We start from the raw sequence: 115,343 nt of genomic DNA on the forward strand, positions 1-115,343 counted from the left end.
TTTCTTGGATAACAGGTGGAGCACTAACGTACGCTGGATATATCGTTTTCAAGAAATTTACTAGTTGGGCTTTCCTTTTCCCTACTTCACACCTGATGTTTTTAGCCCATTTTCCAAATCAACTTGTTCCGCCCATTCCTACACTTACGGCAAGTATATCGATGTTGTGTGGTCTTGCCTTCATTCTCGTTTGTTTAGTAGTAGGATGGATAAAGGTTAGAAAAGTAGATTTTGCAAAGTAGGCGGTATAGATGATTAAACTAATATTAACTAACGTTAACTTGTGCATTCGAAGCAAAATGGCGATTGGGATTTCGATTTTGCTGATTCTCCTTACCCTCATACATATCCCAATGATTAATGAACTGGGACAGAGAGAGAAATTTGAGCCGCAGTTGGTAGATTATTTACTATTTTCAATGGGAGGCGTATTTCCGGACTCTCTACTGCAATACTTAACTTGGGTGTGTGTCGTTTTCCCGATTATCTTATTTGTGTATCATATGATGAATGTAAATAGTGGATTTGATTTATTCGTTCTAACACGCATGAAAAAGAGGAGTAACTGGTGGATTGTAAAAGTACTCGCTCTCATCATGACTGTTTTGTTGTATTGTGTTGTGTATTTTCTCATTCACATGATAATCGGTTCTATGTTTTTCTCCATAAATGCTAGGTGGAGTTCCTTTTTTCAGATGTTCTTCTCTCATTTGGAGTTAAACGTGGGAACTCTCCTTTGCTTCATGATGATATTTTTCTTTATAGGACTCACGGCTTTTGCTCTACTTTGTCAATTGATAACGAGTCGATTTCGTAACGAAACAGCCGTCTACACGGTATTTCTTATCTCCTCAGTGGTGATAGGCTTTTTGGCTATGAGTGGGACTTTTACCACTTTTGTTTCATGGATTCATTTTCCTTCTATGTTGGATTTAGTAAACTCCGATAACAAACTGGAATTGTCTGCTCTTTTTACGAAGTTCATAATAAGTCTGTCTGTAATGGGGATAAGTATTGTTGCTGGTATTCTAGGAGTTCGGCGGTACCATTATTAATAGAATATAATAGAGAGACTCGATCTTACGGTATGATCGAGTCATGTGACTAAAAGATGATGATGCGAAATATGAATATGGTTTCTATCACTCCTTTCTAATCGCTTGCTCCAATCCAATCCACCCTAACCTCTACTACGTGGTGGACTAGATCGGCTGTTTTATATCTCCCATCCAATAAACACACTTGACATAAATAATCATTCCGTCTTAGCGCTTGATCCCTTATATTCTTCCATGCTATCGATTGATAAAATTGTTTCGTTTGTAGATCGTGTATCGAAAGTCTAGTAGATCAGCTTTAAACACGTTCACCTCCACTCCCACATGATCAGCTAGTCTCTTCGTTTTTTCGATCCCTGCATCTGATATATCAAATGCGGTTACATCATAGCCATTTCGAGCAAAAAAGACGGCATTTCTCCCCTCTCCACATCCGATATCTAATAGTTTTTCTTGTGTGAGCCCTTTTTCTTTTCGATAGCGATAGATGTTTTTGGCAATCTGATTCATCATGGTTTGTCAACTCCTATATCGCTATTTTAATTTGACTGAGTAGAGCAAACAATAACTTGTAGATTGACTTTTTTCTTTCTGCAACGTGTAGTTGAATTCAGGTACAATAAAGAATACCAACGAACGTAATTGATAAAAGGACTGAACATACTTATGTCATTTGATGGAATTGTAACCCGTGCGGTTACGCATGAACTTGCAACCAAGCTGGTTGGAGGACGAATCAGTAAAATCTACCAACCAAGTGATACAGAACTGATGCTATATATTCGTTCGCAAGGACAGAATCATAAACTATACATATCCGCTCATCCAGCTTATCCTCGCTTTCAATTTACTGAGTCCCCTGCGGATCATCCAAAGGAACCGCCTATGTTTTGTATGCTTCTTCGCAAACATATGGAGGGTTCTGTCATTCAAGCTGTTAGGCAAGTGGGCATGGAGCGGATTGTACAGATTGATATCCGAGGAGTAAGCGAATTAGGGGATGAGGTGCTACGAAGGCTTTCCATTGAAATCTTAGGTCGCACAAGTAATGTCATCCTCCTCGACCTCGAGACAAATCGAATCATGGATGCACTTCGCCGGGTTCCTTATTCGGTAAGTAAAGTACGTCCGGTCTTACCCGGTCGGGATTATGAATACCCACCTGCTCAAGAGAAGCTAGACCCATTTGAGGTGGATGAAACGACCTTTCTCTCTGGTTTTGACTATCTTGCGGGACAGCTCGATAAACAGTTAGTAAATCGGTTTCTCGGACTGGGTCCTTTAGTTGCCAAAGAGATTGTGTTTCGTGCAGGGATCGGGGATCGAAAAAATCTGTGGGATGCCTTTCATCAGCTGATAGAGAAATTCCGCACTCATCAATACCAACCAACCCGTGTGGAAGCAGAGGAGAAACATTCTTTCTACGCCACAGAACTAACCCACCTATCTGGTGAGCATCTTCATTTTGAATCGATGAGTGAATGCCTTGAATCGTTCTATTATGGAAAAGCGGATCGGGATCGAGTTCGCGGGCAGACGTTAGATCTGATTAAACGGTTGACGAATGAGCTGGAGAAGAATGAGAAGAAAATCGAGATATTACGCAAGGAAGTTGCTGAATCCGATTTGGTAGAAGAAGAGCGGATCAAGGGGGAACTACTAACGACATATATGCACGAACTTCAACGTGGAGACTCGTTGGTCCGTCTTGCTAACTATTATGATCCGGAAGAAAAACAGATTGAGATCCAGTTAGACCCTCTACTCTCTCCTTCTGAAAATGCACAGCGATATTATAAGCGTTATAACAAACGGAAAGCATCCAAGAAGTATAATTTGGAACAGATCGCCATCGCTGGGGAAGAGATTCAGTATTTAGAATCAGTACTTGTGTTGTTAGAAAATAGCTCTTTAAAGGAAGTGGAACAGATTCGGGAGGAACTGGAAGAAGAAGGATGGGTACGTACACAACGTCGTCCGAACCGGAAAAAGAAAGAGAAACCGAATCCAATCAGTATGTATGCGAAAGATGGAACGCTCATTTTAGTTGGTAAAAATAATAAACAAAATGATTATCTCACCCATCAGCTGGCCCATAACTCAGATATGTGGCTTCATACCAAAGATATCCCTGGCTCACATGTTGTCATTCGTAGTAAAGAAATTAGTGAGGAAACGCTTTTAGAGGCTGCTACTCTAGCGGCGTACTACAGCAAAGCCCGTGAGTCAAGTCAAGTTCCGGTGGACTACGTCACAATCAAGCATGTAAAAAAACCAGCAGGTGCTCGTCCGGGATTTGTTATTTATGAAAATCAACAAACATTATATGTAACTCCAGATGAAAAGACCATTCGCGAGATGGTAAAGCGTACGAAACCAAAAGCACATTAATCCCTGACAGATGGGAGTCTGAGGATGAAAACCATATTGCTAACTGGATTTGAACCATTTGGAGGGGATAAAATCAATCCCTCCATTGAGATTGCGAAAGTACTTGATGGACGGGAAACGGAAACCTATAAGATCGTTTCTCGTGAACTTCCTTGTGTTTTTGGAGAAGCGATTGACCAATTAAGTCTGGCTTTGCAAGAAGTAAAGCCTGATCTTGTGATTTGTGTGGGACAGGCTGGAGGACGGCCTGATCTCTCCATCGAGCGGGTCGCGATCAATGTAGATGATGCGAGAATTCCTGATAATAATGGGAATCAGCCGATCGATGAGCCCATTATCGCGGCAGGACCTGTAGCGTATTGGTCCCGTCTACCGATTAAAGCGATTGTGAAGCATTTACGGGATGCTGGATTACCGGCATCCGTCTCCCAAACAGCCGGAACATACGTCTGCAACCACGTTTTCTACGGACTCCTGCATGAAATTAGGCAAAGTAGCATTCGTGGCGGGTTTATCCACATCCCCTTTCTACCCGAACAAATTCAAGCGCGTCCACAGATGGCGTCTCTGTCCTTAGACGATATGGTACGCGGGATTGAGATAGCGATTCAAGTATCAGTGGATTATGAACAAGATCTGCGACTAGAAAACGGACAAACACATTAAAAAATAACTGGGTTCACTTCAACTCCAACTTCATAGCTCAGTTGTTTTTTTATTAGAATAAACATAATAATCTGTTATAATAATATTAACAGACTTTTGTACGAAAGTGAGTTCTTGGGTTTGATATCTTCAATCTGTAGAGACAGGGGTGTAGCGGCCAATGCGTACAGATAAAACCAGCCCTTTCACATGGGTGCAGCGTAGCATTGGATTATGTATCTATCTCATAATTACGATCTTCTTTCCATCTCCTGCATTCATGTTTCTGCTGGCAACCCTGTATCTACTCTGTAGTACCGTCAAGTATGAAATCCAGCAGCAACGATCAGAATCGCTTATTCGATTCGCATTTCTCCTATTTATCTTAGGAAGCTTGCATGACATCGGCCGAACGGAACACTTTGGAATATCTAGTTTTTTAGGTGGCCTAATCGGCTGGACCATTCTCCTTTTTGTATACGGCAGACAACTTCATAGTCATCTCTCCCGCTCTACTGATTCCCCTGTCGAAGTAATTCTTCATCCAGTCGTCATCGATTGGCTTCAACGGATTTGGGGATTCCTTGTTTTTGTATTATGTGCACTGTTTGACCCGTATCACATCGATACTCTCATCTTTGCAGGAAAGCTGTACTGTTTTATCTCCACCATCAAGTACCTCCTTCGGAAACAATATGACAAGGGCTATACCCGCCTCAGCTTTGTCATTATCCCTATCTCCATAAAGACCGATGTAGGATTTCAAGGAGTGTGGCAAGACTGGTTTCAACTCGTTTTTTGCCTCTTCTGTTTTGGAATTGTAGGGTATTTAAATGGGGAAAAATAAAAAAGTTGATATCTCGATGAACTGCACCCCAATTGTTGGACACGAAAAAATCTAACAGTTGGAGGTGCTTTTTCTATGTCTAAGTATTCAGTAGAAATTAAATTGGAAGCTGTTCAAGCTTACCTCGACGGTGTCGAGTCGTATAAAGACATTGCTAATAAATATCAGGTAAGTCTTACTCCGTTGGTAGAATGGGTAGCAAAGTATCGAGAACACGGAATCAACGCTTTCCAAAAGGGATATACAAATTATTCAGTGGAGTTTAAAATGGACGTACTTAACTTTATGAGCGACACAGGAGCGTCCCTTACAAAGACGGCAGCCGTCTTTAATATCCCTACACCTAGTACGATATATCAGTGGCAGAATTTATTTAGGGAACAGGGATTGGACGCTCTCCAATCAAAGAAAAAGGGGCGTCCATCCTTGAAAAAGAAACCACAGAAGAAGCAGGAACTGAGTACAGAGGAAGAATTACGAGAAGAGAATAAACGATTACAGATGGAGAATGCCTATCTAAAAAAGTTGAATGCCTTAATTCACGAAAGGGAAAAGTCAGCCAACAAGACAAAGCCCAAGTAATCTATGAATTAAGGCACGACTATCCTGTAAAAGCTCTATTGAAAATTGCTGGCATCGCTCGTAGCACTTACTACTACTGGCTCAAGCAGATAAACAGACCTGATAAATATAAAGGGATAAAAGGAAAAATCGTTTCGATTTTTCATGAACATCAAGGTCGTTATGGCTATCGGCGAATCACATGGGAATTACGAAATCAAGGTTATACCTTGAATCATAAAACGGTATTCCGTCTCATGAAGGAACTTGGATTGAAGTGCTTAGTTCGCATGAAGAAATATCGTTCTTATCGAGGAAAAGTAGGGAAATTTGCCCCTAACATCCTAGCGCGTAATTTCAAAGCAACTAAACCCAATCAGAAATGGGTTACAGATATAACTGAATTTCACCTACATGGTGAAAAGCTCTATTTGTCTCCCATTCTCGACCTATATAATGGGGAGATTATCGCTTATCAGGTGGAAAAACGTCCTGTCTACTCCCTTGTTTCTAAGATGCTGGACAAAGCTCTCGAACAGCTAGAAGAGGGCGAAGCTCCTCTCCTCCACTCTGATCAAGGCTGGCATTATCAAATGAAGAAGTACCAACATTCCTTGAAACAAAGAGAAATTACACAGAGCATGTCCCGTAAGGGAAATTGTCTCGATAATGCTGTCATCGAAAACTTCTTCGGTTTACTCAAAAGTGAGTTATTCTACCTCCAAGAATTTGAAAGTATGGATCATTTCAAACAGGAGCTAGAGAAGTATATTCACTATTACAATCACAAACGCTTGAAGATAAAACTAAAGGGCATGAGTCCAGTTCAATACCGGACACATACCCTGCAGGTTGCTTAAATCTTCGTGTCTAACTTTTTGGGTTCACTTCACGAACGTATCGAGATATCAACTTTTTATATGTTTATGGATGGATAATTACTTCTTGGATACAGGTATTCGACTTCCAGGCTTAACAGCAGGAGTCCCTTCTGCACAGAGTGGGCACTCCTCTGCCTCCCAAGACTGAATCTCGATTGGCATCAAAGCACGGTAAGGTACAGTGAAAGGCGTTTTCCCTTGGCTCCGATCAACGATAGAACCAATTCCGACTACCTTAGCTCCCATTCCTTCTAAAAGTGTAACCACTTCTTGCACAGAACCACCTGTGGTAACCACATCTTCTACTGCTAGAACGCGTTCTCCTTTTTCTACTTCAAATCCACGACGAAGTTCCATTACTCCTTCTTTTCGCTCGGCAAATAGACAGCGAACTCCTAAAGCGCGAGCTACTTCATGTGCGATTACAACTCCGCCAAGTGCTGGACCTACTACCACATCAATCTCTAGATCATCAAACAGGTTCGCGATGGCTTGTCCTGCTTGCTCAGCGTCCGCTGGATGTTGAAGTAATTGAGCACATTGCATATATTGCCTGCTATGTCGACCTGAAGAAAGAAGAAAATGACCCTCTTTTACAACTCCAGTACGTGTGAGTGCTTCGGATACATTCCATTCTGATTTCATCTTTTATTCCCCCTGGCGTCTATGATTTCTCGTAGGATTTGGTGATACGCTTCTAATGGATCAAGCGCATGTGTAATCGCGCGTCCGACTACTAGATGATCCGCTCCTGCCTGAATCGCCGCTGTCGGAGTAACAACTCTTTTCTGATCGTTTGCAGAGGCTCCTACTGGCCGAATCCCTGGTGTTACGGCTAGAAAGAAAGGCTCTGTCGCATCTTTAATCGCTCTCGCTTCTTGACCTGAACAGATCACTCCATCTGCCCCTGCTTGATGAGCAAGCTTGGCTGATCTTAAAACCGCTTGCTCCATTGAACCGTCGATGCCGATTTCATCGTGTAACATTTCCTCGTGCGTACTCGTCAGTTGAGTAACCGCTAGAAGGCGGGTCCGATATCCAGAAGAGGAAGCACATTGCTCAGCAGATTCACGAGCATGCTTTATCATCTCAGAGCCCCCCATGGCATGAAGAGTTAAGAAATCTACATCTAGCTTGCTAATCGATTCTACTGCTTTGGCTACAGTATTAGGAATGTCGTGTAGCTTTAAATCAAGAAAAATTGAGTATCCTTCTTGTTTTCGCTCATAGATCCAACGCGGGCCAGTTGCATAGAACAATTGGTAACCTACTTTAATCCACGGTTTTTTTTCTCCCCGCCAATGGGTAAGAAACGTTTCTGCATCTTCTCCGGACGGTAAATCTAGAGCAATCATCAATTGGCGCCGTGCTTGATCCATATATTGAAACCCCTTCCTATAAGTGTGACGAAATGCAGATGAGGGTGTTTCAGGGCATAAAAAATGCTTCTTGTCTTAGCTAGACAAGAAGCACAAGTGGACATATTCCACCTAACTGATATATCCGTGCCCTTGCCAGCCTCTCTGGACTGGATTTAAAGGTTCTGCTATTCCTCAACTATTATGACTCAGTTTTTTCTGACTGTCAAACGGGTATTTTGGGAATGAAGAAGGGATCACATTTATTCCAACATCCATAGTATGCGTAGTATTCATAAAGTCAATCCGGATTTTAGCCCGCTGCTTTCTCTTATCTACCTTTTTAATTATGCCCTCTTTTCCTACTAATGGTCCTGTTTTGACAGTCACTTTTGATCCATCTACATATATCGAAGAAAAATCAATACAGTTTCCGTTTTTCGTAAGCTGAAGAACCATATGCATTTCATCCTCTGGAATCGAAGAGAAGTAGGAATCTTGCTCGTGAGTATAATAATGATACGAAGTCAACAATCGATGAACTCTGGGAACTCTTTTTAATTGATAAAAAAGTTCTGCAGTCATATTCGTGCGAATTAGCACATAGCCAGGAAACATTTTTCTGTATATGTGACTGATTCGCCCCTTCCTTTTCTCTGGAAGCTTTCTCACGGGAGCCATGGAGGTCAATTGGTTTTGATCAAAATGGCGATATAGGAAATTTTGGATATACTCTTCATAGCCTATTTCCACAAAAAGCGCATACCATTTCATAGTATTCTCCTCGAAAAAAGATTGTTTAACTGATCAAATATATAAAACAAGCCAAAAAAATCCATTCTTACTGTGTGATCAATACACGAAGCTCATTTAAAACTTCACTCAACAATATGGCATTTTTCTCTACATTGGGGTAACCAAGCATTTCAAAGTGAGTACCATATCCTTGATATAAGCGATAATGTTCCGTCACCTCTGACCAAGATGTAACATCATGTGTCGTATCAGTAAGATCTACTTCTGCTACGATTTGATGAATTTCTCCATGAATATTTCCATCATTAACGAGCGATAGAAAGTAGGATACGTAAGCTCTATACTTTTGATTAAGCATAGACAGATCCGTTGTTTTTCCCGTTACTATTCTTCTGTCCTCAAAATCCTCTTCTTCAAGTCTCCTTCCCTCCCATTGAGATTCTTTTCTTATTGAATCAAAAAGAATCATTTGAGAGACTTCTCTACCTCTATTTTCTAACATTTTCGCTACTTCAAAAGCCAAATTCCCTCCCGCAGAGTAACCCATTAAGGTAATCGGTCCTGATGGCTGAATCTCAATAATACTTTCTACATAGCGATCAATCCGATCATCTGACTCAATAAAATCTGCTACATACAGACTCATTTCTCCATCCATTTGTTCTGCTAAAGGCTTATAAACAATTCCATAACCAAATATCGGTGGGAAGCTAAATACCTTTTTTTGACCCTTCGCATTTAACAAGCTCATGACCGATGGTTGCGCAACGAGACTGAGCCTTTCACTTAATTGATGACTGATGCTACGGATCGTCTGATTCTCATAAAAGAAACTGAGCGGGATACTTAAGTGCGTTGGTTGGCAAAGCTCGCTTACTCTGTACCCTACTTCCAAAATTTTGAGTGAGTTCCCTCCCATTTCAAAGAAACGGTCATCAATCCCCACTTGTTCAACACCAAGAACCTCTGACCAAATCGTAACTAATCTCCGCTCAAGCTCATTTCTAGGGGCCATATACTCCATTGCTGCCTTTTGCAGTCCTTCAGGTGCAGGTAGCGTTTTTCGGTCCACTTTCCCATTCGGTGTGAGCGGCATATTTTCTAATTGTACAAGGTAGGATGGAACCATATAGTGAGGCAACACTTGAGATAACTCCGCTCTTAAATCAGACACTGAACACTCTTGTTCAGCAACAAAGTACGCACAAAGTTCTAATTGACCTTGGAGATTAGGTCGAGTAATCACCACTGCTTCTCTCACTATGGAAATCTGTAGTAATTGAGATTCGATCTCTCCTAACTCAATTCGGAAACCACGTACTTTTACTTGATGGTCTGTCCGTCCGATATACTCCATATTTCCATCTGGTAGATAACGAGCCAAATCCCCCGTTTTATACATTTTCTCACCACTAGAGAATGGATTTGCTACAAACTTTTCATCGGTTAACTCCTGTTTACCGTGATACCCTCTAGCAATCCCGACCCCTCCAATGCATACTTCTCCTGTCACTCCTACAGGCTGAGGTTGATAATGTTCATTCACAATATATAGTTTGGCATTATGAATCGGAACGCCAATGGGGATCACGGTTTGTTCATCATCGGGATAGCAATCATAGACGGTAACATTAACCGTTGCTTCCGTTGGACCATACATATTGATTAGCTTCGTCTGCTCAAACTGGAACGTTTGATAGAACGTTTTCACCTGTTCAGCACTTAATACCTCGCCACATGTAAAGATTCTCTTCACCGAGGATAGATCTAATTTACGTGACTGGCGATCCATATGATGCAGGATCATAGATAACATGGATGGGACGAAGTACATGGAGGTAACTCGATACTTTTCAATCGCTTGTACGACCATTTCAGGATCTTTTTCCATCTTCGTAGGCAGTAAACAAAGACTAGATCCTCCCATAAACCACGAAAATATCTCCCAAACGGATAGGTCAAACGAAAACAAGGTTTTTTGTAACACAACATCCGATTCGGTTAGTGGATACTCTGTTTGCATCCAATGTAGACGGGAGACAACCGATTGATGTTCAATCATTACACCTTTCGGCATTCCTGTGGAACCTGAAGTATAAATTACATAAGCTAATTGCTTCGGATCTACATGTATGTCTAAATTCTCTGAGTCATATCCATCCTGGTAACTATCCTCTTCATCTATACAAAGAACATGAGGCATATCAACAAGATCTACAAGCTTTCTTTGAGTAAGTAAGATATCCGAACCACTATCCTGTAGCATGTATTGAATACGATCCTCAGGATAATCAGGATCAATTGGAACATAAGCTCCACCTGATTTTAAAATGGCTAAGATTCCGATCATCATTTCCGGTGATCGCCCAACCATCATGGCAACGAGACTTTCAGACCGAACACCCAGACTTTGCAATTTTTTAGCTAACTTATTTGCTCGCACGTTCACTTCTCGATATGTCAAAATCTGTTCTTTATAGATAAGTGCCATATGATCCGGTGTCCGCACCACTTGTTCTTCAAATAATTGATGAACAGTCTTATTTTCTGGGTAATCTTGATTCGTATCATTAAACTCGATTAATAACTGATGAGCTTCTGACTTTGTAATGATACTTAACTCAGCTATAGGTTGGTCAGGTGTTTCCACGATCTGGTGTAACAGATGTTTCAAGTGTTCAGACATTCGAAGGATCGTCTCTGTCTTAAACAAAGCTGTACTATACTCCCAATGGAATTTGAGTTCTTCTCCTTGTTCCATTACTTCTAACATGAGATCTAACTTGGCGATTTGGGATTCCAAGGCATACGGATGAATCTGTAGATTAGGTAATTCTAATTCTGTCCAATCCATATTTTGAACTAGAAACATAGTATCAAACAGAGGATGACGACTTAAATCCCTTGTCATATCTAAGCCTTCTACTAGTTTTTCAAACGGATAATCTTGATTATCAAAGGCACCCAAAGAGCTTTCTCTCACTTCATTTAAAAACGTTCGAAACGACTTATGACCTTCTGGGTAGTTTCGCATAGCAAGGGTATTTACAAACATACCGACAACCGATTGTACATCCGGATGTGATCTACCTGCGATCGGGGAGCCCACAACGATATCCGATTCACCCGTGTATTTATGCAAAAGGACATTATATGCTGCCAGCAACAGCATATATAAAGAAGTTCCTGTTTCTTTGCTGAGTTGATTTAGTCTACAGCTCAGTTCTGGATCCAATATAAAACTATGATGGTCTCCAGCAAAGGATGGTACTGCAGGACGGGTGGTATCCGTTGGAAGTTGCAACGCCTCCGGCATAGTCTGGAAGATTTCTTTCCAGTACGTTTCTTGAGCTTGAAACGCCTCACTCCGTTGGAACGTGTTTTGCCAGACCGCATAATCTTTATACTGAATTCCTACCTCGTCCAATGTCTGAGAAGAATACGAACTTATTAACTCTCTTATCAGAATATCAACAGAAGTCCCATCTGAAATAATATGGTGCATATCCATCATCAAAACATGTTTGTTTTCCGAAACCTTGATTAGACCTACTCTTAATAGCGGTGCTTTACTCAGGTCGAATGGACGTATAAATTGATCAATGGTCGTCTGAATTTCCGATTCACTTTCAACCTGGTATCTTTCGACTTCGAATGAAATCGTATCATCAATCAGTTGAACGATTTCCCCTTTGTGTAAACCAAACGAAGTCCGTAGTGTTTCATGTCGATTGACCACGGTCTTCCACGATTCCACCATTTTCTCAGTATTGAATACTCCCTCTAGCAAGTAAGCCCACGGCATATTATAATTTAATGCCTCTTTTTCCAGTTCTCGTAACAAATACATTCTCTTTTGAGCAGACGAGACTGGGTAATAATCCATCTTCTGTACACTCGAAATAGATGTATATGTGCCTTTTTCCATCTCCTCTAGCACCTTTGCTAATGCATCAATCGTAGGAGCTTGGAAAATATGGTGTATGGGAATATTTACGTTTAACTTTTTATAGATGAGGGCTACCAACTGAGTAGCCTTTAGGGAATGACCTCCTAATTCAAAGAAATCGTCCTCCACACCCACTCGATCTACTTTTAATACCTCTTGCCAAATACTTGCGAGCATCTCCTCCATTATATTTCGGGGTGCCACGTAATCATATCCAGACTTCATCTCCCCTGTCGGAGCAGGTAAATCCTTGCGGTTCACTTTCCCATTTGGTGTTAGGGGGAGATGATCCATTTGCACAAAATAACTAGGGATCATATAACTAGGTAATGATTTTGCTAATTCAAACCTTAGTTGTGCTGTTGTTAACTCTTCTTTTGCTACGATATAGGCACAGAGCTCTTTATGATGACTATTTTCCATCTCCACGGCTATCACAATCGCATCTTTCACAATCGGAATTTGAATTAATTGTGCCTGTACTTCCCCTAATTCAATCCGATATCCACGAATTTTGACTTGATGATCCATTCTCTCCAGATATTCAATATTCCCATCAGGTAAAAGCCGGACCAAATCTCCTGTTCGATACATTTTTCCTTCTGAGAATGGATTTTCGATAAAACTCGCTGCTGTTAGTTCCGGGCGATTCAGATAGCCACTTGCAACACCATCTCCTGCAATACATAACTCACCTGGAACCCCTATTGGTTGGACACCATTATTCTGGTCCAAAACGTATGCCTGAGTATTATTTAATGGCTTTCCAATCGGAACCGTTCCAGTTTCAAGCACAGATTGATTGATAACATAGTAGGTGGCAAAAACAGTCGTCTCAGTAGGTCCATACACATGGATCAATCGACCATCACCTAAGACCTCGAGTGCCTTTTGCACATGTTTTACAGAAACCTTTTCACCACCAAAAAGAATCTTTCTAACACCTAAGAGGCATACAGAGTTCAGATCTACAAGCGTGTTAAATAAAGCAGTCGTCATAAAGGAAACCGTAATCTTCTCATCTTGAATAAAGGAAGCTAGTGCATCTGGATTGGTAGCTACATCCTTCGAAGCCAATACTAAGCCAGCACCATGTAACAACGCGCCGTAGATATCAAATGTAGACCCATCAAAAGCATAGTTGGACAATTGTAAAATGCGATCACTTTCATGGATGTCAAGATAACCATTATTTAAAATGGTTTTCACTATATTTCGATGCGTGGTTAGAATGCCCTTGGGTTTTCCTGTTGATCCCGATGTGTAAACGATATAGGCTACATCTTCAGCTAGACTGATTGGTTCAAGATTTGAACTCTCTTCATCTATCTGATCCATTTCCGCTAATACCAGAACTTCCCCTACATACCCATCAGGGATCATAGAAACGTCTTGAACCATGAGAATGGAGGCTTTGCTGTCTTCTAAAATATACTGCTTTCGATCTTCTGGATAGCTAGGATCAATCGGAACATAGCTTCCTCCAGATTTCAGAATCGAAAGAATTCCGATGATCATGTCAGAAGAACGATCCGTGATGAAACCCACTCGACTCTCTCCTCTTACACCTTGCTTCCGTAAGATTCGTGCCCATCGGTTAGCTGTCTCATTTAGTTCAAGATAGCTTGTTTTTTGATTGTCAAACTCGAGTGCAGTATGATTTGGTGTTTTCTCTACCTGTTCTTCAAAAAGCTGCTGAATCGTTTTCTCAGATGGGTAATCGCTTTTCGTATCATTCCATTCAACCAGAATCCTTTGTTTCTCAGCCTCTAACAAACATTCCACATCGACAATTTTTTGTTCTACATTCTCGACGAATTGCTGTAGCACTTTTATCCAGTGCGCCGCCATACGTTCGATCGTTTCGCGTTTAAAGAGAGAAGTACTATACTCCCAATCACAAACAATCTTATTCTCACTCTCTGCAATCTCCAGAGTTAGATCAAACTTGGCAATGTCAAATGGGACATCCAATGGTGTACAGTGAAGGGAAGGGACATCCAATTTCTTATCCCCCGTATTTTGTAAGACCATGAGGGTATCAAACAATGGATGACGGCTTAGTTCCCTTTGTACTCCTAATCGTTCTACTAATTGTTCAAACGGATAATCTTGATTTTCATATGCTTTGAGGGCATTATGCTTCACTTCCTCCAAAAAGTGACGGAGTGTTTTTTGTCTCTCCGGATAGTTCCTCATCGCCAACATATTAACAAACATTCCAATCATCGACTCAACTTCTGCGTGCGGCCTACCTGCAGTCGGCGTTCCTACGACGATGTCTTCTTGCCCAGTATACTTGTGAAGTAAAACTTGATACGAAGCGAGCAACACCATGTATAATGTCGTTCCTGTTTCTCTGGCAAGGCGGTATAATTTTTCAGTAAGTCCCGAATCTAATGTGAAATGGAAGCGATCGCCAACAAAGCTTTGTACGGCGGACCGTAAATAATCAGTCGGCAATGATAATACAGGTGGGGTATTTTGGAATTGATTCAACCAAAACTCCTGTCTAACTTTATATTCCTCACTACCAAAAGATGCATTTTGCCAAACAGCAAAATCTTTATATTGAATGCGTTGTTCTGGTAAAGTACCCTCCGTATAAAAGATCATCCACTCTCTTAACAAAATTTCAAGTGAAACGCCATCTGCAATAATATGATGCATATCGCATAACATGATATAACGATTGCTTCCCAAGTTCATGAGACCCACTCGTATAAGCGGGGCTTGTCCAAGATCAAAAGGACGTATAAAAGAGCGCATACACGAATCCATCTCGACTCCGTACCATTCCGATTCTTCTACTTCGAAGTGGACTTCATCGTGAATGCGTTGTACAATCTCTCCTTTTTCCATCGCAAAAGAAGTCCGGAGCATTTCATGACGCTTTATCACAGCTTGCCATGCCTTTTTAAATCGATCTTTTTGTAATAGACCTTCGATCTGAATAGCCCATGGCATATTGTAGCTAGTATTCGTATTTTGCAAATGTTGTACGAGGTAAATCCTTTTTTGTGCTGAAGATACCGGATAATGATCCCTTTTTTCTACAGGTGAAATAGCTGTAAATGCCTTCTCCTCAAGCTGCTCCAACTCACATGCCATTGCAGCAATCGTTGGATAAGTAAATACATAGCGTAGTGGGATCATTTGATTTAAAATCTGATGAATCTTAGCTGCAAGCATGGTAGCTTTCAAAGAATGTCCGCCCAGCTCAAAAAAATCATCATATACACCAATCTTCTTAATACCTAATACATCTTGCCAAATTTGAACAAGCGTACCTTCCAGTTCAGTTCGTGGGGCGATAAACTCTACTCCTGTCCCATTGAAAACATCATGATGAGGTAATGACTTTTTATCCACTTTCCCATTTGCTGTGAGTGGGATACTCTTGATCCTGATAAAATAGTTCGGAATCATATAGTTCGGTAACGTTTTCGCTAATGATGCTTTTAGTTCAGATGTAACGAACTCCTGCTCCGTTACCAGATAAGCGCAAAGTGCCTTATGACCATCATCCATGGTACTGGAAATCACGACAGCCTCTTTTATAAAGGAAATCTGTAATAACTGCGATTCAATCTCACCAAGTTCGATGCGGTATCCGCGGATCTTTACTTGATTGTCCATCCTCCCCAAGTATTCGATGGTTCCATCCGGTAACCAACGAGCTAAATCTCCTGTTTTATAGATTCGTTCACCTGGAGAAAATGGATTGTCAATAAACTTCTCGGACGTCAGCTCTGGCAAATTTTGATAACCTACAGAGACACCCTCTCCTCCAATACATAACTGACCCGCTACACCAATTGGAAGAAGACCATTATCTTCATTCAAAATAAACGCTTCTGTATTGGCAATCGGTCGACCTATGTTTGGAAGCGTTTGCATATTTGGAATCTGGGTATGTGTGAGCATAGATGAAATACAACCAATCGTTGTTTCCGTAGGACCATACTCATCCATAATACGAACAGACGGATGTTGTTTAAAATAGGAAGTGACATCCGAATACTTAATTTCCTCTCCACCCAATATAATTTGCCGAATGCTTTCACACGGATTGGTTTTAGTAAACGAAACACTTCCAACCATCATACTGAACAAAGATGGAGTTAACTTGATCCATGTAATTTTGGACTGTCGGATATATTCCAAAAGAACTTCTGGCTCGGTATAATCTTCTCTTGGAACAAGATGTAATTCACTACCAGTAAGTAATGTTAGAAAAATAGGAGTATAGCCTAAATCAAAAGCATATGAAGACAGAAGCATGCTTTTATCAGCAGATGAAACAGATGTTTGAGTCGCAACAGATGCTATATAATTCATCACATTACGATGAGTCACTTGTACTCCCTTTGGTAAACCTGTCGTACCTGAAGTATAAATCACATAGGCAAGATCACTTGATTCTCCTATTTTTAATGCGCATGCATGATCATTAGAAGGTTGTTCCAACCAAAGCTTATGTAAATCGATCTTTTCAACCGTATCAGGTACCCGATTATAAAAATCTGCGATGGTTAAGATTTGTTTAACAGCGCTATTCTGAATCATGTACTCTATGCGATCCATAGGAGTATCCGGATCAATAGGTAAAAATGCCGCTCCAGATTTTAAAATCCCAACCAAGCCAATCATCATTTCGATCGAAGGAGGTACCAATAAACCAACAATCTGATTCGTCCCAACTCCTCTTTCAGCTAGGAGATAAGCGACCTTCTCTGCTTGTTGATTCAACTCATGAAAAGTCAAGTCCTGATCTTTACAAACCACTGCGATCTGTTCAGGCGTTTGTCCTGCTTGCTCTTCAAACAATTGTGGAATCGTTTTATCCTTTGGAAATATGCTTTGTGTCGCATTAAAATCGACCAAAAGTTGTTTTTGGTCGGCTTCGGTTAAAAAGTCAAGTTGCGATATGAGTTGGTCAGGCTTTTGTAAAACAGCATGAATAAGTGTTTGCAGATGCTTCTGTACTTGCGTCATCATAAGGGGGTCATACTTCTTTTCATTAAATCGAAAGTGTATACGCAATTGCGAACCAGGTAACACGATCAGATTTAGATGATAGTTGGTTTCTTCAAATGCAACGATATCTTTGATCGTAAAATCATCTGCCGATATACCCTCTTCCTCCATTGGATAATTTTCAAAAACCCACAAATGCTGAATTAACTCTTGCTTTAATTCACTTTGCATTTGAATATTTGCAAGTGAACAGTATTCATAGCCTTGAGACTGAATTGCATGCTTTTGTAATGACTGGAGAAAGTCGAAAACGTTTTGCTCTTTCTCCCATTGAACCCGTAGGGGAATCGTATTAATAAATAAACCAACTATCTTTTCGACCCCAGGGATTTCAGACGGCCTTCCAGAAACAACATTGCCAAAAATCACATCTTGTGTTTGATTGTATGTACCTAGTAAAAGTCCCCATATTCCTTGTAATGCTGTATTTAACGTCACTTGTTTGGATTTAGCTAACCTATCTAGTTGCTTGGTGGTCGCTTCGTCTAAAACCAAAGTGATTTCTTTAAATGAAGGCTGACTCTCTTCCTCCCAACTAGATAGACGAGGTAAATCAATTTGCTCATTATATCCTGTTAAGGAATCTTTCCAAAACGTCAGAGATTCTTCTTGATCTTGTCGTTCCAACCACTCAATGTATAGCTGATACGGAACGGTTGAAGGTAGATTTGCGACCCGATTCTTCCTTTTTGCATCATAGATTTCGAGCCATTCTTGTAGCAGGATAGGCGTACACCATCCATCGATTAAAAGGTGGTGACAACTCCAAATCACTCTATATCGATCCTGCGCTATTTGAAAAATCGCTAGACGTGTCAAGCATTCCTCTGAGAGCTTAAAACCTTTCTTCCGATCTCTATATACCCATTGACTAAGAAATTCATTCTGCTCCTTTTCGCTCAACCCTGTTAGGTCTTTGATTTCTACGAGTGCTTGTAATCCTTGTAAAACAACCTGAATGGGCTCCTCTGTGCCTTCTTGAATAAATATCGTTCGTAAAATATCATGGCGATCCACTAATTGTTGAAAACTATCCGCGAAGCATTGGGCATCGAACTCACCCGTGATGGTAAAGACGGTTTGATCAAAATAGGCAGTTGACTCTGGATCTAGCAAGGCATGAAAATACATGCCTTGCTGCATTGGGGACAACGGATACATACTCTGAATATCTACCATATATATATCTCCTCCACTTGACTCACAACTATTTTATTTTAAATTGGATCTTTTCACGCAATTGACGAAAATCCTCTACACTCATCCCTGTATATCCATAATCGGATGGAGTTTTTTCTGTTTCTTTTACAGAAGTACAGTATTGAACGATTTGTTTCAAATGCTGAACAAACTGATTCGCGGTTTCCTGTATCGTCTCTATTGCAAACTCCTCTGGATGAAACGACCAATAAAAGTTCATCTGGTTTCCTACGCGGATACCATTGATGCTTAAAGGAAACGGTTCATGGTTCCTAGGTCCAATGTCTTGATTCTGAGAAGAAAAGGATGACATTTCCCATTTCCCCATCTGTTTATCAAATTCCCCAAGGTAATTGAAGATCACTTCAGGTTGATTGGTAAATGGCAACTCCGCTACCTCTGGCGCTATATATTTCAAAATACCAAATCCAATTCCTTTATGTGGAACATTACGGAGTATCTCCTTAACATTGATTATGGTCTCACCCAATTTATCTGAATCTGGTACATGTAATAAAACAGGATATGTTGTCGTAAACCACCCTACTGTACGAGAAATGTCCAAATCTCTTACAACTGGCTCTCGACCATGCCCTTCTAACTCAATGAGTACTTTGGATTGGCTTGTCCATGATTGAAGCGTTAAGGCTAGTGCCGTCAGTAACAAGTCATTCAATTCTGTCTGGTGAGCTTGATGAGCTTTGTTCACAAGGTGTAATGTATCTTCTTCCGGAAGAGTAACCATGATATGGTTCAAGTCCTGCACCGTCCTATCATGCACCGTCCCGTACCTTGGCAACTCTAGTGATTCTGCTTGTTTTATTTTTTCCCAATATAAGGATTCTTTCTCTAACCGTTCACTTCGTGCATACTTTTGTAAACCTCTTGCCCACATTTGATAGGAACTTGTTTTTGGTTGTAGCTCAATCTTTTTCCCTTCTATCAACTGCATATAGCCAGTAGCAAAATCTTCTAAGAGGATGCGCCACGAAACACCATCCACGACCAGATGATGAATGATCATATACAAATGATCACCCTCTATTGTTCGAAATAACGCTAAGTGAACTAAGGGACCTTCTTCCAAATTGAAACCCGCTTGCAGAGCATTTACTTCTTGATCCATCTTCATTTTTGGATTTTCTTCATTCGTTAAATCAAAAATTGTCATATGGAATGGTCTTGTTGTTTCCGGTCCTTCTTGAATAAAGCCTACAATGCCCTCTGCTTCTTCCCGAAATGTAGAGCGTAAGACATCGTGATGTTCAACAAGCACAGTCCAAATTCGACTTATTTTTTGTTCATCAAAACCATCCGAACTGTATAACATCATCGACTGATTCCAATGACCGGCATCCACAAACGATTGGCTAAAAAACCACTTTTGAATTGGCGTTAAGGGTATCGTTCCTTCCACCTTTGACTGTGAATTCTGTTTTTCTGCTTTGACCATTCGTAATACTGCCTCCGCTAATTGTGGAGCACCAAGCAAATATTTCATTTCTAACTTTAGCTTGACTGCATGAAGACGTGCTGAAACTTGAATCGCCTTTATGGAATCCCCACCCAAATCAAAAAAGTTATCCAATCTCCCTACTTTTTCTACACCTAAAATGGCTTCCCAAATGTTAGCTAAGATTTTCTCCATTTCGGTCTCTGGAGCTTCAAAAGGAACATTTGTTAATTCCTTATGAGGCTCAGGAAGGTTTTTACGATTCACTTTTCCATTTGGAGTTAGTTGGAATCGATCCAGTTGGATGAAATGTGCTGGGATCATGAAAGATGGCAACAAACTAGATAACTGGTCTCGCAGATATTCTTTAGACAAATCTTCTTCCGATACAATGTAGGCACATAGCTCACTTTGATTACCTGAAACTTCCCGAGCCATGACAACTGCTTCTTTTATGGTTGGGATTTGGAGCAATCCAGATTCAACTTCACCTAGCTCGATTCGATATCCACGAATTTTAACTTGATGATCCATTCTTCCTAAAAATTCCACAGTCCCGTCAGGTAGCCAGCGAGCTAAATCGCCTGTTCTGTAAATGCGCTCGCTAGGAATAAATGGATTATCAACAAACTTCTCAGCCGTTAACTCCTGTCTGTTGTAGTAACCTCTAGCAACACTCTTTCCGCCAATACATAATTCTCCTGCCACACCGATCGGCTGTAATTGCAACTGCTGATTCACAATATACATTTGCATATTCGGTAATGGCTTCCCGATCGGAACATGCCCTGCATCTGGCAACAAATCTCTGGGCGTTTCAAAGTAACTGGTTTCAATACTCGCTTCTGTTACTCCATAGCTGTTAAAAATTCGGAATTGATTTCCAAAACGAGATAAAAGCTTTTTATATTCCTCTACAGAACAACTATCCGCACCCAATATAAATAATTCTAAGTCAGGTAAACTCAATTGATTTGCATAAACATACTCCATAAAAGGAATAGCCACTGCAGGTGTGAATTCCGAAATGGTGATTCGCTTTTCTCTAAAAAGTCGATAGAGTTTCGTTGGATCCAAGCGAAATTCTTCAGGGCATAAGATCAACTCGCCACCATTTAACAATGCTTTGGCAACATCTCCTCCAAAAACATCAAATGAAAAGCTTGCCATTTGCAATACACGAGTCGGCATACAATCCAATGCAAATTCTTTTCGCCATCCTAATGCCACGTTTAGAAACTGTCGATGCTCTACCATCACACCCTTTGGATTTCCAGTTGAGCCTGAAGTATAGATCACATAAGCAAGAGAATGGGCATGAACATCAGAGAGAGGTGATGTAACATTTTCTTGTGTAATCTCATCATAGTCACGATCCAGACAAACGGATTCAGTGTTTCTAAATAACCCCATTTTTCCCTGTAAACTCTCTTGAGTTATGAGCACCTGAATTCCAGCATCGTCCACTATATATTGAAGTCGTTGCTCTGGATAAGTGGGATCGAGCGGAACATATGCCCCTCCTGCTTTCAAAACTCCTAAAAGACTGATGATCATCTCAAGCGAACGATCCACACAGATCCCGACTAACGACTCAGGTCTTACACCTTTTTTCTGAAGATAGTGAGCCAGCTGGTTCGCTTTCTCGTTCAGCTCCTGATAAGTAAGTTGCTGATCTTGATAGACTACTGCGATCGCTTCGGGATTAAGCGCCACCTGCTGTTCAAAAAATTCTTGAATGGTTTTATCCAATGGAAAATCTGCTTGTGTATGATTAAACCCTACTAAGATCTTCTCCTTTTCCTCTGTTGATAGAATCTCTATCTCTTTCACCTTCCGACTTGGACCTTCTACTGTGTTTAACAGTAGATTCAGCATCGATGTAAAGAAGCGATTCATTTCTTCTTTCGTAAATAATTCATTCCGATAATCTAAATGCACACGTAGAGTTCCTGAAGTTGTAAGGTTTTCTACATGTATAGCAAAATCATTTGGTTCTTCATTCGGAGAGATCCAAGTAACATCACGACTACCCATTTCTCTATAATCGATCGAGATACCACACAAACGTTTGCTACCACCGTTCTTTTGACTAATATGCTCTGACAATAAATTAAAGGGATACTTCTGATGTCGTAATATCTTTCGCTGCTTTCTCGATACGCGCCTAATGAATGTAAGCGCTTCCTCATTAGGATCTATGCTAATTCTTAAAGGGACTGTACTCACCATCATCCCCATAAGCTCCTTCTCTTGCCTACTCGTACGGTTCCCATAGGACATTTCTAAAACAATATCAGGCGATGACATCCATTGATACATCGAAAGGGAAAGAGCTGAAACAAAAATCGTAAAGATGCTGAAGTCATGTTCTTTCGAAAATCCATCAATCTTTTTCATTAAGCTTTCCGGTATTGTAAACGTCTCTCGTGATGCTTTCGTACTTATTTGGTAGGGATTATACTCTTTTAATCCCGTTACAGACGGAATCGTTTTAAATTCCTCTAGCCAGAATTGCTCATCCTTTTCAAATCGGTTGCTTTTCAAATAGGCCTGTTCATTCTCTAAAAATTGGACATAGGAGTATGTAGAATCAATTTCAAAATCTACATTATTAAGAAAACAATGGTAAAAGTGAGATATTTGGTTTAAACATTTCTCAATCGATAAACCATCCATCATAATGTGATGGACCTCACCGTAGACAATACATTCATTCTCACTTGCTTTTATGATTGAGAAATCGTATAGATCGGAATCAAATAACGCAAACTTTTCGTGTCTCTTTTGATCAAGCCACTGATCTAGTCGAGTCGAATCCTCTTCAGCACTGAAGTCAAGAAAGTCGAATTTCCTTTCTTGATGTTTGACAAAATATTGCTCCGGCTCCTGATGCTTATTTTCTTTGAGTCGGATACCAAAACTATCATTTTCGCTAATCATTCGGTTTATAGCCCGATTCAATAGCAAATAGTTCATTTCGCTGGATATCCTTACAAAAAATCTTAGATTGCATATCCCCTGATCTGCATAAATCGCTTCTGTATACCATATCCGCTTCTGTGGATGACTTAAAGGATAATATATCTCATTCATATAAAAATTCTCCCTAACTGAAATATTTTATATATGTATCTGGACAAACTAGTACCTCTTCAGACAAACAGATTTAAAACCTAATATAAAAGTAGGCTTTAAATCTGTGTTTAATATTTATATAATTCAGAATAATAAACTCGTTATTTGGACCACAAGTTAAAGAATCCTAATATAATCTTTAGCTCCTCCTAACGTGCCGAAACATCGATTAGATATCACTAAATATTTTTCTATACCTAAAAACTTTAGTATAGAATATCACGTCTTAATAAATAGAACAATACTGAATTGATTATTTTTATGTAAATAATTAATTCAGTATTTGTTATTAAACAATGTTTTATTTATATATAACATTTAATTGATCTATAAATTTCTTACATTATCTAAATAACTATAATAGCTTAATGAAGACCCCACCTCCGATTAAAAAAAGACTTTCCGCATCCTGAAAGCATTATGCCTCTGATGATGCAGAAAGTCTAACTCCTATTGTCCGATAACCACAGCTTCCCGTTTTTTTGTAATAACTGGCGGATTCATCGGTTCCGCTGACATATGAATCGACTCCAATGTGGTAAGAAGGGCTTCCACTGTATCCAAGGATGTGAGACAAGCTATCCCGTGTTCAACCGCTTCTCGGCGGATGCGGAACCCGTCACGAGCAGGAGTCTTGCCTCTGGTCCAAGTGTTGACGACTAGATCGGCTTCCCCTTTGCGAATAAGATCGATGATGTTAGGAGAGCCTTCTGTTAGTTTGCAGACACGTCTTACTGGAAGTCCTGCTTCTTCGAGTGTATCTGCGGTTCCAGCTGTTGATACAATCTGGAAGCCTAGCTGATGGAAACGACGCATGAGCGGGATCGCTTCATTTTTCTCTTTGTCTCCGATGGTGGCTACAATGGTTCCAAAGCGAGGCATATGGATACCAGCGGCAACGAGACCTTTATACACAGCGCGAGCATAATCACGATCTCGGCCCATCACTTCGCCAGTTGATTTCATCTCTGGGCCTAGTGTAATATCTACCCTGCGCAATTTAGCGAAGGAGAAGACGGGCACTTTTACAGCTACCTCTGGAGCCTCAGGCCATAAACCATCTTCATACCCCTGGTCTTGTAGTGTTTGTCCAAGCATGATGCGGGTCGCTACTTGCGCCATTGGGATTCCGGTTACTTTACTCAAGAAAGGCACGGTACGAGAAGCACGAGGGTTTACTTCTAGCACATACATCTCTTTTTTATAGAGGACAAACTGGATATTGATTAGGCCTCTTGTTTGAAGGGACTTCGCAATATTCGTGGTGATCTCCACCAATTTCTGCTTCTGGCTTTCGGTGATAAATTGGGGTGGGTAGACAGCAATCGAGTCTCCTGAGTGAACACCCGCTCGTTCGATATGCTCCATAATTCCAGGAATGAGCACCGTTTCACCATCACATATTGCATCCACTTCCAGCTCTTTCCCTAGTAAATAACGGTCGATGAGAACCGGATGTTCAGGATTTACTTTCACCGCTTGCACCATGTATTGCCTCAGTTCAGCTTCACCATAGACGATTTCCATCGCCCGGCCTCCTAGTACATAGGAAGGGCGAACTAGTACGGGATAGCCCAGTTTCGTTGCTGTCTCCACAGCCGCTTCTATTGAGGTAACAGCCGCTCCAGGTGGTTGTGCGATTCCAGTTTCACTTAGAAGTTTTTCGAATTTTTTCCGATCCTCTGCTCGATCGATCTCTTCCAAGGATGTACCTAAAATCGGAATCCCTTCTTCCCGTAGGTCTCGAGCTAAGTTAAGTGCCGTTTGTCCACCAAATTGTACAATCACGCCAACTGGATTCTCTTTTTCGATGATGTGGAGAACATCTTCTCTATGCAGTGGCTCAAAGTAAAGTCGATCTGAAGTATTAAAGTCGGTCGAAACCGTTTCGGGATTGTTATTAATAATGACAGCTTCCAGACCCGCCTCACGAATCGCCCAGATAGCGTGTACAGTAGCATAGTCAAATTCTACCCCTTGACCGATGCGAATAGGACCCGATCCGAGTACGAGCACTGTCTTTTTATTGCTCTTCTTTCCTTCATCTTCTTGTTCGTAAGTTGAGTAGTAATAAGGAGTTGCGGCTTCAAACTCAGCGGCACATGTATCTACTATTTTATATACAGGCTTGATTTGTAGTTCTTTTCGTAGATCTCGCACTTGACGTTCTGTTTCTTTTCGCAGACGGGCAATCGTAGAATCCGTGAAGCCCATTCGTTTAGCTTCTAGCATGAGCTCATGCGATAACGATTCCTCCTTTGCAACCTTTTCTTCAAAGCTTATAATACGCCTGATTTTATAAAGGAAGAATCGATCAATCTTCGTAATCTCATAGGCAGTTTCTAACGATAATCCCCTGCGGAACCATTCTCCTAGTAAATAAAGTCGCTCATCATCTGCTTCAGCAAGTCGCTTCTCTAGCTCTTCTTGGGTTAATTGCTTCGCTTCGGCAAGTTCGATGTGATCTAACCCGATCTCCAAAGAACGGACTGCTTTTAGCAGAGATTCCTCTAGTGTACGGCCGATCGCCATTACTTCCCCTGTTGCCTTCATTTGAGTTCCAAGGCGACGATTGGCAGAGATAAATTTATCAAACGGCCAGCGCGGAATCTTACTAACCACATAATCAAGCGCAGGTTCAAAGCAAGCATATGTTTGACCTGTTACAGGGTTTTTTAGTTCATCTAGTGTGTAGCCCAGCGCTATTTTTGCCGCAATCCGAGCGATCGGATAGCCAGTTGCTTTAGAAGCAAGAGCACTGGAGCGACTTACCCGCGGATTTACTTCGATCACATAGTATTGGAAGCTATGTGGATCGAGGGCGTACTGCACATTACATCCCCCCTTAATATCAAGGGCACGGATGATCTTGAGTGCAGAGCTACGAAGCATATGATATTCCCGATCTGATAACGTTTGACTCGGAGCAAATACAATACTGTCCCCTGTATGAACTCCTACTGGATCAAAGTTTTCCATATTACAAACAACGATACAGTTATCCTTTGCGTCGCGCATCACTTCGTACTCAATCTCTTTCATTCCCGCGATACTCTGTTCGATGAGGCATTGGGTAATGGGACTATATCGCAAGCCATTATCTACAATCTCTCGGAGTTCCGGTTCATCATTGGCAATTCCGCCACCTGTACCTCCTAACGTGTAAGCAGGACGTACGATAACCGGATAGCCATTGCTCGTAGCGAAGGATACGGCTTCTTCAACCGTGTTCACAATCACACTGGAAGGAACCGGTTCATTAATCTCGTACATCAAAGTACGGAACTCATCCCGATCCTCTGCACAGGTAATCGCTCGTAAATCAGTACCCAGTAGCTTCACACCTTCTCGTTCAAGCACACCCTGTCGCGCTAATTCCACTGCTAGGTTTAGCCCAGTCTGTCCGCCTAATGTGGGGAGCAATCCATCTGGACGCTCCCTGCGAATAATTTGTGTAACAAACTCGGGAGTAAGAGGTTCAATGTAAACCCGATCTGCCATGTTGGTATCGGTCATAATTGTTGCTGGGTTGGAGTTGATCAGGACTACTTCCACTCCCTCTTCCTTTAACGCTTGACAGGCTTGTGTTCCTGCATAATCAAACTCTGCTGCTTGGCCAATCACGATAGGACCAGAACCAATCACGAGGATTTTCTTTAGTGTAAGATCTTTAGGCACGAACCTTCTCCCCTTCCTTCTCGTAGGCATCTTTTCCGTGTTCCATCATTTCCATAAAGCGGTCGAATAGATAGCCAGAATCAAGTGGTCCTGGAGCCGATTCTGGGTGATATTGCACACTAAATGCCGGGAAATCGAGATGTTCTACACCCTCTATCGTCCCATCATTGAGTGCCACATGACTGATACGTAATCTCGTGTGACCAATCGATTCAGCCGTTACCGTGTAGCCGTGATTTTGTGCTGTCATCACCGTACGCCCAGAAGATAATTCTTTGACCGGGTGATTCCCTCCACGATGTCCAAACTTCAGCTTCTCTGTATTTGCCCCGCAAGCTAACGAAAGGAGTTGATGACCGAGACAAATCCCAAAAACGGGCACTTTTCCGAGTAATGACTGCACGGTTTCGACTGCCTCTGGAACATCTTTGGGATCTCCAGGTCCATTCGTTAACATAACCCCATCTGGCCGATAGCGAAGGACTTCTTCGGCTGTTGTATGATATGGCACCGAAATCACTTCACAATTTCGTTCTGATAACTCTCGCTGGATATTGTGCTTACTACCAAAATCCATCAGCACCACACGTTTTCCGGTATTAGGACTGATATGAACGCTACGAGTGCTTACATTTTTCACTTGATCTGTGATCAAAGGAGTATTGCGCAATACTTCTTGTAGTTCATCTTCCGAGGCCGTACCAGTGGTCAAAATCCCTCTCATCGTTCCATGCAAACGAATTTTTCGGGTAAGCATACGTGTATCAATCCCCGAGATGCCCACGATTTTGTGCAACTTTAACCATTCGTCGATCGAGTCTTCTTGTCGCCAATTACTCATGTATTCAGCGTGCTCTCTGACAATCAAGCCAAATGCGTAAGGGCGAATGGATTCATCATCATCACGTGTAAATCCATAGTTTCCGATGAGCGGATAGGTGAGTGTGACCATCTGTCCATAGTAAGAGGGATCGGTTAAGATCTCCTGATATCCGGTCATGCTCGTATTAAACACGACTTCACCAACAGAAGTTCCTTCTGCACCAAACGATTTACCTACTAAACAAGTTCCATCCTCTAACAACAACCGTGCCTGCTTCATATTGACTCCTCCTTCTACCTCTCGTTTTCTTGATAGGTAATCGTTCCATTTAGTAAGGTAAGTACGGGCCATCCCTGACATTTCCAACCTGCAAATGGAGTATTCTTTCCTTTCGAGTAGAAGTTCGCAGGATCGATCTCTTTTTCACTCTCCAGATCGATCACAGTGATGTCGGCTCGTTCTCCTACTGCTAATTCGCCGTATGGGAGCCCAAAGATTTCTGCTGGTTTCCTCGTCATTTTCTCTACCAGCTCAGACAAGAGTAGGTCACCCGTACGAACAAGATGTGTATACATCAGTGGAAATGCAGTTTCAAGTCCAACAATGCCAAATGGTGCCTTTTCCATTCCCATCGCTTTTTCTTCCAATGTATGAGGCGCATGATCCGTAGCGATGATCTCGATTGTGCCGTCTTTCAATCCGGCAATAAGCGCGGCGCGATCTTCAGCTGAACGAAGTGGTGGGTTCATCTTATACAGCGAATCCAGTCCTGGGATCTCTCTATCTGTCAGAAGTAAATGGTGTGGAGTTACTTCAGCTGTCACCTTTTGCCCACGCGATTTTGCTTCTCTCACAAGGCGAACCGATTGTTCCGTACTAATGTGGCAAACATGATAGTGAACCCCCACATCCTCGGCTAACAAAATGTCTCGACCAACATGAATCGCTTCTGCTTCATTGGGGATCCCTGGCAGTCCATGCTTTTTAGCAAACTCTCCATCATGGACACAACCATTTTTCGCAAGTGTATCATCCTCACAGTGTGCCACAATCGATAGGCCGAGTTCATGTGCTTTGCGCATCGCTTCCTTCATCATATGACTACTCTGTACCCCAACACCATCATCCGAAAGTGCTACGATTCCTGCTTTCTTTAGTGCTTCAAAGTCCGTTAGTTCTTGTCCTAATTCTCGGACCGTAATCGCTCCAAGTGGTAAGACACGAGCTTTTCCTACAAGCTTAGCTTCTTGAATAATCTTCTCTACTGTTTCGGGTGTATCAATAACAGGCCTTGTATTTGGCATACATGCAATCGTCGTAAAACCACCGCGTGCGGCTGCTAAGCTCCCCGTCTCAATCGTTTCTTTCTTTTCAAATCCAGGTTCTCGAAGATGAACATGCATATCAATCAATCCTGGAATGACTAGCTTACCCGCGAGTGGGATCACTTGCATTTCATCCTCCATCTGAATCTCGGAAGCCATTTGTACCACTTTTCTTCCTTCAATCAAAATATCTTGTTTGATTAAGGTGTTATCCTTGCTTAGTATTTGTCCATCTTGTAATAATAGTCGCATTTTAGAGCCCTCCTCTTCCTACATAAGCCCGTTCTAACACGGCCATCCGTGTCCAAACGCCATTACCCATCTGCGTAAAAATCTTAGAACGCGGATGTTCTACTACTTCACCTGCAATCTCTACCCCGCGATTTATCGGTGCCGGATGCATAAGAATGGCATGGGACTTCATCTGAGCAAATCGTTCTTGCGTCATACCATATCTTTGTAGGTAAGCCTCTGAACCCTCAAATACATTTTGTTCATGACGCTCTAATTGAACCCTGAGCAACATCACCACATCTGAACTTCGAATCGCTTCCTCAAACTCTACATAACGAACCTGTTTCTCAATCTCTGCATCCCTCATCATAGAAGGACCACTCACCACTACTTCGACTCCAAACTTCTGTAACGACCAGATGTTGGAGCGAACCACACGACTATGTTTTAGATCTCCAATAATAGCAACACGCAATCCTTTTAGCTCATCGCCAAACTGCTGCTGTATAGTATATAAGTCTAATAAAGCTTGCGTTGGATGCGCCCAAGAGCCAGCACCTGCATTAATGAATGTACAACCTGTATCTTGCTTTACTAACTCCGTAATCACTTTTTCATCTCGATGGCGAATAACAACCGTCTCCACTCCAATCGAAGAGAGTAGCTTCACTGTGTCATACATGGACTCACCCTTGGTCGTACTGGAGACCTCTTCACTAAAATGAAGTACATTTAGACCTAGACGTTTTTCTGCAACCTCGAAGGAGAAGCGGGTGCGAGTACTTGGTTCAAAAAAGAGATTTGCCACAAAGCGTTGTTGAAACATGTTCGTGCTCTCTTCATGATGCTCTTCAAAAAAACGAGCGCGACGCAGTAAACTTTGCATCTCTTCTTTACTGAGAAATTCGGTATCTAATAGATGATGCTGATATGATTTCATCGTGATAAAAGTCCCTCCTTCGCTCGAATGATCGTATAAAAAAACTCTTTACCAAATTGGCAAAGAGTTAGGTGTATACACAAAGAATAGCCTACTTAGCGTGGTTCACTTGGCCCGCTTATACGTCCCCATGAACCGATTCCGTGTATCCTTTCCCTTTGCCAGCCTCTCTGGACTATCTTAAAAGGGTGCTTTATTTATTTTCTGGTAGTTTTCACGAAGCGTTACTGAATCTGTCAAACCATCCACTTCACTCACGACTACTGAGATAATCTCATTACGAGAAGTGGGAACATTTTTTCCGATGAAATCTGGACGAATCGGCAATTCTCTATGCCCGCGATCAATTAAGACTGCTAGTTGGATCAACTGTGGTCGTCCTATGTCGATTAGTGCATCCATCGCCGCGCGAATCGTCCTACCTGTAAATAATACATCATCTACAAGGATTACTCTTTTTCCGATGATGTCAGGAATCGCTGTCTCGCGAACATGAGGATGCTCACTTTTCTCAGAGAGATCATCACGGTACAAAGTAATATCCAACTCACCAATCGATAACTCCTTGCCTTCGATTTGCTTGATTCTCTCAGCAAGGCGTTCGGCAAGTGTTACACCGCGTGTTTTAATCCCGACTAGTACCATGTCTTCTACGCCTTTATTTCGTTCTAAAATTTCATAAGCGATTCGGGTCAAGGCCCGACGGATTGCCGCCTCGTCTAAGATGACTTTTTCCACATTTATCCTCCTTTCGGGCAAAAAAAATGCTTCTTGTCCCAGCTAGACAAGAAGCACAAGTGGGCAAACGCCACCTATTTATATCCGTGCCCTTGCCAGCCTCTCTGGACTGGATTTAAAGGTTCTGATCTTCCTTACTCATTATGACGAAGTTTGAGTGGCCTGTCAAACGAATTTTAGAGAGTATGTTTTCACAAAATTAACTTTCACCATATGCTCGATGATCTTCTCTAAATACGTTTCATCTAGAGTCGGATAAACGAAGTGAATCTGCTGCAAGTAATGACGAGTTAGAGAGGAATCAACTTGAACCCAAGTGTTTGGATCCGTATTTGAATGTTGCCCGTACGCTACTAATCCAGCAAGAGCTTCGCTTCTCTCGCTCTTCAAAATCTCTCTAACCAATTCCTCAGCCTCATCAGCGCTCGGAATCTGGACATCAATCCCGAGGTGATGGAATGCATTACATAATTTTTCGCAAGGTACTTGGCGATGATGAAAGATGTGGAACACCCGATTGGCTGCTTCCTTTGTGCGAGCAATATTTACGATCGCCCGGGCACAGAGATCAACTGGTGTAAATTCAATCGATTCACCTACCATTTGTGGAATAATCATTTTCATATCCATAAAGGACTTCAGCGTGAGGTAAAACATATTTTCATTGATATTCTCTTGAAACACACCATCGGTCATTCTACCTGTTAGGTTACCAACCCGGTAAATAGAAGCGCTCAGTCCTTTTTCCATCGCATCAAAAATCACTTTCTCCGCTTCAAATTTACTTCGCACATAGACATTATCTCGGTAGTCTTGTCCGATGTAAAAATCGCTTTCTGTGAATATAGGTGGTTTCTTGGACCCTTCTACAATCAAACCCGAAACACTAACTGTTGAAACTTGATGGAATGAAATATCATGCTCTAGACAGAACGACACTGCATGTTCTACACTTTGTACATTTGTCCGTCTAAACTCCTCATACTCTCCAAAATGCTTTACCAATGCCGCTGTATTGACAACCGTATCCACTCTTTGGCATAGGTTTTCGTATTCATTAGAACGGAGTCCAAATTTTTCTCTGGTCAGATCTCCTTTCAGAATACGAACTCGATCTAACATTCCTCGCTGTTCTTCGCTTAGCAGATCTGGGAAATAAAAACGAATCTTATCTCGAAATCGTTTCTCTGCTTCTTGGCCATCCACTCCTCGCACCACACAGTAAATGGTAGCAGAGGTCGTCACTAACAGCTCATGAAGGATATGCGCCCCTAAGAATCCCGTTGCACCAAGTAATAAGATGTTTCGCATCACACGCTTATCGCCACTTAATTCGATTTCAGATAAAGATACCCGTCGGTCGGTGGTTATTTCAGATAAACATGGTTCGGTTTCTGATGGGACTTCTAAATCCCCTGCCACTTTACGAGCCATTTCCTCAATCGTTTTCAGCACATAGAAATCCTTGATACTTAGGTCCCAGCCATATTCATAAACTCCACCTAAAACCTTGATCATCGAAAGCGAATGTCCACCTAGATCAAAGAAGTTATCCTTGACCCCTACTCGTTCTATTCCTAGTACCGTTTGCCAGATGGTAGCTAGTTTTTCCTCAATTTCATTAGAAGGGGCGATATAATTCACGCTACCATCCATCGATAAATCAGGTACAGGAAGAGCTCGGTAATCAATCTTCCCGTTGGCAGTAGTAGGCAGTTGATCCATTTTGACAAAGTAAGGGGGAACCATATAATCAGGAATCATCGTCTTCAGGAAATCACGAAGCTCATATATCAAATGCTCTTCTTCCAGCACGACATATCCACAAAGGTACGATACATCCTTGTCATTTCTCGCTATGACCGTTGCATCCTTTACTGCAGGATGAGCAAGTAAACCATTCGTAATCTCACCCAATTCGATTCGATACCCTCGAATTTTTACTTGGTCATCGATCCGTTCCATAAATTCAATCGTTCCATCATTCAACCATCTAGCACGATCCCCAGTACGATACATCTTCGTTCCAGGAATAAAGGGGTTATCCAAGAACTTCTCTTCTGTCAGATCGGGTCTTTTCCAATAACCTCGTGCAATTCCTTCTCCACCAATGTAAATCTCACCCGGCACTCCAATTGGCTGAAGCACTTGATCTTCATTTAGAATATAAATCTGCTTATTCACAATCGGCTTCCCAATAGATGGTTTCATCTCTCCCGGTTTACATACTCCAACCGATGCATCGACTGTCGTCTCAGAAGGGCCGTAAGCATTTAAGAACGTCCGATTTTCTCCCCAAGTTTGAACCACATCGCTTGTAAGGACTTCACCACCTGTACTAATCGTATGAAGGAGAGGTAGTTCTACATAAGGTAATTGCTTTAAGAAGGATACTGGAACAAAATGAATAATGGTTATCTCTTTTCTCTTCAACCAATCAACTAATCCTAAACCAGAAAGCATAGTCTCCCTACTTGGGATAAAGAGGCTGGCACCCGTCAACAAGGTATAAAATACATCTCCTACTGAGGAGTCAAAGCTAATAGAAGCCAACTGCAATACTCGCTCCCCGGCTTTAATTCCGTAGGTTCTGGCGTTCAATACTAGATTATGTACCGCCTGATGTTCGATCATAATTCCTTTGGGCTTACCCGTTGAACCCGATGTATAAATGATATACGCTAGGTCATTTGCCTGATTAATCGGCTCAAGAGTCCGTGACTCCCCATTATAAATCGTTGCTTCATCAATGAATAAAATCTCCCCACCATATGTGGTTGGCGTTTTGATCCCTTGCTGAACCAACAATAGTTCCACATCACAATCATCTAACATATACTCAATTCGGTCTTCTGGATAACTAGGGTCAATCGGAAGATAAGCTCCACCTGCTTTTAAAATCCCAAACACCCCTACAATCATCTCTAAAGAACGATCTACCATCAGCCCCACAATTTTTTCACGATCCACACCGCGGGCACGAAGTTCGTATGCTAATTGATCGGCACGCCTGCTCAACTCCTGAAAGGTTAGCTCCTCATCTTCATAGACGACTGCAACCCGATCCGGATATTGATTCACCTTTTCTTCAAATATCTCAATAATCGTTTTCTCTTTGTAATAAGGTACCATCGTATCGTTAAAGCTTTGTAGAATCGCTTCTTCCTGCTCTGGAAGCATATGCAACTTCCCGATTTTACTCGTTGGATCTTGACATACCTGACTCACAAGCTCCACCAAATGACTCGCCATTCGCTCAATCGTTTCTCGTTTAAATAGATTCACATCGTACTCAAAACGGAAGCAGAGCCTTTCTCCTTCTTCTACGGCATCCAAGGTAAGATCGAATTTGGCTATATGGTACTCTTGCTCGTAAGGGAAAAGTCTACTATCATCTAGCGCGATCTCCGGGATATCGATATCTTGCATCGAAAACATCGTATCAAAGAGCGGATTTCGGCTAAGATCCCTTGGCACATTTAACTTTTCAACCAATTCTTCAAACGGATAATCCTGATGCTTGTACGCCTTTAGTGCATTTTCTTTTACTTCTCCCATGAACTGAGCGAATGTTTTTTCACTGCTAGGATAGTTTCGGATCGCCAGTGTATTCACAAACATTCCAATCATATTCTCTACATCAGCATGAGGCCTTCCCGCAATCGGCGAGCCCACAATGATGTCTTCCTGCGCACTATACTTGTGAAGTAATGTAGTATAGATAGCTAGCAGCGTCATATACAACGTCGAATCTTGCTTGCGAGCTAACTGCTTCAACTTATCTGTCGCTTCTTCACTTAACTGAATCTCCACCACGGAACCTTCAAAACCACGGACCAGCGGTCTCGAATAGTCGGTTGGTAGATTTAGCACAGGGAGTTCCCCCGCCAACGCCTCAAGCCAATACTTCTCTTGTTTCGATGACCAGTCGGTTTGTTGTAACCCCTGTTGCCACATCGCATAATCTTTATACTGAATCCGATGCTCAGGCAACTCTTCTCCTTTATACAGTTCCATCAGCTCGTTAAAGAGTATGCTCATCGAAATACCATCTGAAATAATATGATTCATATCTAATAAAAAGAGTGCTTCATCTGCCGATAACGTGATCCATGAAGCTCTTAGCAACGGAGCCTGACTTAAATCAAATGGACGCAAGAATTCTTCTACTATCTGCTTAGTTTCTGACTCTGCTGACTCGATCCTTATCATAGAGAAGGGTACTTGTGATGCAATTATTTGGTGCGGTTTTCCTTCTATCATTTCAAACGAAGTCCGTAGTGATTCGTGTCGCTTGATCAACTGATGTAGCGCCTCTTCCAAACGTCCTACATCCAGACTTCCTTTTACACGCATCATCATCGGCATATTATAGCTAACGGAGTCGGGGTCCATCTGCTGAACGAGATACATCCGTCTCTGGGCCGAAGAAACTGGGTAATACTCCCTACATTCAACTGCTGGGATCGAAGTGTACATAGATGGCGCCGTCACTTGAATCTGTTTTGCCATATCTTTCAGCATAGGAGTTCCAAATACTTCTTGTAATGGGAAGGCCACTCCAAGTACTTTTTGAATCTGAGACACTAATCGCATTGCTTTTAGTGAGTGTCCGCCTAAATGAAAGAAGTTATCCTCCATTCCTACCTGCACCACCCCCAAGACCTCTTGCCAAATGTCGGCTAGTCTCGCCTCTGTTTCATTGGTTGGTGCCACATAGATATGGGACTGGCTCGTTTGATCTGGTTCTGGCAATGACCGTACATCAATCTTGCCATTTACAGTCAATGGAATTTCCTCCATCGCAACAAAAGCAGACGGAATCATATAGCCCGGTAAGCTTTGCGATAAATAAAGTTTGAGATCCTCCCAATTTTGATTTCCTACTATGTACGCACAAAGGTAGGGTTGCTTGTTTGAGTCATTTCGAGTGATTACAACCGCCTCTTTTACAGCTGGATGCGATAAAAGTTGAGAGGCAATTTCACCTAATTCAATTCGATAACCGCGAATTTTAACTTGGTTATCGGTGCGACCTAAATATTCGATTTCTCCATTCGGAAGCCATCTCACAAGATCCCCCGTCCGATACATTCTCTCCCCTGGTACAAACGGATGATCAATAAACGTCTTCGCTGTCAGCTCTGGATTATTTAGATACCCTCTCGCCAATCCATCCCCAGCGATGCACAGTTCTCCTGCTACTCCAATTGGTTGAAGCTGCTGACGGGAATCAAGCACATAAACACTTACATTATCAATCGGTTTCCCAATCGGTATATTTACCATCTGTTCATTTACGGTGTAAGCTGTCGTAACAACTGTATTTTCAGTTGGACCATAGCTGTTTATCACTTTATAATCCTGCGGTATATGCTTAGTCAGCTTATCGCCACCGGTAAGAAGAATACGTAAAGACTGATTCTTCCATTCCATAAAATGCTCACAAAATTGTGTAGGTAAAAAACTAATCGTGATTTGATTTTGCTCGAAATATTGATTTAATTGATTTAGATCAAGGCGCATTTCATCTGGAAGCATATAAATTGCTGCTCCAGAGATGAGATAAGGAAAAATTTCCCATACAGAAGCATCAAAACCAAAACTAGCGAATTTAGCCGTCCGATCTACCTCGGTCACATCATACTCTCTAACATGCCAACACGATAGATTGACCAGAGAACGATGTTCGACCAACACACCCTTCGGTTTCCCAGTAGAGCCTGATGTATAGATCACATAAGCTACATTCTCAGATGTCACTCCACTCACAGGTGCAATCGTACTCTCGATCGAAATAATCCCTTGATCTCGATCCAAGCAGACTATATCTAGTCCTTCCGGCACCCATCTCAATAACTCTTCCTTTGTAACCAGGACTTGAACGTCTGCATCCTCCGCCATATATAAAAGTCTACTTTCGGGATACGAAGGATCTAGCGGGACATACGCTCCTCCTGCTTTTAAAATCCCTAAGACACCCACAATCATCTCCAGAGATGGCTCCATACACAAACCGACTAGCGATTCTGCTCCAATTCCCTTCTTCTGCAAATAATGAGCCAATTGATTCGCTTTTTTATCTAATTCGCGATATGTAAGCTGTTGTTTTTTATATACAACTGCTATATTCTCTGGCGTGTACTTTACCTGCTTTTCGAACAGTTCATGAATCGTACTTTCTCGCGGATACTCTCTTTGGGTACTGTTCCAATCCTCCAATAGCTGCCTTTGTTCTGACTCAGGAACAAAACACGCTTCCGAAATAAGACCATCTGGATGATCCAAGAAAGAGCGAACCAATCGGTCAAAATAAGTAGTGAACCTCTTTACTGTATGTTCATCCAGTACGTCATGACTATATTCAAAGTGGCAACAAATGCGCTCTTCCTCTTCTTCAGCGTGAAGAGAAAGGATAAACTTTGGATTTTGTTTTTCTATTTTGATAGGTTCAAACGGTAGACCATGCACATCAAATAAATTAGTAGCATTTCCCAGAGCAATCGCTCCATTTTGTTTCCACGCTTTTTGTAATACAAAGACAGTCTGAAAAATAGGATGATGACTATTATCTTGGGTTGATACACATTCCTCTACCATCTTAGAAAAAGGAAAGTCTTGGTGTTCTAGAGACTGATCCATTTCATCACGCACACGATGCAGTAGATCACGGAATGAATCTCCTGCGGAAAACCGAACTTGAATCGGTAGCATATTGACAAAATAACCAGCTGTCATCCGAAAGTCCTTCTTTTTTCGACCGAATCGTGGAGTCCCGATCACGATATGTTCTTGACCAGTTAATCTATATAGCAAGGCGGAGTAAAGAGAAAACATGACGGTATTGACGGTGGTATGAACCTTTTGACAAAAATCACGTAACTGCTGTGTGGTGTCTTCCTGTAACGCAAATGAAAATTCACTGCCTTGTTCAGGTGGCGTAGAATGAGCGTGTGGATTCGTTGGTAAGCTTAATACAGGGAGCTCATTTGAGAGTTTCATTTTCCAAAAGCGAGTCGCTGCTTCTCTCTGTTCACCTAGAACAACATTCTTTTGCCAAGTAACAAAATCGGAATATTGGGTTATTACAGGATCTAGATGTAACTCAGATCCTTCACAAAAATGTTTATAGAATAAACCAACTTCATCTAGCATAAGAGAAAGGGTCCAACCATCTATAATCATATGATGACAAACAAAGAGCAGAATATACTTCTCATCTGAAATACGAAGCACACGAACTCTACAAGCTATACCTTCTTCTAGAACAAATCGCCTACGAGCCTCTGACGAAAAATAATTTCGCAGAAGTACATCATCTGCCCCTTCCATATCCAAACACTCGAAATCGACAATGGGCTCACGATAAACCTTTTGTACAGGTTCCTCATCTAAAACAAAAACAGATCGAAAAACCTCATGCCTCTTCATAAACTCAATAAAAGAACGGCGTAAGTTTTCGACATCCAATTTTGCATGTATATACCAAGCAACCGATTCGTTGTATGTAGAATGATCAGAGTTTACCTGATAATGAATAAAGATTAGCTTTTGACCTTCTGATAAAGGATATTCCTTTATAAAATCTTTATGAGACATCAACCATTCCCCCTTAATTTTATCAGATAACTGTAGATTTAATACTATAAAATGTTTATAACATTAGGGAATTTAATCCCCTTATCTACATTACCTATTGCAGAGTAACCACCGCTCCACTCCCTTTAATACAAAGAAGCGTCAGTCACTTGATTTTATCCCACTTTAAACCCCATCAGATAGTAGCACATATAGAACCACTTTACAACCAATTCTATATTTTATTATATTATTTTTAATTTGAAACATAGAGGCAATTACAACTGAGTGGTTTTGCAGACTGTCAATTAAAAGGAAAATCCATTAATATAAAAACAGGAGTGATTTTCCATGAAAAAACCATTTTGGTTACTTTTTTCTGCAGACGTACTTGTAGTGTTAGGTGAAGCAATTGGGCTTTTTTGTATTGAAGTTCTTCTGTTCCAAAAAACGGGTTCAACAGGTCTAATGGGGAGTCTCGTTTTCTGCTTTGTACTCCCTGAAACAGTCTTGCGGTTACTTGGAACAGGCTTTATTGATCGTTTTAATCGGATTAAGCTAATGAGTACATTAAACATTATACGTGGCATGGTGATCGGTGGGCTGTGTATCTCTTTATTCATGGGAACCTTTCACATTTGGCTATTCTTTATTGCCGCTATGATCTTAGGTTCTTGTGCTGCCCTATTTTTACCGACTGGGATGGCACTAATCCCTAATTTAGTTGAAAAAGATCAGCTAGTACGGGGGTATTCGTTGCTAGAGTCATTTTCCTCCTCCGCTCGCGTATCAGGCCCCTTAGTTGCTTCCTTTTTTATTGCATGTTCAGGTGCAGAATCCGGAATGTGGATTTTTGCAGGAAGTGTATTTTTAGGAAGTATTTTAATTAGATTCATTAAAAATCCATCACAAGAATCTCTAGAAAAATCTACTAATAATTCTACAATTTCTTTCTCACAAATCAAAAAAGACATCGGGGAAGGATTTTCATTCTTCCGCCAGATCCCTGCTTTAACTGTGGTTATGCTTTTAGCAGCCATTACTACCATGGGCATGGCCATGTGGTTTATGTTACTCGTCCCATACGGACAAAAAGTTTTACATATTAACTACACACAGATTAGTTTATTAAGCTCCTTGTTTTTTGTAGGAATTATCTGTGCAGCTATCATAACTGGATGGATTGGGAATGTGCACTCTCGAAGTAAATTTATGATGGGAAGTTTGATTTCCACGGGTATTTTTACCTGCCTCATCTCTTTTACGACCAACTATTATCTTGCCTTATCTCTCTTTTTCTTACTAGGAATGACCATGCCTTTCTTTAATACTCATAGCCAGTCTATTTTCGCTCAATTAATTCCTGATAGCCACCTAGGTCGGGTGATGTCTGTTCGACTTCTACTCGGACAAGGTTCTATTCCGCTCGGAAGTTTAACAGGTGGATGGATCTCAGAATGGTTCGGTACTCCGTCTATTTTCTTTATAGCAGGTGCTCTTTCCATCCTAGCAGGTATAATCGGTTTATTGATTCCTTGGTTAAATCAAATTGATGGGAATTTAGATGAGTTAGCTAGTGAGATTAAGGAGAAGTTTGCTCCTCTTCCTGTACAAGAGAAGGAGAGCGCGTAGATATGGAGGATCAACCTTTCCTCAAAGAAAAGAAACAGGAGCAATCCTATTCTTAAAGTATGTTTAGGACGCTCCTTGAATATAGTCATTTTTATTCAGGTACACCTTGAAGTACCCGGCGAAACCGTGCTAACGCCAAAGGTCTACTCCATCGAATTTTAACAGTTCACAACTGACTCGGTGTTCGTACAGGTATCGGCACCGGGACCAGCATCACCATTGTCGGTACCACTCCCACCATCAATGATGTCGTTATTACCGTTAGTAAGTGGTGTGAAGTACTGATTACCATTTTTGACATCGCCATAAATGGTATCATCTCCTCCTCCACCGTTAATCGTATCACGCAAAGCATTAACGGTAATCAACGCCCCTGTTAGTGTTTCAAAATCACCATAGATGGTATCGTTACCCTCGCCACCATTAATCGTGTTGTGGCCATCATTAACCAATGTTGTTAGTGCATCAACAGTAAAATTCTTGCTCCAACCATAAATAGTATCATTACCCGGGCCACCATCAAGGGTGTCATCACTAGACCCTACATCGATTACTGCTGTGGCTATATGGAAATTGATGACACCACCTGTAATAACATCATCACCATTTCCACCTTCTATATAGTCTGAACCAGCGAGAGCGCCTACAGCAATAGCAGAGTCATAGTTAAAAAAATCACCCATGAGTAGGTCGTTCCCGTTTCCACCAAAAATGCGGTCATTGCCAGCTAATAAAATAGGTGAGGCATTTTCGGATTCCCCATAAATCGTATCGTTGCCCTCACCACCACAGATGCGATCATTACCACCTAGCCCGTAGATAATGTCATTACCAGCAAGCCCGACGATCACATCAGCGCCAGCAGTACCAGTGATTGTATCATCCCCTGCAGTGCCTACAATAGTGGCGGATAGTCCATCACATGTGTACGTAGATACGAATTGTGCATGAACTGGAGAAGAAAAAGCAATTGAAAAAATGAGTATTAACGAACCCAACACAGCAGAAGAAATAGATCGAACTTTTTTCAACATCATTATACCTCCCTTTAACTACATATCTATTCAGTTAATCAATAAATACTTCTTAAATTAGAAAATAAAGGGATACTCCAAAGTTGATGCGAAACGAAAAACTCTATCTCTTCTCTTGATTTATTCGTGTAGAATCGCATATCTTGATTCGGTAATAATTGAATCCATTCGCTACCAAGCCACACAACTCCTACGATCCCGAGTAGGAATAGGAGGAATAAAACGTCCCATTTCCCAATCGAAAGCTGGTAGTAGTAGGTTCGCTTCTGGTTCCCTTTGAATCGTTTCGCTTCCATAGCTACTGCGATTCGGTACGCACGGCGAATGCTTTGAGCGAGGAGGGGAACCGCATAGGCGGTTAGCCTGCGTCTAAATCCTATCCAACCCTTTCCTGGCGAAAATCCACGCACTTGGTGGGCCATGCGGATTGTTTGAAACTCATCCCAAATGATCGGCAAGAGACGAATGGTAGCCATAAAACTATAAGCAAACTTGGGTGGGAAATGGAATTGTTGCATCAACGAATAAAAGAGGCGAACCGGATGGGTAGTACATACAAAGATTAAACCAATTAACCCAAAAGTAAGAGCCCGGAAACCGAGGTGAACCCCTCGATAGAAGCTTTCTTCAGATACTCGAAAAATTCCCCACTCCCACCAGACCGTACTTCCTTTTCCATATAATGCCATGGTCAGTACAGAACTACAAAAAAGCAGGAAGAAAGGAAGAAAAAATAAGAGAGCCACCTTTTTTGAAACCCCTGTTCCAAAGGCAAAGCAAATCATCACCACAATTGTAAGAAGTAGCATTACATTTAAATTATGAATAAATAAGAGTGAAATCAAAACTCCTAATGATAATAGAAGCTTGACACTAGGGTTTACTCGATGAAGCCACGTCTCTCGCGTAATTTCCTCCATCTTCACACTCCTTTCCATCCCCTTCATTGGAACTCATTTTCTCAAACGTCCTTCCTCAATCCACCAAATCCGATCGGCATAGATACGGGCGATTTCCTCACTATGCGTTACCATTACGATAGTAGTACCATCTTGACGAATTCGCTCAAGCCAATCCAGTAGTGAAAATGTATTTTGCGCATCTAACCCAAAAGTGGGTTCATCTAGCAATAGGATTTGATGACTTTCATGAATCGTCGCACAAACACTTAATCGTCGTTTTTGGCCAATCGATAGTTGATACGGATGTTTCTGTCGATGTTCCCATAGCGCAAACATCTCAAGACGTTCCTTGACAACTTGATTCATCTCTGCTTCAGAAGGACTCTTCGCAGTTTGTCGAATGGTATAGGCAACTTCATCCCATACAGTACTCGCGACAAATTGCAATTCTGGATTTTGAAAGACAAAACCAATCTCCTGTAAGTCATCTCGCACGATGGATGATCCTTTGTAGAGTAGTTCTCCTTTGGTTTTTAGTAGTTGACGAATCCCTTGGAGTAAGGTGCTTTTACCCGCTCCATTCTTCCCCATCACTGCAACCCATTCACCTTTTTGTAAATCAACATGATTTATATATAACTTCACATTTCCCGAGTGAAGCACTTGGAAATTTCTTAATGAAAGCAAGGGAGAGTCTGCTTGATCAGAAATCTTTTCATCGGAACGATAAATCAACCGATCTTTCCAAATGCCTGGATACCAGATTCCATATTCTCGTAGCTGCTCTTGATAATCCGCCAAAACCTCCTCTTTTTTTCCGTCTGCTAAAATCGTTCCATCGGGACGAAATAGGACGATACGATCCACTACATCCAGCATCTGCTCAATTTTATGTTCAACGATTAATAACGTTTGTTCATCTGGGAGCTGCCGAATCGTTTCCCACACTTGATTGGTTCCTTCAGAATCTAATAGAGCAGTTGGTTCATCTAAAAATAGCACCTCTGGCTGAAGAGCCATCGCAGAAGCGATCGCCAAGCGTTGTTTCATTCCACCAGAAAGCGTATTGATTGGCGTGTGTACGTCTTCCAGATCCAACCCGACAGCAGATATGTATTTTTTGATTTGAGCTGGCATTTCCTCTCTCAGGACTTGCAAATTCTCTAATACAAATGCGATTTCTTCATCCACACGATTCATACAAAATTGACTATCTGGATCTTGAAATACCATCGCAGTTGATTCAGGCACCATCACTTGCTCCGCTTTCATCGGGACATCTACCGCGTGCGGAATCAACCCTGCTAACACTTGAAGCAAGGTCGACTTCCCACAACCAGATGGTCCTAAAAATAAAATTTTCTCCCCTTTTTCGTATTGAAAATGACAATCCCGAAAAAGAAGGCTTTCATCGCCTGGGAATTTTAGCCGAAGCTTACGGACTCCGTAACCACCCTTAATCATCAAGTGATCGCACATCTGCCTCTGTACTTCCTCTCACGAGCCCCGTAACCCCTGTCTTCTCTAATGCTTTTGCAAGCCCATATGCGATAACACCTGCAATCAGTATCGATCCCACAAAACGCGCGATGAAGAATAGCCCTAAATTCCACCATACCAATGTATCGATATAACCCTGGAAATAATCAAACACAATCGATCCAGCACAAGACGCAATGGCCGCTAAACTAACAACTAACACATTTGCCTTTTTATAACGGAATAAAGCAAAGATGAGTTCAGCAAGTAAACCTTGAATTAAGCCATATATTAATGTTGATAATCCCCACTCACTCCCCATGAGAAGCTCACCTGAAGATGCTGCAGTCTCAGCTAGTAGGGCAACTCCTGGCTTTCGGATGATGAGAAAAGCAAGTGGTCCCGCTATAAACCACATGCCATATAACAGTTGATCCATGTGTAGACCAATTGGTTTTACAGCCGAGTATATAGGACTCCAAAGCTTATAAATAACACCAAACACAAGTGATATTACGATCGTTACTAGGATATCAGTTAGTTTTAATCCTTTTTTCATGGGTATCTCCTCTTTCTATGTCTTCTGATCCGTTGAATCTGTTGATGAATCACAGACTATCCAGGTCTCATTATCCAATATTGCGCTCCACCATTTTCCTCATCCGAACTGCCGCAGACTTAGGATTAGGTGCAGATAGTATAGAAGATATAATAGCAAATCCGTCTACCACATCAGATGGAACCCTTTTTATATTCTCTTCCGTAATACCACCGATCCCGACGATAGGAATATCAATCGCATTTCGGATGGATCGTAAGGTATTGAGATGAAGTGGGATCGTATCAGGCTTGGACGATGTTGGGAATAAAGCGCCTACACCTACATAATCGGCACCTGAACTCTCAGCCTCTAATGCTTCTTCAACACTATGCACGGATACCCCAATCTTTATCTTGGATCCCACGATTGCCCTTGCATATAGAATTCCCTTATCCTCTTGACCAATATGTAACCAATCTGCTTCTACTTCACGAGTTATTTCTACACGATCATTGATAGCAAAGGGAATTTGATACTGCCGACACAGTTCTCTCATCTGCAAAGCCTCTTCGATAAATTGGTCGTCCGTGATCTTCTTTCGTCGAAGCTGAACGCAAGTAACTCCCCCTTGAATTGCCTTTTCTACACGTGACAAAAGATCAGGGTACTCATCAGTGACAAGGTAAAGACGAAGATCCTGTGCTAATGTCACGTCTCTTGCCTCCTTGGTCCCACTGATAAAAATGGTGAATGGGACTATGACCATCTCCAATTGGAAAAGCATAACAAATCGCTTGAAATACATACTCCTTCGCCTTTGCGATTGCCTCATCTACTGGATCATCTAAAGCAAGATAGGCCGCAATAGCAGAAGAAAGGCTACAGCCTGTACCATGCGTATGCGGGGTATGAATACGCGGATTGCTAAACTCCCTGCCTGTGGAAAGGATATCAATGGCATCTCCATTGAGATGACCACCCTTTAGTAACACCAGTGTATTCATCTTTATGGCGAGTTTTCTAACCGCTTGTCTCATTTCCTCGATGGAAGTGATGCTACATCCGAGTAATACTTCCGCTTCAGGCACATTAGGCGTAATGATCGTTGCCATTGGAAGGAGAACATTTTGCAACGTCATAATGGATTCCTCTTGTAATAAAGCGTCACCAGACTTCGCAATCATGACTGGGTCAATCACTACATGAGGCGGTTGATAACGCTGTATGCTATCTGCAATAACACTCATAATTTCATGATTCGAAACCATCCCAATTTTCACAGCATCTACTCGGATATCTGAAAACACCGCATCCAATTGGGATTTTACTACGTGTGCATCAATCTCTTGAATCGCTGTAGCTCCCCGCGTATTTTGGGCGGTAACTGCTGTAATGACACTCATGCCATATGTCCCCAGCGCAGAAAAAACTTTCAGATCTGCCTGTATCCCTGCTCCACCCCCACTATCACTTCCAGCAATGGTAAGAACATGCTTCCTCCCCACATCTCATCCTTCCCTTCACATAACAAAAAAGCCGCACCTAGGAGGAGCGACTCATCAATGTACAAGTCTACTCCACTTCCCTACGCTAGTATCAACTAGATCAGGTTCAAAGGGTCCGGGTTTCTCCCGTCTCAATCGCCTTGATTCCCCTAGTGGTTCGATCCATATGTTATTGAAATGAAACAAGTTCAAAATACCATATTTTCATTTTATCGTCAAATTTTAGAATGAAGATAATTTAATTTCCCATGGTATTCCATGAAAATAACAAGTAAACTTAAAAACAAATGATGTTATTGCTTTGATTTGAGGTGACCTCTTGGCACAAATGATACTAGATTTTTTCTCCGCCCTTGGTTTATGGGGCATCCCACTTAGCTTTCTATTTACTGTTCTATTAAATTTAGTAGGTGTCATCCCTTCCTTATTTGTAACCGGAATCAACATCGTTCTTTGGGGCCCGTGGTGGGGTTTCTTATTATCTTGGCTAAGTGAATTAGTTGGATCTTCACTCGCATTTTGGTTATACCGAAAAGGCTTTCAACAGTGGAAAGGGAGTAATACAGACGATTGGCGTTGGATACAAAAATGCAACTCCCTCCCTAGACGCAAACAACAACTTACCCTCATAACAGTCCGATTAGCCCCTTTTTTCCCGTCAGGGATTATAAACCTAGCAGGTGCATTTACTAATGTCCGACTCATTGATTTCATCTGGACAACTGGCATCGGCAAAATCCCTTCCATCACACTGGAAGTAATCACATTCCTCGGGTTTCAACAACTTGGTCAAACTTTACAATGGACCATTCTAGGCTTGGTAGTCTCTGGTACTCTCTTATGGTATTTAAAAAAGAGGAAGAAAAACAGACTTGCAAACACCCCTCAAAAAGAGGACACTTAATTTGTATGCTTAGATTATACATCTACTGATCTGTTGTTAAGCATCCGATATCTAATAAGGGGATACGACATGTTAAAATATGCGGCCATTTTACATATGGAGAAACCTGAGTTAAATCTGGAATTTCGTGCAGCGCACGTAGATTATCTTCAAAACTTAGAACAACAGGGAAAAATCTTTGCCAAGGGGCCTTTTACTGATGGTGCAGGCGGCTTAGTAATCTATCTAGCTAATTCTCTAGAGGAAGCTCAAGAACTAGCTGGGCAAGATCCTTATGTACTACAAGGAGTTCGCAGATTAGAATTGCACGAATGGAAAGCATGACTCCTTTGTCACTATACAAAGCATAAGGGGCTGTTCCAAAAAGAGTAGCCCCTTATTAGGAAAAACTTCTAAAATGAAGGGTTCCCTGTCATTTTATGAAAAGGTTGACTCCGAGGTTTTTTTTCAAAAACCAAAACAGAGTCATAACAGCAAATGGACCAAGTAGAAGTAGTAAATAGATCTATATTTTGTGGCTGCTGATGCCAGCCATTTAAGGAATCGATTATATTTTTGGAATAATTAATAAAATTATTACTGTGTACCCCTCCACCTATTTCGCTCCAATAGTTTGTGTGAAGATCTTCTACAAGAAATACCCCGTTATTTGAAAGAACAGGGAACATTTCCTCAAATGTTATGATCTGCTGATGTATCAAGTGACCACCATCATCAATAATAATATCAAATTCAGGGAGTTCAGGCTTTATTTTTCTCCAAAAATCCCTGTCACCTTGATCACCAATAATAATTTTTATTCGATCTTCCTCTACACACTTACACCGTGGATCAATGTCTATACCATATAAGGTTGCTTGTTCTCCAAAGTAATTTTTCCACATTTGAAGGGAGCCACCGTGTTGGACACCTATTTCCAGAATATTTACTTTCTGATTCACGAATCGTTGAAAATGACGTTCATAGATCTCGAAATAATGATCCCATTTATGGATTAATCGTTTATCATTTGACTCAAAATATGCTTTTAATCTACCCATACTATCTCCCTTCCCTTAGCAAATATATAAATCTCTATATTCTATGAAAATATGAATCATACGGTTCCTATCAATTTCCCCCTAATGATGTACACAAAAAACCTTCTGAAATCAGAAGTGAAATCAGAAGGGGAAGAGTATGATTTTTTCTACATTTGATTTCTTAATTTCCGTAACAACGCTTGAAAATCTTCTGGCGGCTCAATTTCAAATCTCATAAACTCACCTGTCCTGGGATGTTCAAATCCAAGGACTTGCGCATGCAGAGCTTGACCACCTTCAAAGCGTATAGGGCTTTTGGAAGGTCCGTATACAGGATCTCCCACAAGAGGGAAGTTAATATATTTCATGTGAACCCGAATTTGATGGGTACGTCCCGTTTCAAGCCTACACTCGATAAGAGAAGTATCTTTCAAATGCTCTTTGACCCGGAAATGGGTAACAGCATCCTTGCCATTATTGTGATTGATCGCCATGCGCTGGCGGTGGATCGGATCACGACCGATTGGAGCATCTACTGTTCCATGCTCATGAGGAATTAACCCATGGACAATCGCTGCATAAACCCGCTCTACTGTTTTCGCTTTTAATTGATCCACTAAAGAATGATGAGCATGATCATTTTTAGCTAACATCAATAAACCAGAAGTATCTTTATCAATCCGATGTACGACACCTGGCCTAGCCACCCCACCAATTCCGGATAAGCTATCCTTGCAGTGGTACAACAGCGCATTTACGAGGGTTCCTGTATGATTACCAGCTCCAGGGTGCACAACCATACCTCGCGGTTTATTCACGACAATCACATCTTCATCCTCGTATACGATGTCAAGTGGGATGTTTTCCGCTTCCACTTGTAACTCTTCCACAGACGGGACGGAAATCTCCACCGTCTCGCCTGTACGAACTTTATAGTTCGACTTCTTCGGCTTACCATCTACCGTGATCAAACCTTCACTAATCCACTCCTGAACCCGCACACGAGACCAATCAGGATCATAGGTACTCACCCATTTATCCAATCGCTCTCCAGAACGGTCTTCCTCCACTTGCAACGTAACTACTGCCATTTGTTCGCTCATTTTTATGCTTCCTTCGTATGATTGGACTCTAATTTTTCTGGGACAGGGTTTCCTGGTTCTAATAATATACCAAGAAATAAGATTGCTACTCCTATACAAACCGCACTATCTGCTACATTGAAAATCGCAAAGTCATAGGAACCAAACTGGAAATGTAGAAAATCTACGACTTCACCCATTCGAACGCGATCGATATAGTTGCCGATCGCCCCCCCTAATACAATCGCATATCCCCACTTCATAAGTGGGTGCTCCTTGCGGCTCACCCATAGGAAATAGATCAAAACACAAATTACAATAGACGTAACCGTGATAAAAAACCATTTTTGATTTTGTAAAATACCGAACGCCGCTCCACGATTTCGGTGGGAAGTAAGATGAAAGAATCCATCGATAACCGTAATCGACTCCCCCAGTGTCATCTTAGAAGCAACTAGCCATTTTGTCCACTGATCTACCAAAATGATAGTCAATGCTGTGAGCCAATATCTCAAGTGGGGTACCTCCCTGTATTAGCACTACAAGCGAGCATACATCCCTGTATACTCGCTCTCCTTACCAAACATTGATAGTGACTACTCCGCTTCTGTCTCAAAATCAGGATACTCTTTTTCAACAATACTTGCACACCGCTCGCATAACTCCTGATGTTTACTGTATGAATGCGTTCCAACAGTAGGAGAAAGGGTCCAGCAACGGTTACACTTTTCTCCTTCGGCTACATGAACGATCACTTCTACCTTCTGATCGGCAGGAACTTCCGAAGAGGCAGGTAAAACCTCTACTCCAGAGACGATAAAGAGTTGATGAAGGTTATCTAAATTTGCTAGCAACTGCGCGCTCTCTAAATTTGGTACGATTTCAATTGTAGCTCCCAAGGAGTTTCCGATCAACTTCTCTGCACGTGCTTGTTCGAGTGCTTTTAACACAACGCTTCGAATATCAAGGAATCGATCCCATTTATCCTCTAGTGTTTGATCACATAACGTACCATCCATTACGGGGAAATCAGCAAGTTGAACACTCTGTTCTCTCAGACCCGGGATGTACTTCCATACTTCCTCTGCTGTATGAGGGATAATCGGACTGATCATCACATCTAAAGCTCTTAGGATCTCATACATAACCGTTTGAGCTGAACGACGTTGTAGGGAGTCTGTCTCTTCAACATAAAGAATATCCTTTAATACATCTAGATAAAATTGGCTTAAGAACACAGTGCAAAACGTATGGATACTGCCATATACCTGGTGAAAATCATACGTATCATACCCATGGGTAACCGTTTTGATGAGGCCCTGTAGCTTAGATAATACATAACGGTCCAGTTCGGTTAGCTGATCATAACGTACACGGTTCTCAGCTGGATCAAAATCCGCCAGGTTGCCTAAAAGGAAACGGAATGTATTACGCAACTTCCGATAAACTTCAGCTACTTGTTTGATCAACGGATCTGAGATTCTTACATCCGATTGATAATCAACAGAAGAAACCCATAGACGTAGGATGTCAGCACCGTATTGATTTGCCACTTTATTCGGATCGACTACGTTTCCAATCGACTTAGACATCTTACGCCCTTCACCATCTAGCACATACCCATGGGAAACAACTTGTTTATAAGGCGCTTTTCCAGTTGTAGCGACAGAAGTGGAAAGAGAAGAATTAAACCAACCACGATACTGGTCAGATCCCTCGATATACAAATCCGCTGGGAAACTTAGGTCATCTCTCTGTGCGAGTACAGCAAAGTGACTACTTCCAGAATCAAACCACACATCCATAATATCAGTCTCTTTACGGAAGTCGGCACACCCACATTTGCTACATTTTTGATCAGCTGGCATTAAATCGCTTACGTCTTTTGCATACCAAGAGGTAGATCCTTCTTTTGCAAACAGATTCGCGATAAAATTGATCGTCTCATCATTGATGTGTGGTTCCGTGCAATCTTGACAATAGAAAATAGGAATCGGTACACCCCATGTACGCTGACGAGAAATACACCAATCTCCGCGGTCAGCAATCATATTGCCTAAACGCACTTCTCCCCACGCTGGCAACCACTCTACATCCTTGATCTCGTCCAGCATCTCCTGCCTAAATCCATCAATCGAAGCAAACCATTGTTCCGTCGCACGATAGATGATTGGCTTCTTGGTTCTCCAGTCATGTGGATACTGATGCTTGATAAAGCTCAACTTAAGCAATAAGCCCTGTTCCTCTAGCAATTCGGACACTTTTTTATTACCATCTTCGTAGAACATTCCCTCAAAACCTGGAGCTTGTGCAGTAAATACTCCACGTCCATCAACAGGGCAAAGTGCCTCTAAACCATATCGCTGCCCAACAGCAAAATCTTCTTCACCGTGTCCAGGAGCTGTATGAACACAACCCGTACCTGCATCAAGCGTTACATGATCTCCAAATACCAATGGAGATGGACGATCATAAAATGGATGTCGGCATACAATTCCATTTAACTCACGGCCCACCCAAGTAGAAACGACTTCATACTCCTCCACTTCCGCTGTCTTCATAACCGCCTCTATCAGTTCAGTGGCCACGATATATTTCTCATGTCCCACTTGAACGGCACTGTACGCAAGCTCAGGATTTAACGAAATAGCCAAGTTAGCAGGGATAGTCCATGGAGTGGTGGTCCAGATGACGACAAAAGTATTTTCCTCGTCCAAGATCCCATTCCCATTTTGCACTGGAAACTTCACATATACCGATGCTGAACGTTTCTCTTGGTACTCGATCTCCGCCTCTGCAAGCGCAGATTCTGAAGTCGGAGACCAATAGACCGTACGCATTCCGCGGTAGATATGTCCCTTGCGAGCCATATCTCCGAACAGACGAATCTGTGCTGATTCATACTCTGGTTGTAAGGTGATATATGGGTTTTCAAAATCACCACGAATTGCCATACGCTTAAATTGATTAGCTTGTTTTTCGACAAAAGATAGAGCATATTCAGTACATAGATTACGAAAATCAACCACACTCACTGTCCTGCGATCCACTTTCTTTTTCGTCACAACCGCGTGCTCAATCGGCAAACCATGTGTATCCCATCCAGGTACATAAGGCGCATCAAACCCATTTAAGCTTTTATAGCGAACGACAAAATCCTTCAGCGATTTATTTAACACATGACCAACATGGATATCCCCATTCGCATAAGGAGGTCCATCATGCAAAATAAACTGAGGAGATCCTTTGCGTTTCTCCTGAACCAAACGATAAATATCAACTTCGTCCCACCATTTCTGCATCTCTGGCTCTCGGTTAGGAAGATTTCCCTTCATCGGGAAATCGGTAACAGGTAAATGAATCGTACTACGATAATCAGCCATCTACTACACATCCTTCATCTTAGAATCATCATATACAATACAACACAAAAAACCTTCATCATCCTCTAGGGACGAGAAGGTTTCCCGCGGTACCACCCTAATGGCTCTGATCGTCTAAACATAGAAACGATCAAATCCGCTCTAACATTCGTAACGTGAATGATACGGTCCATCCTACTCTCTGACGATTTCGGACAACAGTTCACGGGTGATCTTCGAGCGAAGATTTGACTGAGCTCGCACCAAACCTCAGTTCGCTTCACAAAATCGTATCGCTCTACTTGTCCCGATCAAAACCATTATGGCTATGAGAATATGTTATTCATCATTATACACAGATGTTAGGTATTTGTTAACATCTGCAAGGCTATTTCTTCTAAAACATTGCTTTTTTACGCATTTTTCGTGTTCTACGAAGGTTTGGCTCTTGGTCGTCCTCCATGTATGTAGAAGCCACCTCTCCGAGCATATGGTTTTCACCCATTTGTGGGAATTCGTTTGCTAGTTCGTTAGGGAACTCATTTGGAAACTCATCATATTCATTTCCAAAGCCATTTGCTCCCTCAATCAAGTACTCTTGTTGATTCTGAGGTTGCTCAAGTGAAGGTGTTACAGATTGCTCAGCAAATGCATCCAACTGCTTACCTGTCTCCTCTAGATTCTCCTCTAGTTCTTCCAAAGATTCCCAAGAAGAGTTATCTAAAACATCCAAGTGAGATTGTACCAAAGTACGGAAGCGAGCACGGTAGATCGTTGATTTTTGTTTCAAATCAAGCAATTCGCTGTGAACGGCACGAGCTTTTTGTAGAGCTTCGTTGATGATACGATCGGCATTCTTCTCTGCCTCTTGAACGATCAACTCTGCTTCTTTCTTCGCATTCAAGCGTACTTCCTCTGCCACTTCTTGTGCCACACGAATAGACTTATGAATGCTTTGCTCCATAGAAGCAAGTGCATTGGTATTTGGTTGCATAGCTTGCAACTGGTTCTGCATCTGCTGCTGCATTTGTTGCATTTGTTGTTGCATCTGCATTTGATTCTGTGGTGTTGGGTATTGATTTTGTTGTTGCTGTTGCTGTTGCTGTTGTTGCGTCATCATCGGTTGAACTGGATCTACTTGGTATTGCGGTTGAGGCCTTGTCTGACTGAACGCTTCTCCGTCCATAATGCGCTCTAGTTCAGCTTGTAAATCTTCAACCTGTTGTTCCATCTCTAATTTTTCACGAGTCAGCAACTCAAAATCTTTAATAATCTGATCTAAAAAGTCATTAACCTCGTCAACATCATATCCACGGAATGATCGTTTGAACTCCTTATTATGAATATCATAAGGTGTTAGTTTCATTACCGCACCTCCTGAGTCTATTTGCTTGCCTTTTCTATTCGACAATATTATCAGATATCCTTCTATTTGACCACCCAATAACCAAAATTAGGTGGATTGATTCAAGAAAAGGATAAAATACGCACGACATTTCTTCCTTTTTTTGTTAATTTCTCGACACAAATCACACAGACCCTCCCTGATCCCCGCACAGAGATCGTGTCACCCGGTTCTACCAATTTATCGCTTTGGTCAACAAGCTGCCAATTTATTTTACATTTCTTCCCTTTAATCATCAACTGTGATTTAGAACGGGATATGTGAAATGCCTCTGATATAATAGCATCTAGTCGAAGCGATGCTACGATAATGTTTCTCGTAATCCGGTCTGGTTCAGAATAAAAAAATTGGTCTCGCGCGATGGTCTGCACAGTAGCCTTTTTACGGCCTACTGAAGACAGATGAAGAGGGAGAAAATCACTCATCTCACGCGCGACAACCAAATCACAACCATGGTTATGAGGCTGTATATCACCAATCATCTCTCGCTTGATTCCAAGACCTAGCACCGCCCCTAATACATCAGGATGTTCAAGCGGCCTGCGATCAGATGACTCAATCCGTAAAAAAGCTACATCAGACCAAGTTTCGTCTATGGAAAAGTAGTCAGGTGCCATGATCACCCTTTTTCGCTCGGCAACTGGATAGCCACCATCTAACAGAGAAACGAACTCTGCCTCCCGATTACAGATCGACTGATAGATGAACTGTTCTCTAGGATCTAGAAAAGGAGTGGTAACAATCATACTCCGCTTTCTAGCTGATGTGATCCAATCAAAGCAACGCTCTACAAAAGGGCGCTCTTCAGGGCGAAAATGCATAAAGACCTTAGAATTGTTCATTTTTTATGCCTCAACTAATTAAACTAAAAATGAAACTTAATACTACATATAATCCACGTTGTACTAACTGCAATGCAAAAAGAGCAATAATCGGCGATATATCAATCATTCCGATCGGTGGAATAAACCGTCGGAACACTGCCAAATAAGGTTCACAAATACGGGCCATAAAAACACCAATTGGAGATTGACGTACCTGTGGGAGCCAAGACATCAAGATATAGATCATCAAGGCAATCGAATACGCATAGAAAGCATAATTTAAAATTTGGTTGATCATTATGATAGACACGTGACAAGAGTCACCTCACTTGCGGCTTAGAGTGCGTCATCTTGTAGAATTTCAGTAATCGTTCCCTGCACATCTACATTAGATGGCGTGCAGATAAAAATATGAGCGCCTACTCGTTGGATACTCCCACCTAGAGCATAGACGGTTCCACTCAAAAAATCAATTACACGAGTCGCCTGATCACGGCGAACCCGATGAAGATTTACAACAACAGGGCGATGGCTTTTTAAGTTATCAGCAATCTCTTGTGTCTCTTCAAAAACCCGTGGCTCAATTAGCATAAGACGGACATTTTTTTGAGAATGTAACGACACGATGTTACTTTTTCCTTTAGTAGGGGACGGATGAGCATCACCAGATTCATTCTCCTCAATTAACTGTTCCTCATCCTCATTGACGCCAAAAAAATTCATGACCCGATTCATAAAGGTCAAGTTCATTCTCCTCCTTCTAACATTCCCCTTATTCCCCCACCAGAACGGAACCGAGACGAATCCATGTTGCTCCTTCTTCAATGGCTATTTCAAAGTCTTGCGACATACCCATTGACAACTCTGTCATGGGAACATGAGGAATTTGCTTCTTTTGTAATCGATGCTGGCATTCTTTTAGCTCCCGAAAAACGGAGCGGATTTCCTCCCGATTTTCGATATGGGGCGCCATCGTCATTAAGCCAACAACTTCGATACTAGAGAAATTCGCCATCTCTATCGTAAAATCTTCTAATTCTTTCCGAGAAATTCCAAATTTCGTCCCTTCACCTGAAATATTCACTTGAATAAAGCATCTCATCTTCGCTTGAATAGACTGTGCACGCCGATCAATTTCTTTCGCCAACTCAATACTTTCAAGGGAGTGGAGATAGGAAAATCTACCCACCACTTCTTTCGCCTTATTCCGTTGAAGATGGCCAATCATATGCCAAGTACCACGGTTATGTAATTCTTTCCACTTGGGAACCGCATCTTGCACTCGGCTCTCTCCTAGATGAAGACATCCTGCATTTAGAACTTGCCTTGTTCTATCAAGATCTACATATTTCGTTACTGCTACCATGTTGACCTCAGCTGGATCCCGCCCTACTCGGTGACAAGCTTGTCCAATCCTTAGTTGGACTTCACTTAAGCGGTTTTCTACCTCTTGCATGAAGATTTAACTCCTTACTCGCTTGCCAATAAAAGCAACCATACGACCTGTATCGCCTTTATCTCTGCGATGAGAATGGAAATGTTCATTTGAACAGCTTGTACAATAGTTAGATTTCACAATTTGATCATCCCGTAAACCAACCTGTTTACATAATTGTGCATTTGCCTCTTTTAAATCTAGCATTGCTTTGTAAGTAGCTGTTGGAAGCGCAACGGCCAGAGGCAACACCTGACACATTAGCGCATCCTTCATCGGACGTAACACATGTTCATCCACTTCATAGCAACATGCGCCAATTGATGGGCCAATTGCCATCCGAATTTTCGAACGATCTGCCCCTTTAGTAACCATCTCAGCAATCATTTTGGGACCGATTTTCTGGACAGTTCCTTTCCAGCCAGCATGGGCAACTCCAATTACATCTATATCAGGAGCATAGAAGAAGAGTGGCACACAATCAGCATAGAAAGAGGCAAGAAGAATATCTTCCTCACGTGAAAAAAGTCCATCGGTATCTGAAAATGCAGACTCTCGATCTTGATTTCCTCGTCCTCGGTCCTCATCAGTCACATAGGCGATATTTACCCCGTGGACTTGTTCACCACAGGTAAAAGAATCCAAGGAGAAAGAAAGATCCCGCATCAAACTCTTCCTGTTTTCGACTACACGTGGTGGTTGATCCTCCACATGTAATGCATAGTTATGACACATAGAGGAAGAACCCTCTTCTCTAGCAGAAAACCCCACTGTCAGATGGGGGAACTCTTCCTGCCAAAGCTCGAGAGCAAAGTAGGGAATACTAGATTTCTTTTGCATTTGAAATGGTTCCATGTAGTCCCCTCCCTGTATTATCTTACCATAGTTTGAGGGATTGACATAGAATTAGTGAGAGGATTCATTCTGGTTCGACCATGGAAGTTGGCCATATGGTGACACAATTTCTTGAAAGCGATGGTCAAGACGAACCAAAATCACATCCGAACCAATCTTCACAATTTGTTTCCAAGGTATTACCCACTCCTGCCCCCCAGCAAACCATCCAAAAAACTTTGTTTCACCTGGTACAATAATAGCTCGCACGACACCTGCTCGCAAATCCAAATCCAAATCGTGAATCTGCCCCAACTTCCGTCCATCCGCTATATTTACTACTTCTTTACTTTGGAGATCAGAGATTTTGATCATCAAGGTAATCCCCCTGTCATCCTATCTTTCGCAAATGTAATTTATGTATATGTATAGGGTATATAAATCTGTACCATTGATTGAAAAAGGTTGCGGCAAAAATAAAAAAGAATCTCCAATGTGATACACCTCCCATAAGATTTCCTTATGAAAAACATATCGTTTCTGAGATTCAGTTGATTCTACACTATGATTTGAGTCACTTTTTTCACTACTTCTTGACTCGACTTGCATTCCAATTTACGCATGATACTAGAAACATGTTTTTTTACCGTCCCAACCGATATAAAGAGCTCCGCTGCTATTTCTTTCTGAGAACATTCTTTTATCATTAGCTTTAATATATTTTTCTCGGTTGGGGTTAACAAAGATTGTATTTTATCCATTTCAAGCTGGCTTCTCTCAAATCGAACCAGTCTTCGAAACTCCTTCAGAATCTTATGGGCAAACCGGGGCTGAGGATTATGATAGTAGGTAGAACGAATCATATTTGGAATCTCCTCGAAGTTGGACTTCACAATATAATTAGCTGCTCCTGCCCCGTAAGCATCTAAAATAAAGTGATCCTCCTCTAGCGAGGTAAGCATAATTACTTTTGCTTGGTGAAACTGACAGATCTCCAAAGTCGCCTCAATCCCGCTGGCCGACCCTGCTAAACAAATATCCATTAAGATAACATCTACTTTTTCCATACTGCTAGCAAATTGAATCGCTTCTTCCTTTGTCTCACAATGCCCCACTACACATAAATCGGGTTGTCTCGTCAAGTATTCAGTAAGTCCTCGTTGCCACCGCGGATCGTCTTCGACCAATAGGACGTGAATTAGTTCCAAATTGACCCCTCCTTTGTCAACAGAAACGATATCAGTACCGTTGTTCCCTCTCCTAGTTGACTATGAAATTCCAATAAATCACCTTGCATATCGAGACCGCTATCACAATAAATAAGACCCTAGCCTCATATGAAAATACGAATAAAACAGATCGGGCATCCGTCTATAGTGGCTCCTGTAAGTCAAAATATCATTTTCAGACTATCTAGATAACCGTACTTTATCTTCCCCTTGTTTTTCCATTCTCTCAAAACATTTCAACCCATTCAACTCTACCCATTTTCATAAACCGAGTATACTATCGAGAATTCTCATCCAATTTCATATATCTTGTTCAAAAAATCTATCCATTTCACATTGGGCTATAAATTTGGCAAAAAAGTATATCTAACTGCAGAGTTTTAATGATTTAATCACGAGAATTCTCAAATATGAATCTTTCATCTAGACATTAAAAATATATAGCATTTATACTCTTAGTAAACTGCAACGTAGCCAAACGTCGCGCATGCCCTTTTGAATTCCATTATTTTACATTTTCGTAACTTCAAATATTCTGTTACAGATTAGGTGATCGTACTTGACACATGAAGAAAGATTATTAATAGGAAAAGCTCTTCGCAAATTACGGAAGGAACAAAACAAGAAACTAACTGACTTCGAAAAGTTAGGACTTTCCAAGTCTATGGTTTCCAGAATTGAAAACGGAAAAGGTGTACGTGAAAATCAAATTGAAAATTTCGCAATGATACTTGGCACGACTACCTGCAGAATACTTTCAACATCTGAAAACGATACTGACATGGAAAACACTCTAGAAATATTAAGAATTCTTGAGTACAAAATTGATTTACAAATAGGTCTCAACGACTCTTTTGAACAACTTGAGTGCTTAAAAAAAACCAGCACTTACTTTTTATCATGGATTTACTATTTAACGGGTAAAATACATGTTTATGAAAAGAGAATTAGAAAAGCAAAGAAAGACTTTGAAGTATCCATCGACCTCTCTAGAAGACTAAATACAGACGATGAACGCATGAATACATTAAGTATGTGTCTGCACTCCTTGTCACTTCTCCAGTATCAAAAAAATGATGTACGAACCGCAATTGAATTAAATAATGAAGCGATTCAGTGCTGGGATCATGAAGGAACACGACAAAATTATTTTGCAGATTTACTTAGTAGCAAGATAATTCTTTATGATAAAATTGGTAAAATCGAGAGAGCAAGGAAGGAAATTATTAAATTATGGGATATTAGAGATGAGATTACTAACATAAATAATTATATAAAAATACATGAACATTTTGGCAAGCTTTTACTTCATGACCATCTGTACGAAGAAGCGCTTGACTGCTTAGGCCATGGAATTACGATTTGTCTACAAAATCAAAAAGTAGAAAATATAATTGAATTGGTAACTATCCATGCTTCCATTGAAGCCAAGATCGGGAGACTAATGCAAGCAAAAGCAAAGTTGAATACAGCTCTTTCTTTCAAAAGCTCCACAACAAATCTTCCTTCGTTTATTACGATTCTAGTCGAACTAGGTAAGATTTCTATGAAAGAAAACAACCTAAACGAAGCCAATCATTATTTCACAGAAGCCTTATCCCTATCAGAACAAATTAAATATACTAATTGCCGCTATGTGGAAGCACTTATAACATTTGCAGATTGTTTTTTTTACGATCAGAGTATGCTGTATCAGTCTATTACCTTATATGAAAAAGCAATGGAGCTTTCCAATCAACAATGGTTAGTAAAAAAAGAAAAGAAAATTCTGCTCCGATTAAGCGCTTGCTACGACCACGCTAATGATAGTGAAAAGGCAGTTGACTGCTTAAAGAGATATAGGGAGTTAGAATTAAAATTAGATATGTAGATTCATTTAGAAGTGTCAACATTGTATATTGTTCTTATCTCAATATAATGTTGACACTTCTGCACTATGAGCCATAGTCAATGCATATGTAACCAGCACGCGGAAGTTGAATAGTTCCTTCCTTGTTGCACAATGCCCCACTACACATAAATTCGGTTGTCTCTCTAAGTATTCGGTAAGTCCTCATTTCCACCGCGGATCGTCTTCGACCAATAGGACGTGAATTGGCTCCAAATTGACCCCTCCTTTGTCAGCGGAAAGGACATCAACACAGTTGTTCCTTCACCTAGTTGACTATGAAATTCCAATGAACCACCATGCTTATCAAGGACACTATAGCAGTATGTAAGACCCAGACCCATGTTGTTTTCTAGATTTTGCTTTGTTGAGAAAAAAGGCTCTATAATACGGTTTAAATGTTTGGCCGATATTCCTACACCGGTATCTTTGATTACGACTCTTGCTTGCTTAGAAGTATAATAGATTCGAACAAACAGTTCCCCACCGTTTGGCATCGCATCGATTCCGTTCATTAGGATATTATGAATGGCTTCTTCAATTTGAAGTTGATCACACATCCATCTAAACTCTATCTCAGGAAACACCGAATGAACCTGAATCTCTCTCTTTTCCGATAGAGGCTTTAACCTTTGTAAACTATTTTCTACCATATCAGTTAAACTGTTCGAAGTAAGTTGCAGTTCTCTTTCATTTGTTTGATATTGAATTTTGTCTAAGAGAAACTGAATTCGCTCATAGGAATCAATAATAATATTCACATCTGTCTTTAACTCTTTATCTCCACTCAGACTCGCCATGTGATCTACTTTATGGCCAAGTAGTTTGATGATACCTAAATCATTTTTTAAAGAGTGATGAAGAAAAGCAGTACCGATATGAACTGCCTTGAGTGATTGATTCATTTGATGTTTTTGAATCAATAGTCTTACTCCCGCAAAACCATCTCTAAAAACAGCATATAAAAAAACGCCTGCTGCATACATCACAATCCACAAGTTAAATCTCCATACACTTTCATACCCCAATCCACGTACCAAGTTATTCGTGATAACCACAAATAGAATCGTAGGTATATAAGCAACATTGGTCCAAAATCTCTCCCGCTTCGCAAACGGGTTCTCTTCCTTCACATACGAATAAATCAGCAAAAGCGATGCTACTAACACATAAGGCCCAATCCAAACAAGTCCCGTTAAGTAAGGCACGATAAAACGGGGATAAAATGGGTTCAATAAAAACGTAAGAATAATCGGAATAAATAACAAGATAGAGCATAACCACAGATTTTTTTTCGAAGGAGAAAATGATTTTACAATAGCAAACATAAGAAACGAATAGGGTACGCCATACTGTGTGATAAATGAAGTCAAGTTGTTACCAAACATAGCAAGTTCGAATAAAAAGGAGTCACCTACACAAAAAGGCATGAGATCATCTTCTATCACTGCCGACAAACCACCAGATGCTCCACAAAAAATGGTTGTACTTGCCCAACGTACACTTATACTTTTCGGTTCCGTCACAATTAATACAATTCCCATTGCCATTAAACACATAAAAACAAATAGCATCGGAGATATCCACCCTTAAATAGAATCATTTTTGTTTTTTCATAATTGATGTTGAATAAACTGGGCGACATCTTGAGCAATTCTCTTTCTGTATAAAGCAATTCCAGCATGTCCACACTTATAAAGGATGTGTTTCGGCTCTCCCCACGCACTCCAGAGTTGTTTCGAATCTGCCAATTCAACATACTGGTCATACAACCCACTAATCAGCAAGATGTTTTCTTTGGAAACTCTAGGCACAAAACGACTCGGTTCTAAAATCCCCCAATACTCTTGCAATGTATGATAATCCACACCATGGTTTTCTAAATCCTGTTTGATATCATTCCCCACTGGTGTATTCCATACTGTATGAGATAAGTTATTTGCATACATTACGGAAACGAGTAGATCTACTTCCTCTTCTACTACGCTTATCAAATTGGCAATTAATCCACCTAAGCTTATCCCAATTACTACAACCTTACCGCCACGTTGCTTTTTTAACCAATATATGAGTTTGCGAATTTCCGTTACTGCTTGTTGGAAAGCTTGAATCGTCCGTTCTATGTGAGCACTGATCATAAATTCACCACTATAGTCCGAGCTTGAATCCATCCGATGCATATGATGCGGGAGCATGACAAAAAAGAGATTATAGCCCAAAGCAGAAAAAGAATCGAGGAACAACCTTTTCCCACGATCCAAGCCATCACTCTTCCAACCATGTATCACGATTACATGAACTTGTTGGTCCTTATTTTTTTGAAGATAGTACTCTCCCATTAAAAGTTTCTGGCATAAATCTAACTCGATCCCGCTTGTATAGGAATACGTCCCCATCTCATATTCTGTGAAATTTCCAATTGGACTAAGTTGAATATCGTCTAAAGTTGGTTTAGGAAATGCTAGGTCTAGCCCTTTTTCAGTAGACTCATAGCTACTTCCATCAACTGGCTTGAACTGAGATTGTCTACTTTTCTTTCGACAAAAGTTCGTCAACACAATCGAATCGATCAGCGCAGAAATATATTGATTCATGGTCATTCCTTTCGGAAACTAATACTCTGATCCACGTATGGTATCATATCCAAATTTATGAATACTATATTATAAAAATATAGTATAGTCAATTATAAATATCATAATTTAATTATATTAAACAAACAAAAAAAAACGCCCGATTTCAGCGTTAGCAACTTTTTGATTTTCGTTTATCTTATCGTTTTGTAACAGGACCTTCTGATCCGTATTTTCGAGAAAGACACCTACACTCAGCACGATCATAAGTTTTATAATAAAATGAATCTGCTTCATACATCCACCTCATTTCTTTGCTTAATTGCTCTGATCTCTACTACATACACTTCTTCATCGCTTTACCTGTCAGTTCGATAAATACATCTTCTAATGTTCCGCTTTCAATCCTTATTTTCTCCCATTCAACCGATCCGAATAGTTTACTACTAATTAGGGAGTCCAATAGATGACGTGTAACAGGCGTTGCAGTGATACAAACTTCTTTTTTTCCTCCTGTAGTCTCTGAAATCAGTAGCTCACCCAACCCTAGCTCCTGTAGCTGTTCTTCTGTTGGGGCCGACTCCACCTCAAAAATTAATTGTTGCTTCGGAGAATGCTGATTGATAAGCTCCTGCGGTGTCCCTTGAGCAATGATTTTTCCTTGATCTAATATAGCAATCTGGTCACATAAAGACTCTGCTTCTTCCATCGAATGGGTAGTGAGGAGAACACTACGTCCTCTTCTTTTTATGTCCTTAATCACTTCCCAAATGTATCGTCGTGCATGGGGATCTAGAGAGCTAGTCGGTTCATCCAAAAATAGGACCTCTGGATCCGATACGAGTGAAACAGCGATTAACAACCGCCTCTTCTGTCCATCTGAGAGCTTTTTCACCATCATATTTTGTTTGTCGGCTAATCTCACAACTTCGAGAACCTCCATAACAGGCCTTGATTTTTCATATAATGAAGCAAATAACTCCAGAAGTTCTCGAACAAGTAGGTTAGGAAATAAATTTTCTTCTTCTGGTTGGAGAGCCATCATCTCAAGTAACTTTGATCTACTTGTAGCTGAATTTTCATTTACCATATGGATCTCTCCGGATGTTGGAGAGCGTAAGCCGATAATCGATTCTAAAATCGTCGTTTTTCCTGCTCCATTAGGGCCAAGCAGTCCGAATACCTCATTTTTAGACACTGAAAAGGAAACATGGTCTACGACTACTTTATCATCATACTTCTTAACCAATTCTTCGACGACAATCGAATGTTTCATCATAATATATCCTTTCATAAACCCTGATTCTCAGGTATATCCGTCCGCATCATTCTCTCTATTTGATTTTATACCGATAAATAAAAGTTAGAAAGTACCATGTTTTTTACTCTATTCAATTCAATATAAATGTTATATAATTAATTTTTTTCATTTTATAGAGAAGGCAAAAGGAAGTCATCCCTAAAAGGAACCACTTCCTCTCTATCGATTGTACATCGAACTATACGTTAACCACGTTTCCATTCACAAAACCACTTACAATCTCTTCAAAATATTCCACACTTGGGATACATGATGAACCAATACCATACAGGCTAGGACGATAAGTTCGATTGCAATAGTACTTTGCTACCTTGATCATTCGTGTCTCACCATCCTGTTTCCATCCATACTCCGCTTGCTGCATGAGGAAAATAGCACACGCGAGCTGCGTTACGGATGTGAGAAAGTGAAGTGCATGCGCTTGTTGTGTGAGTGGGTCAGCTTGAACTAGATAATCAAACTGGCCACTCACTTTTTGTAACTCCTGCCGTGCTATTTCACATTCTTCTGCGTATGCAGACAACGTTAACTCATTCAGCCCATTAGACAAGAAGCGTAAAAGTATATTCTGGTTAGCATCCGGTTGATTACGGGACATATTTTTCCAAAATTCCAGTGCCATAATATTCGTTGCGCCTTCCCACACTGTGTTCACTTGCGCATCACGAAGAAGTCTAGGTGTAACATATTCTTCAATATATCCATTTCCACCATGCATCTCTAATGACTCTTTGGCGTGGAGAACCGATTGCTCGCTACACTTAACTTTTGCCATGGCCAACAAACACCGTAATAGGGTAAGCGTATCAGGAAAAGAGTCTTCTTGTGTCGTATGGACACGGTCAAAATGTAAAAGCATCTGCGCCACTAAAGTCCAACTTGCTTCTATATCTACCATCATATTAAGTAATGACTCGCGAATCATCGGATAGGAGATCAGAGAATTTCCGAAAGTATGGCGCTCTGTTACATAGGTAAACGCTTCTGAAAAAGCCCGTTGCGAGATGGCTAGAGAACCTGTTGCCGTACACATTCGCGAAACATTTAACGCTTCCGCCATTAACTTAAAGCCTTCCTGCTCCTTGCCGATAAGATATCCAATCGCATCTTGTAATACAAGTTCTCCACTCGCCACTGCTCGAACGCCTAACTTATCTTTTAACCGTCTGATCGAAACGTTATTCCTGGATCCGTCCTTCAACTTTTTCGGCAAATAAAACAGGCTTAATCCCTTTGTTCCTAAAGTTTCTCCTGTACGTGCTAAAATGAGTGCTCCATCCGCATCACAATTACTTGCAAACCACTTCTCGCCTGTCAAAAGATAATGCTCCCCATGCTTAACTGCTTTTGTCATAACACTACCTACATCCGATCCACCTTGAATTTCGGTTAAGAACGTAGCTCCTTGATGAAGGGTTTCCCGGTTCATACTGGCTAAACGCGGCAAGAATTCTTTTTTCTGTTCCTCAGTCGCATATTTTTCAATCACAAACGCAACAGACATCGTTAAGGTAACCGGACATGTAAAGCCCACCTCTGCTTTAGACATCAACATAAACATCAACTGTGAATAGAAATAAGGAATCTTACAAGGTACGTCCTCCTGATACCTCCAACCCACTACACCCCATTCATAACAATCACCTACGGTTTGCAGATAGCCTTCGTTATACCAAATTTCATTAATCTCCTCACCTTGACGGTTATAACGGATTAATTTAGGTGTCCCATCACGGTCTGTATACTGAGCTCGCTCCTCCATGGGACCTGCACAATACTCGCCTAATTGATAGAGCCTCTCTTCTCCCCAATCTTTTAAATGAGATACATACTGCCGAAAATATCTTTGCATGATTGGATCGTTTTGATACCAATTACGTTTCTTGTTATCCATGTAAGTAGCTCCTCTGTAAAAAATAGATACCTACTCTTTATTTCGACAATATTTAAATAAAAACCTATTACATCTTCAAATTGGAAAAATCAATTGGATCAAAATAATAGGAGTTAGGAGTCGACAAATTCAGGGAAGGAAGAAGGAATGGAAACGTATCACAGAGGAAATGTAGAAAATGAGGAGTTATCACTTATGAAATCAAGCATCATGAATCAACTGAAACAAATTGAAGAAGAACACAGGGTTGAAATTTTGTATGCTGCTGAATCAGGAAGCAGGGCTTGGGGATTTGCCTCTGCTAACAGCGACTACGATGTCCGATTTATCTATAAGAGAAATGTACCAGTATACCTCTCATTAAATCCTCCTAGAGATGTAATCGAAATCCCTATTCAACAAGATCTAGACTTCCATGGATGGGATTTATTTAAAGCACTTCGTTTGTTTCAAAGCTCCAATGCAACTTTGTTGGAATGGCTTTCTTCTCCAACCATATACAAGGAGGAAGGCGACATCGCTGAACAATTACGAAAATGTGCGATCGACCATTTCTCCATTAGGCGATCCAGTTTTCATTATCTCAATCTAGCAAAAAGGCACGATTTTAGACAAGTAAATCAAAAAGGGCAGGTTAAAATCAAAGCCTATTTGTATTTATTGCGGGCCTTATTTTGCCTAAACTGGATCGAACAAAATCAAACCCCACCTCCTACACTTGTTTGGAGTCTATTAGATGGAATTCGTATAGATCCTTGGATCCTCAATAAGTTTCACCAACTTGTAGACTTAAAAAAAGAGTCGGATGAGTTAGGGTTGATTGACATGGATATGGAGCTAAATGCTCTCATCCAGAAAGAATTAACTCGTTATGAAGCGCAAATCCCGTCTTTACCCGATCGTAAATTAGAAAGTACTTTACTGAATCAGTTGATCTGGGAAGAGCTACATATCAAGATATAAATGAAAAAAGGATCACAGCCCATTCGTTACATAAGCTGTGATCCTTTTTTCATTTTTTGTGAAGAAGAAGGATTTTCCCGTAGAACCTTCATAAATTCTTCTAAACCTTGATTCAGTTTTACGAGGAAAGTCATACAACCTGCTCTTTCCCCTGCTTGAATATCTGTATCTCGGTCGCCCACCATCCATGATTTAGCTAGATTGATACGATGCTTCTTTGCTAAATCTAAAATCATCTTCGGGCTTGGTTTTCGGCAATCACATATCGTCCTTCTTGGGTGATGGGGACACATCACAATCTCATCCACTTCGATTCGCGTCTGTAGGTGATCATGAATGGCATTTACTTGTTGGAGTGAATGAACACCCCAGTCAATGCCTCCTTGGTTAGTCACAACGAAAATTTTAAATCCTATTTGCCGTAGCTCTTGAATATCTTCTACTATCCCCTGGCATAGAAATAGGTTTTTTGGAGATGTAACGAAGGTAACTCGATCACTTTGGCATTCGTTTATGACGCCGTCCCTATCTAAGAAGATCGCTTTATTCATCGCTACTACCTCCCGTATTCTTCAATACCCCATATCGCGTAATATTTTTGCCAATGTTCTCAGTCGCTCACTAATCATCTCATCGTCTTCGCTTAATGTTTGACTAAAAAGCTTAATATCCTCATTAATTTTCTCATTGTCTGTACAAATCGCTACTGTCATAGCATCTCCTTGCAAACCAATCCGATCAATGACAGGCTTTTGTGGATCATACAAATTCTCGTATCTATATGCCTCACGAAAATGAGCTAACGAGCGACAAATCAGGATAGATAGATCTAGAACACGGTGGAGTGGTAGTTCTTCTGATTGTCTTGACCATTTTTCTCCTGTATATCTCCATACTTTAGCAGAGATATCCACTTTTCCTCGATCGTTCCATTGTGCTAATCCCAACGAAAGCCCTTTTGCATCTGTGTGTTGGGAAAGCCTTCCGTCAACCTGTTCGTAATTCTCTGATACGACAACAGGCTTATGTTTTAATGTAGTCGGCAGTTTCACTCTTCTCCCTCTTTCTAATCAATAAATTAGTAATTTACTAAATCAGTAATTTACTAAAATAATCATATTCTACATTTCCACTTTCGTCAATCCGAAACCATATTGTTTACTGGGCAAGCAGAAGACCCTACTCAGTCAAATGTCGAATAGGGTCTCGGATAAGCTCTTAGCTTATTATGTTACATACTTATACATCTGATGGATCGCCGCTTTCTCTAAGCGGGATACTTGCGCTTGTGAAATCCCAATTTCTTCAGCAACCTCCATCTGGGTTTTTCCTTCGAAGAAACGCATAGATAAGATCATTTTTTCCCGATCATTTAATCGATTTAATGCTTCTTTTAATGCAATCTCTTCTACCCACTGCAGATCTTTCGTTCTTTCATCACTTAATTGATCCATTACATAAATCGGGTCACCGCCATCTTGATAGACGGGTTCAAAGAGCGATACAGGGTCCTGAATCGCATCCAGAGCAAAAACGACATCTTCTTTGGGAACATTAAGTATCTCAGAGATCTCATGAATAGTTGGTTCACGAGAGTGTTTATTAGTTAACGCATCACGTACCTGCAATGCTTTATATGCAATATCACGCAACGAACGTGAGACACGAATCGGGTTATTATCACGAAGGTATCTCCGGATCTCTCCGATAATCATAGGCACAGCGTACGTAGAAAATTTAACATTCTGTCCTAAATCAAAGTTGTCAATTGCTTTCATAAGTCCGATACAACCGACTTGAAAAAGGTCGTCTACATTTTCCCCACGGTTATTAAAGCGCTGAATAACGCTTAGAACAAGACGCAAATTGCCATTTACCAGTTTTTCTCTGGCTGAGCGATCACCAGCTTGGTATTCGCGAAACAGCACCCGCATTTCCTGGTTCTTTAGTACGGGTAGCTTCGATGTATCAACTCCGCATATTTCTACTTTGTTCCGCGCCATAAATGTACCTCCTCAGATGCAACTATTGGTAAGTATCTCCTGAGGAGGAAAATTTATAATCAAACCCAAATAAATTAAATTTATACCATTACAAACAAAAAATTCCCTCTTTACCGAACGAATGTTCTTGTTTATAATGAACTAGGATACGATCAAACCATCTTGTTAAATTCTTTTCGCAATCTCTTTATAATCCTTTTTTCCAAACGAGAAATATAAGATTGAGAGATTCCAAGTAAGTCTGCAACGTCTTTTTGTGTCTTTTCTTCTCCACCATCTAAACCAAAGCGAAGAACCATAATCTTTCTTTCACGATCTGATAGATTTGAGAGAGCAGAACGCAAAATTTTTCGATCTACTTGATCTTCTAAATCACGGTAGATAATATCATTTTCCGTTCCCATCACATCAGATAATAATAATTCATTTCCGTCCCAATCTATGTTTAAGGGTTCATCGAAAGATACTTCGGACCGAATCTTATTATTACGACGTAGGAACATCAAAATTTCATTTTCAATACAACGAGAAGCATAAGTAGCTAGCTTAATTTTCTTAGAGGGATCAAACGTATTCACTGCCTTAATTAAGCCAATTGTGCCTATGGAGACTAGATCTTCGATATTAATCCCAGTATTTTCAAACTTACGGGCAATATAGACAACCAGTCGAAGATTTCTTTCGATCAACATCGCTCGAACAGCAGTATCTCCACTTGGAAGGCGTAGAAGAAGGTGTTCTTCTTCCTCTCTTGTCAGCGGTGGCGGCAGTGCTTCACTCCCACCAATATAATAGAGTTCTTCGCCTTTTAGCCCCATGTAGATTAGCATACGATACCAAAAAAGTTGGCATAAGAGCTTCCACTTTATAACCATGGATCTACCCCTTTCATCGGTCTACATAGTGACTTAACTTACTACAGAGTAACAAGAAGGATGAATAATAGCTTGATAGGTTCCATCAGATGAGATTCGTCCGACATCTATTCCTATGAGAACTTTTCCTACATTATTCCACTCATCTTCTTTCCAAATTTCCACAGAATCTGGCTTAAAGGCAATCATCATTTCATGATCGCTACCTGCAACACGATACGGAATAATGCGAATTTTAATCATCCACTCTGGCGGAATTTCCGTCCAGCCTTTCTCCCAATCCTTAGCCCGAACCATGGTAAATACTTCTTGTGGGAGAAAATCTTGTAACTGTTCCATCTCAACCATCATGACGGGCGAACGTGTAATAGGATCTCTTAGCTGATTTCCTGTGTCAACTAACCCTGTACAATCCACTTTTATCCCACCTAATGTGATTCGCACAGGTACTAGAAACTGATGAAATTCAGATCGCTCTTGAATTGAGCCAAACGAAATCTTGGTGTAACCCCAAACCAGTGGAAATCCAATCATGAGAAATACCCATGAGACTGGAGATCCCCATCCGTTTGGAGACTCTGTAAACAATATTCCTCCACCAATGTCAGATGTCCCTGTAATGAAGTAATGCAGGGCCATCATGGCTCCACCTGTGACAAAACAAACCAGATAGAACACTCCGAGATTTCGTAGATAGGCGTATGGATGGTGATAGCCAAATGCACACCAAATCATCAGCATTGATACTAATAACTTAGCTGGTAACGAATATGCTGGAATAAAGTCAGGCCATAGTTGGAGGGTAGCATAAATGCCCCCCATGATTGCCGCACACCCTAGCCTCCACCAAGTGAATCGCTGCTTACGAATCCCAGAAGTTAACCATAGGAGCAATAAATCGATACAGCCATTGAGAAGGAATACGACATCTGCATAAACCGTCACAGAATCTATCCCTCCTCTGTCTCCTGAATGAATTTAGTATATCTTAATCTATATTTCAAAGTCTGTTGAAACTTGCCCAAAAAATCTTATTTATTTCGTCGAAAAAAAGAAAAAAGAAGCGAAAATCGGTATCGATTTGCGCTTCAATATAAGAGTACTTTCTTTATTTTTTTATTTGGTTACGTAAAAAAGTTGGGATATCATATGTTTCATCTAATACTCTGCCATCCCTACTATTTTTGGGTTGCTTTTGATCCTGTATAGGAGCATAGCGATATGAAGCCGTTTCATAGGATGTTTGGTTTGACTGTGCATCTTCCATACGGAAGCCATCGTTTGGAAACAGCGGTTTATAAGGATCTGATGAATTACGCATTCCATTGGTAGAATTCATCTGTGGCTTTCTTCCTACACGCGGATCATTTTTAGCAGAATCAAACCCCGTAGCAATCACGGTCACACGAATCTCATCTTTTAAATCTTCGTTAATAACAGCACCAAAGATCATGTTGACATCCGCATGGGAGGCACGCATCACGATATCTGCTGCCTCATTCACCTCATAAAGACTTAGATTATTTCCACCTGTAATATTCATTAGAACTCCACGAGCTCCATCAATGGAAGTCTCTAACAATGGACTGCAGATTGCTTTACGGGCTGCTTCGGCGGCACGATTTTCACCAGAAGCTGAACCGATTCCCATCAAGGCAGAGCCTCTCTCTGTCATGATGGTTTTGACGTCTGCGAAGTCTAGGTTAATCAAACCAGGAACGGCAATCAAATCAGAGATCCCTTGTACCCCCTGACGTAAAACATTATCGGCTTCCCGGAATGCTTCTAACATAGGAGTATTTTTATCTACAATCTCTAACAGGCGATCATTTGGAATGACAATTAATGTATCTACATTTTCTTTCAGCGAGGTGACACCTGATTCAGCCTGAACGGATCTTTTCTTTCCCTCAAAAGCAAATGGTTTTGTCACCACTCCTACCGTTAACGCACCGATCTCTCTAGCGATCAATGCAATTTCTGGAGCAGCCCCCGTTCCAGTACCGCCACCCATACCTGCTGTCACAAAAACCATATCCGCACCACGAAGAGCGTTTTCAATCTGCTCTCGACTCTCTTCTGCCGCCTTTTTCCCCACTTCTGGCTTCGCGCCTGCGCCAAGTCCACGAGTTAGTTTCTCGCCGATTTGTAGCTTAATAGGCGCTTTCGAACGGTGAAGTGCTTGCGCATCTGTATTAACCGCTATAAACTCTACACCCTGCACTCCCGCATCAATCATACGATTGACCGCGTTACTACCGCCACCACCCACTCCGATGACCTTAATCTGTGCAATCATCTCGTGGTCTAAATCCATACCAAATTCAAAACCCATGACCAGGTTCCCTCCTATGCGAAATATAATGACATAACTTCGTTTTTTAGTGAATTATATAAAATCACTAAACCAATTTTTCATCTTAGAAAAAGCAGATTCCCCATGTTGTTTCTTGGAACGAGCTACATCGTTAGGAATGGTTTCAGGTACTTGAATCATCCCACGTTGATCCAAATAGTGAACCATACTCACTCCACCCATATAACTAGGCTCATTTACTCCTATGTTTTCTGGTTGGGCCACGCGGACAGGTTGTCCTAAATATTTTTGTGCTGTGGCAAGAATATTCCGCGTAGACATAACGCCACCCGTTAATACGAAGCCACCTGATGGGCGATCGCTCACTCCCATATACTGCAATTGTTCTCGCACTAGGTAGAACATCTCAGAAAGTCTTGACTCCATAATCTCTGCTAGGTTGTCTTGATGATACACAACTTCCTTCTGATCATTGAGGGTCTGAACCGAAAAACTTTCATTTTTATTTGCTAGCTCAGCTAACGCACAACCATATTTACATTTGATTTCCTCTGCAACATCACTATGTGTTCTAAGAACGATGGCAATATCACTCGTTAGATATTCACCGCCCATTGGAATGACTGAGGTTCCAGTCAAATTACCTTGGTGATAGGCTGAGATCGTAATGGTCCCACCACCAAAATCTAGCAGTACGACGCCGATCTGTTTCTCATCCAAAGTAAGACAAGCTTCTCCCAATGCATGCGGTAAATAAATCATACCCACAATTTCTAACTGTGCTTTTTCTAAACAACGTTCCATATTTTGTATGACGGTCTTAGTTGCAGTAAGCACCATTGCCTCTACCTCTAGTCGCACACCAAACATACCCCGAGGATCTCGAATCTCACTTACTCCATCTACGATATATTGGGTAGGTACCACATCAAAAATGGTACGCTCTTGAGGTAGGTTAATAACACGACACGCCTGCAAGACTCGATCCAAATCCTGGTTCTCGATGACCCGAGACTCACTCGAAACAGCAACGAGACCATGACTATGCTGAACGGCAACATGGTTCCCAGAAATTCCTACATAGACTTTGGAAATCTCTATTCCAACCATTCGCTCCGCTTGTTGAATGGCTTGGCGAACGGAGAATACTGCTTGGTCCAGATCAACGATGGCACCTTTTTTCATCCCCAGTGATTTGGCCGTGCCTACACCGACGATTTGTAAATTACCATCAGCATGCATTTCTGCAATAAACGCTTTTATTTGCGTAGTCCCAATATCCAACGTCACAATGAACTGATCGTTCAAACTGGGCACCTCCTCGCCCGATTTGGCAACTCTTTTTTGGGAGGAAAAAGCATTACCCTCTGACTAATTCAACAGATCAAGAAAGATCACCTTTTTTTATAAAACGAAAAACAGTAAATAAATTACATCAATACCTAATATTAGGGTTCATGTACTGTGTCAGGTGTAAACCATACGCTCTCTAATAAGTACAAAGTACCGGAAGGCTGATTGTGAAAGGAAGAATAAAGCTTCATCTTCTCAGGTAAATCTTCGATACGAACATAAATTTTATGTCCTATTTTGCTGTATAGGACCATTTGATCTGGATTTCCCTCTACTGGATGAATATACGTTATCTCACTAAAATCAGAAATAGAACAACGTGAGAACATCTCCACTGCCTGGCGAAACACCCCACTAGCAAGATCCCATTTCTCAAATATAGGTGCTTGTTGTAGCATCGAAACCGAATTTCGCTGAGTCATGATCTTCCCATTCTCCAAAAGGGGAAGAACAGATCCATCCTCTGTTCTCACAAATGCCACCATTCGTTGCTCTTGTAATGTAACGGTAACCTTGCTTGGAAATGACCTATGTACTTCTACCCGTTTAATTTCTGGGATGTTCGCAATTGCTTTTTGAGCATCTTGAGGGCGAAATGCAAAATAGGAGCCGCCTACCTTGGTTCCTAACTTGCTGGAAATCTCCTTTTGTGGAACCAATTGATTTCCTTCGATTACAATTTGTTCGATTTTCCCGAGAGGAGAGCGCAATAGAAGTACAAGCATGAAGCCCATAAAAAACAAAAAGATCAGAAGCAGAGCCCAGACCGAGGGGGCTTTTTTACGAACAGACTTTACTCGTAATGGGGGAACGCGATCATTCAACCGAATCGTCCTCTCCTTATATCTGCCTGTCGAATCTATGGAGTACCCTCACAATAATCTTCCATATATATTACCACAAATAGTGAGGGGGAAAAGATAATAATAATCCTTTTTGATAATATGGACAAAAATTAAAACAGCCAACTTACTCAAAAGTTAGCTGTTCATTACTCCATTTAGGCTTCTCCGATCACCTGTACTTCAGGTTCTAGTTCGATATGATACTTTTCACGAATTGTCTCTTGAACATGTGCAATTAAATCAAGTACATTTTGCGCTGTTGCTTGACCTCTATTTACGATGAAATTACAGTGCATAGTTGAAACTTCTGCATCGCCGATTCGATATCCCCGAAGCCCGGCTTCCTCGATCAAGCGTCCCGAAAAATCGCCAGCCGGGTTACGGAATACACTTCCAGCACAAGGGAGTTGTAGAGGCTGTGTCTGACGACGACGATCTTTAAACCTAGTTAATGCATCGGTAATAGCCACAGCATCCCCATCCTCAAGCTGAAACGTCGCTTCTGTTACAATTCCACGCAAGTCTTTCTGTAGAACTGATGTACGATAGGAAAATGCAAGTTGTTCATTAGACAATGTAACCCACTCACCCGATTCTAACAACACTTCTGCTGAAATGAGAACCTCTGAAACATCGGAACCGTGAGCTCCACCATTCATATAGACAGCACCACCGATGTTCCCTGGTATCCCTCCAGCAAACTCGAAACCTGTAAGCCCTTGGCGTGCTGTCTTCGTAGCAAGCATAACAGTGGAAGTTCCACCCCCTGCGATCACCTTAGTCCCTTGAAATTCGAAGTACTCAAACCCTTTATCTAACTTAAGTACAACCCCACGAATTCCTCCATCTCGGACCAAGAGGTTGGAACCCCGACCAATCACTCTCCATGGAAGCTTGTGTTTGTCGATTACCTTCATAACATTCTCTAACTCATTTTTTGTCTTTACGTTAATCAAAAAATCTGCTGGTCCGCCCACTTTCCACGTGGTATGACGGGACAATAGCTCATTCTCTTTTATGTCTTGAACGCCTACACGGATCAAGTCTTCTACAAATGGTTTTCTCATTTTGTCCCCTCCTACTAGATGCTAGACCATGTGAGTGAGTCCTGAGATTCGTTCACATCTATGTTTATATGCGTTCCTTATCTATTTGTATTGCGTGATAAATTTAAGAGAATTCCTACTGCTACAAGTGTTAACGTAAGGGATGATCCACCATAGCTTAGAAAAGGCAAGGTAATCCCTGTAACAGGAAAGGTTCCTGAAACGACTCCGATATTAATTACAACTTGAATCATTAGCATAGAGGTGATCCCTGTGGCAACTAAGCAACTAAACAAATCTTGCGCGCGAATCGCAGTACGATAGCCTCTCCAAATTAACACTCCAAATAACGTTATCACAATGGTAATACCTAGGAAACCTAGTTCTTCCGACAAAATCGAAAAAATAAAATCCGTGTGGGGCTCTGGCAAGTATAAATGTTTTTGTCTACTCATGCCAAATCCTAACCCAAGGAGCCGACCAGGGCCAATCGCATAGAGAGACTGGATCAACTGATAACCCGTTCCCTGCGGATCTGACCACGGGTCAAAAAAAGAAGTAATTCGCTTAATTCGATACGTAGCTTCTAAAACCAAGCCCGTAAAACCCGCCACGCCGAGCAGCGCAAATCCTCCTAGGTGCTTCCTCTTTGCGCCTGCTACGAAGATTAACAAAATCCCTGTCCCGACTAACACCGTGCCCGTTCCCAAATCAGGTTGGCACATAATAAGCCCAAATGCTCCTCCCAAGATTCCCATAGCAGGTAAGAACCCTTTACGAAATCGCCTGATTTGAAAAGTGGGCTGGGAAAACAACTTCGCTAAGAAAAAAATCATTGCCAGCTTCGTAAATTCGGATGGTTGAATACTAAAAGCCCCAATTCCGAGCCAACTACGAGCACCATTCCGCCAGATCCCTACACCTGGTATCAAAACAATCACTAGTAAGATAAAGCATATGATCACGGCAGGTTTTGCCATATCATATAACTTCTTCCGATCTACATTCGTTACGAGAAACATAAAAAACACGCCCAATGCCGCAAACAAGAGCTGACGCTTTGCAAAATAAAAGCTATCACCATATTTGTGAAACGCCATTGAAGCACTAGCGCTGTATACCATCATTACCCCAATAGTAAGTAATAATAGAATAGCAACTACGATCACAAAATCAGGACTCTTTTTCGTTTTTTGCATAGACGTGCTCACCTCATTTAAGCTTCCGAAGCATTCTCTTTATACAAGCCTATGCACAGCTTGTTTAAAAATGCTTCCTCTTTGCTCAAATGAGTTATATAAATCCCAACTTGCACATGCTGGAGAGAGAACAACTACATCCCCAAAGCGAGAAATCTCGTGAGCGGAATAAACAGCTTCTTCAACATCATCTACTTGAATAATGGACTCTATACCTGCCTCTTTCGCTCGCAATGCTAAGATTGGAGCCGACTCTCCGTAAGCGATCACTGCTTGTACATGCTCAGACAAAACCGGAGTGAGCTCTTGAAAGTCTACCCCCCGATCCAGTCCACCCGCAATCCAAACGATAGGTTCCTCAAAGGAGGTAAGAGCCGTTAAAGCCGCCTGCACATTAGTCGCTTTCGAATCGTTATAATAACGAACTCCTTCGATCATCTCTACATACTCCAACCGATGTTCCACACCACAGAACGTTCGAATCGTTTCTGCAATTCTCTCGATGTCGGCGCCAGCCATGATCGAGATAGCGGTTGCCGCTAGTACATTCTCTAGATTAAATAAACCAGGTAGAGCAACCTCTTCCACAGGGAGAATCGCTATTTCGTTCCCGTCTAGACTCGAAGTGATCCAACCATCTTTTATATATACACCTTGACTGGTCGTTTCGTCTTTGGAAAACCAAATTACACGACTCTTCAGATTCCCACTTCCTGCTAAATCTCTACAGATAGCAGAATCAGCATTCAAAATAGCAACATCATCTGGAGTTTGATTTTGAAATAGGTTCCATTTTGATACTACATAATCCTCCATCGTCTGATGGTAATCCATATGCGCAGGAGTCACATTTAACAATGCAGCAATTTTAGGCCGAAATGTTACCGTTCCCTTTAGCTGAAAGCTACTTAATTCCGCTACGAGCCAGTCGTTTTTCGAAAGCTGCGGGGTTACTTCAGATAATGCTTGGCCAATATTTCCCGCTACCGTTGCTGAAACTCCACTATTTTGTAGCATCTTGCCAACTAAGGTGGTAGTCGTGGTTTTACCATTAGAACCTGTAATACCAATGATAGGAGCCTTGCTAAATTGGCTCGCAATCTCTACCTCTGTTACTACTGGGATCTCTAGTTTAAGCGCCTGCTGGATCGGTTTAATATGATAAGGAATTCCCGGGTTTTTTACCACTAGATCAATCTGCTGATCAATTAGATCGTCAGGGTGTCCTCCACAGATCACGGAGATACCCATTTGCTCTAACGGATCCGCTTCATTGGCACAGTCGATCCGCTCTCTCGCATCATTTACAGTCACCTTAGCCCCTTGCTCTATCAGCAACTTTGCTACAGCCAAACCGCTTCTCGCTAATCCGAGAACTACTACATGCTTATCTTGGAACAGATCCGTCATCTATTTGCCCCCTCCTGGATGGAGCAAAGCAATTTCGAAAAACACTCCAAGAGCTCCACAGATTAAACCAACCAAACTAAAAACCGCTACAATCTTCCACTCAGACCATCCAATCAATTCAAAATGATGATGTAGTGGACTCATCTTGAAGATCCGCTTTTTGCGGAACTTGAAAGAGAGAACCTGAAGAATAACAGATAATGTCTCTACCACAAATACAATTCCGATCAGTGGGAGTAAGAGCTCGGTCTTCGTAATAATAGCGAGTGCAGCCAACCCCCCACCTAGTGCCAGTGAGCCCGTATCCCCCATAAACACCTTAGCCGGATGTGCATTAAAGACGAGAAATCCTAGCAGGGCACCTATTACAGAAAAAGCAAAGATGTAAACCGTTTGATTCCCTTGCCAAATTCCGATTACTGCGTAAGCACCGTACGCCATCACAGCAGTACTTGATAAAAGGCCGTCTAAACCATCGGTTAAATTTAATGCGTTTGAAAAACCTACTAAAAGTAAAATCAAGAATGGCAGGTAGAGCCAGTTGATAAAATAGGTTCCAATCCCAGGAACATGAACACTAAAAATCGCCTTTGACGCACCTTCTAAGTCTTGGGTATTTAGGTATCGAACACTTAATAAGACATAAAATACAACTACCGCAATAAACAATTGTCCCAACAATTTTTGACTTGCGGTTAAGCCTAAGCTTCGTTTCATAACCACTTTAATATAATCATCCAAAAATCCAATAATGCCGTATCCTGCTGTGGCAAATAGAAGGATGAACAAGTCTGCATTGATGATCTGTGCATCGCCGCTTTCTCTGTTTAACAAGAAATAACTACTAAAAGGAAGTGCTGTCAACACAAGAGCGATTAAGATGATCACCCCACCCATCGTAGGCGTTCCTGCCTTTTTCAAATGGGCTTGCGGCCCCTCCTCACGGATGCTTTGTCCAAATTTCAGACGTCGTAATGTTGGGATCACCATAGGGCCTAGTATGACAGCCAGACCAAATGCAACCATGATCGGGATTAAATACTCTCGAATATCTATGTTTGTCATGATAGCTTCATTACGCTCCTTCTACTAAAGATCGAATGGCTTGATCTAGTTTCATTGCTCGCGAAGCCTTCACTAACATCAACGCTTGTGGATGACCGATCTTATCGATGTATTTGCCTGCTTCCTCTACACTAGAGAAATGAATCATTTCGCAAGACGGATCATGCCGTACTTCTTGTGCTCCCTCAGCAATCCATTTCCCGCGATCGCCCACTGTAAAGAGTTTGTGAATTCCTTTTCCCACCACATATGCACCCAGTTCCCGATGATAGGACTCTTCCCACTCGTCACCTAACTCACGAATATCACCAAGTAGTGCCCATTTTTCTTTCGAAGGTTCCATCTCTTGTAATAAGCGAATCGCTGCTTTCATAGAAGTAGGACTTGCGTTATAGCAATCATTTATGATTGGCATTCCATTTTTAGCAGTGATCATCTCCAAGCGCATACCTGTTATGCCAACATGCAAGAGCCCCTGAGCGATCTGTTCCTCACTCATGTGAAAAAAGCGCCCCACAGCAATCGCATAGCATGCATTCACTATATTATGACGACCTATTAGTGGTAGGCGATAACGATGATGAGTTTGTCTGGATTGGAACGTAAAACCTTTTGTGCCCAGCATCTCTATGTCCCTCGGCACCTCATCATTCTTCTCCCCCCAACCGATCCGAATCTGTGCCTGTGGAATCTTCCGTACTTTTTCATCTAGGAGCGACTCATCCCCATCATAAATAAGGGTTCCATCTGGTGATAAGCCATCTATAATCTCCAACTTTGCATCGGCAATGCCTTCTCTACTTCCAAAGTGAGCTATATGTGACTCTCCTATATTAGTTACAATCGCAATCTGAGGAGTTGCAAGCTGAGATAATAAGGAAATCTCCCCTGCATGATTCATCCCCATCTCCACAATCGCAATCTCTGTCTCTTCTGTGATACTAAGTAGTGTAAGAGGGACTCCAATATGATTATTTAAATTTCCTACTGTTTTATGAACCCGAAACGCTTGACCTAAAACAGCGGCCACAAGATCCTTCGTTGTAGTCTTGCCATTGGAACCCGTAATTCCAACAATCGGAATCGCTAGCTCTTCGCGATATTTCTTAGCCATCTGTTGCAGAGCTGTCAATGTATCTGGTACCACAATCAACGGAATCTCACAACAACCTTCCGGGATGGGTTCCCACTCATTCCACAACGCAACAACTGCACCTGCTGCTATCGCTTGAGATAAAAATTGATGACCATTAAAACGATCTCCCACAAGCGGCACATATAATGCCCCCCGCTGAAGACTGCGAGTATCCGTGCTGACAGAAGAAGTCATCCTATCTTTATCTTCCACAAAGACCGCCTGTCCACCTGTCGCTTTTTGAATCCAAGTTATACTCCGTTTCATTTCAAATCCTCCAACATGAACCGCCTTGCGATTACTCGATCGTCAAAATCATTTTTTACACCGTTGATTTCTTGATAGGTCTCATGGCCTTTTCCTGCAATCAGAATCACATCTCCTGATTGAGCATGCTCAATCGCATATCGAATTGCTTCCGCTCGATCCACAATTGTATGTATTTTTTCCGCCTTCACACTCTTTACACCCGACAACATATCTTCTAGAATCGCCTCAGGCTGCTCCGTTCTCGGATTATCTGATGTATAGATAGCAATATCACTATAGTCTGCTGCTATCTTCGCCATCAAAGGACGCTTAGTACGATCGCGGTCGCCACCACACCCTACCAAGGTAATCACTCGTTTCGAAGCAAATTCCCGCACGGTTTTCAATGCATTTTCCAAGCTATCTGGGGTGTGCGCATAGTCAACCACAACGGTATAATCTTGATCTGCATGAACAGGCTCAAAACGTCCGTCTACACCTGGGATTTGTTCGAGAGAGTTTATGATTTGCTCTAGAGACAAGTCTTCAATCAGGCCGACACTAATGGCAGCAAGCATATTCAAAACATTAAATTTCCCCATTAACTTTATATTCACTGAACCATTCCCACGGAACGTATGCAAATCAAAGCTTGTTCCTTGTGGTGTAATCCGAATGTTGCTTGCCTTTACATCCGCTGGTTGATCAACTCCATATGTAACAACTTGAGCTGGTGTGATTCGAGCATAATATGAAGAAGCGGGGTCATCCGCATTTAACACTGCATAACACTGCTCATCCGCAGAAGCAAGATACTGATTTGCCAGTTGGTTAAATAGCAGGCCTTTTGCTTCACGGTATTGTTCCATCGTTTCATGATAATCCAAATGATCTTGTGTTAGATTAGTAAATACACCCATATGAAATTTACAGCCTCGAGTTCTACCCTGATCAAGCGCATGTGAGGATACCTCAATGAAGGAATACTCACAACCTTCATTGCGCATCATACGAAAACTCTTTTGCAACTCAAGGATTTCAGGTGTTGTATTGGAAGTGGGAAGCTCCCGATCTCCAATTTTCATGCCAATTGTTCCAATTAATCCTGATTTCTTTTCATGGTCAAGGAAAAGATGCTGAAGTAGGGTAGAAGTGGTTGTCTTCCCATTCGTTCCTGTGATCCCAATCAATTTCAGCTCATGTGTAGGGTGTCCATAGTAAATATCTGCTACAATAGCCATGGCCCGGCGAGTATCAGGCACCTGTACCACTGTTATATGAGATGGAACCTCCACCATCTCTTCTACCAGTATAGCGACTGCACCTCGTTGGACCGCTTGTGAAATATAGCGATGTCCATCAACTGTAAAACCACGAACCGCAATAAAGAGATTACCTGGCTTTACTTGACGTGAATCCATCTCTACTCCACTGATTTCTACTGCCACATCCCCAGACACCTGCTTCAGTAAAAGCGACTGGATCACATTTTGAAGAATCATATCTTTCCTCCTCAATCCAAAAAACAAGGTATGTATGAAATAAATAAATGCCAGGTTTTAGTCCTGGCGTTTATTATACCATCTTTATTTTAATCTCCTATCTCTGTTTTGTCACCCAAATACAACTGGATTGATGAACCCTTTTTGACTCTTTCACCGGGAGCCGGAATCTGATCAATCACTACATTTCCTTTCCCAACTGGCTTTAAGGGGAAATCAAACAGACTGCTACGAATCTTGTCTAACTCTTGACCGATGAAATCTGGAGTCTCTACGATCGGAGTTGTAAGAGGTGTATCTTCAGGTGGGATCTGATTCTTGCGCTTAGGAATCCCCAGATGGCGCAAACTATCACCGATAATATTTCCTACAATAGGCGCAGCTACTACTCCCCCGAATTGAATCCCTTGCGGATTATCCACCGCCACATACACCACAATTTTGGGATCGTCTGCTGGAGCAAAGCCTATAAACGAAACGATATGATTATTCGGCAGATAACCCCCGTTTGGACCCACTTTTTGAGCCGTACCCGTCTTCCCACCTACCCGATAACCGTCTACAAAAGCTTTTCGTCCCGTACCCCTAGCGACTACACTCTCCAACGATTCCCTTACTATTTTGGAAGTAGCTTCTGAGATGACTGTACCCTCTACTTTCGGCTGATAGGCTTCTATTATCTTCCCGCTATCTGGATCCACCCACTCTTTCATCACATGGGGAACCACCATCTTCCCTCCATTCACAGCCGCTGAAACAGCTCGTACCTGTTGAATAGGTGTCACGGAAACCCCTTGACCAAATGCAGTCGTTGCTTGCTCTACAGGTCCCATCCTCTCTGGCTTAAATAGAATCCCCTTAGCCTCACCATTTAAGTCAATACCCGTTTTTTTGCCAAAGCCAAATCGATTCACATAATCCAACAACTTATTCTTCCCTAATCGATTTCCTAATTCGACAAACCCAGGGTTACAGGAGTTCTCCACAACTTCCAAGAATGATTCATGACCGTGACCCCCTTTCTTCCAACATCTGAGACGAGCACCACTTACCATTACATAACCAGGATCATGAAACGACTCGGTCAGATTTACTTTTTTCTCTTCAAGCGCCGCAGCAAGGGTTATGATTTTAAAAGTAGATCCTGGTTCATACGTTTTCCAGATCGGTAAATTTCGGTTATAGATTAATGAATCTGTGGTCTGATATTCATCTGGACGGAAGGATGGTTTACTGCTCATTCCTAAAATCTCACCATTGTTCGGATCCATCGCGATCGCCAAAACGCTTTCTGGCTTATACTGAGCCATAGCTTGGTCTAACTCCCGCTCAATAATGGCCTGCACATCTAGATCGAGGGTCAGTCTAAGATCTTTCCCAGGCTTCGGCGGGATAAACTCTTCCTTCGAATCAGGCATTCTTTCTCCTTTTGCATTAGAAGCAAAGGAAATATAGCCTTTTTGACCGCTTAATTTTTTATCATAAATTAACTCCAGACCTGCTAAACCTTGATTATCTCCGCCTGTAAAACCAAGCATATGTGCCGCCATCGTCCCATAAGGATAATACCGTTTACTATCTTCTGTTATAAGAACACCGGGTAGTTGCATCTCTTGAAGAATTTTAGCCTTACCTTCAGGAACCTTCTGGCCGATACCTTTTAGCCATACCTTGGATTCTTTTTTGGAGACAAATTCGAGTATTTTTTTCTCGTCTCCTTCAAGTACCTCTGCTAACTTCTTTGCTGTCCCAGCCTTGTCCTTAATCATGGCAGGAAAGAGCAGGACGGATGGAGCGCTTATATTATACGCAATTTTCTTTCCATCCCGATCCAGAATCATACCCCGTTTCGCCAAAAAGTCAGCATCTCTACTCCCTAATTCCTCTGCTTTTTGTGCCCACCATTCTCCTTGTGCTAGCTGTACATAAGAAAGTCTACCGATCAATGTAATCATCACCAGGACTGCTATGATCAGTACGACAAACAATCTTTTTTTCACGATGGATTGTATCGCACGCATAAGAGTCCCCTCCTTGTCCCACTTGTTCTCATATACCTATTCATAAAGATTCTGATACATGACAATTATGTTCCAAATAAAAAACCCTTCTGGCCTACTGGACAGAAGGGTATAAACAGCTTAATGCGATTGGGGTGATCCATGATTCATAGGACTCGAAGGAGAAGGAGTCTGGTTAATCGGTACTACTTTACTACCCTGTAGTTGTCTAGAGACTTGAGGCTGATTGGTGGCTAGACCAAACGAATTTTGCATCTGTGCCATATCTGCCTCCGCCAATTGAGGTACTTGGTAATATTGATGCTTATTTTGATACAAGAAAATTTCATATGCCATTTCAATACAGTTTGGAATGCTATCAGCTAGAACCCTTCTCACGACTGGATTGGTTGCTTCCGTGGCAGCCACAGTTCGGATGCCCGCCAATGTTTTAAGCATGATCAACATATGACCAGAAATACCTTCATCCTTCACTTCCAACATCGAATGAATCGGTTTCTTCGGCTGAGAAGGCTTCATTCCGTAGACAATGGTATCATTATGCTGCGTCATTTGATAACGAAGCGTTCCATGTACGGGGTCTTCTCCCGTGGAAAACGCCTGGACTAACATATTGTACTCATCTGTCAAAAACTGATATTGACGGTCCAGAATCGTTAATAGCTCTGAACACTTGACATATTGTCGGGACATCGTATATGAATCTAACGTGCTCACTGTTACGGATAAAACTTCATGTATATCAAATACTTCGTGGCCACTGTGGTTTCGTTTTACCGTACCAACATGCATGTTTGGAGCGTTATTCATAAGAACCCCTCCTTAGATCATATGATGTGCCCGATCTTATACTGTCCCAAAAGACAAACACCCATGTAGGAAAGTATTGGACTACAAAAAAAGGAAACGCATATGTACGTTTCCATCTACTACTTAATTTCGGGTTCGGTTTCCAGCGAGGAAACACGTAAAACCTGCATAGTCTGTTGGATAATATCTTTTGCAACAGGGGCAGCCGTTGTACCACCTGAGGCATCTGCACCCTTTGGCTCATCCAATGCCACATATACCACAACCTTAGGATTATCTGCTGGAGCGAAACCAATAAAAGAGGTGATATAAGTATTAGGTAAGTATTTACCCGTTTTTGGGTCCGGCTTTTGGGCAGTACCTGTTTTTCCTGCCACTCGATAGCCAGGGACATCTGCCTTTTGTCCAGTACCTTTTTTAATGACATCACGTAGGATTTGTTTCACCTCGGTTGCGGTTTCAGGACGAATAATCTGATGCTTCTCAACCGCTGGTTGTTCGACCGTCTTTTTCGTTTTTGGATCGATCACTTCTTTTAACAGGTGAGGCTTGATCAAGTTTCCTCCGTTAGCAATGCTACCAACCGCTTGGACTTGTTGAATAGGAGTTACCGCAATCCCTTGACCAAAAGACGTTGTCGCTAATTCGGATGCAACTAGCTCTCGACCAAAAAAATAACCGCTTCCTTCACCCGGCAGGTCAATGCCCGTCTTACGACCTATCCGATCTGTTATCCGTCCAAAACCAAAACGATCGATATACTCATATAATTTCTCAGAACCCAGATGGTCCCCCATCTTCACAAAGCCAACATTGCTGGATTGGATAACCCCTTCACGATAGGAGATATCACCCCAACCGCCTCTCTTCCAATCACAAATCGGATTATTTAGGCCTGCTACTTGGATACATCCGGAAGTATATGTACTATCTGCTTCAAATTTACCTTCCTCAATAGCCGCCGCAAGTGTCACAATCTTAAATGTAGATCCTGGTTCAAATTGACTTTGTACTGCCATATTATGGCCATTTTCTGTATTATAAGTAGTAGACGCTTTTCGGAGATCAAAGGTAGGACGACTTACCATTGCCAAAATCTCACCATTCGATGGGTCAGCCACAATAGCCGTTGCACCTTTGGCTTCATACTGTTTCATAGCCTGATCCAATACTTTCTCTACATGGGTCTGGATACTCGCATCGATGGTCAGAACAAGGTCTTTTCCATCAATCGGAGGCTTATACGACTCAGGTCCATCAGTTACCATCATTCCATTAGCCGCTTTTTTGTATTTCACATAGCCATCTTTACCACGAAGCAAGTTTTGATAAGTACTTTCAATTCCACCAACTGGCTTCTCTTCACTATTTAGAAAGCCTAGTAGGTGAGCTGATCCAGCTTCGGTATATTGTCGCTGGGTTGTTTTATAAGCATAAATCCCTTTTAGTTCTTTCTTTTGCTTTAATCGAAGATAATTCGCATACACTTCTTTTGAAAAATAAATTTTGCCCGCTTCTCGGTCTCTTAACTCTGCATATTTTCCTTTTTTACGCAACAAGCCTGTCAAATTTTCTTTTGAAATCTCTAGAAGGGAAGATAGTTGTGTTGCCGTTTTGTCTATATCTTTCTCTTTCACCTGGCTCGGATCAGCAGTAAAAAAATAGGCTGGTTCTTCCCAAGCCATAGCATAATTTTTACTACGGTCGTAAATGGTTCCACGTTTCGCTTTTAAAACCGGGTTGTTGTTGTTCCAAATTTTCTCTGCATCCTTGGTTAGCTCGGACGAGGCAACCGTTTGGATCCACAGTAAGCGAAACGTAACACCCGTCAATAGTCCCAACAAGACCAACCCGATGATAAGAGAGCGAAATTTACTTCGTTTTCCTGTCTGCTTTTCTGTCATTTGCATAGAATGGTTCTCCTCGGCAAAGAAATTATCTAAGATTCTTAATTATTCTATTACCATCTATGGTGTGTTTTTTTCTTTTCCTGCCGAAGAAATTTTCTTGCTCTCAATGATTTGCAAGCCATTCTGTTCTGCATATTGACGAATTCGTGTATCGCTCTGAAGCTTGTTTTTCTCCGCTTCTAATTGAAGGTTGGCTTCTTTGACTTGTTGAATCTCTTTGTCCGCCTTCTGGATAGCAAGATTTAATTCTGCGGTTTCAGCATATCGAGATACAACTAAAACGGTCAAGGCTACACATATAATGACACTTCCGATGTATAATAGCTTTTCTGGTACAGTAAGCCCTTTGATTAGGGGTTGTTTTTTTACTTTGACTTGTGTACTTGTAGGGGTAAGCGGTCTTGCTACCGCAACATTACCACGTTCCTGTCTCATCCAAATAGCCTCCTTACGCTACCTATACATTTCTTTTTTTGAACTCTCTTTCTTGACCTATACCCTGTTTGTAAGACCTTGTCACATGAAACAAGGTCTTATTATCTATATTTTTTCAGCAACACGTAACTTCGCAGACCGTGCACGAGCATTTTGTTCCAATTCTTCAGCGCTTGGTGCGGTCGGTTTACGCGTGATGATCTTTAGCTTTGGTTTTTGGTGACACGTACATATAGGGAAATTTGGTGGGCAGATACATCCCTTTGCCTGTTCCAAATAAAATTGCTTACAGATACGATCTTCTAGTGAGTGGAATGTGATAACACTGACTCTACCACCAGGAACTAGAATCTCCATCACCTGCTCCAGTGCTTCTTCAAATACAGTTAATTCTTCATTTACAGCGATTCGGATTGCCTGAAATGAACGTCTTGCCGGATGAGGCCCACTACGTCTGGTAGCAGCTGGAATCGCCTCTTTGATGATCTCGGCTAACTCCGTTGTCGTTTCAATCGGCTTACTTGTTCGATATTCTACGATCCGCCGAGCAATGCGACGACTAAACTTCTCTTCTCCGTATATGTACAGAATTCGAGCAATCTCTGCCTCGTCGTATTGGTTTACTACCTCAAATGCTGTCCGTTCCTGTTCTCGATCCATTCGCATGTCCAAAGGGGCTTCATAGTGATAACTAAATCCTCTTTCACTCTCATCTAACTGTGGGGAAGAGACTCCTAGATCAAATAAAATTCCATCCACCCCAGTAAACCCTAAATCTTTTACTACTTGCGCGATATGACGAAAGTTTGTTTTTACCAAATGGACTTTGCATGTCGCGCCTTCTAGCCGCTTTCTTGCAGCAGATAGTGCTTTTGTATCCTGATCCAAACCAATTAACACACCGTCTTGACTCAATCGACTCGCTATCAATCCGCTATGACCTGCTCCACCTAACGTGCAATCTACATATACTCCATCTGGTTTGATCTTTAGTCCGTCTACAGCTTCATCTCTTAGTACTGTTACATGATTAAACAATGGTGCTCATCCTTATCCTTAGAAATCCAGATCTACTAAGCTTTCAGCGATCTCGTTAAATGACTCTTCTGAAGCAGAATAATAAGAATCCCATTGTTCCTTGCACCAAATCTCAACACGAGTGGAGACGCCGATCACAACACATTCTTTCTGCAGCTTAGCAAATTCTCGTAAATGTGGGGGAATATGGATACGCCCTTGTTTGTCTAACTCTGCTTCACTCGCTCCTGAAAAAAGGAATCGTGTGAACTTCCGGGCATCTGCTTTGGTAAATGGGAGTGTTTTACATTTCTGCTCTAATTGTGTCCATTCTGACCGAGGGTATGCAAATAAACAATGATCCAAGCCACGGGTTACAACAAAAGACTGACCAAGTCCTTCGCGGAATTTAGCTGGCATGATCAGTCGACCTTTATCGTCAACCGAATGCCTGTATTCCCCCATAAACATCTTGGATCCCTCCCCTCGTCACCACTTCCCTCCACTTTCCTCCACATTGGTAAGTATACCACACGCAAAATAAAAAATCCTGCATGCAAATGCAGGATTAGAACATTTATACAATTTCTGGGATTGATCAATCCAATTGCCAGCTAGCAAGATATTTCTCTTGCTCAACAGTAAGTGAATCAATTTGGATTCCAAGAGATTCAAGGAAATAACGAGAAACTTGTTCATCAATTTCGTAAGGAACTTCCATTACGCGCTTCCCAATACGTTGATAATTTTCATGAACAAAGAGCAATGATAGGGTTTGCAAGGCAAATGTCATATCCATAATTTCAGCTGGGTGACCATCTCCTGCTGCCAAGTTCACGAGGCGACCTTCCGCTAGAAGATAGATCTTACGACCATCTGCTAACACAAACTCTTCTATGTCTTTACGAACCGTTTGCTTACTTACTGCCATCGCTGACAAGCCCTCGGTGTCGATCTCAACATTAAAATGACCCGCATTGGATAAAATAGCACCATTCTTCATTGATTTCATGTGTTCAGCCGTAATAACTCCTTTATTGCCTGTTACCGTAACAAAATAGTCACCTTGTGTTGCCGCTTCTGAGATCGGCAACACAGTAAAACCATCCATATGCGCTTCTGTCGCCTTCACAGCATCAATCTCCGTTACAATTACTTTCGCTCCTAAGCCTTTCGCACGCATGGCAACCCCTCGTCCACACCAGCCATAACCAACCACTACAACCGTTTTTCCCGCTACTACTAGGTTTGTCGTACGATTAATTCCGTCCCATACGGATTGACCGGTTCCATATCGATTGTCAAACAAATATTTAGAAAGTGCATCATTTACCGCAATCATAGGGAATTTTAACTCGCCAGTTTTTTCTAACGCTTGAAGACGTAAGATTCCAGTCGTCGTCTCTTCACATCCACCTCGAACTTGCTCGGCTAGATCAGGACGCTCTGAGTGAAGAACAGTTACAAGATCCCCACCATCATCAATGATTAAGTCTGGTTTGGTTTCTAGTGTTTTAATGAGATGATCTTTATACTCTTCTGGTGACGGATTGTATTTCGCAAATACCGTAACACCATCTGCCGCTAGCGCCGCGCACACATCATCTTGAGTGGAAAGTGGATTACTACCCGTAATCACGACCTCTGCACCCGCATCTCGAATCACTTCTGCTAAGTTGGCTGTTTTCGCTTCCAAATGTAGAGAGATCGCTACACGCAATCCAGCTAGTGGGCGATCTACCTTTAGTTGTTCACGTAAACGGTTCATTACTGGCATATGATCGGCTGCCCAATTAATTTTTAGTCTTCCGTCATGTGCTAATGCCGGATTTGCAATAATACTACGTTCTAATGAGTTCATTCAAAGCACTCTCCTCTAGGTTTAATCACTTTGTAGATAAAACAATAGATCTGCTCTTATGGATAGTATGTAATAGAAAGGACATGTATGCATTATAACACACTTAACCACTCGGAATAACATGAATTATAAACTTGATACTATTTTATTATATCGGAATCACTTGCAAGAAAGGAATGCATCTTTAAAAATGAACCATAAAATGATGGTTTGATTGCTTATCACGTAGCAACTGCAAAACACGATCAATCCAATCAAGTCCATAGGCATTCCAATAGTAGATCAGATTATAGACTCTTTCTTGGGGTTGCTCATTTGGAGAGATCCCTTGCAACAATTCGTCCCATTGGCGCAAGGTGGTCTGATGGATATCCCTCATCGTACGCTCGACAAATCGTTGATAAAATTGAATTTGCTCGGTAACTTTTTCGATGTTTTTTTGTCCCATCTCTTCTGTCTGTCTTCCTAACTGAGAATGGATCTGTTTAATCAAAGGTTGATATAGATCAACCACTTGTTTCTTCATCGCCTCAAATAAAGGGTCGATTTGGAAAGAAAATTGGTCTTTAAGCCACTCTTCTCGGATCGAAGCTCCCTCTGTAAGATATGTTTCCCATGAATGTCCAAATTCCCGTTTTCGAGCATCGACATGACGTTCTACTAAGGTGATCTGAAAGCGCGGATACACAATCGGCATAGACAAACCTGCGTGAATAAAGGCTTCTTTCAAGACACCCCAGTAAGCTACTTCACCCGGGCCCGCTACAAAGGCTAAAACAGGGAACAGGTATTCCTGCATCAATGGGCGTGTGGCGACATTATTACTAAATCGCTCTGGCGTGTGTTGGGCAATCTGACAGAGCTCTGAGGTCGTAAAGGTTCGTTTTCCTTCCCTTGTCACCCACTGATCACCTTCCCGATCTAAGAGAACACGACCATGATCAGTGATCAAAAACAAATTCGCTTGATTTGGTTGAGTGTGGATTGGGTCCGCGTAACCAACTTCTTGGAATTGTTGAATACTCTTTTGTATAGATGCTTGGATCGGCTTACTTTGGTGAATCAAACGAAGAAAAAAATCTCGTTCTATTTGTCTGACGTGAGGATCGGCAGAATCTATCAACACCAGACCATATTTAGCAAATAAGGAATGAAGAAGACGTGCAAAAAAACGACCCCAAGATGGTCTGTCATGAACAAGTTCCTGACAAGCTTCTAACCACTTCGTTTTATATGGCGTATCCACGTAGTGTTCACTTATTTCCCGCAACCAATTTTGCAGATCTTCCGGATCAATGGTAAGATGCGAGACTGCTTCCCTGTTGTTTTTTGCTGCCTCGACTCGGTAACGCTTTTTTAGCATGCCTTCTTTCCTTTGTATCCATATGTGATTTACTTCATCTAAATCATGATCTTCTCCTGCAATCCAAAACACTGGAATGACCGGCTTACCTAGTTCCTGCTCTTGCTTTCGAGCCAATTCAATAATGGTAAACACTTTATGTATCGTATAAAGAGGCCCTGTTAATAAGCCTGCTTGTTGACCACCGATCACGACCAATGAATCTTCTTGCCGCAAGCGCTCTAGATTTGCTTCTATTTCGGGGTGTAGTAATTCAGGTTGATGATAATCGTATAAAACCTCTACCAATTTTTGGCGATCCACTCGCTGAGAAAGGTTAGCATAGACCTCCTGTGCACGCACTGGATAAGAAGAACTTTTCAATGGATGATATGAGAAAAAAGAATGAACTGGATGCTCTGGTTCGAGATAATCGTTCATTAGTTGGTTTTGCCAAGGATTCTTTATACACTCAATCTTCATTCGTGATTCCTTCTTTTCTGATTTCAATTTAAAAAGGTAAGTTACTAAATAAATAATACCATAAAATATGATGTGCATACAAAGATGTTCGATAGATAGCCCGAGGAAAACAACTACAATGTATTGGTATTTCGCTTATTATGTACCTCTTTTGCCTTTACAAGAGTGTAAAGCATCTCATGCCAGTAGACAGGGACTTTATGTTCCTTTGCATACTGGATGATCGCGCCGTTGATTGAATCAATCTCTGTCTGTTTTCCACCCTGAACATCTTGAAGCATAGATGAGAGATTTTGTGATGTTAAGTTGCATACTTCTCTTATTTTTTTGATCGTTCGAGAGTGATCTAGCTCCACCCCAATACGATTGGCCACCTGACATGTTTCCACCGTTAACTTTTCCATTATGTTCTCTAACTCTACACTGAGTAGCTCCCCGTTAGGCACTTCCAGTATCGTCGTCAGTGGGTTGATGACTGCATTTACAGCTAGCTTTTCCCACATACGCTTCAAAATCATATTTTCTGTTCGAATGGGAGAAATGACGATGGGTTGTATGGTTTTCACGAAATCTTGCAGAAGGGGCTTCCACTGTTCTTGATGAGGAAAGGTACCGATCCATGTCTCTCCTTGTCCCGTATGGACAACATGGGTATCGCTTTTTCGATAAGCCCCTTCCGTAGTAATGGCTACATAGGTATCAGGACGATGTTGTAGTTCATCAATGGCTTTCTCTTGGCCCAAACCATTTTGCCAAAAAAGGATTTGGGTAAACGGAAGGGAACAACGTTGAATTAGTTCCATGACGTTTTGTAACTGATATTGTTTTACCGTAATGAAAATAATATCAAAAGGGGAGAGTTCACTTGTTTCTTCAATCGGACAACTTGTAACATTTGTATGATTGACTTGACCGTCTAGCTCCTCGCAAGAGATACCTGCTTGTACAATCCTCTTATGTTGCTCGATAGTATGTGTTAAGACTGTGACCTCATAGGACAATCGAGATAATCGAGATGCCCATAATAATCCGATTGAACCAGCTCCCACAATAGCAATTCGCATGGTTTCTTTTCTCCCCCTCTCCACGTGCATAACGAAAAGGAGCCGTTATGAAAGACCCCTTTTTGTTTTTCATATCACTTATTATACTGGGTACACGGGATGTTTGCGTTCACTAAATATCATTTCTTTGCTTTCGTATAATTCCAAACGCTCTTTTAGCTCATCCCTCAATCGATTGGGAGCGATAATACCGTCGATAATGAGCTCACTTGCTAAACGATATAAGTTGATATCTTCTTGATATTCTTCTCGTTTTTGCTGAATAAATTCATTACGCTCTGACTCTTCTAACTGAGCGATTTTATTGCTATATACAGCATTTACAGCAGCCTCAGGTCCCATGACGGCAATTTTGGCTGTTGGGAGAGCTAAACAACAATCAGGCTCAAAAGCAGGACCCGCCATAGCGTAAAGTCCAGCGCCATATGCTTTACGGACAATAATCGAGATTTTCGGTACAGTTGCTTCTGACATCGCTGCAATCATCTTAGCTCCGTGTCTGATAATCCCCGATCGCTCTACCTGTGTACCAATCATAAATCCAGGGATATCGGATAAGAAAATCAACGGGATATTAAAAGCATCACATAACGTAATAAAACGGGCTGATTTATCTGCCGAATCGACAAATAGGCTACCTGTCTTCATTTTAGACTGATTCGCAATAATCCCAACAGCCCGTCCATCTAACCGCGCGAATCCTGTTATAATCTCCTTTGCAAATAATTCCTTCATCTCGAAAAATGAATTCTCATCAATAAGGGCACGAATCATTTCTTTCATATCAAAAGCTACATTCTGATTATCGGGAACAACCTCTTCTATACTCCTAATACCTGCTTGAATCGACTTCGCCTCTATTTTAGATGTCTTCTGTTTGTAATTAGCTGGGAAGTAGCTTAAATAGCGACGAGCCATCTCAATCGCTTCTTCTTCATTTTTCGCTAACACATCTCCACAACCACTTACGGAACAATGCATCCTAGCTCCGCCCATCTCCTCCAATGTTACCTTTTGACCGATTACCATCTCAGCCATCCGAGGGGATGCGAGATACATACTTGCATTCTTGTCTACCATAATTACAATATCGCAAAATGCAGGAATGTACGCACCACCTGCGGCAGAGGGCCCAAACAAAATACATACTTGTGGTACCATTCCAGACATTTTCACTTGGTTATAGAAGATTCTCCCTGCACCACGGCGATTCGGAAACATCTCCAATTGATCCGTAATTCGTGCCCCAGCTGAATCGACCAAGTAGAGCATCGGAACCTTTAGTTTTTGTGCAGTCTCTTGAATGCGAATGATTTTCTCCACTGTACGAGAGCCCCAAGATCCTGCCTTTACTGTAGAGTCATTTGCCATAACACATACGGTCTGGCCATTCATCTTCCCCGTTACCGTGATCACTCCATCCGCTGGAAGCCCTTCTTCCATACAGTTCGCAAATAATCCGTCCTCAACACGAATCGTTCCCGAATCTAACAATAACTCCAAGCGATCTCGAACAAACAATTTGTTTTGCTCCGCATTTTTTTCATGATACTTGGTTGCCCCACCAGCTTGAATCTTTTGAACTCGTTCCTTTAATTCTTTTGTCCACTGATCGTTCATCTTGAAATCCCTCCTATTTCCCTTGATAGTTCGGTTTTCGTTTCTCTGCAAACGCACGTAAACCTTCTAAACGATCTTCAGTTGGTAATAGCGTTTCATATGCCTTCGCTTCCACCCATATCCCCGTTCGAATATCTGCTTCAAGGCCACGATCAATCGCAAACTTAGCTTGAGCAAGAGCGAGTGGTGCGTTCGCACACATCTGACTAGCCAACTCTAACGCTTTTTCCATTCCTGTCCGGCTCTGTTCCACATAGCTGGCGATTCCCCAGTCAAGTGCTTCTGCAGATGTCAAACGCCTCGCTGTAAAAATTAATTCCTTTGCTTTACTACTACCGATTAAACGTGCTAAACGCTGGGTTCCTCCTGCTCCCGGAATAATCCCTAAAGAAGTTTCGGTTAATCCAAGCTGAACATGACTCTCTACAATCCGCATATCGCATGATAAAGCTAACTCCAAACCACCACCAAATGCATATCCATTCATCACACCGATGACTGGTTGGGGTAAATCTGCTATTTCCGTAAATGTATCTCGAATCGTCATCAAAAACTCACGCACCTGTTGCTCAGACATTGTTTTTCGCTCTTTTAAATCAGCTCCCGCACAAAAAAATTTCTCTCCTGCTCCTGTTAACACAACCACTCGAATATCCCTACGACAAGATATTTCCCGAACCACTTCACGAAGCCTACAGAGTGTCGGAAAATTAAGTGCATTTCCGGCACCCGCTCTATTTAGTGTAAGAGTAGCAATCCCTTGTTCCACCTCAAGTCGTATCTCTGACATGAGCCTAACCCCCTATTATGCTAAATGGGCACGTAATACTTTTGAAGGTAATTTTTTCCCTAATTGTCCCTCCAACCATTGACTGGTGCGGCATAGTTGATCAAGATCCACTCCCGTGTCAATCCCCGACCCTTGGAGTAAATAGATTAAGTCTTCCGTTGCTAGATTTCCAGAAGCGCCTGGTGCATATGGACAACCTCCAAGCCCACCGATCGAGCTATCAAATGTTTGTATCCCCATTTCGAAGGCTTTATAGGCATTTGCAACGCCCATTCCTTTCGTATCATGGAAATGCACTGCTAATTTCTCTGCTGGAAACTGGCTCAAAAGCGACCCTAACACCCGCTTCACGCTTGCTGGAGTAGCAACTCCGGTGGTGTCTCCTAATGATATTTCGTAAACTCCGAAATCGAACAAGCGCTCACTCATCTCATGGACCTGATCGAGCGAGATTTCTCCTTCATAAGGGCAACCAAATACAGTGGAAAGGTAAGCACGCACTCGTAGTCCTTGCTCCAACGCTACTGGGACGAATTTCATAAAATCAGCCAAACTCTCTTCTCGCATTCGGTTCACATTTTTTTGATTATGCGTTTCGCTGGCTGAACAAAAGATCGCAATCTCTTTTAAAATAGAGTGGTTGACTCGTTCCAACCCCTTGGCATTCGGAACAAGTACACGGTAGTTCACATCTGAGTCAGCAGGCAACTCCGCTACTAATTCGTCGGCATCGGCCAATTGGGGAATCCATTTAGGATGAACAAAAGAGGTAGCTTCGATCTCTCTTAATCCGGAGGCAACTAACTTCTGGATGAGTGTTTTTTTCGCATAAGTAGATAAAAATCGTTTCTCATTTTGTAATCCATCACGCGGTCCCACTTCAACGATTCGCACATTCACCTTACATCCCTACTAACTCAAGTAAGACATCGCCTTCAGCAACAAAATCCCCTTCATTTACCATGATTTTTGATACTTTCCCATCTATTTCTGCGGAAAGAGGGATCTCCATCTTCATCGACTCTAAAATAATGACATCTTGACCACTATCGACCACATCCCCCTCACTCACTAGCACTTTCCATACCGTTCCTGCCATACTTGCTTCTACCTTATTCATCTCTTCACTTTCCCTTCCGATTAGCTAGAATCGTTGTATCATACTTGCCGGATACAAAATCAGGATGATCCAGCAATTCTACTAGTAGTGGTAGGTTACACTTGATGCCCTCTATCTTCATTTGAGAGAAAGTCTCTCTGCTTCTTGTGAGTACTTCCTCTCTACTCGAACCTGAGATAATGCATTTCGCAATCATCGGATCATAAAAGGGAGTAATCGTATTTCCAGCTTCTACTCCAGCATCAAAGCGAATTCCGGCTCCTTCTGGTAGTGAAAAAACTTCGATTTTTCCAGGTGACGGGAAAAAGGTAACCGGATCTTCTGCATATAAACGATATTCAATCGCATGTCCTTGTGGTTGTAAGTCCGTTTGCTTCCATGGAAGCGCTTTCTCTTCTGCGATTGCTAACTGCCATGATACGAGATCAAGGCCTGTAATCGATTCTGTAACCGGATGCTCCACTTGTAAACGAGTGTTCATCTCAATAAAATAGCAATTCTCTTGTTGGTCCACAAGAAATTCAACCGTTCCTGCTCCGTAGTAACCAACCGCATGAACTGCTTGGAGAGCCGTCTGGTACAACTTCTCTCGCGCTTCCTGACTAATCGAGGGAGATAGACTCTCCTCAATTATTTTTTGGTTACGACGTTGAACCGAACACTCTCTTTCAAATAGATGAAGCGCATTTCCATGCTGATCGGCCAATACTTGTACTTCAATATGCCGAGAGCGCTCTAAAAACTTCTCCAAAAAGACAGCGGAACTTCCAAAGTACATCCCCGCCCGTTTCTGTGTAGTTGCGAAATGTTGCTCTAGTTGTTTATCAGAATGACAAAGCACCATTCCAACCCCACCACCACCTGCACTTGCTTTCAAAAGTACAGGATAGCCAATTTGATTCGCAATGTGTACAGCTTCTTCCCATGTTACGATTTCTCCTGACCCAGGCACAACTGGAACATTCGCCTCTATCATCACTTGCCGAGCTGTTACCTTGTCTCCCATTTGGGCGATTACACTTGGCTTCGGTCCAACCCAGATCAATCCAGCATCTAACACCTTTTGGGCAAAGGTAGCATTCTCAGAAAGGAGCCCATAACCAGGATGGACAGCGTCTGCACAAACTTTCTTGGCAACATCTATAATCGTATCCATTTGTAGATAGCTCTTAGCTACAGGAGGCTCCCCGATTAGATATGACTCATCTGCCATTTTAACAAAGGGCATCTCCAGATCCGCTTGCGAATAAACAGCTACCGTTTGAATCCCCTGCTCTCTACAAGTTCGGATAATTCGGGATGCAATCTCACCACGGTTCGCAATCAGCAATTTTTGAATCAAAACGCTATCACCTTTCCCTCTTAATAAATTTATTTAAGTTAATAAGATTCCAATTTAAAATTCTCGGTATAGACATTCAATTCCTGCTAGTAAATAAAATTCGTGTATAATAAAAGGAGTGAAAGAAGATTCATGATAAGGAGGAACTCCTTGTGACGTACAAAGTAGAGCGTCTGCAAATTAATTACAAAACCTTAGAAGAATTCCAGAAATTTCGTGAGTTTGGCCTCCCAGAACTTTCTATGTTAGAAGACTTACAAGATAATCTGGTGGAGAATGACAACTACTCTTCTCCTTTCTACGGTATCTATCTGCAAGAGCAATTAGTTGCCCGTATGAGTTTATACGAAGTGGAGGCAAAGTATGACCAGTACTTCTCTCCCTCTCAAACCTTTTATGAACTATGGAAACTCGAAGTATTAACCGAATATCGGGGTCAAGGACTCGGGAAAGCACTCGTACAATTCGCACTAAGCCTAGGAAGTCCCATCAAGACCAATGCTCGACATCGCTCCGATCCTTTCTGGGATAAAATCGGTTTTATTCCCTGTAAATATAATCCCGTTCGAGATCGCGGAGAAAGTCCTTATGTCTGGCTACCAGAAGGCACCACTCTACAAGAATGAAAATAGGAAGCCCACTTTTCAGTAGGGCTTCCTTCATTATTTGTCCACTCTCTCTAAGTTTCCATTTGTCTCCATACGAAAGCGAGACTTATCTTCTTCCTCTTCTTCCGACAAAATGGATAACTTACGAGCACGATCCATAATTTGAACCAGCATCCGATAGTCATCATTTACCATTCGATAATCTCTTTCCACATGATTCAACTGGCTCTTCATCTCTTGATTTTCATGTTGAAGGCGAGCAAGGTATTCCTCTCGATCCATCAACTCTTTTTCCAACTGCTTTTGCTGACGTTTTAGCTCTGTCATCTCATTTTTATGTTGACGCAAATAGCGAATAATATGGTCCAAAGAATATACAGGATCAGATCCCTCTTGATACTCTTCAAACTCTATTCTCGGCATAGACTGGCTCATATTTACACTGCTATGGGATAGAGATGGAGTACTTGAAATTCTGACACGTTCTTGACTTCTTTTTTGACGTTGGCTTTTCGCAATTTGAATCGCAGCATCATACTGCTTGCGTACTGCACTATTCCACCGAAAGCCACACGCTGCGGGAGTACGCCCTAATCTCTCTGCCACTTCTTCAAATGCAGAAAGCTGAGTTCCTCCCTCTCGAATATGACGCAAGGTTATCTCTGCTAGAATCAAGTCATCTTCCGCAGTCCAAGCATCTTGACGTTTGACAGCCATAGACTTCCTCCTACCTTTTCAGATCCATAGACATACTAGTCTTCGCTCTATCTGTATGCAAACCATAAGAATTGTAGTATCTACTCTACTCTTTTTTTTATTGCCGAAAGCGAGTGCTTGTATACATCTAGCCCAGCCTGATAGGAGGAACATTTCATCTGCCACGACGAATCAAAAAGGAGTCAACTGCCAGGCGATGCTCTTCTGTCTCCCAAAAAAATCCACACTTTTTAGCCTCTAGTTCAAATAAATCAGTACTAGATATCCCTTTTTCTACTTGTTTTGCTAGCTGCTTGTAATGCCTGATTAGATCCCGAGAAAGCTTCGTAAAGGGATGTAGCCAATGATGAAATTGATCTTCAAATGATTGATCCTCTTCACATAGTAAAAAATCTACCATCCCCAGTTCCATTCCTTCTCTAGCGGAATACCTTTTTCCACTTAATAAAATTTTCATCGCAACTGAAGTCCCTACTTTTTTCATCAATCGTGTTGCCCCACCCCAGCCCGTTGTAATGCCAAGGCGCACTTGAATCATACCAAGTGTCGCATGATCACTTGCAACAACCCAATCACAACTCATTGCGATTTCACATCCTCCTCCTACAGCAGGACCTTCAATCCTCGCGATCGTGAGAGCAGGTAGCTGGTGAATACGTTCTAAAATCGCTCCCATACGCTTCATAATAGGCTCTATCTCCGCACAAGTGTGTAGCTGGTGAAACTCTTCTAAATCCCCACCTGAGACAAAAGCGTTTACATCTCCACGAAATAGTATGATTTTTATCTGTGAATCTTGCTCCCACTCTAATAATAACTGCTCTAGCTCACTCATCATCCGCTGATTCACGGCATTTCGAACCGTTGGGCGATGAAATTGAACGATGGCAACATCACCCTGTTTATGGTATTTTACAGTTCCCATTTCTAAGCATCCTCTCTCTTTTGCTTGCGACTCATGAGTGCACTTAGTATAATGTATTTGGTTATACTAGCTAAATCAAGGTCATTACGAACAGCAAAGCCATACATAGGAAGGAGTGGGGCTTGTGGATCGCATGTTTAAAGTATTAGGATTCTGGGCGTTTATCATCGCTATCATGTTCTTAGCAGGTGGCCATCATTTTCAGATTCCCGCAATCCTATTCTTCGTGCAAGCACTGCTATTTTATATCTTCGGTGCTATGAAACTTACCGAAAAAACCTACATGTACTTGTTTGGCGGTTATATGTTTGTCTCTTTCGTCGGCATGGTTTGGTATGCAAACTTTATGATGAAAATGCCAGCTTAACCAGTACCAAGTGGCCAACTAGGGATTTCCGTAGTTGGCTTTTTTGTTTATCGTGGTACCTTTCGTTTGTATGAGCACTTGAAATGCTTCTCCCATCCACTGCGGGTGAACTAACTGCTGAATCGCTCGTCTTGTTTTTTCAGTCAAAGAAAATGGATCAGGAGTTGGAAGCGGCATTAAATCCAAAATCCCCTGTTCGAGTAAAAATTCAGACTGTAACTGATGTGAAACCGTCTCTAAATTGTACTTTTCTCCCCATTGTTTGAGTAAATCAAAATTTACATGCGCCGTCAGATCTACCTCCCCCACTCGTTCTGGAAGATGGGACACAATCTGGTGTTCACAATAACCTCGAATCGTTCCCTGGTAACGAAAATCAGCATAAAGTTCCTTCATCGAAACTCCATAATCAATCGTAAAAATAGTTCCCCTATTCATCCACTTAGAGAGGGTTTGTAGCCATTTCTTAGCGTGGAGGTTCATTTCAACTCGTTGCCCTACCTTAGAGGGAATCGGAAGCTCCTGAATAGCTTGCGAGAGCTCTTCCGATGAATAATCTCCTAGTTCCTCTTTCCATTGTTCATCATCCTCACTAATGTATACTTCTAGCCATCTCGTTCCATCCCATTCCAGAAGATGAATCGGAAATGCATCTACCAATTCATTGCTATATAGAATCGTGTATGATTTTGGTTCAATCTCTTCTACTTTTTCACACCACTGGATTGGATATCGACTCATCGGTTGTAAACGCTCCTGTTGAATCCGCCTATGCTCACTACTTGTTTCAACTAGATAGATCTCCGCTTCATCTGAAGAAACCCCAAATCCAACCAAAGCTCGAATTACCTGTTCCATGAGACGACCGTCTCCTGATCCCATCTCGACTAACTGCCAGACAGAACTTTTCGACATTTGACTCGACTTCCATTTGCTCACTTCGTTTAAAAATGCCTTTGCCAGCACAGCTCCATAAACATCACCAACGTGAGCATTGGTATAAAAATCACCTTTTTTTCCTAACTTTATACGATTCTGAGAATAATAACCCCACTTAGGATGATAAAGAGCTGTATTCATAAATTGTTGATACGAAATATGCTGATTCGGATGTTCTCGCATCCATGTTATGATCTCATTTTTTATACACTCTACTGTCTTCACTCTTTTCCCCTCTCCTAACCGCACAGAAAAGAGTGAACTTGTTTGCCCACTCTCTTCCTAATCTTATTTAATTCATGACCATTACTCAACAGGGCCCATCCACCCTAACATGCCACCCTTGAGATTAAATAAATGGGGATATCCGTGATCTGCTAATACTTCTGCAGCATACACACTACGTACCCCACTCCGACAAATCAGTAGGATATTTTGATCCTTAAAATCCGTTAACTCCGCTTGGCGTTGTTCCAATTGATCTAAAGGAATATGAAGCGACTCAGGGATGTGTCCTTCTTCATATTCTTCTTTCGTCCGAACATCCACCCAAACATAGCGACCTTTCTCTTCTTGATAACGATCACTTACCTCACTTGCTTCTATATGCTGATAACTCATAAAATCCTCCTACTACCTTTTAGGTAAAATTTCATTTACATACACTTCTAGTTGTGCCAAATTTAACTCTCCCATGTTTTGTCTCGCTACAATCCCTTTATCATCGATAAAAAAAGTACTAGGAATCGGTCCAACACGGTACAGACGAGTAACATCTTTATCCGGATCCAGCCAGACGGGGAAATCGAGATCGTACGATTTCATAAAGGAATGAACAGCTACGTCACTTTCTCCCACATTTACGGCTACAATTTCGAATCCCTTGTCTTGGTATTTCTTATACACTTGTTTCATCGCTGGCATCTCGGCTTTACAAGGTTCACACCACGTACCCCAGAAATTTAACATAACTCCTTTTCCCTTTAGATCACTCAGCGACATTTTTTTACCATCTAGTGTCGTTAAAGTAAAGTTTGGGGCTACATCTCCTCTACCTGGTTGCTTCCCGCTGCTACTCATCTGATAAATTGTATAACCTACCATCACAATTAAGACTACAAAAATAAGCCGCCGTACCCAGTATCTTGTCTGTTTGTTCATCTCACTCACCTGTTAGTTAGAATCCTTGGAAGCCCGTCCACTTAATAAGATATTGAGTAATCCAAGTCAATTTATCAAAATAAAGCAACAAACCGAAGACGATCATCACAAAACCGCCAATTTTCATGATTCGCTCTGAGTACTTGAGAATCCAGCGTGTTTTCCCTACAAAGAAGGCCATGATAAAAAATGGAATCGCAAAGCCAACCGTATATAAAGTTGTGTAAAATAGCGCTCTTTCAGGCTCACTCGAAGCAAGGCCCAAAACTCCACCTAAAATCGGTCCTAGGCAAGGAGTCCACCCAGCCGAATACCCAAATCCAATCAAAAACGAACTTAGATAGCTAACTCGTTTCGTGGAAATGGTAAGCTTCTTCTCTTTCATCAAAAATTTGGGTTGAAAGATTCCCGACATAAAAAGCCCCATAACCACCATTAAGATCGCGCTTAGCATCCGAATCGTCTCTTTATAGGATACGAATACTTCACCAATCCAGCTCACCGTAAAGCCTAACGCATAAAAGATTAACGAAAATCCCAACAAAAAGAAGAATGTGTGGGTCATCGTCAAGCGAATCATCTCTTTACTGCGCCCTTCCCCACGAATTTGTGTTACCGAAATCCCTGTTATATACGACAGATAGGATGGATAAAGGGGTAAACAACACGGTGAGATAAATGATAAAAAACCCGCTGCAAAAGCCAACCAAGCTGTTACATTTACGGCTACGTCCACTTCTCTCTCCCCATCTCATAAATCTCTAATTAAGATACTGCTTCTTCAAACGTGCGAATTTTTGTTCGTCAATTGGGCCCGGTTGAAAATAAAGAATCTTTCCTTTCGCATCAACCAACACTTGCGTTGGAACCCCGCTAATCTGATATTGAGTAGCAATTCCCTTCTCATTTTGCTTCGGTTGATCTAAGTAAATGGGCATCGTAAGCTTGTAATTCATCACAAAGCCCTGTATATCTTCGATGTCATCTCCCGAAGTTACATTTAACAGGACAAAATTAATATCGTCTTTATGCGTTTGATACATTTTTTGAATGTCTGGCGCCTCACTTTTACAAGGACCGCACCAAGAAGCCCAGAAGTTGATGTAGGTTGGCTTCCCGTTGGTTTCATACAACTCTTTTTTCTCACCTGTCAGCGCCTGCGTAATGAAATTAGGAGCACAGTTCCCCGGTTTAATCCCAACTGGGCCCTCACATAATGCTTTTTTGGATGTAGTAGGTGAGCTTTGCTCCTTGGACACGGCAAAGTTATAAATCAGCGTCCCGATAATCGCTAACGCAATCAATACCACAATAAAGCGATTCCGTTTTTCCATCTTTACCACCTTTTTTCTACCATTATTCCATGATAAAAGGGTTACTTTTTCTTTCTCTGTTGATGGTCGTCTTCGGTCCATGACCACTATACACAACCGTATTCCCAGGCAGTTCCATTAACTTCTTTTTGATTGAATCCATCAACGTTCGATGACTCCCGCCATAGAGATCGGTTCGACCAATCGAATCACGAAATAGTGCATCCCCACTAAACACATGGACTCCATCGAAAAAACTAATACTTCCTGGCGAATGGCCTGGTGTATATAACACATCAAATTGAAATCCAGCAAGCTGCAGGGTTTCACCGCCAACTAATATATGTTCAGCTGGACGAGCCGTTAGCTTTGGCATCATGGGCCATCTTCCTGATCCATTCTTCATCGGATCTCCTAGCCAGTCCTCTTCTTCTTGATGTATGTATACAGGGGCACCCGTATGAGTGCGAACTTCCTCCACACCACCCATGTGATCAAAATGTGCATGAGTGAGCAAAATGGCCTCAATTTTTAGCTGTAATTCCTCAATCCTCTGTAGCAGACGATCTGGATTCATTCCTGGATCAAAAACAATTCCTTTTTTTGTATGCAAATCGTATACAAGATATGCGTTTGTCATAACAGGACCAAGCTCAAACATTTCTACTTTCATAATCGAATCCAACTCCCTCCTCTGACATTGTACTAAAACCATTCTACTGCGCAAAGAGGACAAGACATACTTCTTTTTAATTTGGGCAATCTAATGAACAAAGTTTGTTCGAAAGGATGATTCTTTATGAAAAGAGGAACATGTAGGCTCATTAGCAGTTTCACCATTACAGCTTTATTTATTACGATTGCAACGGGATGTAATCAGAATAACAAGCCACCTTCCAACGATGCCAGTCCGAAGGCTCAAAATATAAGCTATAAGCAAACAGCACCCGACACGTCCCTACCGGCAAAACAAAATAGGACAAAAAACAATTCTGATCACCTCGTTCAATTAGCCAAACAAGTACCTCAAGTAAAAGAAGCAAGTGCCATTGTACTAGGAAAATATGCAGTTGTCGCCATTGATGTAAATCCAGACTTAGACAGTGCCCGGGTTGGTACAGTCAAATATGCAGTTGCACAAGCTCTTCGAGATGATCCGCAAGGAAAATCAGCGCTAGTAACAGCTGACGTGGATTTATTACATCGTATTAAGAAGATGAATGAAGAAATCAGTCAAGGTCGTCCCATAGCCGGTATTATGAATGAATTAGGCGCCATCGTCGCTCGAATCGCCCCCCAACCTTCAAACGAAGTAAAAAAGCGTGAACGTGATGAAACAAAGCAGGATCGTAATGATACCCATCAATGAATCTATCTCCTTCGGGCACTAGAGGCTCTCTATTTGTTTGACGGTTCATTTGCTGTATACTAGAAGTATCTCGATATGTAAGGAAGTACCTACTATGAAAATCATTTGTATTCTATGCGAACAACGATTCGAGCCAGATCGGCGTCAAAAACATAAATTGCGAAAGCACCCTCACATGATTCAAATTTGCTTTGACTGTCACAGTCGTATTTCCGAACAGGTGGAGGAACGAGAAAGGTTATTACCTCCTCCTGAGCGAACCAATACCCGTGTTTTTACAGGTAAACGGAATCGTTCAAGATGGAAGAGTGCTAGTAACGTTCTCGACAGCAATTTATCAGCCAAACGGGCAGATAGTATGTAGCACAAAGAAGTCTTCTCTGTTGGATAGTACCCATGAGAGAAGACTTTTTTGTTTGCGTGTTTATTCGCTTGTATTATATCGTGGTTCTGATTGAATCTGTTGGATAAGCAACTCTGCTTGATCCAGTCGATATGACTTTATATGTGTGGTGCCTTCTTGCTCATATGTAACTTGATAGTAATCCTTCGTTTTTTCAAACGAGAGTTTTTCTACTCCATGGTCTTCTTTTAGCATGTCTGTGAAAAATTGGACCGTATCTTTAGCAGATCGGTCACTGGAACGGTTTTTGGCTACAATGCTGATTTGAAGCCAGTTGTCGAGGGCATCTTCCAGGCGCATAGTGGGATTCCTCCTTTTGTTAAGGGCTTATTGATGTGGTGAAAGAGGATAGGAGAGTCTGTTCGATTACGGCGAGGTTAGCGATCCTATTTAGCGTAGCGGTCCGTAGTGTAGGGCGTTTTGGTGCAATGTCCGAGCGTACTTTGTGAGTTTTGCACCTGCCCTAGCTACGGATTGCGAAGCGGACATCTTCACTTCTCTGTGGGATCGGTATTTGAGCAGTCAGCGAACAGACTCTCCGGTCCTCGATCACTCAATAGCCTGTTTGTCCTAACTCTTTTCTAACTCGTTGTTTTCCCCAATCTAACTCTTCGACTCATTCCTCTTGCTAATAGTCAAGCGAACCTTCGTCACCACAATCAACACCACTGTAATCAATAAGGCTTGTACCATCGGGAATCGCAATACTTGCATCACAGTAATAACGAAACAACCGATCGCGAGAAACAGATAGACCAATAGATTTTTGCGAAGTGATAATCTCGTCGCAAAGGTAGACTGATAAATAATAGCAGTCAAGACGAAGATAATCACATAGAGTGCGGGGAAATGTAAGGTATTAATCCATTCAAACACAGGTATTCCTCCTAGCCCAGTAATTCATTTCGAACGTAAACCATCTCGTCAGCATATTCGCTTTCATCATCGGCGGGGGTTTCTAGCACAATCGGTAGATGGTCAAACGCACCTGTACGTAGGAAAGCGCTCAATGCCTCAGCACCGATTTCACCTTTTCCAATTTTTTCGTGACGATCTTTTCTGCTGTTGTAAGGTGCTTTACTGTCATTAAAATGGATTGCGACGAGAGCGTCAAGATATCCTGACTCTTTCATCTCTTCGACTAGCGCATCCACTGTTTCTTTTTCCCAAGTACCTGCCGCAAATGCATGACAAGTATCAAAGCAAAAACCAATTTTATCAGGTGTATCTGTCGCAATGCGAATCGCTACTAAATCACGAATCTCAAGACCTAATTCACTACCTTGACCAGCTGTATTTTCTAATAATAGTTTAACAGGACCCTCATACTCGCGAAGAATTTCGTTTAAAGTCTCAACCATTCTCGCTGTCCCATACTCCACTCCCTCACCGACATGTTTCCCACAGTGAACGACAGCTCCAAGAGCTCCATATGCCTCAGCAATAGCAAGGTCCTCTCGGATCGAGCGAATCGTAACTTCATGTAGGTCTTCCTTGGGTGTAGACAAATTCGTTATATAGGGGGTGTGAGCAATTACGGCAATTCCTTGCTCAGCGCAGTATTCGCGACCTTTTCTTGCATCTGCTTCATCTAATTTCTTCGGGCGTAATCCACGTGGGTTCTTCGTAAAGACTTGAAAAGATTGTGCACCTAGTACATGTGCTTTTTGAGCTGCTTTTTCAAATCCCTTTGCAACACTTATATGGCAACCAATTTTCATGACTTTGTCCTCCTCGTTACAAAAAAAAGCGCCAATAATGAGGCGCCTTAACCTTTGAACATCATACCATTTTCACTACTTTTCCCGCAAGGCGGACTGAACTTGCTCTCTTACACCTTGAGCCACGGATGGATCATTGGTAATAAGGGCATCGACTCCCCATTCAAATAGCATCTTCTGGTAAATAGGCTCATCCACCGTAAAAGGGCGAATCGCAATTCCTGCTTCATGACTGCGCCTGACAATCTCCTCGTCTACAGTAGGGAAAAACGGGTGAATAGCAGAAGCACCTAATTGAATCGCATAATCCCAAGGGTCCATTAGATTGCATTCATACAATACTCCCAAAGGGAGGTGGGGGCGTATCGAATGCAAATGATGTAAGCTAAAGTGATTAAAGGAGGAGAGAATGACTCGTTTTTGAAAACCGAAACAATCTATCTCTTTCAATACCTTCTCTTCCAATTTCGGATATCGAATTATATTGTTTTTTAGCTCAATATTTAGCCATAACGATGTAGGTTCTAATAATTCTAGTACTTCTGCTAAAGTAGGAACACGCTCTTGAGCAAAATAGGGAGAAAACCAAGAACCAGCACTACACGCGCGAATCTCTCCTAGTGTAAGATCTTTAATCCACCCTGTACCATTTGTTGTACGATCGATAGTCTCATCATGTATGACCACGATCTCACCATCTCTTGTAAGATGAACGTCCAACTCAATCCCATCAGCATCAACCTGAATCGCTTCTTGGAAAGCGGCCATTGTATTTTCGGGAGCAATCTTTGAAAAACCCCGATGAGCATAAATCTCTGACTTCTTCACAACGTCCCCTCCCATCGATTCTCTATAATCCCATTTGCAATGCTAGATGGATCAGTGTTCTCGTCCCTGCCCCTGTAGCTCCCTTACGGTAGATCCCAGAGTCTTTTTGAGAGAAGGCAGGACCGGCAATATCGAGATGAACCCAAGGCGTATCCTCTACAAAATGCTGTAGGAATACTCCTCCTTGAATAGCTCCAGCAGCGCGCCCTCCTTCATTTTTGACGTCTGCAATATCACTATGCAAGTAATGATCATATTCTTCCTCTAATGGAAATTTCCAGACTGGTTCACCCGCAAGCCCTGCAGCTACGAACACATCTTGTAATAACGTATCATCATTTCCCAACATTAGTGCTTTCTCGCGACCTAAACAAACCAGTGCTGCTCCTGTCAATGTTGCAATATCAACTAACTTAGTCGCGCCAAGTTGTCTTGCGTAAGCGAGGCCATCTGCTAGAATTAATCTGCCCTCCGCATCCGTATGAGTCACTTCAATCGTCTTTCCACTCATCGCCCTAAGCACATCACCTGGGCGATAAGCGTGAGAGCCTGTCATATTTTCACACGATACAATGACTGCGACCACATTGCAATGCGGCTTTAACGTGCCAATCGCATCCATAGCTGCTAATACCGCGGCTGCCCCACTCATATCCGACTTCATCTGATCCATACCTTCATGCGGTTTTATTTGAAGACCGCCGCTGTCAAAAGTAACACCTTTGCCAACAAGTCCAAGTACCTCCTTGTCATCCGGTGCTCCTTGATACCGTAACATAATGAGTTTAGGCGGCTGAGCACTTCCTTTGGCCACCGCAAGAAATGCATGTGCATTCAATTCTTCCAAACGATCTTTATCTACTATATCAATCTCTAAGCCACAACGCTTGGCTACCTCGTCTGCATAGTTAGCCAATACCGTTGGTGTCAAATAGTTCGCAGGCTCATGACACCAAGTACTTGCCTTCTTACTAGCTTCTGCAAAGACTCTTCCTCGCTCCATCCCTGCCTCAATCGATGTCTTGCTTAGCGTTTGCTCGGAGAATACAACTTTCTTAATCGATGTATTACGGCTTGTTTGTTTGTAGTTAGGCAGTTCATAGCAACCTAACTCCACACCTTCTACTACTGCTTGTACTAAATCTGCAGAACCGAAATGTTTCTCTAAAAACTCTGGCACGCTAATAGCAAGCTCCTTTACTCCACTTTGTTGTGCCTTTCGCGCACCAATTGCTACACATTGCCGAAACCTCTGAGGACTCCACTTCTTCTCGTTGCCCAATCCTACTAAAACGATCTTCTGTGCTGCAATTTCGCCTCGGGTATGTAATAACATACATTCCTCAAAGCGACCTGTAATCTCCTCAGAATCCATCAGTTGGGAAAGGTAATGATTTAATCGTAAATCAATTAACTTCCCTTCCTTTGATAAATGAAGAGTGTCGGTGACGAATAAGATAACAGCATCTACTGCTACTTGACTTAGGGCTTTCGAAGTACGATTCCATTCCATACACATCCCCACTCTCTCCACAAAAAAATAACGTGCACCTATATAGGCTACACGTTATTTTTCGACATCAACTACCCGAACCCTTTTATTGAAATATTCAATAAGATATCTTGTCTATAAAGCTTCTAACATAATCATCTCTCGGCGTAATTCTACTAGGCGTTTTTTACTCTCTTGCATCTTCTGCGAGCAATTTTCCTTCATGGCTTCATGGAGAAGAGCCAATTCATAGTCAAGTTCTAGGCGTAAAACAGGTATGCGCTCCTCTGGCCCCTGGCACTTAAACGCTTTTAATACCTCTTCCATCATTACCTGCACCCCTTTTGTAGGCGATTTATTTATTCATTTCACCAGATGTTGGAAAAGTTGAGCTTGATTTCAGGATGCCCGCATATCTCTGAGAATAAACATCTTCACAACACGATTCAATATCAGATAATTATCTACATCAGTAGCATAGTTTGCATGTTTTATGTGAAAAAGACACAGCATATGCAATAGAAAATTCATTAAATCCCACTATTTTTTTCACAATTACAACTAATACAACTTTCATGTATCTAAACATAATCCGGTAAAATCATTGGTACGATCTTTAATTCAGGTTACAATAAAGAGAAAATCAAGTAGACTAAGGTGATTTCATGACAACCAAAATACAAATACCGGTATTCACCGAATCAGATTTCTCTGTATTTCAGATCCCTGGATTAGAAAATCGCATGGAAGCATTACAAAAAACGATTCGTCCTAAGTTTGAGGCGTTTGGTCAAATCATGGCACAGAATCTCACAGCTCAATTGGGCGATGAAGTGTTTGTCCACATAGCAAAACATGCTCGTAGAACGGTAAATCCGCCTGATGAAACGTGGGTGGCATGGGCTACTAACAAACGTGGTTATAAAGCACACCCTCACTTTCAACTAGGCTTGTGCGGGACACATCTGTTTGCATGGTTTGCGTTAATTTATGAATGTGATAAAAAACAGCCTTTTGCCCGTAAGTTACAGGACCATCTACAAATCTGGAAACAGATTCCGAAGAGTTTCTATGTTAGCGAGGATCATACGAAGCAGGATATCATTCCGGTACAAGAGATTACTAATGTTCGGATTGTGGAGATCTTAGATCGTCTGTCCAAGGTAAAAAAGGCCGAGTTTTTATGCGGGTTAGTGATTCCAGCTGAGGAAGTAGCCACGTTATCGGGTGAACAGCTTTTGGGGAGATTAGAGGAGACTTTTGAGAAGTTAATTCCGTTGTATCGCTTTGCTTGTCAGGCTTAGGGATAGATTAAGTAGGGATTTTAGATGGCGATGGCTCGAGACGATGTCATTTGTTGGTGTAAAAAAGAGGTTTATCTACTTTCCATTACAGTGGCAAAGATAGATAAACCTCTTTGATACGTCTCTCCCATCGTCAAAATACTTCCTTCTATTACGAAACCATTTTTGTTATACTAAATCGTCACGCACATTATAATAGAAAAGTAGGTGGCGTATACGGTGAATCAGCAACAAACTCCTTTGTTTACACATTTGAAAGCGCATGCAAAGCGGAATCCGGTTCAGTTTCATATTCCGGGCCATAAAAAAGGACAGGGCATGGATCCGGAGTTTCGGGAGTTTATTGGGGATAATGCTCTGTCGATCGATCTCATTAACATCGCCCCTCTTGATGATCTACATCATCCCAAAGGGGTGATTAAAGAGGCTCAAGCTTTGGCTGCCGAAGCATTTGGTGCAGATTATACATTTTTCTCTGTACAAGGGACAAGTGGGGCCATTATGACGATGGTGATGTCAGCCTGTCATCCAGGGGATAAGATTATCGTCCCGAGAAATGTACACAAGTCTGTACTCTCTGCTATTATTTTTGCTGGAGCACATCCCATTTTTGTTTACCCAGAGATGGACAAAAAAATCGGGATAGCTCATGGCATTACCATTGAACAGGTGGAAAAAACGATTGAGAAACATCCAGATGCAAAAGCAGTATTGGTTATCAATCCAACTTATTTTGGATTTGCAAGCAATTTAAAAGAATTAGTCGAGCGAGTACATGCCCATGGAATTCCAGTATTGGTGGATGAAGCACATGGAGTTTTAACTAATTTCCATGAACGTCTACCGATTTCTGCTATGGAAGCAGGGGCCGATCTAGCCGCCACTTCTGTACATAAATTAGGCGGTTCTTTAACACAAAGCTCCATCTTAAATCTAAAGAGCCATATGATTTCGCCTGAACGTGTTCAATCTATTATCAGTATGCTAACAACCACTTCTACTTCTTATATTTTGCTAGCATCACTTGATACAGCGCGCCGTTATCTCGCTACAAATGGACGTACAATCGTAGAAAATACCCTTCGACTCGCTGACACGGCACGTAAACGAATCAACGAAATTCCTGGACTCTCTTGTTTGACCCGTGAGTGCTTAGTTTCAGGAAATGATGCCCTATTCGATATGGATGAGACCAAATTAATCATTCATTTAGAAAATTTAACGATTAATGGGCACGATGCAGAAGTTTGGCTACGAGAAAACTATAATATCGAAGTGGAACTAAGCGATCTCTATAATCTACTATGTCTCGTTACCTCTGGAGATAGCGATGAAACCATTCAAATCTTGACTCAAGCACTTGAGGACTTATCCAATCATTTCTATTCCGAAAATATGTGCACGAAGAAGGAGATCCATCTTCCCGAAATTCCAGATCTCGTCCTGTCACCACGAAACGCCTTTTACTGTGAAACCATTACCATCCCTTTCATTGAATCGGCTGGTCAAATCATGGCAGAGTTTATCATGGTATACCCACCTGGCATCCCGATCTTAATGCCTGGAGAGCGAATTACCGAACAAAATATCTCATATATTCGCGAACACATCGATGCAGGCCTTCCCGTTCAAGGCACTGAAGATCCTACTATCGAACTAGTAAGAGTCATCAAAAAGCTAGAGGAAGACTAGCGTTATTAAAGATAGAAAAAGAGGTGGCCCTTATGAAGTGAACCCAAAAAGTTAGACACGAAGATTTAAGCAACCTGTAGGGTATGTGTTCGGTATTGAACCGGACTCATGCCCTTTAGTTTTATCTTCAAGCGTTTATGGTTGTAATAGTGAATATAATCCTCTAGTTCCTGTTTGAAATGATCCATACTCTCAAATTCGTGGAGATAAAGCAATTCACTTTTGAGCAAACCAAAGAAGTTTTCCATGACGGCATTATCTAGGCAATTTCCCTTGTAGGACATGCTCTGTGTAATACCGCGCTGCTTCAACGCGTATCGGTATTGGCTCATCTGGTAATGCCATCCCTGATCGGAGTGGAGGAGAGGAGCTTCGCACTCCCCTAGCTGATCGAAGGCTTTGTCCAGCATTTTTGAAACAAGAGAATAAACTGGGCGTTTTTCTAGTTGATAAGCAACAATTTCACCGTTGTATAGATCAAGGATAGGAGACAAGTAGAGCTTTTCACCATATAGGTGAAATTCAGTTATATCCGTAACCCACTTCTGATTGGGTTTAGTCGCTTGGAAATTACGTGCTAAGATATTAGAAGCAATCTTTCCAGCATTACCACGATAAGAACGATATTTCTTCATACGTACAAGGCATTTCAGCCCCAACTCATTCATGAGACGGCGAACTGTTTTGTGGTTCAAGGTGTAACCTTGATTTCGTAATTCCCATGTGATTCGACGATAGCCATAACGACCTTTATGTTCGTGAAAAATCGAAGCGTTTTTCCTTTTACATTACTGTATTTTTCTGGTTGATCCATCTGTTTAAGCCAGTAATAATAGGTGCTACGAGCAATGCCAGCGATTTTTAATAGAGCCTTTACAGGGTAGGTATGCCTTAATTCATAGATTACTTGGGCTTTGTCTTGTTGGCTGACTTTTCCCTTTCGTGAATTAAGGCATTCAACTTTTTTAGATAGGCATTCTCCATTTGTAGTCGCTTATTCTCTGCTCGTAATACTTCTTCTGTGCTCAGTTCCAGCTTCTTCTGTGGCTTCTTTTCCAAGGATGAACGCCCCTTTTTCTTTGGTTGGAGAGCGTCCAATCCCTGTTCCCTAAATAAATTCTGCCACTGATATATCGTACTAGGTGTAGGGATATTAAAGACTGCTGCCGTCTTTGTAAAGGACGCTCCTGTGTCGCTCATAAAGTTAAGTACGTCCATTTTAAACTCCGCTGAATAATTTGTATATCCCTTTTGGAAAGCGTTAATTCCGTGTTCTTGATACTTTGCTACCCATTCTTGCAATGGAGTAATACTTACCTGATATTTCTCCGCAATGTCTCTATAGGACTCGACTCCGTCGAGATAGGCTCGTACAGCTTCTAATTTAGTTTCTACTGAATACTTAGCCATAGAAAAAACACCTCCAACTGTTGGGTTTTAATTTCGTGTCCAACAATTGGGGTGCAGTTCATTATCGGTCAACCTCTTTTTCTATCTCTTTTTTACATTTTTCTATGAATCTAGCACTCACTATTACGTGACCACTTATTATTAATCAAACCGACTATATCCCCTTCACCTGAATCACAATCGTCCGGACATGCCCCATATAGAATACCTGATTTCTCACCCTCCACAAACGCAATAACCCGATCACAACGCTGACAAACGATCATCTCCATCTCGCTGCCCCCCACCTATTTTATGATTCCAGATTCATTTAATATATACTTATACTATATTATGACATACTAATTACGTCAATAAAGGACATGAAATTCCGCTATTTCAACATGAATGTAAGAAAAAAACATAAAAAACGCCCCCCACGGGGCAAATAAGGGGCACCTAAATAGGTTATACTAAATCATCATCAAAAAAATCAGGTTCCTCTGCGTCAGGTTGATAATACGCAATCATTCTATTTTCAAATGATGAACAAACCTCCGTAAATAAAGTTATATCCTCATCATGAATTTGGCTTAATGGGTTTGATTCGACTACAAAGATGCCATATATGTTCTGCCCCAAGTAGAGCGGGATGCAGATGAGAATGCGATTCAAATTTCGCTCTCGATATAACCCCCCGCGAACCGCCGTAATACTTAAGGGGCCCTCTCCAAACTTTTGAACGCGAGGTAAACCAATAGATCCCGATTCATGACGACGGATGAACTCGGGATATTCTGTTAGATAGACAGCAATTCCCTGATAATCTTCTACTCTACTTTGAATGTGATGACACACTTTCTGAAACATAAGCGGAAGATCTTTACGATGCTTATCAATCAAATCTCCTACTTCTAATCGTATTTCATCTAATAAATCAGCCTTATCCACGTATGATCCCCCTTCATTTCTCTTCCTATATTCTATACGAATCATTTGGAAAATTCGAATTCAACATGCTACTATGAAGTAGATACACGCTGGCAAACGTGAGAGGAGCAGAACTCGTGAAAAAAAGTACATATATACGTTTAGTAAATGGATCTACTCAACCCGATATTTCCCTTGATGAGGTGCACTCCCTGCTTGATCTGTATGTTGCTCGGATGAAAAAAACAGGCGAACAACTGGATTGGGATTATGCTTCGGCTGCTTTTCCTTACGAGCCTACCGTTCGAGAAGAAAATGGAATCTCGTATCTAACCCTTATCTCCACTGATCCAGAGCTCTACCATGGCTTTTGGCTAGGAGTGGGAAAAGAGGATGATAACACACCTTTTATTCAAATTGTCCTTCCAAGTTCCGCTACCCACGGTGATGTCGGGAAGGCCAATGAATATGCTAAGTTTTTAGCTAAAGAATTAAAGGGTCAACTATCTTTATTCAATCAGAGTGTACTTCATAACGAATTAAAAAAATAATCACGTAAATGAATCAATCTCCTAGCCGTTAAAGGCTGGAGATTGATTCATTTACTTTATCTAATCTAACGATATTGTCCAAACATCCGGAACAAGATTTTATACTTTTCTTCAAGGGTCGGGTACTGTTTCCAAAACCATTCTCCATATAAGAAAAGATCTAAGTGAAGGTGAACTCCTTCATTATTTCCTTTAGCACCATCACTGGTACCTGAATTCCCTACATTACCGATATAGTCTCCTGCCTTAATCTTCTCTCCCACGCGAAGCTTGGGTTCGGTTCGAGAAAGATGGATATAACGAGCTAGCAAACCATTCGAGTGCTGAATCCATACTGTTCTACCACGTACACGATCCAATAGATCCTGAGGGGTTTGCCCATTATTATGGGTGGCCTG

The 115,343-nt window shown here is 41.6% G+C and carries 98 protein-coding genes, 1 pseudogene, 1 riboswitch and 1 other annotated feature (1 of these 101 running past the window's edge); of the genes and pseudogenes, 18 read left to right on the forward strand and 81 right to left on the reverse strand.

Annotated elements, in window-relative coordinates:
* Both BT147_RS15735 and BT147_RS04800 read left to right on the forward strand, forming a co-directional pair.
* A partial coding sequence (locus BT147_RS15735) for a hypothetical protein (protein WP_218159108.1) occupies positions 1–242 on the forward strand: 242 nt, incomplete at its 5' end.
* 9 nt (positions 243–251) lie between these two features.
* A complete protein-coding gene (locus BT147_RS04800; protein ID WP_072331583.1) occupies positions 252–1,055 on the forward strand; it encodes a hypothetical protein in 804 nt (267 codons plus the stop codon).
* A 240-nt stretch (positions 1,056–1,295) separates the two neighbouring features.
* On the opposite strand, the gene BT147_RS04805 is transcribed toward BT147_RS04800, so the two are convergent.
* Entirely contained in the window at positions 1,296–1,568 is a 273-nt protein-coding gene (locus tag BT147_RS04805) for a class I SAM-dependent methyltransferase (protein WP_286119110.1), read from the reverse strand.
* A gap of 156 nt (positions 1,569–1,724) precedes the next feature.
* On the opposite strand from BT147_RS04805, the gene BT147_RS04810 reads away from it, so the two are divergent.
* The 4 genes from BT147_RS04810 (at position 1,725) to BT147_RS15010 (ending at position 6,362) form a co-directional block, all read left to right on the forward strand.
* On the forward strand, positions 1,725–3,449 hold the full coding sequence (locus tag BT147_RS04810) for an Rqc2 family fibronectin-binding protein (protein WP_072331586.1): 1,725 nt from the start codon (positions 1,725–1,727) through the stop codon (positions 3,447–3,449).
* A 24-nt stretch (positions 3,450–3,473) separates the two neighbouring features.
* Positions 3,474–4,115, forward strand: coding sequence for a pyroglutamyl-peptidase I (pcp, locus tag BT147_RS04815; RefSeq protein ID WP_072331589.1), 642 nt, complete (start codon positions 3,474–3,476; stop codon positions 4,113–4,115).
* 160 nt (positions 4,116–4,275) lie between these two features.
* Entirely contained in the window at positions 4,276–4,941 is a 666-nt protein-coding gene (locus tag BT147_RS04820) for a hypothetical protein (protein WP_072331592.1), read from the forward strand.
* 75 nt (positions 4,942–5,016) lie between these two features.
* Positions 5,017–6,362 (forward strand): IS3 family transposase gene (locus tag BT147_RS15010; RefSeq protein WP_143187920.1). Its coding sequence is split into 2 segments (ribosomal slippage): positions 5,017–5,458 and positions 5,458–6,362, totalling 1,347 coding nucleotides; the frame shifts between segments, so codons are not numbered across the junction.
* Between the two features lie 78 nt (positions 6,363–6,440).
* On the opposite strand, the gene pyrE is transcribed toward BT147_RS15010, so the two are convergent.
* The 11 genes from pyrE to BT147_RS04885 form a co-directional block, all read right to left on the reverse strand.
* Positions 6,441–7,028 carry an orotate phosphoribosyltransferase gene (pyrE, locus tag BT147_RS04835; RefSeq protein WP_072331601.1) on the reverse strand — a complete coding sequence of 196 codons (588 nt, stop codon included), beginning with the start codon at positions 7,026–7,028 and terminating at the stop codon, positions 6,441–6,443.
* Complete coding sequence (gene pyrF, locus BT147_RS04840; protein ID WP_072331604.1) at positions 7,025–7,762, reverse strand: orotidine-5'-phosphate decarboxylase; 738 nt, start codon at positions 7,760–7,762, stop codon at positions 7,025–7,027. Before pyrF ends, pyrE begins: the two co-directional genes overlap by 4 nt.
* A gap of 174 nt (positions 7,763–7,936) precedes the next feature.
* Positions 7,937–8,515 (reverse strand): antiterminator LoaP, encoded by a 579-nt coding sequence (gene loaP / locus BT147_RS04845; protein ID WP_072331607.1) that lies wholly within the window; start codon positions 8,513–8,515, stop codon positions 7,937–7,939.
* Positions 8,516–8,582: 67 nt separating this feature from the next.
* Complete coding sequence (locus BT147_RS04850) at positions 8,583–18,665, reverse strand: non-ribosomal peptide synthetase (RefSeq protein ID WP_072331610.1); 10,083 nt, start codon at positions 18,663–18,665, stop codon at positions 8,583–8,585.
* A gap of 28 nt (positions 18,666–18,693) precedes the next feature.
* The gene (locus BT147_RS04855; RefSeq protein WP_072331613.1) at positions 18,694–23,235 is read right to left on the reverse strand and encodes a non-ribosomal peptide synthetase; all 4,542 of its coding nucleotides are present in this window, start codon (positions 23,233–23,235) and stop codon (positions 18,694–18,696) included.
* A 492-nt stretch (positions 23,236–23,727) separates the two neighbouring features.
* On the reverse strand, positions 23,728–26,955 hold the full coding sequence (gene carB / locus BT147_RS04860) for a carbamoyl-phosphate synthase large subunit (RefSeq protein WP_072331616.1): 3,228 nt from the start codon (positions 26,953–26,955) through the stop codon (positions 23,728–23,730).
* The gene (gene carA / locus BT147_RS04865) at positions 26,948–28,057 is read right to left on the reverse strand and encodes a glutamine-hydrolyzing carbamoyl-phosphate synthase small subunit (RefSeq protein ID WP_072331618.1); all 1,110 of its coding nucleotides are present in this window, start codon (positions 28,055–28,057) and stop codon (positions 26,948–26,950) included. The genes carB and carA overlap by 8 nt, the downstream gene beginning before the upstream one ends.
* A gap of 14 nt (positions 28,058–28,071) precedes the next feature.
* Positions 28,072–29,355 carry a dihydroorotase gene (gene pyrC, locus BT147_RS04870; protein ID WP_072331620.1) on the reverse strand — a complete coding sequence of 428 codons (1,284 nt, stop codon included), beginning with the start codon at positions 29,353–29,355 and terminating at the stop codon, positions 28,072–28,074.
* A 1-nt stretch (position 29,356) separates the two neighbouring features.
* Entirely contained in the window at positions 29,357–30,277 is a 921-nt protein-coding gene (locus BT147_RS04875; RefSeq protein ID WP_072331623.1) for an aspartate carbamoyltransferase catalytic subunit, read from the reverse strand.
* 180 nt (positions 30,278–30,457) lie between these two features.
* On the reverse strand, positions 30,458–31,015 hold the full coding sequence (gene pyrR, locus BT147_RS04880; protein ID WP_218159109.1) for a bifunctional pyr operon transcriptional regulator/uracil phosphoribosyltransferase PyrR: 558 nt from the start codon (positions 31,013–31,015) through the stop codon (positions 30,458–30,460).
* 165 nt (positions 31,016–31,180) lie between these two features.
* Positions 31,181–38,614 carry a non-ribosomal peptide synthetase gene (locus BT147_RS04885; RefSeq protein WP_083426382.1) on the reverse strand — a complete coding sequence of 2,478 codons (7,434 nt, stop codon included), beginning with the start codon at positions 38,612–38,614 and terminating at the stop codon, positions 31,181–31,183.
* Positions 38,615–38,944: 330 nt separating this feature from the next.
* Here BT147_RS04885 and BT147_RS04890 point away from each other — a divergent pair, with 330 nt between their 5' ends.
* Positions 38,945–40,225, forward strand: a complete 1,281-nt coding sequence (locus BT147_RS04890) for an MFS transporter (RefSeq protein WP_072331629.1) — start codon at positions 38,945–38,947, stop codon at positions 40,223–40,225.
* 158 nt (positions 40,226–40,383) lie between these two features.
* On the opposite strand, the gene BT147_RS04895 is transcribed toward BT147_RS04890, so the two are convergent.
* The 6 genes from BT147_RS04895 to thiD form a co-directional block, all read right to left on the reverse strand.
* The gene (locus tag BT147_RS04895; RefSeq protein ID WP_072331632.1) at positions 40,384–41,259 is read right to left on the reverse strand and encodes a calcium-binding protein; all 876 of its coding nucleotides are present in this window, start codon (positions 41,257–41,259) and stop codon (positions 40,384–40,386) included.
* Positions 41,260–41,297: 38 nt separating this feature from the next.
* Positions 41,298–42,179 carry an energy-coupling factor transporter transmembrane component T family protein gene (locus tag BT147_RS04900; protein WP_072331635.1) on the reverse strand — a complete coding sequence of 294 codons (882 nt, stop codon included), beginning with the start codon at positions 42,177–42,179 and terminating at the stop codon, positions 41,298–41,300.
* A gap of 33 nt (positions 42,180–42,212) precedes the next feature.
* Positions 42,213–43,640 (reverse strand): ABC transporter ATP-binding protein, encoded by a 1,428-nt coding sequence (locus BT147_RS04905; protein ID WP_286119087.1) that lies wholly within the window; start codon positions 43,638–43,640, stop codon positions 42,213–42,215.
* Complete coding sequence (locus BT147_RS04910) at positions 43,618–44,199, reverse strand: ECF transporter S component (RefSeq protein WP_083426384.1); 582 nt, start codon at positions 44,197–44,199, stop codon at positions 43,618–43,620. Before BT147_RS04910 ends, BT147_RS04905 begins: the two co-directional genes overlap by 23 nt.
* Positions 44,200–44,269: 70 nt before the next feature.
* Positions 44,270–44,893: a thiamine phosphate synthase gene (gene thiE, locus BT147_RS04915; protein ID WP_072331644.1), complete on the reverse strand. Its 624-nt coding sequence runs from the start codon at positions 44,891–44,893 to the stop codon at positions 44,270–44,272.
* Positions 44,853–45,686 carry a bifunctional hydroxymethylpyrimidine kinase/phosphomethylpyrimidine kinase gene (gene thiD / locus BT147_RS04920; RefSeq protein WP_072331647.1) on the reverse strand — a complete coding sequence of 278 codons (834 nt, stop codon included), beginning with the start codon at positions 45,684–45,686 and terminating at the stop codon, positions 44,853–44,855. The genes thiE and thiD overlap by 41 nt, the downstream gene beginning before the upstream one ends.
* Before the next feature lie 60 nt (positions 45,687–45,746).
* Positions 45,747–45,847: riboswitch (TPP riboswitch) on the reverse strand.
* Positions 45,848–46,014: 167 nt separating this feature from the next.
* On the opposite strand from thiD, the gene BT147_RS04925 reads away from it, so the two are divergent.
* The gene (locus BT147_RS04925; RefSeq protein ID WP_286119111.1) at positions 46,015–46,590 is read left to right on the forward strand and encodes a TVP38/TMEM64 family protein; all 576 of its coding nucleotides are present in this window, start codon (positions 46,015–46,017) and stop codon (positions 46,588–46,590) included.
* 69 nt (positions 46,591–46,659) lie between these two features.
* Entirely contained in the window at positions 46,660–46,914 is a 255-nt protein-coding gene (locus BT147_RS04930) for a YciI family protein (protein WP_072331652.1), read from the forward strand.
* A gap of 68 nt (positions 46,915–46,982) precedes the next feature.
* Here BT147_RS04930 and BT147_RS04935 read toward each other — a convergent pair whose 3' ends face one another.
* The 12 genes from BT147_RS04935 to BT147_RS04990 form a co-directional block, all read right to left on the reverse strand.
* Positions 46,983–47,474 carry a class I SAM-dependent methyltransferase gene (locus BT147_RS04935; RefSeq protein ID WP_177239682.1) on the reverse strand — a complete coding sequence of 164 codons (492 nt, stop codon included), beginning with the start codon at positions 47,472–47,474 and terminating at the stop codon, positions 46,983–46,985.
* A gap of 305 nt (positions 47,475–47,779) precedes the next feature.
* Positions 47,780–48,703, reverse strand: a complete 924-nt coding sequence (locus BT147_RS04940) for an RluA family pseudouridine synthase (protein WP_072331991.1) — start codon at positions 48,701–48,703, stop codon at positions 47,780–47,782.
* 14 nt (positions 48,704–48,717) lie between these two features.
* A complete protein-coding gene (gene lspA, locus BT147_RS04945; protein WP_072331658.1) occupies positions 48,718–49,209 on the reverse strand; it encodes a signal peptidase II in 492 nt (163 codons plus the stop codon).
* An 81-nt stretch (positions 49,210–49,290) separates the two neighbouring features.
* A complete protein-coding gene (ileS, locus tag BT147_RS04950) occupies positions 49,291–52,077 on the reverse strand; it encodes an isoleucine--tRNA ligase (protein ID WP_072331661.1) in 2,787 nt (928 codons plus the stop codon).
* Between the two features lie 64 nt (positions 52,078–52,141).
* Positions 52,142–52,380 (reverse strand) — a binding site (T-box leader).
* A gap of 73 nt (positions 52,381–52,453) precedes the next feature.
* Positions 52,454–53,422: a DivIVA domain-containing protein gene (locus BT147_RS04955; RefSeq protein ID WP_072331664.1), complete on the reverse strand. Its 969-nt coding sequence runs from the start codon at positions 53,420–53,422 to the stop codon at positions 52,454–52,456.
* Between the two features lie 101 nt (positions 53,423–53,523).
* Positions 53,524–54,303, reverse strand: coding sequence for a YlmH family RNA-binding protein (locus tag BT147_RS04960; protein WP_072331667.1), 780 nt, complete (start codon positions 54,301–54,303; stop codon positions 53,524–53,526).
* Positions 54,304–54,313: 10 nt separating this feature from the next.
* Positions 54,314–54,583: a YggT family protein gene (locus BT147_RS04965; protein ID WP_072331994.1), complete on the reverse strand. Its 270-nt coding sequence runs from the start codon at positions 54,581–54,583 to the stop codon at positions 54,314–54,316.
* Positions 54,584–54,621: 38 nt separating this feature from the next.
* Positions 54,622–55,035 (reverse strand): cell division protein SepF, encoded by a 414-nt coding sequence (locus BT147_RS04970; protein ID WP_218159110.1) that lies wholly within the window; start codon positions 55,033–55,035, stop codon positions 54,622–54,624.
* 22 nt (positions 55,036–55,057) lie between these two features.
* On the reverse strand, positions 55,058–55,741 hold the full coding sequence (locus tag BT147_RS04975) for a YggS family pyridoxal phosphate-dependent enzyme (protein WP_072331670.1): 684 nt from the start codon (positions 55,739–55,741) through the stop codon (positions 55,058–55,060).
* Positions 55,742–55,747: 6 nt separating this feature from the next.
* Positions 55,748–56,575: a peptidoglycan editing factor PgeF gene (gene pgeF / locus BT147_RS04980; protein WP_072331673.1), complete on the reverse strand. Its 828-nt coding sequence runs from the start codon at positions 56,573–56,575 to the stop codon at positions 55,748–55,750.
* A gap of 51 nt (positions 56,576–56,626) precedes the next feature.
* Entirely contained in the window at positions 56,627–56,929 is a 303-nt protein-coding gene (locus tag BT147_RS04985) for a YlmC/YmxH family sporulation protein (RefSeq protein ID WP_072331676.1), read from the reverse strand.
* Between the two features lie 182 nt (positions 56,930–57,111).
* Positions 57,112–57,762 carry a response regulator transcription factor gene (locus tag BT147_RS04990; RefSeq protein WP_072331679.1) on the reverse strand — a complete coding sequence of 217 codons (651 nt, stop codon included), beginning with the start codon at positions 57,760–57,762 and terminating at the stop codon, positions 57,112–57,114.
* A gap of 580 nt (positions 57,763–58,342) precedes the next feature.
* Here BT147_RS04990 and BT147_RS04995 point away from each other — a divergent pair.
* A complete protein-coding gene (locus BT147_RS04995; RefSeq protein WP_072331682.1) occupies positions 58,343–59,653 on the forward strand; it encodes a helix-turn-helix domain-containing protein in 1,311 nt (436 codons plus the stop codon).
* A 164-nt stretch (positions 59,654–59,817) separates the two neighbouring features.
* On the opposite strand, the gene BT147_RS05000 is transcribed toward BT147_RS04995, so the two are convergent.
* From BT147_RS05000 to BT147_RS05015, 5 genes are all read right to left on the reverse strand, one after another.
* On the reverse strand, positions 59,818–61,245 hold the full coding sequence (locus tag BT147_RS05000; RefSeq protein WP_072331685.1) for a sensor histidine kinase: 1,428 nt from the start codon (positions 61,243–61,245) through the stop codon (positions 59,818–59,820).
* A 39-nt stretch (positions 61,246–61,284) separates the two neighbouring features.
* Entirely contained in the window at positions 61,285–62,265 is a 981-nt protein-coding gene (locus tag BT147_RS05005; protein WP_072331688.1) for a dienelactone hydrolase family protein, read from the reverse strand.
* 117 nt (positions 62,266–62,382) lie between these two features.
* Positions 62,383–62,541, reverse strand: a complete 159-nt coding sequence (locus BT147_RS15420) for a hypothetical protein (protein WP_177239684.1) — start codon at positions 62,539–62,541, stop codon at positions 62,383–62,385.
* Between the two features lie 40 nt (positions 62,542–62,581).
* On the reverse strand, positions 62,582–63,520 hold the full coding sequence (locus tag BT147_RS05010; protein ID WP_072331691.1) for an ABC transporter ATP-binding protein: 939 nt from the start codon (positions 63,518–63,520) through the stop codon (positions 62,582–62,584).
* A gap of 223 nt (positions 63,521–63,743) precedes the next feature.
* Positions 63,744–65,459: an acyl-CoA dehydrogenase family protein gene (locus BT147_RS05015; RefSeq protein WP_072331695.1), complete on the reverse strand. Its 1,716-nt coding sequence runs from the start codon at positions 65,457–65,459 to the stop codon at positions 63,744–63,746.
* Positions 65,460–65,654: 195 nt separating this feature from the next.
* On the opposite strand from BT147_RS05015, the gene BT147_RS05020 reads away from it, so the two are divergent.
* Positions 65,655–66,422, forward strand: coding sequence for a nucleotidyltransferase domain-containing protein (locus BT147_RS05020; protein ID WP_072332000.1), 768 nt, complete (start codon positions 65,655–65,657; stop codon positions 66,420–66,422).
* Positions 66,423–66,448: 26 nt separating this feature from the next.
* On the opposite strand, the gene BT147_RS05025 is transcribed toward BT147_RS05020, so the two are convergent.
* From BT147_RS05025 to BT147_RS05160, 28 genes are all read right to left on the reverse strand, one after another.
* Positions 66,449–66,973 (reverse strand): D-glycero-alpha-D-manno-heptose-1,7-bisphosphate 7-phosphatase, encoded by a 525-nt coding sequence (locus tag BT147_RS05025; RefSeq protein WP_072331698.1) that lies wholly within the window; start codon positions 66,971–66,973, stop codon positions 66,449–66,451.
* A 21-nt stretch (positions 66,974–66,994) separates the two neighbouring features.
* The gene (locus tag BT147_RS05030) at positions 66,995–67,474 is read right to left on the reverse strand and encodes a DUF6530 family protein (protein WP_072331701.1); all 480 of its coding nucleotides are present in this window, start codon (positions 67,472–67,474) and stop codon (positions 66,995–66,997) included.
* Positions 67,475–67,648: 174 nt separating this feature from the next.
* Positions 67,649–68,425, reverse strand: coding sequence for an RNA polymerase sporulation sigma factor SigG (gene sigG / locus BT147_RS05035; RefSeq protein ID WP_072331703.1), 777 nt, complete (start codon positions 68,423–68,425; stop codon positions 67,649–67,651).
* A gap of 152 nt (positions 68,426–68,577) precedes the next feature.
* Entirely contained in the window at positions 68,578–69,300 is a 723-nt protein-coding gene (gene sigE, locus BT147_RS05040) for an RNA polymerase sporulation sigma factor SigE (protein ID WP_072331706.1), read from the reverse strand.
* A 33-nt stretch (positions 69,301–69,333) separates the two neighbouring features.
* Positions 69,334–70,245, reverse strand: coding sequence for a sigma-E processing peptidase SpoIIGA (gene spoIIGA / locus BT147_RS05045; RefSeq protein ID WP_072331710.1), 912 nt, complete (start codon positions 70,243–70,245; stop codon positions 69,334–69,336).
* A 163-nt stretch (positions 70,246–70,408) separates the two neighbouring features.
* The gene (ftsZ, locus tag BT147_RS05050; RefSeq protein ID WP_072331713.1) at positions 70,409–71,635 is read right to left on the reverse strand and encodes a cell division protein FtsZ; all 1,227 of its coding nucleotides are present in this window, start codon (positions 71,633–71,635) and stop codon (positions 70,409–70,411) included.
* A gap of 54 nt (positions 71,636–71,689) precedes the next feature.
* Entirely contained in the window at positions 71,690–72,925 is a 1,236-nt protein-coding gene (ftsA, locus tag BT147_RS05055) for a cell division protein FtsA (protein WP_177239686.1), read from the reverse strand.
* A 140-nt stretch (positions 72,926–73,065) separates the two neighbouring features.
* On the reverse strand, positions 73,066–73,794 hold the full coding sequence (locus tag BT147_RS05060; RefSeq protein ID WP_072331720.1) for a cell division protein FtsQ/DivIB: 729 nt from the start codon (positions 73,792–73,794) through the stop codon (positions 73,066–73,068).
* Between the two features lie 176 nt (positions 73,795–73,970).
* Positions 73,971–74,882, reverse strand: a complete 912-nt coding sequence (gene murB, locus BT147_RS05065; protein ID WP_072331724.1) for a UDP-N-acetylmuramate dehydrogenase — start codon at positions 74,880–74,882, stop codon at positions 73,971–73,973.
* Between the two features lie 77 nt (positions 74,883–74,959).
* Positions 74,960–76,060, reverse strand: coding sequence for a stage V sporulation protein E (gene spoVE, locus BT147_RS05070; RefSeq protein WP_072331727.1), 1,101 nt, complete (start codon positions 76,058–76,060; stop codon positions 74,960–74,962).
* 39 nt (positions 76,061–76,099) lie between these two features.
* The gene (gene murD, locus BT147_RS05075; RefSeq protein ID WP_072331730.1) at positions 76,100–77,470 is read right to left on the reverse strand and encodes a UDP-N-acetylmuramoyl-L-alanine--D-glutamate ligase; all 1,371 of its coding nucleotides are present in this window, start codon (positions 77,468–77,470) and stop codon (positions 76,100–76,102) included.
* Complete coding sequence (mraY, locus tag BT147_RS05080; RefSeq protein WP_218159111.1) at positions 77,471–78,526, reverse strand: phospho-N-acetylmuramoyl-pentapeptide-transferase; 1,056 nt, start codon at positions 78,524–78,526, stop codon at positions 77,471–77,473.
* 19 nt (positions 78,527–78,545) lie between these two features.
* Positions 78,546–79,937, reverse strand: a complete 1,392-nt coding sequence (locus BT147_RS05085; RefSeq protein ID WP_072331736.1) for a UDP-N-acetylmuramoyl-tripeptide--D-alanyl-D-alanine ligase — start codon at positions 79,935–79,937, stop codon at positions 78,546–78,548.
* Positions 79,934–81,421, reverse strand: a complete 1,488-nt coding sequence (locus BT147_RS05090; protein WP_072331739.1) for a UDP-N-acetylmuramoyl-L-alanyl-D-glutamate--2,6-diaminopimelate ligase — start codon at positions 81,419–81,421, stop codon at positions 79,934–79,936. The genes BT147_RS05085 and BT147_RS05090 overlap by 4 nt, the downstream gene beginning before the upstream one ends.
* Positions 81,422–81,510: 89 nt before the next feature.
* On the reverse strand, positions 81,511–83,442 hold the full coding sequence (locus BT147_RS05095; protein ID WP_072331742.1) for a stage V sporulation protein D: 1,932 nt from the start codon (positions 83,440–83,442) through the stop codon (positions 81,511–81,513).
* A gap of 120 nt (positions 83,443–83,562) precedes the next feature.
* Positions 83,563–84,252 carry a spore coat protein gene (locus BT147_RS05100; protein ID WP_072331745.1) on the reverse strand — a complete coding sequence of 230 codons (690 nt, stop codon included), beginning with the start codon at positions 84,250–84,252 and terminating at the stop codon, positions 83,563–83,565.
* Between the two features lie 119 nt (positions 84,253–84,371).
* The gene (locus BT147_RS05105; protein WP_072331748.1) at positions 84,372–86,162 is read right to left on the reverse strand and encodes a peptidoglycan D,D-transpeptidase FtsI family protein; all 1,791 of its coding nucleotides are present in this window, start codon (positions 86,160–86,162) and stop codon (positions 84,372–84,374) included.
* 57 nt (positions 86,163–86,219) lie between these two features.
* Positions 86,220–86,597 carry a cell division protein FtsL gene (gene ftsL, locus BT147_RS05110; RefSeq protein WP_072331751.1) on the reverse strand — a complete coding sequence of 126 codons (378 nt, stop codon included), beginning with the start codon at positions 86,595–86,597 and terminating at the stop codon, positions 86,220–86,222.
* 105 nt (positions 86,598–86,702) lie between these two features.
* Positions 86,703–87,635 carry a 16S rRNA (cytosine(1402)-N(4))-methyltransferase RsmH gene (gene rsmH, locus BT147_RS05115; protein WP_072331754.1) on the reverse strand — a complete coding sequence of 311 codons (933 nt, stop codon included), beginning with the start codon at positions 87,633–87,635 and terminating at the stop codon, positions 86,703–86,705.
* An 18-nt stretch (positions 87,636–87,653) separates the two neighbouring features.
* A complete protein-coding gene (gene mraZ, locus BT147_RS05120) occupies positions 87,654–88,085 on the reverse strand; it encodes a division/cell wall cluster transcriptional repressor MraZ (protein ID WP_072331757.1) in 432 nt (143 codons plus the stop codon).
* 127 nt (positions 88,086–88,212) lie between these two features.
* Positions 88,213–89,475: an adenosylhomocysteinase gene (locus BT147_RS05125; RefSeq protein WP_072331761.1), complete on the reverse strand. Its 1,263-nt coding sequence runs from the start codon at positions 89,473–89,475 to the stop codon at positions 88,213–88,215.
* A gap of 184 nt (positions 89,476–89,659) precedes the next feature.
* A complete protein-coding gene (gene bshC / locus BT147_RS05130; RefSeq protein ID WP_072331764.1) occupies positions 89,660–91,300 on the reverse strand; it encodes a bacillithiol biosynthesis cysteine-adding enzyme BshC in 1,641 nt (546 codons plus the stop codon).
* Between the two features lie 113 nt (positions 91,301–91,413).
* Entirely contained in the window at positions 91,414–92,364 is a 951-nt protein-coding gene (locus BT147_RS05135) for a ketopantoate reductase family protein (protein ID WP_072331767.1), read from the reverse strand.
* Between the two features lie 81 nt (positions 92,365–92,445).
* Complete coding sequence (locus BT147_RS05140) at positions 92,446–93,984, reverse strand: acyl-CoA carboxylase subunit beta (RefSeq protein WP_072331770.1); 1,539 nt, start codon at positions 93,982–93,984, stop codon at positions 92,446–92,448.
* A gap of 13 nt (positions 93,985–93,997) precedes the next feature.
* The gene (locus tag BT147_RS05145) at positions 93,998–94,774 is read right to left on the reverse strand and encodes an enoyl-CoA hydratase-related protein (protein ID WP_072331773.1); all 777 of its coding nucleotides are present in this window, start codon (positions 94,772–94,774) and stop codon (positions 93,998–94,000) included.
* Between the two features lie 15 nt (positions 94,775–94,789).
* Entirely contained in the window at positions 94,790–95,674 is an 885-nt protein-coding gene (locus BT147_RS05150) for a hydroxymethylglutaryl-CoA lyase (RefSeq protein WP_072331777.1), read from the reverse strand.
* A gap of 1 nt (position 95,675) precedes the next feature.
* Positions 95,676–95,894, reverse strand: a complete 219-nt coding sequence (locus BT147_RS05155; protein WP_072331780.1) for an acetyl-CoA carboxylase biotin carboxyl carrier protein subunit — start codon at positions 95,892–95,894, stop codon at positions 95,676–95,678.
* A 4-nt stretch (positions 95,895–95,898) separates the two neighbouring features.
* A complete protein-coding gene (locus tag BT147_RS05160) occupies positions 95,899–97,236 on the reverse strand; it encodes an acetyl-CoA carboxylase biotin carboxylase subunit (RefSeq protein ID WP_353640704.1) in 1,338 nt (445 codons plus the stop codon).
* A 152-nt stretch (positions 97,237–97,388) separates the two neighbouring features.
* On the opposite strand from BT147_RS05160, the gene BT147_RS05165 reads away from it, so the two are divergent.
* The gene (locus BT147_RS05165; RefSeq protein ID WP_072331783.1) at positions 97,389–97,862 is read left to right on the forward strand and encodes an N-acetyltransferase; all 474 of its coding nucleotides are present in this window, start codon (positions 97,389–97,391) and stop codon (positions 97,860–97,862) included.
* Positions 97,863–97,898: 36 nt separating this feature from the next.
* Here BT147_RS05165 and BT147_RS05170 read toward each other — a convergent pair whose 3' ends face one another.
* Together BT147_RS05170 and BT147_RS05175 are read right to left on the reverse strand one after the other, a co-directional pair.
* Positions 97,899–98,561, reverse strand: a complete 663-nt coding sequence (locus BT147_RS05170; RefSeq protein WP_072331785.1) for an RsfA family transcriptional regulator — start codon at positions 98,559–98,561, stop codon at positions 97,899–97,901.
* Positions 98,562–98,715: 154 nt separating this feature from the next.
* Positions 98,716–99,486 (reverse strand): enoyl-CoA hydratase/isomerase family protein, encoded by a 771-nt coding sequence (locus BT147_RS05175; RefSeq protein ID WP_072331788.1) that lies wholly within the window; start codon positions 99,484–99,486, stop codon positions 98,716–98,718.
* A 133-nt stretch (positions 99,487–99,619) separates the two neighbouring features.
* Between BT147_RS05175 and BT147_RS05180 the strand changes: the two genes are divergently transcribed.
* Entirely contained in the window at positions 99,620–99,853 is a 234-nt protein-coding gene (locus BT147_RS05180; RefSeq protein ID WP_286119112.1) for a DUF2626 family protein, read from the forward strand.
* An 18-nt stretch (positions 99,854–99,871) separates the two neighbouring features.
* Here BT147_RS05180 and BT147_RS05185 read toward each other — a convergent pair whose 3' ends face one another.
* From BT147_RS05185 to BT147_RS05210, 6 genes are all read right to left on the reverse strand, one after another.
* Positions 99,872–101,017: a class I SAM-dependent methyltransferase gene (locus BT147_RS05185; RefSeq protein WP_072331794.1), complete on the reverse strand. Its 1,146-nt coding sequence runs from the start codon at positions 101,015–101,017 to the stop codon at positions 99,872–99,874.
* 81 nt (positions 101,018–101,098) lie between these two features.
* Positions 101,099–101,413 carry a rhodanese-like domain-containing protein gene (locus BT147_RS05190; RefSeq protein ID WP_072331797.1) on the reverse strand — a complete coding sequence of 105 codons (315 nt, stop codon included), beginning with the start codon at positions 101,411–101,413 and terminating at the stop codon, positions 101,099–101,101.
* Positions 101,414–101,425: 12 nt separating this feature from the next.
* Positions 101,426–101,953, reverse strand: a complete 528-nt coding sequence (gene resA / locus BT147_RS05195) for a thiol-disulfide oxidoreductase ResA (protein WP_072331800.1) — start codon at positions 101,951–101,953, stop codon at positions 101,426–101,428.
* A 16-nt stretch (positions 101,954–101,969) separates the two neighbouring features.
* Positions 101,970–102,689, reverse strand: coding sequence for a cytochrome c biogenesis CcdA family protein (locus BT147_RS05200; protein WP_072331803.1), 720 nt, complete (start codon positions 102,687–102,689; stop codon positions 101,970–101,972).
* A gap of 25 nt (positions 102,690–102,714) precedes the next feature.
* Positions 102,715–103,287 carry a TlpA family protein disulfide reductase gene (locus BT147_RS05205; protein ID WP_072331806.1) on the reverse strand — a complete coding sequence of 191 codons (573 nt, stop codon included), beginning with the start codon at positions 103,285–103,287 and terminating at the stop codon, positions 102,715–102,717.
* Positions 103,288–103,309: 22 nt separating this feature from the next.
* Entirely contained in the window at positions 103,310–103,939 is a 630-nt protein-coding gene (locus BT147_RS05210) for an MBL fold metallo-hydrolase (RefSeq protein ID WP_083426407.1), read from the reverse strand.
* 126 nt (positions 103,940–104,065) lie between these two features.
* On the opposite strand from BT147_RS05210, the gene BT147_RS05215 reads away from it, so the two are divergent.
* Both BT147_RS05215 and BT147_RS05220 read left to right on the forward strand, forming a co-directional pair.
* Positions 104,066–104,635 (forward strand): YhcN/YlaJ family sporulation lipoprotein, encoded by a 570-nt coding sequence (locus tag BT147_RS05215; RefSeq protein ID WP_072331812.1) that lies wholly within the window; start codon positions 104,066–104,068, stop codon positions 104,633–104,635.
* Between the two features lie 94 nt (positions 104,636–104,729).
* On the forward strand, positions 104,730–104,999 hold the full coding sequence (locus BT147_RS05220; RefSeq protein ID WP_072331814.1) for a DUF2197 domain-containing protein: 270 nt from the start codon (positions 104,730–104,732) through the stop codon (positions 104,997–104,999).
* A gap of 60 nt (positions 105,000–105,059) precedes the next feature.
* Here the strand turns inward: BT147_RS05220 and BT147_RS05225 are convergent, their stop codons facing one another.
* From BT147_RS05225 to BT147_RS05250, 6 genes are all read right to left on the reverse strand, one after another.
* Positions 105,060–105,338 (reverse strand): hypothetical protein, encoded by a 279-nt coding sequence (locus tag BT147_RS05225; RefSeq protein ID WP_072331817.1) that lies wholly within the window; start codon positions 105,336–105,338, stop codon positions 105,060–105,062.
* A 303-nt stretch (positions 105,339–105,641) separates the two neighbouring features.
* Complete coding sequence (locus BT147_RS05230) at positions 105,642–105,914, reverse strand: YlaH-like family protein (protein ID WP_072331820.1); 273 nt, start codon at positions 105,912–105,914, stop codon at positions 105,642–105,644.
* A gap of 11 nt (positions 105,915–105,925) precedes the next feature.
* Positions 105,926–106,759 (reverse strand): deoxyribonuclease IV, encoded by an 834-nt coding sequence (locus BT147_RS05235; RefSeq protein WP_072331823.1) that lies wholly within the window; start codon positions 106,757–106,759, stop codon positions 105,926–105,928.
* 75 nt (positions 106,760–106,834) lie between these two features.
* Positions 106,835–107,587, reverse strand: a complete 753-nt coding sequence (locus BT147_RS05240) for a glycerophosphodiester phosphodiesterase (RefSeq protein ID WP_286119103.1) — start codon at positions 107,585–107,587, stop codon at positions 106,835–106,837.
* 22 nt (positions 107,588–107,609) lie between these two features.
* Positions 107,610–109,100 (reverse strand): leucyl aminopeptidase, encoded by a 1,491-nt coding sequence (locus BT147_RS05245; RefSeq protein ID WP_072332005.1) that lies wholly within the window; start codon positions 109,098–109,100, stop codon positions 107,610–107,612.
* Between the two features lie 114 nt (positions 109,101–109,214).
* The gene (locus tag BT147_RS05250) at positions 109,215–109,409 is read right to left on the reverse strand and encodes a YkzI domain-containing protein (RefSeq protein ID WP_286119104.1); all 195 of its coding nucleotides are present in this window, start codon (positions 109,407–109,409) and stop codon (positions 109,215–109,217) included.
* A gap of 335 nt (positions 109,410–109,744) precedes the next feature.
* Between BT147_RS05250 and BT147_RS05255 the strand changes: the two genes are divergently transcribed.
* Both BT147_RS05255 and BT147_RS05260 read left to right on the forward strand, forming a co-directional pair.
* A complete protein-coding gene (locus tag BT147_RS05255) occupies positions 109,745–110,383 on the forward strand; it encodes a YktB family protein (protein ID WP_072331829.1) in 639 nt (212 codons plus the stop codon).
* A gap of 219 nt (positions 110,384–110,602) precedes the next feature.
* Positions 110,603–112,075 (forward strand): aminotransferase class I/II-fold pyridoxal phosphate-dependent enzyme, encoded by a 1,473-nt coding sequence (locus BT147_RS05260; RefSeq protein ID WP_072331831.1) that lies wholly within the window; start codon positions 110,603–110,605, stop codon positions 112,073–112,075.
* A 65-nt stretch (positions 112,076–112,140) separates the two neighbouring features.
* Here the strand turns inward: BT147_RS05260 and BT147_RS15015 are convergent.
* From BT147_RS15015 to BT147_RS05280, 3 genes and pseudogenes are all read right to left on the reverse strand, one after another.
* Positions 112,141–113,485, reverse strand: a pseudogene (locus tag BT147_RS15015) (IS3 family transposase).
* Positions 113,486–113,595: 110 nt separating this feature from the next.
* The gene (locus tag BT147_RS16035; RefSeq protein ID WP_143187923.1) at positions 113,596–113,757 is read right to left on the reverse strand and encodes a GapA-binding peptide SR1P; all 162 of its coding nucleotides are present in this window, start codon (positions 113,755–113,757) and stop codon (positions 113,596–113,598) included.
* Between the two features lie 175 nt (positions 113,758–113,932).
* A complete protein-coding gene (locus BT147_RS05280; protein WP_072331837.1) occupies positions 113,933–114,415 on the reverse strand; it encodes a hypothetical protein in 483 nt (160 codons plus the stop codon).
* Between the two features lie 116 nt (positions 114,416–114,531).
* Between BT147_RS05280 and BT147_RS05285 the strand changes: the two genes are divergently transcribed.
* On the forward strand, positions 114,532–114,945 hold the full coding sequence (locus BT147_RS05285; protein WP_072331840.1) for a DUF1885 family protein: 414 nt from the start codon (positions 114,532–114,534) through the stop codon (positions 114,943–114,945).
* 65 nt (positions 114,946–115,010) lie between these two features.
* Here the strand turns inward: BT147_RS05285 and BT147_RS05290 are convergent, their stop codons facing one another.
* A protein-coding gene (locus BT147_RS05290) for a M23 family metallopeptidase (protein WP_072331843.1) crosses the window boundary here: on the reverse strand, positions 115,011–115,343 show its final stretch. It continues 774 nt past the right edge of the window; 333 of the gene's 1,107 nt are visible here — the last part of the coding sequence; its start codon lies beyond the right edge, outside the window; the stop codon is at positions 115,011–115,013.

The organism is Thermoactinomyces sp. DSM 45891 (assembly GCF_900119485.1).
Taxonomy (GTDB): Bacteria; Bacillota; Bacilli; order Thermoactinomycetales; family Thermoactinomycetaceae; genus Baia.

What these genes read in the sequence shown, in the direction of transcription:
- BT147_RS04800 (WP_072331583.1), top strand. Translation starts at nt 252, where the DNA reads ATGATTAAACTAATATTAACTAACGTTAACTTGTGCATTCGAAGCAAA.
- BT147_RS04805 (WP_286119110.1), bottom strand. Translation starts at nt 1,568, where the DNA reads ATGAATCAGATTGCCAAAAACATCTATCGCTATCGAAAAGAAAAAGGG.
- BT147_RS04810 (WP_072331586.1), top strand. Translation starts at nt 1,725, where the DNA reads ATGTCATTTGATGGAATTGTAACCCGTGCGGTTACGCATGAACTTGCA.
- pcp (WP_072331589.1), top strand. Translation starts at nt 3,474, where the DNA reads ATGAAAACCATATTGCTAACTGGATTTGAACCATTTGGAGGGGATAAA.
- BT147_RS04820 (WP_072331592.1), top strand. Translation starts at nt 4,276, where the DNA reads ATGCGTACAGATAAAACCAGCCCTTTCACATGGGTGCAGCGTAGCATT.
- pyrE (WP_072331601.1), bottom strand. Translation starts at nt 7,028, where the DNA reads ATGAAATCAGAATGGAATGTATCCGAAGCACTCACACGTACTGGAGTT.
- pyrF (WP_072331604.1), bottom strand. Translation starts at nt 7,762, where the DNA reads ATGGATCAAGCACGGCGCCAATTGATGATTGCTCTAGATTTACCGTCC.
- loaP (WP_072331607.1), bottom strand. Translation starts at nt 8,515, where the DNA reads ATGAAATGGTATGCGCTTTTTGTGGAAATAGGCTATGAAGAGTATATC.
- BT147_RS04850 (WP_072331610.1), bottom strand. Translation starts at nt 18,665, where the DNA reads ATGGTAGATATTCAGAGTATGTATCCGTTGTCCCCAATGCAGCAAGGC.
- BT147_RS04855 (WP_072331613.1), bottom strand. Translation starts at nt 23,235, where the DNA reads ATGAATGAGATATATTATCCTTTAAGTCATCCACAGAAGCGGATATGG.
- carA (WP_072331618.1), bottom strand. Translation starts at nt 28,057, where the DNA reads ATGAAGCAGGCACGGTTGTTGTTAGAGGATGGAACTTGTTTAGTAGGT.
- pyrC (WP_072331620.1), bottom strand. Translation starts at nt 29,355, where the DNA reads ATGCGACTATTATTACAAGATGGACAAATACTAAGCAAGGATAACACC.
- BT147_RS04875 (WP_072331623.1), bottom strand. Translation starts at nt 30,277, where the DNA reads ATGAAATCATATCAGCATCATCTATTAGATACCGAATTTCTCAGTAAA.
- BT147_RS04885 (WP_083426382.1), bottom strand. Translation starts at nt 38,614, where the DNA reads ATGTCTCATAAAGATTTTATAAAGGAATATCCTTTATCAGAAGGTCAA.
- BT147_RS04890 (WP_072331629.1), top strand. Translation starts at nt 38,945, where the DNA reads ATGAAAAAACCATTTTGGTTACTTTTTTCTGCAGACGTACTTGTAGTG.
- BT147_RS04895 (WP_072331632.1), bottom strand. Translation starts at nt 41,259, where the DNA reads ATGTTGAAAAAAGTTCGATCTATTTCTTCTGCTGTGTTGGGTTCGTTA.
- BT147_RS04900 (WP_072331635.1), bottom strand. Translation starts at nt 42,179, where the DNA reads ATGGAGGAAATTACGCGAGAGACGTGGCTTCATCGAGTAAACCCTAGT.
- BT147_RS04905 (WP_286119087.1), bottom strand. Translation starts at nt 43,640, where the DNA reads ATGTGCGATCACTTGATGATTAAGGGTGGTTACGGAGTCCGTAAGCTT.
- BT147_RS04910 (WP_083426384.1), bottom strand. Translation starts at nt 44,199, where the DNA reads ATGAAAAAAGGATTAAAACTAACTGATATCCTAGTAACGATCGTAATA.
- BT147_RS04925 (WP_286119111.1), top strand. Translation starts at nt 46,015, where the DNA reads ATGATACTAGATTTTTTCTCCGCCCTTGGTTTATGGGGCATCCCACTT.
- BT147_RS04930 (WP_072331652.1), top strand. Translation starts at nt 46,660, where the DNA reads ATGTTAAAATATGCGGCCATTTTACATATGGAGAAACCTGAGTTAAAT.
- BT147_RS04935 (WP_177239682.1), bottom strand. Translation starts at nt 47,474, where the DNA reads ATGTGGAAAAATTACTTTGGAGAACAAGCAACCTTATATGGTATAGAC.
- BT147_RS04940 (WP_072331991.1), bottom strand. Translation starts at nt 48,703, where the DNA reads ATGGCAGTAGTTACGTTGCAAGTGGAGGAAGACCGTTCTGGAGAGCGA.
- ileS (WP_072331661.1), bottom strand. Translation starts at nt 52,077, where the DNA reads ATGGCTGATTATCGTAGTACGATTCATTTACCTGTTACCGATTTCCCG.
- BT147_RS04955 (WP_072331664.1), bottom strand. Translation starts at nt 53,422, where the DNA reads ATGAAACTAACACCTTATGATATTCATAATAAGGAGTTCAAACGATCA.
- BT147_RS04960 (WP_072331667.1), bottom strand. Translation starts at nt 54,303, where the DNA reads ATGAACAATTCTAAGGTCTTTATGCATTTTCGCCCTGAAGAGCGCCCT.
- BT147_RS04965 (WP_072331994.1), bottom strand. Translation starts at nt 54,583, where the DNA reads ATGATCAACCAAATTTTAAATTATGCTTTCTATGCGTATTCGATTGCC.
- BT147_RS04970 (WP_218159110.1), bottom strand. Translation starts at nt 55,035, where the DNA reads ATGAACTTGACCTTTATGAATCGGGTCATGAATTTTTTTGGCGTCAAT.
- BT147_RS04975 (WP_072331670.1), bottom strand. Translation starts at nt 55,741, where the DNA reads ATGCAAGAGGTAGAAAACCGCTTAAGTGAAGTCCAACTAAGGATTGGA.
- pgeF (WP_072331673.1), bottom strand. Translation starts at nt 56,575, where the DNA reads ATGGAACCATTTCAAATGCAAAAGAAATCTAGTATTCCCTACTTTGCT.
- BT147_RS04985 (WP_072331676.1), bottom strand. Translation starts at nt 56,929, where the DNA reads ATGATCAAAATCTCTGATCTCCAAAGTAAAGAAGTAGTAAATATAGCG.
- BT147_RS05000 (WP_072331685.1), bottom strand. Translation starts at nt 61,245, where the DNA reads ATGCTATTTGTTTTTATGTGTTTAATGGCAATGGGAATTGTATTAATT.
- BT147_RS05005 (WP_072331688.1), bottom strand. Translation starts at nt 62,265, where the DNA reads ATGAATCAATATATTTCTGCGCTGATCGATTCGATTGTGTTGACGAAC.
- BT147_RS15420 (WP_177239684.1), bottom strand. Translation starts at nt 62,541, where the DNA reads ATGAAGCAGATTCATTTTATTATAAAACTTATGATCGTGCTGAGTGTA.
- BT147_RS05010 (WP_072331691.1), bottom strand. Translation starts at nt 63,520, where the DNA reads ATGAAACATTCGATTGTCGTCGAAGAATTGGTTAAGAAGTATGATGAT.
- BT147_RS05015 (WP_072331695.1), bottom strand. Translation starts at nt 65,459, where the DNA reads ATGGATAACAAGAAACGTAATTGGTATCAAAACGATCCAATCATGCAA.
- BT147_RS05020 (WP_072332000.1), top strand. Translation starts at nt 65,655, where the DNA reads ATGAAATCAAGCATCATGAATCAACTGAAACAAATTGAAGAAGAACAC.
- BT147_RS05025 (WP_072331698.1), bottom strand. Translation starts at nt 66,973, where the DNA reads ATGAATAAAGCGATCTTCTTAGATAGGGACGGCGTCATAAACGAATGC.
- sigG (WP_072331703.1), bottom strand. Translation starts at nt 68,425, where the DNA reads ATGGCGCGGAACAAAGTAGAAATATGCGGAGTTGATACATCGAAGCTA.
- sigE (WP_072331706.1), bottom strand. Translation starts at nt 69,300, where the DNA reads ATGGTTATAAAGTGGAAGCTCTTATGCCAACTTTTTTGGTATCGTATG.
- ftsZ (WP_072331713.1), bottom strand. Translation starts at nt 71,635, where the DNA reads ATGGGTTTTGAATTTGGTATGGATTTAGACCACGAGATGATTGCACAG.
- murB (WP_072331724.1), bottom strand. Translation starts at nt 74,882, where the DNA reads ATGAGAAAACCATTTGTAGAAGACTTGATCCGTGTAGGCGTTCAAGAC.
- spoVE (WP_072331727.1), bottom strand. Translation starts at nt 76,060, where the DNA reads ATGCAAAAAACGAAAAAGAGTCCTGATTTTGTGATCGTAGTTGCTATT.
- murD (WP_072331730.1), bottom strand. Translation starts at nt 77,470, where the DNA reads ATGACGGATCTGTTCCAAGATAAGCATGTAGTAGTTCTCGGATTAGCG.
- BT147_RS05085 (WP_072331736.1), bottom strand. Translation starts at nt 79,937, where the DNA reads ATGAAACGGAGTATAACTTGGATTCAAAAAGCGACAGGTGGACAGGCG.
- BT147_RS05090 (WP_072331739.1), bottom strand. Translation starts at nt 81,421, where the DNA reads ATGATTCTTCAAAATGTGATCCAGTCGCTTTTACTGAAGCAGGTGTCT.
- BT147_RS05095 (WP_072331742.1), bottom strand. Translation starts at nt 83,442, where the DNA reads ATGCGTGCGATACAATCCATCGTGAAAAAAAGATTGTTTGTCGTACTG.
- BT147_RS05100 (WP_072331745.1), bottom strand. Translation starts at nt 84,252, where the DNA reads ATGAATAACGCTCCAAACATGCATGTTGGTACGGTAAAACGAAACCAC.
- BT147_RS05105 (WP_072331748.1), bottom strand. Translation starts at nt 86,162, where the DNA reads ATGCAAATGACAGAAAAGCAGACAGGAAAACGAAGTAAATTTCGCTCT.
- ftsL (WP_072331751.1), bottom strand. Translation starts at nt 86,597, where the DNA reads ATGAGACAGGAACGTGGTAATGTTGCGGTAGCAAGACCGCTTACCCCT.
- mraZ (WP_072331757.1), bottom strand. Translation starts at nt 88,085, where the DNA reads ATGTTTATGGGGGAATACAGGCATTCGGTTGACGATAAAGGTCGACTG.
- BT147_RS05125 (WP_072331761.1), bottom strand. Translation starts at nt 89,475, where the DNA reads ATGAACTCATTAGAACGTAGTATTATTGCAAATCCGGCATTAGCACAT.
- bshC (WP_072331764.1), bottom strand. Translation starts at nt 91,300, where the DNA reads ATGAAGATTGAGTGTATAAAGAATCCTTGGCAAAACCAACTAATGAAC.
- BT147_RS05135 (WP_072331767.1), bottom strand. Translation starts at nt 92,364, where the DNA reads ATGCGAATTGCTATTGTGGGAGCTGGTTCAATCGGATTATTATGGGCA.
- BT147_RS05140 (WP_072331770.1), bottom strand. Translation starts at nt 93,984, where the DNA reads ATGAACGATCAGTGGACAAAAGAATTAAAGGAACGAGTTCAAAAGATT.
- BT147_RS05145 (WP_072331773.1), bottom strand. Translation starts at nt 94,774, where the DNA reads ATGTCAGAGATACGACTTGAGGTGGAACAAGGGATTGCTACTCTTACA.
- BT147_RS05155 (WP_072331780.1), bottom strand. Translation starts at nt 95,894, where the DNA reads ATGAATAAGGTAGAAGCAAGTATGGCAGGAACGGTATGGAAAGTGCTA.
- BT147_RS05170 (WP_072331785.1), bottom strand. Translation starts at nt 98,561, where the DNA reads ATGGCTGTCAAACGTCAAGATGCTTGGACTGCGGAAGATGACTTGATT.
- BT147_RS05175 (WP_072331788.1), bottom strand. Translation starts at nt 99,486, where the DNA reads ATGGGAACTGTAAAATACCATAAACAGGGTGATGTTGCCATCGTTCAA.
- BT147_RS05180 (WP_286119112.1), top strand. Translation starts at nt 99,620, where the DNA reads ATGTTTAAAGTATTAGGATTCTGGGCGTTTATCATCGCTATCATGTTC.
- BT147_RS05190 (WP_072331797.1), bottom strand. Translation starts at nt 101,413, where the DNA reads ATGAGTTATCAGCATATAGAAGCAAGTGAGGTAAGTGATCGTTATCAA.
- resA (WP_072331800.1), bottom strand. Translation starts at nt 101,953, where the DNA reads ATGAACAAACAGACAAGATACTGGGTACGGCGGCTTATTTTTGTAGTC.
- BT147_RS05205 (WP_072331806.1), bottom strand. Translation starts at nt 103,287, where the DNA reads ATGGAAAAACGGAATCGCTTTATTGTGGTATTGATTGCGTTAGCGATT.
- BT147_RS05210 (WP_083426407.1), bottom strand. Translation starts at nt 103,939, where the DNA reads ATGAAAGTAGAAATGTTTGAGCTTGGTCCTGTTATGACAAACGCATAT.
- BT147_RS05215 (WP_072331812.1), top strand. Translation starts at nt 104,066, where the DNA reads ATGAAAAGAGGAACATGTAGGCTCATTAGCAGTTTCACCATTACAGCT.
- BT147_RS05220 (WP_072331814.1), top strand. Translation starts at nt 104,730, where the DNA reads ATGAAAATCATTTGTATTCTATGCGAACAACGATTCGAGCCAGATCGG.
- BT147_RS05225 (WP_072331817.1), bottom strand. Translation starts at nt 105,338, where the DNA reads ATGCGCCTGGAAGATGCCCTCGACAACTGGCTTCAAATCAGCATTGTA.
- BT147_RS05235 (WP_072331823.1), bottom strand. Translation starts at nt 106,759, where the DNA reads ATGAAAATTGGTTGCCATATAAGTGTTGCAAAGGGATTTGAAAAAGCA.
- BT147_RS05245 (WP_072332005.1), bottom strand. Translation starts at nt 109,100, where the DNA reads ATGGAATGGAATCGTACTTCGAAAGCCCTAAGTCAAGTAGCAGTAGAT.
- BT147_RS05250 (WP_286119104.1), bottom strand. Translation starts at nt 109,409, where the DNA reads ATGATGGAAGAGGTATTAAAAGCGTTTAAGTGCCAGGGGCCAGAGGAG.
- BT147_RS05255 (WP_072331829.1), top strand. Translation starts at nt 109,745, where the DNA reads ATGACAACCAAAATACAAATACCGGTATTCACCGAATCAGATTTCTCT.
- BT147_RS16035 (WP_143187923.1), bottom strand. Translation starts at nt 113,757, where the DNA reads ATGGAGATGATCGTTTGTCAGCGTTGTGATCGGGTTATTGCGTTTGTG.